Origin of the sequence: Paenibacillus tepidiphilus (assembly GCF_008635795.1) — a bacterium.
In the GTDB taxonomy this organism is placed as follows: domain Bacteria; phylum Bacillota; class Bacilli; order Paenibacillales; family Paenibacillaceae; genus Paenibacillus_AQ; species Paenibacillus_AQ tepidiphilus.
In genome coordinates this window covers 1-115343 of record NZ_VWRQ01000002.1, presented here as the reverse complement: position 1 = coordinate 115343, position 115343 = coordinate 1, and the positions used below count along the sequence as shown (strand labels likewise).

99 protein-coding genes (1 of these 99 running past the window's edge) are annotated in these 115343 nt (G+C 54.7%); 61 read left to right on the top strand and 38 right to left on the bottom strand.

What is annotated here, in order from left to right; genetic code table 11:
- From F1379_RS02705 to F1379_RS02680, 6 genes are all read left to right on the top strand, one after another.
- On the top strand, window positions 1-146 hold the final stretch of the coding sequence (locus F1379_RS02705; RefSeq protein ID WP_150266075.1) for a glycosyl hydrolase 53 family protein. It extends 3643 nt beyond the left edge of the window; only the last 146 of its 3789 coding nucleotides appear in the window; its start codon lies beyond the left edge, outside the window; the stop codon is at window positions 144-146.
- 159 nt (window positions 147-305) lie between these two features.
- Window positions 306-2120, top strand: a complete 1815-nt coding sequence (locus F1379_RS02700; protein WP_150266073.1) for a sensor histidine kinase — start codon at window positions 306-308, stop codon at window positions 2118-2120.
- Between the two features lie 46 nt (window positions 2121-2166).
- Window positions 2167-3627 (top strand): response regulator transcription factor, encoded by a 1461-nt coding sequence (locus F1379_RS02695; protein ID WP_275262114.1) that lies wholly within the window; start codon window positions 2167-2169, stop codon window positions 3625-3627.
- Between the two features lie 202 nt (window positions 3628-3829).
- Window positions 3830-4795, top strand: coding sequence for an ABC transporter permease (locus tag F1379_RS02690; protein WP_150266656.1), 966 nt, complete (start codon window positions 3830-3832; stop codon window positions 4793-4795).
- 12 nt (window positions 4796-4807) lie between these two features.
- On the top strand, window positions 4808-5677 hold the full coding sequence (locus F1379_RS02685) for a carbohydrate ABC transporter permease (RefSeq protein ID WP_150266069.1): 870 nt from the start codon (window positions 4808-4810) through the stop codon (window positions 5675-5677).
- Window positions 5678-5726: 49 nt separating this feature from the next.
- Complete coding sequence (locus tag F1379_RS02680; protein WP_150266067.1) at window positions 5727-7400, top strand: extracellular solute-binding protein; 1674 nt, start codon at window positions 5727-5729, stop codon at window positions 7398-7400.
- 447 nt (window positions 7401-7847) lie between these two features.
- Here the strand turns inward: F1379_RS02680 and F1379_RS02675 are convergent, their stop codons facing one another.
- Entirely contained in the window at window positions 7848-8705 is an 858-nt protein-coding gene (locus tag F1379_RS02675; protein WP_150266065.1) for an AraC family transcriptional regulator, read from the bottom strand.
- 330 nt (window positions 8706-9035) lie between these two features.
- Here F1379_RS02675 and F1379_RS02670 point away from each other — a divergent pair, with 330 nt between their 5' ends.
- The 4 genes from F1379_RS02670 to F1379_RS02655 all read left to right on the top strand — a co-directional run bounded on the left by F1379_RS02670 (window position 9036) and on the right by F1379_RS02655 (window position 14585).
- Entirely contained in the window at window positions 9036-9995 is a 960-nt protein-coding gene (locus F1379_RS02670; RefSeq protein ID WP_150266063.1) for an ABC transporter permease, read from the top strand.
- A gap of 29 nt (window positions 9996-10024) precedes the next feature.
- Window positions 10025-10918 carry a carbohydrate ABC transporter permease gene (locus F1379_RS02665; RefSeq protein WP_150266061.1) on the top strand — a complete coding sequence of 298 codons (894 nt, stop codon included), beginning with the start codon at window positions 10025-10027 and terminating at the stop codon, window positions 10916-10918.
- 115 nt (window positions 10919-11033) lie between these two features.
- Window positions 11034-12830 carry an extracellular solute-binding protein gene (locus tag F1379_RS02660; protein ID WP_239004525.1) on the top strand — a complete coding sequence of 599 codons (1797 nt, stop codon included), beginning with the start codon at window positions 11034-11036 and terminating at the stop codon, window positions 12828-12830.
- 234 nt (window positions 12831-13064) lie between these two features.
- Window positions 13065-14585: a glycoside hydrolase family 43 protein gene (locus F1379_RS02655; RefSeq protein WP_150266652.1), complete on the top strand. Its 1521-nt coding sequence runs from the start codon at window positions 13065-13067 to the stop codon at window positions 14583-14585.
- Window positions 14586-14829: 244 nt separating this feature from the next.
- On the opposite strand, the gene F1379_RS02650 is transcribed toward F1379_RS02655, so the two are convergent.
- Window positions 14830-15381, bottom strand: a complete 552-nt coding sequence (locus F1379_RS02650) for a TetR/AcrR family transcriptional regulator (protein ID WP_150266059.1) — start codon at window positions 15379-15381, stop codon at window positions 14830-14832.
- 177 nt (window positions 15382-15558) lie between these two features.
- Between F1379_RS02650 and F1379_RS02645 the strand changes: the two genes are divergently transcribed.
- The 9 genes from F1379_RS02645 (at window position 15559) to F1379_RS02605 (ending at window position 25717) form a co-directional block, all read left to right on the top strand.
- The gene (locus tag F1379_RS02645; protein WP_150266057.1) at window positions 15559-16608 is read left to right on the top strand and encodes an NAD(P)-dependent alcohol dehydrogenase; all 1050 of its coding nucleotides are present in this window, start codon (window positions 15559-15561) and stop codon (window positions 16606-16608) included.
- Between the two features lie 260 nt (window positions 16609-16868).
- On the top strand, window positions 16869-18572 hold the full coding sequence (gene treC / locus F1379_RS02640; RefSeq protein ID WP_420850470.1) for an alpha,alpha-phosphotrehalase: 1704 nt from the start codon (window positions 16869-16871) through the stop codon (window positions 18570-18572).
- Window positions 18573-19074: 502 nt separating this feature from the next.
- On the top strand, window positions 19075-21078 hold the full coding sequence (treP, locus tag F1379_RS02635; RefSeq protein WP_150266055.1) for a PTS system trehalose-specific EIIBC component: 2004 nt from the start codon (window positions 19075-19077) through the stop codon (window positions 21076-21078).
- Window positions 21079-21223: 145 nt separating this feature from the next.
- On the top strand, window positions 21224-21943 hold the full coding sequence (gene treR / locus F1379_RS02630) for a trehalose operon repressor (protein WP_150266053.1): 720 nt from the start codon (window positions 21224-21226) through the stop codon (window positions 21941-21943).
- A gap of 260 nt (window positions 21944-22203) precedes the next feature.
- The gene (locus tag F1379_RS02625) at window positions 22204-22869 is read left to right on the top strand and encodes an amino acid ABC transporter permease (RefSeq protein WP_150266051.1); all 666 of its coding nucleotides are present in this window, start codon (window positions 22204-22206) and stop codon (window positions 22867-22869) included.
- Window positions 22850-23527 (top strand): amino acid ABC transporter permease, encoded by a 678-nt coding sequence (locus tag F1379_RS02620; RefSeq protein ID WP_150266049.1) that lies wholly within the window; start codon window positions 22850-22852, stop codon window positions 23525-23527. Before F1379_RS02625 ends, F1379_RS02620 begins: the two co-directional genes overlap by 20 nt.
- 20 nt (window positions 23528-23547) lie before the next feature.
- A complete protein-coding gene (locus F1379_RS02615) occupies window positions 23548-24303 on the top strand; it encodes an amino acid ABC transporter ATP-binding protein (RefSeq protein ID WP_150266648.1) in 756 nt (251 codons plus the stop codon).
- Window positions 24304-24321: 18 nt separating this feature from the next.
- The gene (locus tag F1379_RS02610; protein WP_150266047.1) at window positions 24322-25200 is read left to right on the top strand and encodes a cysteine ABC transporter substrate-binding protein; all 879 of its coding nucleotides are present in this window, start codon (window positions 24322-24324) and stop codon (window positions 25198-25200) included.
- 28 nt (window positions 25201-25228) lie between these two features.
- Window positions 25229-25717, top strand: a complete 489-nt coding sequence (locus tag F1379_RS02605; RefSeq protein WP_239004524.1) for a GNAT family N-acetyltransferase — start codon at window positions 25229-25231, stop codon at window positions 25715-25717.
- Between the two features lie 78 nt (window positions 25718-25795).
- On the opposite strand, the gene F1379_RS02600 is transcribed toward F1379_RS02605, so the two are convergent.
- Window positions 25796-26656 (bottom strand): SDR family oxidoreductase, encoded by an 861-nt coding sequence (locus tag F1379_RS02600; RefSeq protein WP_150266045.1) that lies wholly within the window; start codon window positions 26654-26656, stop codon window positions 25796-25798.
- A gap of 128 nt (window positions 26657-26784) precedes the next feature.
- Here F1379_RS02600 and F1379_RS02595 point away from each other — a divergent pair, with 128 nt between their 5' ends.
- Complete coding sequence (locus tag F1379_RS02595) at window positions 26785-27162, top strand: winged helix-turn-helix transcriptional regulator (RefSeq protein WP_150266043.1); 378 nt, start codon at window positions 26785-26787, stop codon at window positions 27160-27162.
- A gap of 200 nt (window positions 27163-27362) precedes the next feature.
- Here the strand turns inward: F1379_RS02595 and F1379_RS02590 are convergent, their stop codons facing one another.
- The 4 genes from F1379_RS02590 to F1379_RS02575 all read right to left on the bottom strand — a co-directional run bounded on the left by F1379_RS02590 (window position 27363) and on the right by F1379_RS02575 (window position 33879).
- On the bottom strand, window positions 27363-27779 hold the full coding sequence (locus F1379_RS02590) for a VOC family protein (RefSeq protein WP_150266041.1): 417 nt from the start codon (window positions 27777-27779) through the stop codon (window positions 27363-27365).
- A gap of 44 nt (window positions 27780-27823) precedes the next feature.
- Window positions 27824-29839, bottom strand: coding sequence for an RICIN domain-containing protein (locus F1379_RS02585; RefSeq protein WP_150266039.1), 2016 nt, complete (start codon window positions 29837-29839; stop codon window positions 27824-27826).
- Between the two features lie 635 nt (window positions 29840-30474).
- A complete protein-coding gene (locus F1379_RS02580; protein ID WP_150266037.1) occupies window positions 30475-32121 on the bottom strand; it encodes a response regulator in 1647 nt (548 codons plus the stop codon).
- A 30-nt stretch (window positions 32122-32151) separates the two neighbouring features.
- A complete protein-coding gene (locus tag F1379_RS02575; RefSeq protein WP_150266035.1) occupies window positions 32152-33879 on the bottom strand; it encodes a sensor histidine kinase in 1728 nt (575 codons plus the stop codon).
- A 390-nt stretch (window positions 33880-34269) separates the two neighbouring features.
- Here F1379_RS02575 and F1379_RS02570 point away from each other — a divergent pair, with 390 nt between their 5' ends.
- The 3 genes from F1379_RS02570 to F1379_RS02560 all read left to right on the top strand — a co-directional run bounded on the left by F1379_RS02570 (window position 34270) and on the right by F1379_RS02560 (window position 37595).
- Window positions 34270-35622: an ABC transporter substrate-binding protein gene (locus tag F1379_RS02570; RefSeq protein ID WP_150266033.1), complete on the top strand. Its 1353-nt coding sequence runs from the start codon at window positions 34270-34272 to the stop codon at window positions 35620-35622.
- A gap of 179 nt (window positions 35623-35801) precedes the next feature.
- Complete coding sequence (locus F1379_RS02565; RefSeq protein ID WP_150266030.1) at window positions 35802-36740, top strand: carbohydrate ABC transporter permease; 939 nt, start codon at window positions 35802-35804, stop codon at window positions 36738-36740.
- Window positions 36741-36755: 15 nt separating this feature from the next.
- Entirely contained in the window at window positions 36756-37595 is an 840-nt protein-coding gene (locus F1379_RS02560) for a carbohydrate ABC transporter permease (RefSeq protein ID WP_150266028.1), read from the top strand.
- Between the two features lie 70 nt (window positions 37596-37665).
- On the opposite strand, the gene F1379_RS02555 is transcribed toward F1379_RS02560, so the two are convergent.
- Complete coding sequence (locus F1379_RS02555; protein ID WP_150266026.1) at window positions 37666-38421, bottom strand: class I SAM-dependent methyltransferase; 756 nt, start codon at window positions 38419-38421, stop codon at window positions 37666-37668.
- Between the two features lie 148 nt (window positions 38422-38569).
- Window positions 38570-39409 (bottom strand): helix-turn-helix transcriptional regulator, encoded by an 840-nt coding sequence (locus tag F1379_RS02550; protein WP_150266024.1) that lies wholly within the window; start codon window positions 39407-39409, stop codon window positions 38570-38572.
- A gap of 135 nt (window positions 39410-39544) precedes the next feature.
- Between F1379_RS02550 and F1379_RS02545 the strand changes: the two genes are divergently transcribed.
- The 8 genes from F1379_RS02545 to F1379_RS02510 all read left to right on the top strand — a co-directional run bounded on the left by F1379_RS02545 (window position 39545) and on the right by F1379_RS02510 (window position 49881).
- Window positions 39545-40690 (top strand): DUF2264 domain-containing protein, encoded by a 1146-nt coding sequence (locus F1379_RS02545; protein WP_150266022.1) that lies wholly within the window; start codon window positions 39545-39547, stop codon window positions 40688-40690.
- 42 nt (window positions 40691-40732) lie between these two features.
- Entirely contained in the window at window positions 40733-42544 is a 1812-nt protein-coding gene (locus F1379_RS02540) for a heparinase II/III family protein (protein WP_150266020.1), read from the top strand.
- A gap of 41 nt (window positions 42545-42585) precedes the next feature.
- A complete protein-coding gene (locus tag F1379_RS02535) occupies window positions 42586-43722 on the top strand; it encodes a glycoside hydrolase family 88 protein (protein WP_150266018.1) in 1137 nt (378 codons plus the stop codon).
- Between the two features lie 12 nt (window positions 43723-43734).
- Complete coding sequence (locus F1379_RS02530) at window positions 43735-45624, top strand: DUF2264 domain-containing protein (RefSeq protein ID WP_150266016.1); 1890 nt, start codon at window positions 43735-43737, stop codon at window positions 45622-45624.
- A 379-nt stretch (window positions 45625-46003) separates the two neighbouring features.
- The gene (locus F1379_RS02525) at window positions 46004-47185 is read left to right on the top strand and encodes a serine hydrolase domain-containing protein (protein ID WP_162551060.1); all 1182 of its coding nucleotides are present in this window, start codon (window positions 46004-46006) and stop codon (window positions 47183-47185) included.
- Between the two features lie 26 nt (window positions 47186-47211).
- Complete coding sequence (locus F1379_RS02520) at window positions 47212-48033, top strand: ABC transporter permease (protein ID WP_203457017.1); 822 nt, start codon at window positions 47212-47214, stop codon at window positions 48031-48033.
- Window positions 48030-48812, top strand: a complete 783-nt coding sequence (locus F1379_RS02515; protein ID WP_150266011.1) for an ABC transporter permease — start codon at window positions 48030-48032, stop codon at window positions 48810-48812. Before F1379_RS02520 ends, F1379_RS02515 begins: the two co-directional genes overlap by 4 nt.
- Window positions 48813-48876: 64 nt before the next feature.
- A complete protein-coding gene (locus tag F1379_RS02510; protein ID WP_239004523.1) occupies window positions 48877-49881 on the top strand; it encodes an ABC transporter ATP-binding protein in 1005 nt (334 codons plus the stop codon).
- A gap of 61 nt (window positions 49882-49942) precedes the next feature.
- On the opposite strand, the gene F1379_RS02505 is transcribed toward F1379_RS02510, so the two are convergent.
- The 5 genes from F1379_RS02505 to F1379_RS02485 all read right to left on the bottom strand — a co-directional run bounded on the left by F1379_RS02505 (window position 49943) and on the right by F1379_RS02485 (window position 55374).
- A complete protein-coding gene (locus F1379_RS02505; protein WP_150266008.1) occupies window positions 49943-51145 on the bottom strand; it encodes a copper amine oxidase N-terminal domain-containing protein in 1203 nt (400 codons plus the stop codon).
- A 75-nt stretch (window positions 51146-51220) separates the two neighbouring features.
- On the bottom strand, window positions 51221-51556 hold the full coding sequence (locus F1379_RS02500; protein WP_150266006.1) for a potassium channel family protein: 336 nt from the start codon (window positions 51554-51556) through the stop codon (window positions 51221-51223).
- A 28-nt stretch (window positions 51557-51584) separates the two neighbouring features.
- Window positions 51585-52973, bottom strand: coding sequence for an MEDS domain-containing protein (locus tag F1379_RS02495; protein WP_150266004.1), 1389 nt, complete (start codon window positions 52971-52973; stop codon window positions 51585-51587).
- A gap of 450 nt (window positions 52974-53423) precedes the next feature.
- Entirely contained in the window at window positions 53424-54107 is a 684-nt protein-coding gene (locus F1379_RS02490; protein ID WP_150266002.1) for a hypothetical protein, read from the bottom strand.
- Window positions 54108-54558: 451 nt separating this feature from the next.
- Window positions 54559-55374, bottom strand: coding sequence for a DUF6492 family protein (locus F1379_RS02485; protein ID WP_239004522.1), 816 nt, complete (start codon window positions 55372-55374; stop codon window positions 54559-54561).
- 257 nt (window positions 55375-55631) lie between these two features.
- Between F1379_RS02485 and F1379_RS02480 the strand changes: the two genes are divergently transcribed.
- From F1379_RS02480 to F1379_RS29690, 3 genes are all read left to right on the top strand, one after another.
- Window positions 55632-56387: a YheC/YheD family protein gene (locus tag F1379_RS02480; protein WP_239004521.1), complete on the top strand. Its 756-nt coding sequence runs from the start codon at window positions 55632-55634 to the stop codon at window positions 56385-56387.
- 165 nt (window positions 56388-56552) lie between these two features.
- The gene (locus F1379_RS02475; RefSeq protein ID WP_150265996.1) at window positions 56553-57518 is read left to right on the top strand and encodes an acetylxylan esterase; all 966 of its coding nucleotides are present in this window, start codon (window positions 56553-56555) and stop codon (window positions 57516-57518) included.
- Window positions 57519-57600: 82 nt separating this feature from the next.
- A complete protein-coding gene (locus F1379_RS29690; protein ID WP_162551059.1) occupies window positions 57601-57771 on the top strand; it encodes a hypothetical protein in 171 nt (56 codons plus the stop codon).
- Between the two features lie 479 nt (window positions 57772-58250).
- On the opposite strand, the gene F1379_RS02470 is transcribed toward F1379_RS29690, so the two are convergent.
- The 3 genes from F1379_RS02470 to F1379_RS02460 all read right to left on the bottom strand — a co-directional run bounded on the left by F1379_RS02470 (window position 58251) and on the right by F1379_RS02460 (window position 63073).
- Window positions 58251-59315, bottom strand: coding sequence for a hypothetical protein (locus tag F1379_RS02470; RefSeq protein ID WP_150265994.1), 1065 nt, complete (start codon window positions 59313-59315; stop codon window positions 58251-58253).
- 715 nt (window positions 59316-60030) lie between these two features.
- Complete coding sequence (locus F1379_RS02465) at window positions 60031-61671, bottom strand: cellulase family glycosylhydrolase (protein ID WP_150265992.1); 1641 nt, start codon at window positions 61669-61671, stop codon at window positions 60031-60033.
- A 541-nt stretch (window positions 61672-62212) separates the two neighbouring features.
- A complete protein-coding gene (locus F1379_RS02460) occupies window positions 62213-63073 on the bottom strand; it encodes a hypothetical protein (RefSeq protein ID WP_150265990.1) in 861 nt (286 codons plus the stop codon).
- 237 nt (window positions 63074-63310) lie between these two features.
- Between F1379_RS02460 and F1379_RS29685 the strand changes: the two genes are divergently transcribed.
- Window positions 63311-63466 carry a hypothetical protein gene (locus tag F1379_RS29685; RefSeq protein WP_162551058.1) on the top strand — a complete coding sequence of 52 codons (156 nt, stop codon included), beginning with the start codon at window positions 63311-63313 and terminating at the stop codon, window positions 63464-63466.
- 450 nt (window positions 63467-63916) lie between these two features.
- Here the strand turns inward: F1379_RS29685 and F1379_RS02455 are convergent, their stop codons facing one another.
- Complete coding sequence (locus tag F1379_RS02455) at window positions 63917-65536, bottom strand: helix-turn-helix domain-containing protein (RefSeq protein ID WP_150265988.1); 1620 nt, start codon at window positions 65534-65536, stop codon at window positions 63917-63919.
- Window positions 65517-67301, bottom strand: coding sequence for a cache domain-containing sensor histidine kinase (locus F1379_RS02450; RefSeq protein ID WP_338046056.1), 1785 nt, complete (start codon window positions 67299-67301; stop codon window positions 65517-65519). Before F1379_RS02450 ends, F1379_RS02455 begins: the two co-directional genes overlap by 20 nt.
- 316 nt (window positions 67302-67617) lie before the next feature.
- Between F1379_RS02450 and F1379_RS02445 the strand changes: the two genes are divergently transcribed.
- The 6 genes from F1379_RS02445 to F1379_RS02420 all read left to right on the top strand — a co-directional run bounded on the left by F1379_RS02445 (window position 67618) and on the right by F1379_RS02420 (window position 75842).
- Complete coding sequence (locus F1379_RS02445; RefSeq protein ID WP_150265986.1) at window positions 67618-69225, top strand: extracellular solute-binding protein; 1608 nt, start codon at window positions 67618-67620, stop codon at window positions 69223-69225.
- A 52-nt stretch (window positions 69226-69277) separates the two neighbouring features.
- The gene (locus F1379_RS02440) at window positions 69278-69853 is read left to right on the top strand and encodes a LacI family DNA-binding transcriptional regulator (RefSeq protein WP_150265984.1); all 576 of its coding nucleotides are present in this window, start codon (window positions 69278-69280) and stop codon (window positions 69851-69853) included.
- A gap of 46 nt (window positions 69854-69899) precedes the next feature.
- Window positions 69900-71189 carry an alpha-amylase family glycosyl hydrolase gene (locus F1379_RS02435; RefSeq protein WP_150265982.1) on the top strand — a complete coding sequence of 430 codons (1290 nt, stop codon included), beginning with the start codon at window positions 69900-69902 and terminating at the stop codon, window positions 71187-71189.
- 99 nt (window positions 71190-71288) lie between these two features.
- Window positions 71289-72212, top strand: coding sequence for an ABC transporter permease (locus F1379_RS02430; RefSeq protein WP_150265980.1), 924 nt, complete (start codon window positions 71289-71291; stop codon window positions 72210-72212).
- A gap of 18 nt (window positions 72213-72230) precedes the next feature.
- Window positions 72231-73154 carry a carbohydrate ABC transporter permease gene (locus tag F1379_RS02425; protein WP_150265978.1) on the top strand — a complete coding sequence of 308 codons (924 nt, stop codon included), beginning with the start codon at window positions 72231-72233 and terminating at the stop codon, window positions 73152-73154.
- 165 nt (window positions 73155-73319) lie between these two features.
- Complete coding sequence (locus F1379_RS02420) at window positions 73320-75842, top strand: glycoside hydrolase family 31 protein (RefSeq protein WP_150265976.1); 2523 nt, start codon at window positions 73320-73322, stop codon at window positions 75840-75842.
- A gap of 394 nt (window positions 75843-76236) precedes the next feature.
- On the opposite strand, the gene F1379_RS02415 is transcribed toward F1379_RS02420, so the two are convergent.
- Window positions 76237-77859, bottom strand: coding sequence for an MDR family MFS transporter (locus tag F1379_RS02415; protein WP_150265974.1), 1623 nt, complete (start codon window positions 77857-77859; stop codon window positions 76237-76239).
- Between the two features lie 25 nt (window positions 77860-77884).
- On the bottom strand, window positions 77885-78313 hold the full coding sequence (locus F1379_RS02410) for a MarR family winged helix-turn-helix transcriptional regulator (RefSeq protein ID WP_239004520.1): 429 nt from the start codon (window positions 78311-78313) through the stop codon (window positions 77885-77887).
- Window positions 78314-78691: 378 nt separating this feature from the next.
- Here F1379_RS02410 and F1379_RS29935 point away from each other — a divergent pair, with 378 nt between their 5' ends.
- Window positions 78692-78856 carry a hypothetical protein gene (locus F1379_RS29935; protein WP_203457016.1) on the top strand — a complete coding sequence of 55 codons (165 nt, stop codon included), beginning with the start codon at window positions 78692-78694 and terminating at the stop codon, window positions 78854-78856.
- A 43-nt stretch (window positions 78857-78899) separates the two neighbouring features.
- Complete coding sequence (locus F1379_RS02405; protein WP_203457015.1) at window positions 78900-79517, top strand: glycosyltransferase family 8 protein; 618 nt, start codon at window positions 78900-78902, stop codon at window positions 79515-79517.
- Between the two features lie 153 nt (window positions 79518-79670).
- Here the strand turns inward: F1379_RS02405 and F1379_RS02400 are convergent, their stop codons facing one another.
- On the bottom strand, window positions 79671-81611 hold the full coding sequence (locus F1379_RS02400; protein WP_150265972.1) for an NAD(+) synthase: 1941 nt from the start codon (window positions 81609-81611) through the stop codon (window positions 79671-79673).
- Window positions 81612-81780: 169 nt separating this feature from the next.
- Here F1379_RS02400 and F1379_RS02395 point away from each other — a divergent pair, with 169 nt between their 5' ends.
- Window positions 81781-82350 (top strand): DUF421 domain-containing protein, encoded by a 570-nt coding sequence (locus tag F1379_RS02395; protein WP_150265970.1) that lies wholly within the window; start codon window positions 81781-81783, stop codon window positions 82348-82350.
- A gap of 864 nt (window positions 82351-83214) precedes the next feature.
- On the opposite strand, the gene F1379_RS30180 is transcribed toward F1379_RS02395, so the two are convergent.
- The 5 genes from F1379_RS30180 to F1379_RS02365 all read right to left on the bottom strand — a co-directional run bounded on the left by F1379_RS30180 (window position 83215) and on the right by F1379_RS02365 (window position 90624).
- Entirely contained in the window at window positions 83215-85029 is a 1815-nt protein-coding gene (locus F1379_RS30180; RefSeq protein WP_239004519.1) for a TIM barrel protein, read from the bottom strand.
- A gap of 21 nt (window positions 85030-85050) precedes the next feature.
- A complete protein-coding gene (gene uxaC / locus F1379_RS02380; protein ID WP_150265968.1) occupies window positions 85051-86451 on the bottom strand; it encodes a glucuronate isomerase in 1401 nt (466 codons plus the stop codon).
- A 44-nt stretch (window positions 86452-86495) separates the two neighbouring features.
- Window positions 86496-88004 carry a UxaA family hydrolase gene (locus tag F1379_RS02375; RefSeq protein WP_150265966.1) on the bottom strand — a complete coding sequence of 503 codons (1509 nt, stop codon included), beginning with the start codon at window positions 88002-88004 and terminating at the stop codon, window positions 86496-86498.
- 55 nt (window positions 88005-88059) lie between these two features.
- The gene (locus F1379_RS02370) at window positions 88060-89475 is read right to left on the bottom strand and encodes a tagaturonate reductase (protein ID WP_150265964.1); all 1416 of its coding nucleotides are present in this window, start codon (window positions 89473-89475) and stop codon (window positions 88060-88062) included.
- A 153-nt stretch (window positions 89476-89628) separates the two neighbouring features.
- A complete protein-coding gene (locus F1379_RS02365) occupies window positions 89629-90624 on the bottom strand; it encodes a substrate-binding domain-containing protein (RefSeq protein ID WP_150265962.1) in 996 nt (331 codons plus the stop codon).
- Window positions 90625-90832: 208 nt separating this feature from the next.
- Here F1379_RS02365 and F1379_RS02360 point away from each other — a divergent pair, with 208 nt between their 5' ends.
- Window positions 90833-91786, top strand: a complete 954-nt coding sequence (locus F1379_RS02360; RefSeq protein WP_150265960.1) for a pectinesterase family protein — start codon at window positions 90833-90835, stop codon at window positions 91784-91786.
- A 213-nt stretch (window positions 91787-91999) separates the two neighbouring features.
- On the opposite strand, the gene F1379_RS02355 is transcribed toward F1379_RS02360, so the two are convergent.
- On the bottom strand, window positions 92000-92218 hold the full coding sequence (locus F1379_RS02355; RefSeq protein WP_150265958.1) for a hypothetical protein: 219 nt from the start codon (window positions 92216-92218) through the stop codon (window positions 92000-92002).
- A gap of 215 nt (window positions 92219-92433) precedes the next feature.
- On the opposite strand from F1379_RS02355, the gene F1379_RS02350 reads away from it, so the two are divergent.
- Both F1379_RS02350 and F1379_RS02345 read left to right on the top strand, forming a co-directional pair.
- Complete coding sequence (locus tag F1379_RS02350; RefSeq protein WP_150265956.1) at window positions 92434-93546, top strand: DNA alkylation repair protein; 1113 nt, start codon at window positions 92434-92436, stop codon at window positions 93544-93546.
- A gap of 90 nt (window positions 93547-93636) precedes the next feature.
- The gene (locus F1379_RS02345) at window positions 93637-94155 is read left to right on the top strand and encodes a hypothetical protein (RefSeq protein ID WP_150265954.1); all 519 of its coding nucleotides are present in this window, start codon (window positions 93637-93639) and stop codon (window positions 94153-94155) included.
- 19 nt (window positions 94156-94174) lie between these two features.
- Here the strand turns inward: F1379_RS02345 and F1379_RS02340 are convergent, their stop codons facing one another.
- The 3 genes from F1379_RS02340 to F1379_RS02330 form a co-directional block, all read right to left on the bottom strand.
- Complete coding sequence (locus tag F1379_RS02340) at window positions 94175-94471, bottom strand: hypothetical protein (RefSeq protein ID WP_150265952.1); 297 nt, start codon at window positions 94469-94471, stop codon at window positions 94175-94177.
- 148 nt (window positions 94472-94619) lie between these two features.
- Window positions 94620-95522: a manganese catalase family protein gene (locus F1379_RS02335; RefSeq protein ID WP_150265950.1), complete on the bottom strand. Its 903-nt coding sequence runs from the start codon at window positions 95520-95522 to the stop codon at window positions 94620-94622.
- 173 nt (window positions 95523-95695) lie between these two features.
- A complete protein-coding gene (locus tag F1379_RS02330; protein WP_150265948.1) occupies window positions 95696-96265 on the bottom strand; it encodes a hypothetical protein in 570 nt (189 codons plus the stop codon).
- Window positions 96266-96361: 96 nt separating this feature from the next.
- Here F1379_RS02330 and F1379_RS02325 point away from each other — a divergent pair, with 96 nt between their 5' ends.
- The 4 genes from F1379_RS02325 (at window position 96362) to F1379_RS02310 (ending at window position 99047) form a co-directional block, all read left to right on the top strand.
- On the top strand, window positions 96362-96937 hold the full coding sequence (locus F1379_RS02325; protein ID WP_150265946.1) for a TetR/AcrR family transcriptional regulator: 576 nt from the start codon (window positions 96362-96364) through the stop codon (window positions 96935-96937).
- A 278-nt stretch (window positions 96938-97215) separates the two neighbouring features.
- Window positions 97216-97878, top strand: a complete 663-nt coding sequence (gene rnhA / locus F1379_RS02320; protein ID WP_150265944.1) for a ribonuclease H — start codon at window positions 97216-97218, stop codon at window positions 97876-97878.
- A gap of 62 nt (window positions 97879-97940) precedes the next feature.
- Window positions 97941-98609, top strand: a complete 669-nt coding sequence (locus F1379_RS02315; RefSeq protein ID WP_150265942.1) for a uracil-DNA glycosylase — start codon at window positions 97941-97943, stop codon at window positions 98607-98609.
- 33 nt (window positions 98610-98642) lie between these two features.
- On the top strand, window positions 98643-99047 hold the full coding sequence (locus F1379_RS02310; protein ID WP_150265940.1) for a hypothetical protein: 405 nt from the start codon (window positions 98643-98645) through the stop codon (window positions 99045-99047).
- A 77-nt stretch (window positions 99048-99124) separates the two neighbouring features.
- Here the strand turns inward: F1379_RS02310 and F1379_RS02305 are convergent, their stop codons facing one another.
- Window positions 99125-100225 (bottom strand): AI-2E family transporter, encoded by a 1101-nt coding sequence (locus tag F1379_RS02305; protein ID WP_150265938.1) that lies wholly within the window; start codon window positions 100223-100225, stop codon window positions 99125-99127.
- Window positions 100226-100388: 163 nt separating this feature from the next.
- On the opposite strand from F1379_RS02305, the gene F1379_RS02300 reads away from it, so the two are divergent.
- Window positions 100389-100862: a general stress protein gene (locus tag F1379_RS02300; protein ID WP_150265936.1), complete on the top strand. Its 474-nt coding sequence runs from the start codon at window positions 100389-100391 to the stop codon at window positions 100860-100862.
- Window positions 100863-100898: 36 nt separating this feature from the next.
- Here F1379_RS02300 and F1379_RS02295 read toward each other — a convergent pair whose 3' ends face one another.
- Window positions 100899-101159, bottom strand: a complete 261-nt coding sequence (locus tag F1379_RS02295) for a hypothetical protein (RefSeq protein WP_150265934.1) — start codon at window positions 101157-101159, stop codon at window positions 100899-100901.
- Window positions 101160-101423: 264 nt separating this feature from the next.
- Between F1379_RS02295 and F1379_RS02290 the strand changes: the two genes are divergently transcribed.
- From F1379_RS02290 to F1379_RS02280, 3 genes are read left to right on the top strand one after another with little or no spacing between them, the layout of a single operon-like run.
- Window positions 101424-102188, top strand: coding sequence for a DeoR/GlpR family DNA-binding transcription regulator (locus F1379_RS02290; protein WP_150265932.1), 765 nt, complete (start codon window positions 101424-101426; stop codon window positions 102186-102188).
- Between the two features lie 29 nt (window positions 102189-102217).
- Complete coding sequence (gene pfkB, locus F1379_RS02285) at window positions 102218-103129, top strand: 1-phosphofructokinase (RefSeq protein ID WP_150265930.1); 912 nt, start codon at window positions 102218-102220, stop codon at window positions 103127-103129.
- Window positions 103130-103165: 36 nt separating this feature from the next.
- A complete protein-coding gene (locus F1379_RS02280) occupies window positions 103166-105106 on the top strand; it encodes a PTS fructose transporter subunit IIABC (RefSeq protein ID WP_150265928.1) in 1941 nt (646 codons plus the stop codon).
- Between the two features lie 90 nt (window positions 105107-105196).
- Here F1379_RS02280 and F1379_RS02275 read toward each other — a convergent pair whose 3' ends face one another.
- Window positions 105197-106387 (bottom strand): MFS transporter, encoded by a 1191-nt coding sequence (locus tag F1379_RS02275; protein ID WP_150265926.1) that lies wholly within the window; start codon window positions 106385-106387, stop codon window positions 105197-105199.
- Window positions 106388-106603: 216 nt separating this feature from the next.
- On the opposite strand from F1379_RS02275, the gene F1379_RS02270 reads away from it, so the two are divergent.
- Complete coding sequence (locus F1379_RS02270) at window positions 106604-107104, top strand: Crp/Fnr family transcriptional regulator (RefSeq protein WP_150265924.1); 501 nt, start codon at window positions 106604-106606, stop codon at window positions 107102-107104.
- A gap of 339 nt (window positions 107105-107443) precedes the next feature.
- Window positions 107444-108115, top strand: a complete 672-nt coding sequence (locus F1379_RS02265) for a YitT family protein (RefSeq protein ID WP_150265921.1) — start codon at window positions 107444-107446, stop codon at window positions 108113-108115.
- Between the two features lie 87 nt (window positions 108116-108202).
- Here the strand turns inward: F1379_RS02265 and F1379_RS02260 are convergent, their stop codons facing one another.
- Both F1379_RS02260 and F1379_RS02255 read right to left on the bottom strand, forming a co-directional pair.
- Window positions 108203-108538 carry a DUF3139 domain-containing protein gene (locus F1379_RS02260; RefSeq protein WP_150265919.1) on the bottom strand — a complete coding sequence of 112 codons (336 nt, stop codon included), beginning with the start codon at window positions 108536-108538 and terminating at the stop codon, window positions 108203-108205.
- Window positions 108539-108569: 31 nt separating this feature from the next.
- The gene (locus tag F1379_RS02255; RefSeq protein ID WP_150265917.1) at window positions 108570-109418 is read right to left on the bottom strand and encodes an ornithine carbamoyltransferase; all 849 of its coding nucleotides are present in this window, start codon (window positions 109416-109418) and stop codon (window positions 108570-108572) included.
- Window positions 109419-110089: 671 nt separating this feature from the next.
- Here F1379_RS02255 and F1379_RS02250 point away from each other — a divergent pair.
- Both F1379_RS02250 and F1379_RS02245 read left to right on the top strand, forming a co-directional pair.
- Complete coding sequence (locus F1379_RS02250) at window positions 110090-110947, top strand: P-loop NTPase family protein (RefSeq protein ID WP_150265915.1); 858 nt, start codon at window positions 110090-110092, stop codon at window positions 110945-110947.
- Window positions 110948-111019: 72 nt separating this feature from the next.
- The gene (locus tag F1379_RS02245; RefSeq protein ID WP_150265913.1) at window positions 111020-111811 is read left to right on the top strand and encodes a TIGR00266 family protein; all 792 of its coding nucleotides are present in this window, start codon (window positions 111020-111022) and stop codon (window positions 111809-111811) included.
- 290 nt (window positions 111812-112101) lie between these two features.
- Here the strand turns inward: F1379_RS02245 and F1379_RS02235 are convergent, their stop codons facing one another.
- Window positions 112102-112836 (bottom strand): class I SAM-dependent methyltransferase, encoded by a 735-nt coding sequence (locus F1379_RS02235; RefSeq protein ID WP_150265909.1) that lies wholly within the window; start codon window positions 112834-112836, stop codon window positions 112102-112104.
- A gap of 496 nt (window positions 112837-113332) precedes the next feature.
- On the opposite strand from F1379_RS02235, the gene F1379_RS02230 reads away from it, so the two are divergent.
- Both F1379_RS02230 and F1379_RS02225 read left to right on the top strand, forming a co-directional pair.
- Window positions 113333-114031 (top strand): response regulator transcription factor, encoded by a 699-nt coding sequence (locus F1379_RS02230; RefSeq protein WP_150265907.1) that lies wholly within the window; start codon window positions 113333-113335, stop codon window positions 114029-114031.
- Window positions 114032-115006 (top strand): sensor histidine kinase, encoded by a 975-nt coding sequence (locus F1379_RS02225; RefSeq protein ID WP_150265904.1) that lies wholly within the window; start codon window positions 114032-114034, stop codon window positions 115004-115006.
- A 163-nt stretch (window positions 115007-115169) separates the two neighbouring features.
- Here the strand turns inward: F1379_RS02225 and F1379_RS30670 are convergent.
- A partial coding sequence (locus tag F1379_RS30670; RefSeq protein WP_150265902.1) for an IS3 family transposase occupies window positions 115170-115343 on the bottom strand: 174 nt, incomplete at its 5' end.

The window sequence follows — 115343 nt, the reverse complement described above, 5'->3', positions numbered from 1 at the left end:
CAGCCGCTGTATCCGGTTATGCCAAAGAGGCGCTGAAATCATTGGTGGAGGCAGGCCTCATCGCGGGAGACAGCAACCGTCTGGACCCTAAGGCCGATGCTACCCGGGCGCAAGCAGCTCAGATGTTATACAACGCTATCAAGTAAGGTAATAGAAGAGCTCAATAGGAGGCGCCGGAAATATTTCCGGCGCTTTTGCCGCAGACGAATATTGACTTTCAGTTGATAAACCATAGAATGTATAGATAAATCATGTCGGAATGGATTGTAGAAGACCATAGAGTGGATTGAGCCGAAGGAGGAGCAATGGCGAACAACAGGCGGCAGGCGTTCGGGAGAACCTTCAAATTCAGCACGAAGCTGATTATTGCCCTATCGGCTGCCAATATTCTGATTTCCAGCATTACGGGCATCATTACGTACCGCATCCATTTGTCGCTGTTCAACGAAGAGATCAGCCGCCAGTATTATATGACCACGGAGCAAATTCTGGCCCAGCTGGATTCCAGAGTCAATGATATGTACCGGGTCACCGATTATATCACCTTGAATCCGTCGGTCAGCCAGGCGGTCATGGAGCAGAGTGAAGGGTCCGGCTCCTATGAACGGATGAAGCTTGAACAGATGCTCGACAAGGAGATCTATCAAGTCCGGCTGGATGCGCCGGAAATTATGGGAATCCGTATTTATGACCTGAAGGGGAATATTCTGAACCTGGGTTCGTTCTCAGGCCGGTTCAATAATTTTACAGACGCATTTATGGACGATATGATGTCAAGGCTTGCGCTGACCGGCGGAGAGTACGTATGGAGCCGCGCTATTGAAAGCGATTTCCTGCCGGCGAATACCGCCAATGCCAACGTGGTGCTGGCCGGCCGGCTGATGCGTACGATAGAGCTGGACACCTACGGGATCATGCTGATCCTGTTCAACAATTCGTTGTTTGAATCCCATATGAAGGACCTGCGCATTCATGAGGATACCGAAGCGTATTTATTCGACGGGGAAGGAAAGCTGGTCTATTCCTTGAATGGTTCAGACACCCCGGAGGTGCCGCTGCTGACCGATATGCCGGCGGAGGGGAACATGGTGCGCAAGGAACATGGCGTCTCCTACATGTATACGAGACAAGCCTCGGAGAAGGTCGGCTTTACGCTGGTGAGCCGGGTATCGCTGGCGCAAATTCAGAACGGCAGCCGGGTGATTCTGCAGGTGGCGGTAGCTTCGGCCCTGGCCAGTCTGGTCAGCCTCTGCATCATTATTACAGTGATCAGCCGCATGCTGCTCCGTCCGATGGGCAGTCTGGTGCGGGGCATGCGGCATGTACGGGAGGGCAGGTTCGATACCCGGATTGAAATCCGCAGCCGGGATGAGCTGGGGTATTTGGGTGAGAGCTTCAACAATATGACCGCCCATATCGAGAATTTGATTTATGAAATTTATGAACGGAGGATTAATGAGAAGGAGGCTGAGTTAAAGGCGATTCAGGCTCAGCTGAACCCGCATTTTCTGTATAATACGCTGGGCATGTTCTTCTGGAAATTCTACAGGCTCGGAGATGAGCGGTCCGCCCGCCTGATTAACAGTCTCTCGGAGATGCTGCAATATACCCTGGAGCCGGTTCAGCAAATGACGACGCTGCGGGATGAGCTCCGGCAAATCAACAACTATCTGGACATCCAGAAGGAACGGTCTCCGGATTCGCTCACCGCCGAAATTGCGGTTCCGGAAGAGCTGATGGATTGCCGCATGTTCCGGCTGCTGCTGCAGCCGATTGTCGAGAATGCGTTCGTTCATGCCTTCCGCAACCTGAAGACCGGCCGCCGTCTGCTGATTACCGGCCGTGCTCAGGCTGGCGGAGAAGGCGCCGAGCCGATGCTTGTACTGGAGATCAGCGATAACGGCAGCGGAATGCCCCCGGAAACGGTTGACCGTATTCTGCACCCGCCGCAAGAGCAGGTTCACGATAAACGGAAGCGTATAGGAACGGGAAGCGTTATCCGGCGGATCGAGCTCGCCTACGGCGCTCCGTACGGAGTTGAATTTGAGTCGGTGCCCGGCGAAGGAACGCTGGTGCGGTTGACATTGCCTTACCGGCTGCAGGAGAGTGAAGAGAATTGATTGGAAAATTGCTTGTCGTAGACGATGAAACTGGTTCCGTGAGGGCCTGGTGCAATTAATTACCGGCAACCAGCTTGGCTGGGAGGTGGTCGGTGAAGCCTCTGACGGGGAGGAGGCCATGCAGGCGGTAGAGCTGTACAAGCCGGACCTGATCATCACCGATATCAATATGCCGGTGATGGACGGGCTGCAGTTCATGGAATGGCTGTCCCGCTATCATCCGGACATCAAGGTGATCATTCTGACCGGCTACCGGGATTTCGAGTATGCCCGGCGTGCGCTGCGCTACGGGGCGGTGGAATTTCTGCTGAAGCCCTTCTCGCTGGATGAAGCTTACCGCGTCTTCCGTAAGGCCTATGAGGAGCTGAGGCTGAAACAGCTGAAATCAAGGTTCGCCAGGCAGGAAGAGCAGACCGGGCTGTTCCGGGCTGCGTTATTCGGGCTGCCCTGCGAACGGACCCTCCGGGAGAGCTGGGAACGGCAATGGCAGGAAGCTGATTTCTGTATCCTGCAGGTTCACGGCTATGAGCTGCCGGGCAAACAATACACTCCGGGCGATATCGACCTTCTCCATTACGCGGTAACGAATATTTTGCAGGAGCTGCTGCAGCGATATCCTGTTGAAGGGCTATATTTTCCGTTGCGTAAGGATGCCTTTGCATTTCTGCTGAAGCCCCGCTCCATGGCTGAGACCTACCGTACAGACGTGCAGGAGGCATTACGCCGCTTCATTGAGCTAAAGACAAGCTGGCTGGAGCTGGGTGTGGTGCAGCAGTTTGCCGATCTCGCGAAGCAATTCGGAATTCATTCAGGAGAAGGAAACGGCAGAGTGGCGGATGTGGCAACCGTAGACGGCTTCGCCCTGCTTAAGGAGGAGCTGCTGGCGCTGCTTGTCACCAGTGATTTGCCGGCGGCGGAGCGCAGGCTGGAGGACTATGTGAATGAGGCGGCTGTGGCCGGACTTCAGGCCTGCAAAACAAGAATCTATACCCTGATCACTGTGTTTTCCAGTATTCTGCTGACTGATTTCAAGCATATCAAAGCGGCTATGGCGAGCGAGGAGCTGAATCCCTCCCGTATCCTCAAGTTTCGGACGGTGCAGGAGCTGGTGTCCTGGGCCAGAGATAAATGCAAAGAGTTTACGGGCATTTTCGCTGACTGGCTGAACCGGGGACAGGACAATGCCGTGCTCCAGGCGAAGCAATACATTGACAGCCATTACCAGGAGGACTGTTCGCTGCAGACCGTAGCTGCGCACGTGCATGTTACGCCCAACTATCTCAGTAATTTGTTCAAAAAAGAGACCGGCACCGGCCTTACCAATTACGTCGCCCAACTGCGGATCGAGGAAGCCAAGCTGCTGCTGCAGCGCAGCCGCCTGCGGATGACGGAGATTGCCGGAGAGGTCGGCTTCGATAATTCCAGCTATTTCACGGTTGTCTTCAAGCAGATGACTGGAGAATCGCCGCGCGAGTTCCGGAAGCGGGCTCTGGACCGGCAGGAGTAGAGACAAGACTGCTGATACCGGAAGGTTGAACCATATCCATATCCGCTTCCTGGAGCCGCCCGGCCTTGCACGCCGGGCGGCTCTTTAGTGTGTAGAATATCAAAAAAACATCGTAGGATTTTAAATGTTCCGGCCAAGCGCGCCCGGTACAATCAATGTATAACCAATAAACAAAGAGAGCACGATGGGAGAGGAGTACGTGATGGAGATTACAAATGCAGCCGCGGCTGCACAGCCGAACGGCCCTGAAGTAAAGGGGAGATTCAGCGGGCCGAAATGGAAACGCTTCAAAACAAACATTCCCCTGCTGCTGATGTTCACGCCGGTCATCCTGTTTTACCTGATTTTCCGGTACGCTCCTATTGGCGGGCTGGTCATTGCCTTTAAGGATTACAACTTTTACGACGGGGTATTTAACAGCCCCTGGGTCGGCTTTCATTACTTTGAGGTTCTGTTTCAGGACCCCCGGACTCTGGAAATTATCCGCAACACCCTGATGCTCAGCCTGCTGAGTCTGGCCGTCGGCTTTCCGATTCCGATTATACTGGCGATCATGCTCAATGAAGTGCGCAATATGGCCTTTAAACGGACGGTCCAGACTATTGTGTATATGCCGCATTTCTTGTCGTGGGTCATTATTGCCATGCTGGTAAGCACGGCGTTTGCCATGGAGAACGGACTGGTCAACCGGATTGTGGAGCAGCTTACCGGTGAAGCTTATCCTTTTATGTACGAGAAGCTGTCCTGGATCAGCATATTTGTCGGATCGGGCATCTGGAAGGATATGGGCTTTAATGCGATCATCTTCCTGGCCGCTCTGTCCGCCATCGATCCCAGCTTGTATGAAGCGGCGGGAATGGATGGGGCAGGCAAGCTGAAGCAGATCTGGCATATTACCCTCCCCGGCATCCGTCCCACCATTATCCTGCTGCTTATTCTGTCGATGGGCCGGGTGATGGAGGTTGGCTTTGACCAGGTGTTCATGCTCCAGAATGCCAATGTGAACGAGATTGCCGATGTCATCAGCACCTACATATACCGGATCGGTCTGCAGGGTGCACAGTTCAGTCTGACCACGGCAATGGGATTATTCGAATCATTGGTAGCGTTTATCCTGGTGTTCACAGCCAACACGATTGCGCGCAAATTTGATCAAGGTCTTTGGTAAGGAGGATACCCGATGCGGGACAGCAGAAGTGAGAAGCTTTTCTATCTGATGAACTATGTATTATTGACAATAATTGCGCTAAGCTGCATTACACCGCTCCTGAACGTAATTGCTTTATCACTGAGCGGGGCGGATGCGGTGGCCAGCGGGAAGGTCACGCTGTGGCCGGTGGAGCTGAGCCTGTCATCCTTCGAAAGCTTATTTACAGGAACTCCGATCATGCGCTCCTTCTGGAACAGCGTGCAGATTACTCTAATCGGGACGGCATTAAGCATGCTGGTTACGGTGATGGCGGCTTATCCCTTATCCAGAAGGCAGTTTTACAGCCGCCGTTTCTTCACGCTGATGATGGTGTTCACAATGATCTTTAACGGAGGGCTGATTCCGACCTACCTGGTGGTGCAGAATCTTGGACTTGTGAACAGTTACGCCGCCTTATGGCTGCCTGGTCTGGTCAGCACCTACAATATGCTGCTGATGCGATCCGCCTTTGAGCAGCTGCCCAGCGAGGTGGACGAAGCGGCCAAGATTGACGGCTGCGGGGAGACGGGAATTCTGCTGCGGATTGTTCTGCCGCTGTCCAAGCCCATGCTGTCCACGCTAGCCCTATTTTACGGAGTCGGTTATTGGAACTCCTTCATGAGCGTCATGATTTATATCAACGATACCGCCAAATACAATATGACCGTGCTGGTGCAGAATATGATCAAATCGACTTCCATGATTCAGGACTTCGCAGACCCGACCATGCTGGCCACGATGACACCGGAAGGGATACGTTCCGCCGCCGTCATTGTGATGATTGTTCCGATCCTGGCGGTGTATCCGCTGCTGCAAAAGTATTTCGTAAAGGGTGTTATGCTCGGTTCGATCAAGGGTTAACGGGCCGGACGTTCTCCATATTTATACTACAAGAAAGCGGGGTTTCATCATGAGTTTATTCAATAAACTGCCTAAGTTAATGTTAATGGCCGGCTTAGGGGCCGGCTTGCTGGCGGGATGTTCGGGTGACAAAGAGCCGGCTGCAGGAAACGCAGGCAATGCGGGCAATACAGAAGCCAAGGAACGGGGCAGCATCTCTTCGACCATCTATGACCGGGGCTCGGTTCCGAACGGGATGGGGACGATTGAAGACAATATGTGGACCAAATGGATCAACGAGAACGGTCCGGCCAATGTGAAATTCGTAGCCATACCGCGCTGGGAGTCACAGTCCAAGCTGAATGTACTCCTGGCTTCGGGCAGCGCACCCGACGTGATCTTCGAGTTCGGCACCAGTATCCGCAACCAGATGTTTGACCAGAAGCAGCTGATGCCGCTGGATGATCTCATTGAGCAGCACAGTGTGGAGTACAAGGCGCTGCTGGAGAAATATCCCCAGCTGAAGCAGGCCGGGATCAAATCGGACGGCAAGCTGTACGAATTCGGCCGGATGAACGAGGTATATCCGCTGGTGAGCGTGTTCATCCGCGAGGACTGGCTGCAGAAGCTGGGACTTGAGGTTCCGACCACGGAGGAGGAATTCCTGGCCGTGGCCAAGGCTTTCACCGAGCAGGACCCGGACGGCAACGGCGTGGACGATACCTACGGGATCGGCGGCTTTGAATTCGGCGACAATGCCGGGCTGTTCCGGTATATCTTCAACGCCAACTGGGTCAATCTGGATGAGAACGGTGAAATTCAGGTGGGTCCCGAACGCCTGAAGGCTGAGGCCGAGTTCAAACGGGCGCTGTACGAAGCAGGGGTCGTAGACAAAGACTTCCTGAGCGACAAAGACGGCTCCAAATCGAAGCAGGACTTCCTGAACGGCAAGATCGGCATCTATGCCTTTATGACCAACGATTATATGGGCTTCGCTTCCCGTGAGCTGGACACGCTGATGAAGAATGTGCCGGATTCCAAGCTGAAAATCATGCCTCTTCCCAAGACGTCCGCCGGACAATTCACGACCGTCTGGAACAATCCGGTCCAAATGACCGCAGTCGTGAACGCCCGGGCCAAGAATCCGGAAGCCATCATGGAATATATTGATTTCCTGGTCAAGCCGGACACCGGACGCACCTTCCGCTACGGCATCGAAGGCGAGCATTATAACTTAGAGGCGGACGGCAAGCCGGTCATTCTGGACCAGGAGAAATACAAGAATGAAGTAAGCTGGGCCAGCGATTTCGCCATGGTGTACAGCCGTCTGGAGGAAGGCCAATACGGATACGCGGAAACGCAGTTCGATGAAGCGATTCCGGCCCAGAAGGAAGCTTTGCGCCTGTTCCGGGAAGCGGTCGATACGTATATGACCGACCTGCCGGTGGGCGAAGGCTTGACCCACTCCGAGCATATGCCGCAGCTGCCGAAGGAGCTGCAGGTGAAGTTCAGCAATGTCACAGCCGCTGTCCATGATATTTATACCAGAGCCATTATCAGCGGCAGCAAATATTCGATGGAGCAGGCAGCGAGCGATGCACAGAAGCAGTGGGAAACCGGCGGCGGTGCGGAGATCGTAGAGTGGTACAAGGAATGGTGGAGCAAGGAGAAGGACAATGTCCTGATCTGGAGCGACTTCTACGAAATTTACGAGCAGCAGCAGGCGGCGCTTACCGCCAAATAATCTATAAATGAGCAAAGGATAGCCGCCGGGGAGAGCCCTGGCGGCTATTTGCGCGCGTGTCCTTATACTCCATTGCAAATATAGTCCATTGTAAATATAGTCCGATGCAAATACAGTCCGATGCAAATACAGTCCGATGCAAATACAGTCCAATGCCATTATAGTCCAATGCAATTAGATCGATTTTCGCACACTAATTTGGCCTTTTTTGGGGATTTCAGCCATCTAATTCGATTATCGCCACTTCATTCGGTTGATATTGGCGAAATCATTGATTTTCGGCCATATTAAGTGGCGATTTTCCAACTAGACTGGCAGAAATCTCCGTACAGGCGAAATTAGGTGGCGATTTTCCAATTAGATAAGAGGGGGAAGCTGTAGGAACGGTAGCGACCGTCCGCCTGGAGCACACAGTGCGCTCATGCATCCACAACCCGCCTGTACGCGCTAATTTAATCTGTAGGCCTTGGGAGAGACTCCGAACACTTTGGAGAATTGCCGGCTGAAATAGTTGCTGTCGTTAAATCCGCACTGGCAGGAGATCGTTGTAATGGGAAGTCTGGTCTGTTTCAGCAGGGCGCAGGCCCGGTCAAGACGCAGGCGTATCAGATAGGACATCGGCGTGGTCTGATAATACGATTGAAAGATGCGGTTCAGATGCCGCACAGAAATGCGCGAACTGTCTGCTATATCCTCTAACGTGATCGGCTCCAGATAATGGTCTTCGATATAGGAGATGGCATTTGCCAGATGCATCAGGTTGCTGGGCGTGCTCTTTTCCTGGGTGTCATATTGCCGGGATAAATGCACGACGAGCTCCATAAACCGCGAAAGCACCATCGTCTGATACCCTTGCTGCTTCTTGATATATTCGTCTATCATCACGGAAATCACGGTGAAGATATATTCCAGGTTGTTCAGGGACAAGTTGAGTGTGCTGGTGTAGGCATGAAGATTGCGGTAGAACGGTTCGATTACAAATAACGCCTGGAATCCGTTGGAGGTTCTGAGATCCGGGCCGATGGAGCGCAAAATTTCGGGCTTGTACATGATATTGCAGATTTTAAAATCATGAGGGTCCTTGTAGGCATGGTTGGACTCTCCGCTGACGACGAATATGTTGCCCTTCTTAATAAAATACCTCTCGTTGTTGACGACATGGGTAGCATGTCCGTTCAGCACGATGACAAGCTCAGAGAATTCAATATGCCGGTGCATAAAAATATCGTCCTCATGCCCTCCATATTGAATGTAGAATGGGAATTGTTCATCCTTCGTAAACCAGTCCAAGTAGACGTTGTTCATGATCTCCCCGCCTCAACAGAAGTGTGACTATATCATGCTACAGGGCCGGCCCAAAAATCAAGGATGGAATATTAGCATGGCATCCGGATCATGCGAATATGCTCCAGAGCCGCTGCGGTAATCGCAGTGGTTCTTCTTGTAATTATAGAGCAATAAATGGCTATATAATGCTTGTTTGGCGACGCAATAGTCAAGGTGCCGGTCCCTGCTCTGAAATAAAATGAGGGGGTACAGATCCGGAAGCCCATTTGTAAACGAAAGAATGAAAGCGCTATATTTTCTGGGTGCGGCTTCCAAAAAAAGACAAACAGCAGATAGAGGGGGAGTTAGATGAGCACCGGTTTGGCCAAGATTCCAGAGCACCCGGCAAGACGCAGGGACCGTTATCAACTAAAGGGGAAGTACAAGCTTTTTCTGATTGCCTTGCCGTTTCTGGTTCTGGTCTTCTTGTTTTCTTATTTACCTTTGTATGGGTGGATTTACTCTCTGTACAACTATTTCCCGGCCATTCCCTTGTCGCAAAGTGAATTTGTCGGCCTGCGCTGGTTCACGATGATGTTCTCGAATGAAGTGCAGCGCGACGAGATGATGCGTGTATTGCGTAACACCTTCGCGATCAGCTCACTGGGGATCGTCACCTCGGTATTTCCGGTGATCTTCGCCATCCTGCTGCAGGAAATCCGCAGCACGAAGTTCAAGCGGCTCGTCCAGACCTTTACTACGCTGCCCAATTTTATCAGCTGGGTACTGGTATATTCCTTTGCGTTCATGATGTTCGCCGTCGACAACGGCTTCGTCAACAACCTGCTGCTGAGACTGGGCTGGATCGATACGCCGCTGAATATTCTGGCTTCGGATAATCATACCTGGCTGGCTATGACCCTCTGGGGGGTGTGGAAGGGGCTTGGCTGGGGAGCCATCATGTATATTGCCGCGATCACGGGTATTGATACGGAATTATATGAGGCGGCCAGAGTGGACGGGGCGGGCCGGTTCAAGCAAATCTGGCATATCACCGTGCCGGGGATCATCCCCACTTACTTCGTGCTGCTGATCCTGTCCATCGCCAACTTCATCAATAACGGGCTCGATCAATATTTCGTATTCGCCAATGCCATGAACATGAGCAATATCGAAGTGCTTGACCTGTATGTGTATAACATCGGAATGGCCAATTCCAATTTCGGATTCGCCACCGCCGTAAGCATTATGAAGTCGCTTGTCAGTCTGTTTCTGCTGTTCTTGGCCAACGGAATGTCGAAGGTAGTCCGCGGCGAGAGCATTATCTAGTGTCCATGGAAGGGAGGAAACGCGCATTTATGGCCTTGAAAAACAAGTTCAGCTTATTCGATGTCATCAACTATACGGTGCTTACTTTATTCACCCTCGCTTGCATCTTCCCGTTCTACTATCTGTTCATCAACACGATCAGCAATAATGATTTGAGCAGCCGGGGACTCATTATGTTCTATCCGCAAGAGATTCAGTTCTCCAACTACAAGCATGTATTTCAGATTCCGGGACTGACGCTGGCCGCAGGCGTGACCGTGGCGCGTACGGTGATCGGAACCGCTTTGACCGTAGTGGCCTCAGGGCTGCTGGGCTACCTGTTCACAAAGAACGAGATGTGGGGCCGCCGGTTCTGGTACCGCTTTCTTGTGATCACGATGTATTTTAACGCCGGGTTGATTCCCTGGTACCTCACCATGCGCAATCTGGGATTAACGAACAACTTCCTTGCCTATATTGTGCCCGGCATTGTGTCGCCCTTCTTTATCATTCTGGTCAAAACCTTTGTGGAATCGACGCCGGTGGCCCTGCAGGAATCGGCACAAATGGATGGGGCCGGGTACATGACGATCTTCTGGAAGATTGTCATGCCGCTGATTACGCCGATTCTGGCGACAATCACCATCTTCTCTGCCGTCGGGCAATGGAATCAGTTCTATGACACCCTGTTTCTGGTCACGGATTCCAAGCTGTTCACCCTTCAATTTATATTGTGGCGGTATATGAATGAGGCGTTGTCGGTGGCAGAAATCATGAAGCAGTCCTCCGGGGGAGCCCTGCGGGCGAATTTATCCATCATGCCGACGCCAACCTCGATCCGGACGACGGTTTCGATTATTGTCGTGATTCCGATTCTGCTCGTGTATCCTTTCTTCCAGCGTTATTTCGTAAAAGGCATTATGATCGGTGCGATCAAAGGCTAAGGGGATTCTCCTACCCGGTATGAGGAGGTGAGCCATCTGCTGCAAGCGATTGCAGCCAAGCGGATCTAAGTATGGGTATTGTGAACACACCATTTAGCGGGAGGTCATTGCAAGTATGTTGAGACCAAAGAAATCCTTATTGATTCTAGTCCTCGTGTGTATCCTGACCGTCTTCACCACGGCCTGCAACAGCGGCGGCAACAATGCAGCCGATTCTGCCAGCCCATCGCCCGGTCAAGCCGGGTCCGAAGGACAGAATAACGGAGACAGCCAGGTCATTACAGACTGGTCCAAGGAACCGGAAGTGACATTGTCGGTATTCTCCGTTCTGGCCAACTACGCCGGTGAGCAGCCGGGCTGGTTCGCCAAGCTGGTCAAAGACAAGTTCAATATCAAGCTGAACATCATTCAGGGCAGCACGGACCGGGTCGCCACACAGATGGCATCGGGTGACCTTGGTGATCTGGTTGTCGGGATGGGCGGGAAGAATTATACAGATTCCATCAAAGCCGGGCTGCTGCTGGATTGGACCAAAGACGGCCTGATCGACAAATACGCCCCCAATATGCAGAAATACGCCCCGCAGGCGCTGGAAGCGAACCGCAAGCAATACGGCGGCGGCACTTCAATCTACGGAATCGGCAATAATGTCGGCAGCGGCGACGGTCCGAGTGAAGGCGCTACCATGACATTCGGTCCGTACCTCCGCTGGGATCTGTACCAGGAGCTCGGCAGTCCGAAGATTCAAACGCTGGACGATTATCTGCCGGTCCTGAAGAAGATGCAGGAGCTTCAGCCCAAGAGCGAATCGGGCAAGAAAACGTACGGATTCTCGCTATGGTCGGACTGGGACGGAAATTTCTCCACACTGGCCAAGGTAACGGCGCAATTCTACGGCTATGCGGAGACCGACGGGTTCAACACCGGGGACATGATCCTCGTGAAAGCCGACGAAGCCAAATATCAGCCGATTCTGGACGAGGACAGCTATTACATGAAAGGCTTGAAATTCTATTTCGACGCCAATCAGATGGGCTTGCTCGATCCGGACTCCCTGACCCAGAAATTCGGGGACGTCTCCAACAAATTCAAGGACGGCCAAGTCCTGTTCGCGCAGTTCCCCTGGCTGGTCAATGTATACAATACGCCTGATCATACCTCGGACGGCAAAGGCTTTGCCCTCGTTCCGTTTGCAGAAGAGCAAATCTATTCGAACGGCTTCAATCCTTACGGCAGCGGCTGGCTCTGGTCGATTGGCGCCAAGACCAAGCACCCCGAGCGCGTAATGGCATTTCTGGACTGGATGTATTCTCCGGAGGGGGTAGCGGAAGGCTACCACGGTCCTAAGGGCATGTCATGGGATGTGGATGCGGAGGGCAAACCGGCCTTAACCGAGCTGGGCCTACAAACCATGTATAACCCGGATACGCCTATTCCGGATGAATACGGCGGCGGTGTATGGAGCGACGGAGCCGGCAACTTCGGCAAGCTGAACAACGGAACCATCATTACCTCAAGCATCAATCCGGAAACCGGCGAGCCCTATGATTTCAATCTCTGGACTTCTACGCTGACACGTAATCCGGACCCCGTTACGAAGAGCTGGAGAGAGGCCATGGGCGTGCTTACCGACAAGGAATGGTTCGTAAAGAACAACCAGGTGGCGATCATGAAGCCCTTCTTCAACGGTCAGGCACCGGCCGAGGAGCCTTCGGATATCAAGCTGAAGCATAGCCAGGTCGGGAAGGTCATTAAGGAATTCTCCTGGAAGATGATGTTCGCCAAGGATCAGGCTGAATTCGACAGTCTGAAGCAGGATTTGCTGACCAAAGCCAAGGGCCTCGGCTATGACGACGTAATCAAATGGCAGCTGGGCCAAACGGAAAGCACGGTATTCACAATGTATAAGTAAGTCTGATCTAACCCTTATGCTTACCTGATAGGAAGAATAACAAGCCATTTTCATCTCTCTTATGTCGGTTGCCGGGCAACGGATTCTGACGAGGGATTTGGAAGTGGCTTTTTTGTCTCATGTCCGTATCCTGCTATTTTTAGACCGTAAAATCAAGGATTGAGGACGCGGCTTTCACTATAATACTAAATGAATGAAACCATAAAGAGGAGTTGTAGCGTTTTGGCTGTCCACATGCTCGTGAATTATTGCAATCCCATTATCAGCGGATTTCATCCCGATCCCAGCATCTGCCGGGTTGGAGATGACTATTATCTCGTCACCAGCTCGTTTGAATATTTTCCCGGAGTGCCGCTCTTCCACAGCAAGGATCTGGTGAACTGGCAGCAGATCGGCCACGTCCTGACGCGGACTTCGCAGCTGAACCTGCGTAAGGCGGGAAGCTCTGGCGGGATTTATGCGCCGACGATCCGGCATCATGACGGATTATTCTACATGACGACCACCAATGTGTCGGGCGGCGGGAATTTCTATGTCTATACGGATGATCCTTGGGGCGAATGGTCCGATCCGGTCTATGTCGATCAGCCGGGCATTGATCCCGATCTGTTCTTCGACGAAGACGGGACGGTCTATTATACGACCTCCAATGACACCATCGGCCAGGGGGCTTATCAGAGCAGGATTGATGTGCAGACAGGCGAGCGCCTGTCGGACATCTCCCTCGTATGGAAGGGCAGCGGCGGCCAGTTCCCTGAGGCTCCCCATCTCTACCGGATCGGGGAATGGTATTACCTGATGATCTCCGAAGGCGGCACCGAATACGGCCATATGGTAACCGTGGCGCGCAGCAGAAGGCCGGATGGGCCGTATGAGGGCTGCCCGCATAATCCGATCCTCTCGCACAGAAGCCTGCTGAAGCCGGTCCATGCCACGGGGCATGCTGATTTGGTCCAGGCGGCGGACGGCAGCTGGTGGGCGGTATTCCTGGGAATCCGGCCGGTCGGCTATCCGATGCATCATCACCTGGGCCGGGAGACCTTCATCGCGCCGGTCAGCTGGACGGAAGAGGGCTGGCCGGTGATCGGCGACCATGGAACGGTTGGCGAGGCCATGCCGGCAGGCCGCCTTCCGCTGCAGCCGCAGCCGGAGCTTCCGGTGCGGGATGATTTTGACAATCCTGTACTGGCCCCTTGCTGGACCTTCCTGCGTACGCCGGATCACGAGAATTGGTCACTTACGGACAAGAGCGGCAGCCTGACGCTTTACGGTTCTCCGGTCACCCTGAATGAAGCGGACACTCCGGCCTTTATCGGCCGTAGACAGCAGCATTTCGCAGGCCGCTTCGCGGCACAGCTGAGCTTCGTACCGCAGCAGAACGGGGAAGAAGCCGGGCTCACCGTATTTATGAACGAACGCTTCCATTACGAAATCGCTGTAACGCGTACGGCAGGCGAGCGCAAGCTGATCTTCCGCCGGAAGCTGGGTACGCTGTGGAAGATTGAGAATGAGATGCCGTGGTTCTCGGACACCGTCGTGCTGACGGTTACTGCGGACAAGTCCCACTATGTCTTTGGGTTCGCGGAAGAGGGCAAGGAGCAGGTGGTGTTCGGCAAGGGAGAATGCGGGCTGCTGTCCACCGAGGTGGCGGGCGGGTTCACGGGTGTGTTCATTGCGATGTATGCCACCGGGAACGGAGTGCATGCGCTCGCTCCGGCACATTTCGACTGGTTCGATTATGAAGCTTATGAATAGAACGGGAAGGTGATGTGTTCCTGCAGGACTACTTCCCGATTGTTTACAGCTGCCGGCTCGCAGCACATCCGATGTCTCCAAGCAAATTATCGAGCCGACCCGGCAGATCCAGCATGCTTATTTCCGGGATAAGGCTCCCGAAACCCTGGAGCGGATCGATTCACGGGTGGATCAGCTGGAATTGTTTTGAGCCATGCTGAAGCGCCCTGTTGATCACCTCACCGCCACCGAACCGGGCTCCCCCCTATAGACTCCGCTCCAGCAAAGCCCCGACCTGCTTGGCCATGACCTCCGGCGGGTAGGGCATGCCGCTTACGATCCACCATTCAATTAATCCGACATAAGCGGTACCGGCATACTGCAGGATAACATCATCGCTGAGGTTGCTGTTCTTGCCGCTCTCTCTGTCGATCTCTCTTTCGAAGCCCTTGATGACATGGGCCAGAAGCCGGGTCCGGAAATAGGACGGGCCGGAGCCTTTGCTGGTCAGCATGGTGGAGAAGAACAGGTGATTTTGCCGGAAATATTCAAAATAAGGGATAAACGCATCGGTCCAGTCTTCATCGCAGGCCCACTCATCCATTTCGGCAAGCTCATTAATTTGTGAATCAATCAGCTTGTCGAGCAGGTCATATTTGTCCTGATAATGCAAATATATCGTCCCCCGGTTCAAATTGGCCCGGTCGGCGATGTCCTGAATTGTAATTTGGTCAAAATCCTTCTCACTCATCAGCTCAATTACGGCATTCTTCAAGGCGAGCTGTGTCTTCTGAATCCGCCGGTCCACTTTTGGCATTGCTGCTGCCTCCTAATCTTCGAAATAATCAACAATATAAGATCATGTGTTGAGATATGAACAAAACAGCTGTTTTTAACCATTGAATGACGATGGCCTACCTCTATAATAATAGATGAAAGTTGGATAAACAAATAATGTTGTTTATATCTCAAATACATGGCAGGAGGTACCACGATGATTACTGTAAATGCACGGGCTACGTTCAGCCCGGAAGGTCCGTTCAAGCTGACCGCCATTGAGCGGAGGGAGCTTCAGCCCCATGATATCCTGATTGAAATCAAATATGCCGGGATTTGCCACTCTGACATTCATACCGCCCGCGGCGAGTGGGGGCCGGTAAGCTATCCGCTCGTTCCGGGTCATGAGATCGCCGGCATTGTTGCCCAGGTTGGCCCGGAAGTTAGCAAATATGCTGTAGGCGACCGTGTCGGGGTAGGCTGTATGGTCGACTCCTGCGGAGAATGTGCCCATTGCCATCAGGGAGAAGAGCAGTATTGCCTGAATGGAATGACGGGGACTTACGGAGCGATTGACAGATACGGCCAGTATACGCAAGGAGGCTACTCTACCCATATCGTCGTAACGGAGGACTTCGTGGTACGGATTCCGGATGCTATTGGATTGGATGCAGCTGCGCCGCTGCTCTGTGCCGGGATTACGACGTATTCGCCGCTGCGCCATTGGGGCGCTGGACCCGGCAAGAAGATTGCTGTGGTTGGACTCGGCGGCCTGGGGCATCTGGCTGTCAAGCTGGCTCATGCGATGGGAGCCGAGGTTACGGTTCTGTCCCAATCGCTCAAGAAGAAGGAAGACGGCCTGCAGCTTGGCGCCGATTATTATTATGCCACGAGCGATCCGGAGACCTTTAAGCAATTGGCCGGCTCCTTCGACCTGATTGTGAATACCGTGAGTGCCTCGGTGGATATCAACGCCTACCTGTCATTGCTTGCCCTGGACGGTACGATGGTTAATGTCGGGGCGCCGGCGGAACCGCTGCCGGTGCATGCCATGTCGCTGATCGGCCACCGCCGCTCGTTCGCCGGATCGATGATCGGCGGCATCCGGGAGACGCAGGAGATGCTGGATTTCTGCGCCGAGCATGGTATTGTCCCTGAGATCGAGACGATCCGTGCGAGCCAGATTGATGAAGCCTGGGAACGGGTGCTGGCTTCGGATGTGCGGTACCGTTTTGTGATCGACATCAGCACGATGGAGCAGGAATAACAACCGGATACAGATTAAGCTATACGGAGCGCGCCATACTTGGCGCGCTTCTTTTGGTGACACTATCTTTATCTTTCTCGCACAAACGGTTACGACCGTCCTGTTTAGGGCGGCGTAGCCGTTTCTGCTTGTGGAAAAAACAGCAAACTTCCATCTTCTTGACAACCTGTATATACAGGTTTAAACTTTGTGAAGTGTTTGATCTTGTATATACAAGTTTAATGGTTGAAATAAAACCATTTTCGATGGAGGTGTTCGCATTGAGTCAGACCCGGCATTCGGAGTGGTGGCGCCGGTCCACCGTGTATCAGGTGTATCCAAAGAGCTTCAAGGACACGACGGGCAGCGGAACAGGGGATATTAAAGGGCTTACAGCGAAGCTGGATTATCTGCAGAGTCTTGGCATTGATATTGTCTGGCTGCAGCCGGTATATGTTTCGCCACAGCATGATAACGGTTACGACGTGGCCGATTATGAGGCAATCAATCCCGATTTTGGCACGATGGAGGATTTCGACGAGCTGGTGGAGGAGCTGCACCGGCGGGGGATGAAGCTGATGACGGATATCGTGGTCAATCATACGTCGGTTGAACATGAGTGGTTCAAGCAGTCCAGCTCCGGCAAAGACAATCCTTACCGCGATTATTATATCTGGAAGGACCCGGCTCCAGGCGGCGGCTATCCCAACAACTGGCAGTCGAAGTTCGGCGGTCCGGCCTGGCAGTTCGACGAGGCCTCGGGACAATATTTTCTGACACTGTACGACAAGACTCAGGCCGATCTCAATTGGGAGAATGAAAAAGTACGCCGTGCGGTTATCGATATGATGCTGTTCTGGGCACGCAAAGGCGTGGACGGGTTCCGGATGGATGTCATCAATGTCATCTCCAAGGACCAGCGCTTCCCGGACGATGACGGCAGCGTGGCTCCCGGGGATGGCCGGAAGTTCTATACGGACGGCCCGCGGGTCCATGAATATATCAAAGCGATGTATGACGAGGTGTTCGGACCGTATGAGATGGTAACGGTCGGGGAAATGTCCTCGACGACGCTGGAACATTGTATCCGCTACTCTAATCCCGAAGAGCGGGAGTTCTCCATGACCTTCAACTTCCATCATCTCAAGGTGGATTATCCGAACGGCCAGAAGTGGGAGCTGATGCCTTATGATTTTGAGGCGATGAAGCGGCTGTTCACCCAGTGGCAGACCGGGATGCAGCAAGGCGGAGGCTGGAATGCCTTATTCTTCAACAACCATGATCAGCCGCGCGCCCTCTCGCGGTTCACGGACGACAAGGTATACCGCATCGAGAGCGCCAAGCTGCTGGCGACTACGCTGCACGGCATGCAGGGAACGCCGTATGTGTATCAGGGTGAAGAGATCGGGATGCCGAATCCGGTCTGGAAGGGGATTGAAGAGTTCCGCGATATTGAGTCGCTGAATATGTACCGTATTTTGCAGGAACGGGGTTTGAGTCCGGAGGCAGCCCTGAGCATCCTGCAGGAGCGTTCGCGGGACAATTCACGGACGCCGATGCAGTGGGATGACAGTCCGAATGCCGGATTCACCACGGGGACGCCGTGGATCAAGGTCGATGAGCGGTATCCGGAGATTAATGTGGAGCGGGAGCTGGCCGATCCGGCTTCGATCCTTCACCACTACCGCAAGCTGATCGCGCTGCGCAAGGAGCATTCCATATTCGTTGACGGGATATTCCGGAGACTGGATGAACAGCATCCGCAGGTATTTGCCTATGCCAGAACGGCTGAGGGAAAAGCGCTTGTCGTGGTCTCCAATTTCAGCGGCGAGGAAGTTGCCTTCCGTTTCGCAGATGCGCACTGGGCGGAATTAAGCGCGGGCGGACAGAATCAGCTCCTGATCGGGAACACTGCAGATGCACCGGCATTCTCGAAAGAGCTGCAGCTCCGGCCATATTCCTCTTATATGTGGTTAATTCAATAATAGAGGCCCAGATAACAGGAGGCCAGGCCTCATCTGAAACTAAAATGTTTCATTCATTTTGTTTTTATTTGGATTTAGTTGGATTTTCGCACACTAATCTTGCCGTTTTTAAGGATTCCAGCCATCTAATTGGATAGTTGCTACTTAATTTTGATGTTTTTGGCGCAAAGTTCGATTTCATTCAATATTAAGTGGCGATTATCCAACTATACTCGCGAAAATCTCCAAACCGGTGAATTTAGGTTGCGATTATCCAACTATATCGTGCCGGACAGAACTGGCTGTACCGGGACGGTAAGTCCTGGGGCAGAAATCCGGCTGGATTCTTTGATAAGACCTGTCCTTGAAACAGACATTCCGTATTCATGCACTGCCGCTGACGGGGAAATGAAAGACTAACGCTGAAATACCACTGGTCTGTCGGTATTCAGATGATCAGAGCTGTATAGGACCCATCAGCTATGAGAAGGATCAAACATCTATCAAGCAAGGAGATGAACCTATGGCTATAAACCGCAAAGATGTCGAGGATATTGTCCGGGCAGTCGGAGGCAAGGAGAATATTGAGGTCGCTACGCATTGTGTCACCCGGCTGAGATTCTCGCTCTATGATGAGAGCAAGGTGGACGCCGCCGCTCTGGACCGCAACGAGCTGGTTAAAGGGCAATTCTCGACGCAGGGCCAGTTCCAGATTGTCATCGGCCCCGGAACCGTCGATACCGTATACGACGAAATGATCAAGATCACCGGCGGCTCCCGCTCCTCCAAGGATGAGGTCAAGAATGCGGCAGCCCGCAAACAGAACCCGCTGCAGCGGGCAATCAAGACGCTGGCCGATATCTTCATTCCGATTCTGCCGGCTATCGTAACCGCAGGCTTGCTGCTCGGGATCAATAACATCCTGACCGGCCCCGGGATCTTCTTCGACGAGCAATCGCTCGTACAGGTCTACCCGGCCTGGAGCGATATTGCCGCCATCATTAATACCATAGCCAGCACAGCCTTCACCTTCCTGCCGGCCCTGATCGGCTGGTCTGCTGTGACCCGCTTCGGAGGCAGTCCGCTGCTCGGGATTGTGCTAGGTCTGATCCTGGTTCACCCGGATCTGCTAAGTGCCTACAGCTATGCCAATGCTTCGCTGGAAGGCACCGTTCCGACCTGGGATCTGTTCGGCTGGCATGTGGAGAAGATCGGTTATCAGGGACAGGTATTGCCTGTCCTGGTCTCCGCTTATATTCTGGCTGTCATTGAGAAATTCCTGAACAAGCGGGTGCACGACTCCATTAAACTGCTGGTCGTGGCGCCGGTGACGCTGCTGATTACAGGCTTCCTGGCATTCACCATCATTGGACCGCTGACGTTTGCCATCGGCAATGCGATTACCGACGGTCTGGTCTATGTGTTCGACCATTTCGCGCTCCTTGGCGGCCTGATTTACGGCGGCTTGTATGCCGCTCTGGTCATCACGGGCATGCATCATACGTTCCTGGCGGTCGATGTCCAGCTCATCGGCAGCGAAGGCGGAACCTTCCTCTGGCCGATGCTGGCGCTTTCGAACATCGCCCAGGGTGCTGCGGCACTTGCCATGATCTGGATCGTCCGCGAGCAGAAGACCAAGGGTCTCGCGGTGACTTCCTCGGTATCCGCCTTCCTTGGCGTGACCGAGCCGGCAATCTTCGGGGTCAACATCCGTTACCGATATCCGTTTATCTTCGGGATGATCGGTTCAGCATTGGCCGGTATGCTGCTCACCCTTAACGATGTCCGGGCTTCGTCCATCGGGGTAGGGGGGATTCCCGGCTTCCTGTCGATCTTCCCGAACCAGTGGGGTGTGTTCTTCATCGGGATGGCGATTGTGCTGGTCGTGCCGTTCCTGGCAACGATGCTGTACGGGCGGACGGTCGTGCGCCGTTATGAGAAGCAGGCGGCAGTGGAAGCGGCAACAGCAACAACCAAAGCAGCTGCGACGACTGCAACCTCTGCGCCTGCAGCCAGTGAGCTGAACAGCCGCAGCTCGGTTCAAGCCGCACAGGAGCCGCTGAATATTCTGGAGCTGGCTTCGCCGATTAGCGGCACGGCGGTTCCGCTGGAGCAGGTGCCCGATCCGGCCTTTGCCGAGAAGCAAATGGGCGAGGGGATCGCTATTGAGCCTTCCGAAGGTAAAGTATATGCACCATTCGATGCCACCGTGGCCCATGTCATCAAGAGCAAGCATGCGCTGATTCTGGAGCATGCCAGCGGCGTGCAGGTGCTCATCCATGTCGGAATTAATACCGTGTCGCTGAAGGGCAGCGCCTTTACCGCGCACAAGAATATCGGTGACAAGGTGAAGGCAGGGGAGCTGCTGCTGGAGTTCGATATGGAAGCCATCCGTGCCGCCGGACTGCCTTTGATTACGCCGATCATCATTCCTGCAGGGCAGGATATGGTTGAGAGAATTGAAGAGAAGACCGGACCGGCTGCGGCGAAGCGGACGGGTGTGCTGACGATTCATTTGAAGGGATGAGTATATAATTAACTGCAGAAGGCAGCCTCCGTGGCTGCCTTTCTGTGCAGAATGAAGCGTTTCTTAGTGCTGCATCATCCGCAACCGGGGGGTGACCCGATGCTTTGGGGGGCATGTCATGGTACAATAAGGGCGGTGATTAACTGTGAGAGAGAATATATACTTGCAAATCTATAAGGACTACAGCTCGCAAATCCATTCCGGCCAGCTGCTGCCGGGAGCAAAGCTGCCCTCCGAGAGCGAGCTGGCCGAAGCCTACGGCACTTCACGGGAGACGGTGCGCAAAGCGCTGAACCTGCTCTACCGGGAAGGGTCCATTCACAAAATCAAAGGCAGAGGCTCCTTTGTACTGGACATCACGCGGATGGATTTTCCCGTAACCGGCCTCATCTCCTTTAAGGAAATGGCCGATACGCTGGGGGCTTGCTCACGGACCCTGGTGGAGCAGACTTTGCAGGAGCCGGCAGGAGCCGCGCTGTCCAGGCAGCTGCAGCTTCCCGAGGATGCGCTGATCTGGAAGGTGATCCGGGCCAGAGAAATGGATGGGGAGCGGATCATCCTGGATAAGGATTATTTCCGCTCGGATAAGGTTCCGTTTCTTAGCCGGGAGATCGCGGCGGGTTCCATTTACGAATATCTGGAGACAGAGCTGGGGCTTAAGATCAGCTATGCGAAAAAACTGATTTCCGTCGAGCCTTCCACCGATGAGGATCACCGGCTGCTCGATCTGAAGAATCATACGCATATTGTGGTTGTGCGAAACTATGTGTATCTGGAGGATACAGTGTTGTTCCAGTACACCGAGTCTAGGCACCGGCTGGATAAATTCCAGTTCGTGGATTTCGCCAGACGGGTGCGGCGCTAAGCTGAACGGCCGTTATCCTCGGCAGCGTAGCACGACAGCATCCATATCGTCACAAGAAGCCGGTCTCTCAGGAGGCCGGTTATTTGCTGTGCGGGAAGATGCCGGGTTTAATTCTTAGTTTATTAGTTGGAATAGTGTGAAATTAATCATATCATCCCATGTCAGCTTCAATATAAAATCACCCTAGTAAACCGATCATATTGTTGGTTAATTAGCAGTCATTAATCAGTTTTATTTTTCGAAGACGGAAGGTTGTGCAGATGAATTTAGACTGGGAGTTTATTGTGGAAAGTCTGCCCTTGTACGGAGAGGCCATGTGGCTGACGGTGAGGCTGGCGCTGATTGCCATTGCGCTGTCGCTCGTCCTGGGGCTCGTATTCAGTCTGGTCCTGTTCTATAAGGTTAGAGGGCTAAGCAGCATTATCCTCGCTTATATCGAGTTGTCCAGAAATACGCCGCTGCTGGTGCAGCTGTTCTTCCTGTATTACGGATTGCCGAAGGTGGGCATCCATATGAGTGAATTTACCTGTGCCGTGGTCGGCATGACCTTTCTTGGCGGCAGCTATATGACGGAAGCCTTCCGGAGCGGGATTGAGGCAGTGGGCAGATCGCAGCTTGAATCGGGCCTCAGCATCGGGCTAAGCAAGGTGCAGCTGGCGAGGTATGTGATTTTGCCGCAGGCGCTGGCGATCAGTATTCCTTCGCTGGGGGCGAACGCAATATTCCTGCTGAAGGAGACGTCCATTGTCGGTGCCATTGCCCTGATGGATCTGATGAATGTGGCCAAGGACCTGATCGGCATGCATTACAAGACGGCAGAGTCGCTGCTGCTGCTGGTGCTGGCTTACCTGGTTCTGGTGCTGCCGCTCTCGCTGCTGCTCAGCTGGGTGGAAAGGAAGGTGCGGCATGCCGAATTCGGGAATTGAGGTTCTGTTCGAGGGCTCGAACTTTGAGCGCCTGCTCGGAGGACTGCTGGTTACCATCGAAATATCCTTTGTTTCCATTATTATAGGAACGGTGCTGGGAATCTTCATGGGTCTGCTGCGGACGGTGAATTCCAGGCCATTGCGGCTGGTCCTGCGGCTGTATCTGGAGGCCTTCCGGATTATTCCGATCCTGGTCTGGCTGTACGTGGTACATTTCAGCTTCTCGCCTATGCTGGACATCGACATCAGCGGGGAGACTACGGCCATTCTGGTATTCAGCCTCTGGGGAGCGGCGGAGATCGGCGATATTGTGCGCGGCGCGCTTGAATCCATGCCGAAGCATCAGGTGGAATCGGGGCAGGCCTTGGGCTTAAGCAGCAGGCAGCTGTTCCGGCATATTCTCATTCCGCAGGCGGTGCGGCGGATGCTGCCGGGGGCAATCAATCTGGCTACCCGGATGGTGAAGACGACCTCACTGGTCGTGCTGATCGGCGTCATCGAGGTGGTGAAGATCGGACAGCAAATTATCGAGCTGGGGGTCATCAAAGCGCCGAATGCCTCGTTCTGGGTATACGGATTCATCTTTATTCTTTATTTTCTGGTATGTTATCCGCTATCCCGGCTGTCCCGGAGATTTGAGCGCAAATGGCAAACTTAGCAGAGGAAGGGATTGCAGACATGACGAAGACAGGCGAGCTTTTGCTGGAGGTTCAGGAGGTTCAGAAGTATTTCGGTGACCGGCAGGTGCTGAAGGGGATTGATCTGCAGGTGGAGCGGGGGGAAGTAATCGTTATTCTCGGGCCTTCAGGCTGCGGCAAAAGCACTCTGCTGCGCTGCCTCAACGGCCTTGAGCCGGTGCAGGGCGGACATATTCTGTACCGGGAGCAGGACCTGGCCGGAGCGGAGGTCAACTGGCGCGAGCTGCGTCAGCACATCGGGATGGTGTTCCAGAACTATGAGCTGTTTCCGCATATGACGGTGCTGGAGAATATTCTGCTCGGACCCCTGAAGGTGCAGAAAAGAGAGCGCGCGGAAGCGGTGCAGCAGGCGCAGCAGCTGCTGGAACGGGTTGGACTGCTCGACCGTGCCCAGGATTATCCCCGGCAGCTGTCGGGAGGGCAGAAGCAGCGGATTGCGATTGTACGGGCGCTGTGCATGAATCCGGATATTATTTTATTCGATGAGGTGACGGCTTCGCTTGATCCCGAGATGGTGCGCGAGGTGCTTGATGTCATTCTTGGCCTGGCGAAGCAGGGGATGACGATGATTATCGTGACGCATGAAATGGGGTTTGCGCGATCGGTCGGCGACCGCATCGTCTTCATGGATCAGGGCCAGGTATGTGAGATGGCTCCGCCGGAGCAGTTCTTCACGAATCCCGCGACAGAACGTGCACAGCACTTTCTAAATATATTTGAGTACAATAAACTATAGAAAATGGGGATGAGAGAGATGGGTAAAGGTAAAAAGTTAGTAACGGCTATTCTTGCGGCAAGCATGCTGCTGGTGGGGCTTACTGCCTGCGGTAATTCAGGTAACAACGATGGAACGAACTCGGTATCCTCCAAATTTGACTCGATTGAACAGCTGAAGAAGAACGACAAGATCCGCATCGGGGTGTTTGCCGACAAGCCGCCGTTTGGCTATGTGGATTCCGAAGGCAAGAACCAGGGCTTCGATGTCTATATCGCCAAAAGATTTGCCAAGGACCTGCTGGGCGATGAGTCGAAGGCCGAGTTCGTCCTGGTGGATGCGGCAAGCCGTGTTGCTTATCTGGAGTCCAATAAAGTGGACATCATTATGGCTAACTTTACTGTTACGGATGAGCGGAAGGAGAAGGTGGATTTTGCCAGCCCGTATATGAAGCTGTCCTTCGGGATTGTCTCGCCTGACAGTGCGCCGATCACCTCCATCGACCAGTTGAAGGAGAAGGGCCAGAAGCTGATCGTAGCGAAAGGGACCACGGCCGAGACGTATTTCACCAAAGAATATCCGGAGATTGAATTGCTGAAGTTCGACCAGTACACCGAAATTTTCGCCGCACTCAAGGACGGCCGCGGCGCCGCCATTGCCAATGACAACACTGAGCTGATTGCCTGGGCCAAGTCTAATCCCGGCTTCACGGTAAGCATCCCGGCCTTCGGCGGCCAGGACACCATTGCTCCCGCAGTAGCCAAGGGCAACACCGAGCTGCTGAACTGGCTTAACACCGAGCTTGAGACGCTGGGCAAGGAGCAGTTCATTCATCAGGCCTATAAGGAAACGCTGAATGAGGTCTACGGCGAAGGCTATACCCATGAGCTGGTGGTGGAAGGCGGGAAGGTCGAGTAATAGTTGTTAGAAAATAGAGCTGCCGTATTTGCAGATCATCTGCAAATGCGGCAGCTTTTTTATTGTGAGGCAGAGGCAGGATTCTTTAGCTTTAATTGTTTTTAGAATTACAGGAGAATCGAATGAGACTGATTACCGCCAGGTATGTAATCATTTGTACGAATATAATGTTAAGGCGACAGATGGATTACTCCAAAAGCCGGGTAAAGATATCAATTTATATCTAAAAGATGAATCCGGAAAAGTCGTCGGCGGGTTGTTTTGTGAAACTTGGTTATATGGCCTGTATCTTGATGTCTTTTGGATATCTGAAGAATTCAGAAATAAGGGATATGGAAAAATAATGATCACAGAAGCGGAGAGGCTTGGGAGAGAACTGGGCTGCATATTTGCCGATACCTGTACATTTACATATCAATCGCCTGAATTTTATAAGCGTATGGGCTATGAGGTTTTTGCTGTTAATGATGAATATCCGGAAGATATAAAACAATTTTTCTTAATGAAGAAATTATAGTTAAAATATTTTCTGATTAAAACCTCCCCTTAGAAGCAACCTGGATTTAATAGGTTCTAAAGGGAGGTTTTATTTATCTTATCCTATTAATTGTTGAAGCGCTTCTTGTACACCTGCTGGTTTGCGGCCAAGTAACATTTCCAAATCTGAGTGATTGTTTTCTAATCCGCCTTCGCGAATGCCCTGTTGAATCATGGTTAACATACCAATCATTTCTGCCGGTAAGTTCGCTTGCTCTAGCATGGCACTGTAAGTAGCGTCATCCACATTCATCACTGTAACCTCTTTACCCGTCACTTCGTTTAACGCTGCAACAAAATCAGCCTGGGTTAAGTTTTCTCCACCTAATTCATATACTTTGTAGTCATGACCATCAGCTGCTAAAATGTTTGCAGTTGCTTCAGCCAAATCAGCACCTAGGACCCAACCCACTTTACCCCCGCCAGCAGAAGTTACCCAAGGTGCACCGTTTAAACATTGTTGAATAGTGCCTAATTCGTTCTCTACATACCAGTTGTTGCGCACGAATACATAGGGAATGCCGGATTCTTTTATGATATTTTCACGTACCAGGTGGGGACCTGCCAGAATAAATTGGCTTACGTCAGCACGTGGAGCAGAAGAATACACCAATTGCTTCACACCTGCTTGTTGTGCAGCTTTGACAGCATTGGTTTGTTGCCGTATATAAGATTCCAGATCACCAAAGGTTGAGACGATAAATACTTTATCGACACCGGTAAATGCTTCTATTAAAGAAGCTTGATCTTCAAAATCTGCTTTACGTACTTCGATTCCTTGAGCGGTTAAACTTAATGCTTTTTCAGAGGCGGGGTTTCTGGTCCCTGCGATAATATCCGTAGTTGGTAATTTTTGCGCTAAAAATTCAATAATCTTGCCACCTAAGTGCCCAGTAGCGCCTGAAACGAAAATTTTCATGTTGTTGTTCCTCCAATAATAGCTAGATTTATCATTGCTTAACGCTATAATAAATTATTATAGACATTAATATAAGTACGCACATTTTCATGACATAGTCACAAAAATGTGACCTTGGAGGAAGAGATATGGCCAGACATCAATATGATCAAATAGACGTTTCAGTAGACACAATCGAGAAAATTTGTCCGCTAACCTTAGCTCAAGATGTGATTGCAGGACGTTGGAAGATTATTATTTTATCGCATCTGCATGAGCATGGAGTGATTCGTTTTAACGAATTACTGCGTATGATACCAGGCGTTTCAAAGGGGATTTTAACGCGTCAACTACGCGAACTGGAAGAGGATGAGCTGGTACACCGGGAGGTATATAAAGTGGTTCCCCCGAAAGTAGAGTATTCATTGACTGAGCAAGGTAAACAATTTCAGCCTGTATTAGAGGCTATGCATGTATGGGGGAAAATGATTTTACGAGATAAACTCCAACTGGAAATGCCAGTTTAATACACGCTTCTTTGCATATAATGAACCCTCCGGGGAGATAGTTAAGGGAGGCCGCGATGAAAGAGACCGCATTTGACGAGCATTATTTGCAAGCTTGCAGCCGGAAGAAGAGAGGATATTTGAAACGCGAAGCAGACGCCGGGGAAGATGCCCGGCGTCTTTCTTTTTAAACCCTAGTACGAGCGTGCTTTCCGCTAGCCTTAACCTTGTGCCGCATCCATGTTCATGCAGTTAATGGCCCACAGATGGCCGTCCAGGTCCACGAAGCCCCAATGATACATAGACCCATAATCCTCAGGTTCGGCGTGCAATTTCCCGCCCAGGGAGACCGCGGTATTTACGATTTCATCGACCTTTTCCCGGCTCTCGAAGGCCAAGGCGATCGTCATCTGCGCATACTTGCTCGTATCGACGGATTCTTTCTCCGTGAGCGTATTAAAGAATGCTTGATGGATCAGCATGACCTGCAGGTTGTCGCCGATCACGATGGCTGCCGAGGTCTCGTTCTCGGGGAATTGCGGGCTTAGCCCAAATCCGAGTCGGGTGAAGAACGTTTTCGATTGTTCTACGTTTGTTACAGGCAGGTTGAAGCTTGTGAATGCGGACGTTAATGCCATTTTCAATACACCTCTTCGATTTAAAGTCCACCATAGAAAACCTTCTAATTAGCATGCTCCAAATACCATAATTGTCCGTCGCCGCCCCAATAAGTCCATTGAACAACATTTGCACCATCAGCCATACTCATATCAAATACATCCAGACTTTTTGTACCGCCGCTGACTTTGGTCTTTATTGCATAGGCACCGTTAACATTTACAATCTCAAATTTTTGCATATCGCCGCCCCAGTAAGTCCATTGAAGAATGTTTGCCCCATCTGTATTAGTGCCATTCTCCACATCTACACTGCTAGTATAGCCGGATGCACCTGTTAAAATATAGTAGTATCCATTCCCATCGGATACCAATCTGAATTTTTGGGCGGCTAATCCATTGCCTGACCACTGCTGAATGTTTGTTCCATCGGCCGCTAAACCGTTCGAAACATCCAGGTATTTATTGCTATTCTTATTTTTAATAAAATAGGTCCCATCTAATCCAGGTACTGAATTCCCTCCGCCTGTAGCAGATGACGTCTTCGAGCCAAATATCGCCTGATTATTGTTTCCAATTAGAGAAAATGTCATAACCTCTTTACGGGCGGCTGATTCATCGTATTGTTTAAAGAAGACTCCTTTATACGTTACGCCGCCGATCACCATATTCACAAAGTGGGTTCCGGATACAGCACTCCAGGTACCTGTTACACCACCTGTAATCGTTCCATTGGCATTTAATGCGACTTTACTCGTCGGTAACATCGGCGTAAATGTAGTATCAGCACTATTGCCATGATTGACAAAATCATACGTTCCAACGATCTCACTGCTTGAATACCCCGTTGCTGAAATTTTGCTTCCCAGATGTTCGTATACGGCTGTGACAGGCCATTTGTCCTGATTCAGAAATTGCTGATGGACTCTGACCTCATGGAATTCATTTCCTGTGTTAAATCTTGTGTGATAAACGACATATCTTTGACCATCATCATCAATAAAAGCAGAATTATGTCCTGGAGACATATAGCCGTTACTACTTAATTCCCCGTTGCCGGTTAAGGAGGATAAGTGGTAATTCCCCATCAACTTGACACCTTTGTTCGATTGATTCTGTCCTGCACTCGTCACGATGGCCGAATTGCCCATTGCATCGGTGTAAGGTCCTGTTATACTTGTGGACCTGAACAGACGCATATGATACCCGGCAAAATTATCAGTTGCATTAAGACCATTGTAAGATAGATAGAGATAGTAATAACCTGCAGCCTGATCATAAACAACATAAGAGCCTTCACCGGTACCACCATATCCACCTGATATTTTCTTGCCAAAGTACTGATCGGAAGAGTTTGTGGTGGTTGGATAGGTGTAGGAATAATCCCTCAAACCCGTGTTCTTATCCAATTTCATCATAAAGATCCCGCCAAACCAGGAGCCATATGACATCCATAAATCTCCGTTTGCATCATAAAGCACACTGGGGTCTATGGCATTTGGCGCATAGGATGGATTCCATTTGCCGGATGTTAAATATCTGGAGGCCACCGTGTTCGTTCCGGTCACTTTGCTATAATCTGTCTTTGCTGCTTGTGCGGAATTAACGAACCCGCTGTAAACAACAGTTCCTTGATAAGTATAAGGTCCTGCTATACTATCTGCCGTTGCCAGTGCAATGGAGGAGTACCAATTTTCACCATTGACACTCATGTACATACACCATTTTTTCATGTTTTTGTTATAAAAGACAGCCGGTGCCCATAAGTTACCGGCTAGATTATAATTGCTGCTGCCTTGTGCAGCCCAGGCTGCGCCGACAGAGAAAACGCTTGCAAAGTTACTATTGACATTAGTGGTCAAAGTGCTCCATGATGCCAGGTTAGAAGATTCTGCATTAACCATATGGGTACCAAAGATATAATATTTCCCGTTTCCTTTCACAACAGACGGATCATGGACGGAAGCTCTCGTTGTACTTAAAGCAGCAGCATCAGCTCTGGAAGCTTCAAATATCCCCAGCGTTTGTAATACCAGTACCATTACCAATAACCATTTCAGCAATTTTCTCCAATCTTTCATAGACATTCCCCTTCCATTTAATTTCAAATATGGATTTGATAACTTACATATTATCGCTAATTTATGTAAATATCAATAGATTTAATAAAGTGTTAAATAAAAGTTAAAAAATCAACTGATCAGCGTGGGACATTAAAAGCAGACTGGAATGTACAGTCTGCTTGGTCTAATTTTATAAACATCCACCCATTAGGCTTTCAAGACCACTATGGGAAGCCGTGACGCAAGAAAACAATTGGACTTCCGGTCGCTTCCCGTCCGTAGATTTCTTGATTTATACCGCTTGTTGCGGTTCCGGCCTCCGCCTGATGGCTTTCCGCACAGCAGCTGTTGCTCTTAAGGACCTCACTACCCGCTGCTAAGCTGCTAATTGCAGTTTGTACAACTATATCCATCTAAACAGGCCGTTTCCCGGCTATAGTTGCATTTCGTACATCTATTTTCTTGCTTTAAGGCAGTTTGATCCCAATAGGCTGATTTTAGTTGCACAAAATACATCTATCCTTCAAAAATGGGTGCATACCTAACAAATAGTTGTACGAAATACATTTATCCTTGTTGAATAGGGGTTGCTTTTCGTTCATCATACCTAAACAGAGCCGGACAGAGCCTGCTGCCAGCGAACTCAACAGCAACTAGCGGTATCCATCTGGAGATTCGAGAATGGGCTGCGAACCCGTCTCAATCTGCTGCATGTACTCCCGGGGAGACATGCCGGCGACCTTTTTGAACACCTTGCTGAAGTAGAAGGCGCTCTCGTAGCCCAGCTTTTGGGAGATTTCGTAGATGCGGCCTTCTCCGCGCACCATCATTTCCTTGGCGGCGGCCATCTTCGTCTCGGTGATATATTCGACATAGTTCACCTTAGCCACCTTGGAGAATAAATGGCTCAGGTAATTGGGGCTGAAGTTGAACACATCGGCCACCTGGTTGAGCGAGAGCTTCGTGCCCAGATTGCGTTTGATATAATCCTGAACATTCTTCACAACCTGCTCCTTGTAGCCTTGTCTCCGCGCCGACAGCATCTCCGAGCAGCCGTCCCGGAACTGGATCAGCCAGCTGAGCACACCCTCAATGGTATGCATCTGGTAGATCGCCCGGTAGCCCTCCGGCTCATGCTCGAAGATCTGCTCGACAATATTCTCCCCGTCAGCCAGCAGCGAAGTCGCCATATACAGGATATTGCAGGCCGCATCGGTGGCGGGAACCAGCAGATCGGCTCTCCCCCCATAGAATTCGATCATCCGCGTAATGATGGTGTAGAGCGCCTGATTATCCAATTCTTCAAAAGCGCGCCGGATCTCTGACCGGGACTCCGAGAAATCGAACAGCGGATGCACGTGGTCCTGCGGTTCCCCCTCGGTAAAGAACTCGAACGACCGTCCGTTCACGGCGGCCGGCAGCGCCCGGCGGGCGGCCAGATAGCTCTCCCGCAGCAGGTATGGATCTTCTACGGCAAAGCCGGCGGCGCCGATGATGGTCACATTAAAGTAATTATGCAGAACGGAGGCCATATCGGTCAGCCGGCGCTCAATGCCAGGCCTGAATTCCCGGGGATCTGTAGCGGATACCGGCAGGGCCACGGCAAAATTGCGCAGGTCCAGGCTGGTGACACAACAGGGAGCAGAGGAAGACAGCGTGTCCTTGGCCATCTGCACGGTGCTGGAGCACAGGGCGACCAGCTTATCCCCCCGGGGCGGAACGCTATCCGGGCCGAGAATGCGGCAGATGGCCACGAGATAGGCGGGTGCGGGCAGATCGAGGTCGAGGTCTTCTTTTTGCAGCAGGTACTGGTTCTTGTTCTCGAACAGATTGTTATAGAGCCGGATAAAAAATTTGTCGCGCTGGGCCTGCAGGTTGCTGCGGTGAACCAGATTCGGGTAGCTCTCCAGCGTCTGGTAGGTCTCCAGCAGGGCAATGGCCTTGCGGACGGAAGCGGCCAGTGTGTCCGGCGTCAGCTCCAGCTTCACCAGATAATCCATCGCCTGCACATTGATCGCACCGCGTGCGTATTCGAACTCCTCATAGCTGGTCAGAATGATGAAGAGCGGGAGACGGCCGTATTTCTGGCGTACGGAAGCGGCGACCTCCAGACCGGTCTTGACCGGCATTTTGATATCGCTGATCACAATGTCGGGGCGGAGCTTGTCGATCATCTCCTCTTCCTGGGCGCCGTTGTGGGCAATGCCGACGATTTCGACGTTGAACTGCTCCCATTTGAGCATGGACTGGAGTCCGATACACACCAGCGCTTCATCATCGGCGATTAACAATTTGATCAAGATCATCCCTCCCGGGTCAAAATGGTTGAATTATTCCTTCTGCTGAAATGGAATGACCACCGTCATCAGCGTATAAGTGCCGGGTTCACTCTCGATGGACAGCCCGTAAGGTTCTCCGAAGGTCAGGTGCAGCCGCTCGTTGACGCTGCGCAGCCCGATGTTCTCAATCATCCCCTTGGCACCGGGGGCCGGACCCGACAGAATGGCGGTAATCTGCTCCCGGCTCATGCCGATTCCGTTATCCTCTACGGTAATCCGGATATTGTTGAACCCTTCCTTGCGTACCGTGACGGTGATCTGGCCCTTGCCCTTCGGTTCAATGCCGTGGAAGATGGCGTTCTCGACCAGCGGCTGCAGAGTAAAGCGGGGGATCAGACCCGTCAGCAGCTCCTCGTCCTCAATCTGCTGCTCCATATTAAGCGTACCGCCGTAGCGGTATTTTTGGATCAGAAAATAGTCGTTCAGTAGGCTCAGCTCATCCTGCAGCGGGACCAGCCGCCGGCTGTCTTTGGCCATGCTGCGCAGCATGCGGGACAGGGAGGTGGTCATTTCCACAATACCGGTGGCGTTCTGAATCGTCGCCATCCATTTGATCGAATTGAGCGTGTTATACAGAAAATGCGGATTGATCTGGCTCTGCAGCATCCGGTACTCCAGCTCCTGCTTCTGCTTCTCGTCTGCAAGCTGGTTGTCCATCAGGGTGAGGATGTCCTGGGACAGCCGGTTGATGCCTCTGCCGATATCGCCGAGCTCACTGTTCCATTCAATGTTGCGGTCGAGCAGGAAATTGCCCTGGGCGATCTTGTCGATCCGCTTCTTGAGCTTCTCTACCGGCAGGCTGATGATGCGGGTCAAGTAGATCATAATAATGCCGCTGGAGACGATGACCAGAAAGCAGACGCCGAGCATGATCAGTATCCAGATGTTGGCCTTGGGCGCGAACTGTTCACCGGGTATCGTCTGGGACAAGGTGACGCCGCTGCGTACGGGATAGGAGACAGAAATTTGCCGCTCACCATCATCCATGGCGATCATCGACAGGCTGGTCTGTGTTCCCACCGGCTTGTCTGCGGTGTAGGCGACCGGCTTCAGAGGCGTGGTCACAGGAATCACCTGATCGCCGACAAGCCGGTAATGATGTTCGCCGAGCGTCAGCAGCAGCTGCGAATGATCCGGCAGGGAGTAGCCCCTCAGCTTGTCGGTAATCACCGAGGTGTTGGCGAGCAGATAGACCGTGCCGATCCGCGATGCGCCTTCCCCGTAGATCGGCAGAATAAACGGAATGCCGGCAGAAGGGGACAAGGGATCGCGGATAACCTGGTCCCACTTCTCCACCGTCTCACCGTCCAGCCCGGGAATGGTGCCGATATTGTGCACCGTAAGCGGGGTAGAGACGCTTACGGCATTATCCAGCTGCAGGAATTTCCCGTGGTTATCGGTAACAATCAGCCGGCGGACATAGCCGTGCGAAGGGTTAATCTGGAAATCCTCCTGCATGGAGTAGAACACGTTGACCGCATCCTTGGCGCTGGCCTCCGGCGAACCGAAATAATCTGCGAGCATGGAATTGGTGGAAGAATTGGTGCTGGAGGTCATCGCCAGCGATGACAGGTTAAGCAGGTCCTGTTCAATAATATGGGAGACGAGCTGCAGGTTGAATTCCGTCGCCTGGATGGTCGTTTTGCGCTGGTAATAGGTAATCAGCTCATAGCTGAAGAACGACAGCAGCGTCGCAATCAGCAGCGCGAATATGGCCATGATCAGGATGATGCGGCTCTTAATAGTAGACTTCCGTTTCGTGGTGAACCCTCCTTCTGCTGTTGCAATCCGCTGGTGAGTTTCAAGCCGGTTAGTATACAGTCTGGCTATATCTGCGCTTAAGCGTTTTCATTTTACACGATGTGCCGTACAACAACCATAGCATATTTTTACCGGAACGTTACTGAGGGAGCTGCAGAAGCGGAGATTATTACAGGTTTAGCGTGAAATTTTACAGGCCCGGGACAAGGCGCAGCGCCAAGTGAACAAGAAAGTGAAGGTTCTCTGCCGGAAAATGTATGCCCTTTCATCGCGAAAGCCGTTACAATTTGAATAGATTCGGAATATCGGATCAAGGGTAACCAAACCGCTGGAAAAGGGGACATGAAGATGAATATGAAAAAATACGCGGGTCTCACCTTCGCCGCAGTGCTGACGATGGGCGCGCTCGCCGGATGCGGCGGCAACAATAACGGGAATAACGCAGCGGACAGCGCTGCAACAGCCGCTCCTACTGCGGCAAGCAATGCAAGCGCTTCCTCTGAGCCGAGCCAGGAGCCGGTGACACTCAAGTGGGCACTCTGGGACTGGGAAGCCACCGCATACTACAAGCCGCTGATCGAAGCCTACCAGAAAGCGCACCCGAATGTGACTGTTGAATTCGTAGACCTGGGTTCTACCGACTATATGACGATGCTGAGCACCCAGCTCTCCGGGGGAGCCGATCTGGACGTTCTTACCATTAAGGATATTCCCGGCTACTCCAACCTGGTGAAGCAGAATCATCTGGAGCCGCTGAAAGGCTACATGGGCGACAACAGCATCGATCCCGCACTGTATGGCGGCACCGTGGAGCAGATTGAAGTGGACGGCGAAGTGTATGCCCTTCCGTTCCGCAGCGACTTCTGGGTGGTCTACTATAACAAAGACTTGTTCGACAAGGCCGGCGTAGAGTATCCAAGCAACGATATGACCATTGCCCAGTATGACGAGCTGGCCCGGAAGCTGACCTCCGGCAGCGGCGCGGAAAAAGTATACGGAGCCCACTACCACACCTGGCGCAGCGCTGTGCAGCTGTTCGGCATTCTGGACGGCAAGAACACCGTGGTCGACGGCAACTATGACTTCCTGAAGCCGACCTATGAGCAGATTCTGAAGGAGCAGGAAGACGGCATCGTAATGGACTATGCGACCCTGAAGACCTCCAGCACACACTATTCCGGCGTCTTCTACAACAACTCCGTAGCTATGATGAATATGGGCAGCTGGTTCATCGCCACCCAGATCGAGAAGGTGAAGAGCGGCGAGTCGCAGGCGGCCAACTGGGGCATCGTGAAGTACCCTCATCCGGAAGGCGTGGAAGCCGGAACGACGCTGGGTACCATTACTTCCCTGGCCGTGAATCAGAAATCCGAGCATAAGGAAGCCGCGCTGGAGTTCATGAAATTCGTGACCGGCGAAGAGGGCGCAGGCGTCATTGCCTCCACAGGCACCATCCCGGCCATCAAGAACGATGCGGTTATCAGCTCCATTGCGTCCATTGAAGGCTTCCCGGCCGACGAGAACAGCAAAGCGGCGCTGACGACCGTGAAGACTTACCTGGAGATGCCGATGCATGAGAAGAGCGCGGACATCGAGCTGATCCTGAACGAAGCCCATGATAATATCATGACGAAGAATGCAACCATCGACGAAGGCATCAAGGATATGAACACCCGCGTGGGGCAACTACTGGGCAATTAGGCGGAAGAATAGCGGTAACAACTGGGGGCGGGCGGAGGCCCGCCTTAAGTTCCGGGGAACTAAATTCCGGGATTATTTTCCGGGGTCCCCGCAAAGTACCTGATTAAGCATCCGTGCGAAGTCACCACTTTGTGGGGCTGAGTTCCGGGTTTATATAGTGAAGGTTTGGAGGAGAATCTATGCAAAATGAAACCGTACTGCGCCCGAAGCAAGCTCCGAAGCGCCTCTTGTCCAAGGGCGTGCGGGACCACCTGGTGGCCTACAGCTTTATTGCGCCGAACTTTATCGGCTTTGCCATATTTACACTGGTGCCGATGTTCTTTGCCTTTGTGCTGGCCTTCGTCAAATGGGACGGCTCTAATCCCATGGAGTTCATCGGGTTCGACAATTTCACCCGGCTGATCAAGGATACCACCTTCCATAAGGCGCTGTGGAACACGATTGTCTATACGGTCGGAGTTGTTCCTTTCACCATGGCCGTCGCCTTGGCGCTGGCCATCCTGCTGAATCAGAAAATCATCGCCCGCAATTTCATGCGGACCGTGTTCTTTTTCCCGTATGTCGCTTCGCTCGTTGCAGTGGCAGCCGTTTGGAACTTTATCTTCAGTCCGACGATGGGTCCGGTCAACAACATTCTGCACCTGATCACCGGCGTGCCGATTGAGGACCTGCCGCGCTGGGCGGCCGATAAGCAGTGGGCGATGTTCACCGTCATTCTGTTCACGGTCTGGAAGAACATGGGCTACTACATGGTCATCTACCTGGCCGGTCTCCAGGGCATTAACCCGGAGCTGTATGAAGCGGCCGAGCTGGACGGAGCGAACGCCTGGCGGAGATTCCGCAATGTGACGGTGCCGCAGCTGGCGCCTACAACCTTTTTTGTACTGATGATCCTGGTCATTAATTCGTTCAAGGTGTACGACATCTTTATCAACCTGTTTGCCGGCGCCGACAACCAGCTCAACGATTCAACGAGAGTCATGGTGTACCAGATCTACAACACGGCGTTCCGTTCGCTCGATTACGGATATGCCAGCGCCATGGCGATTGTCCTGTTCCTGCTGGTGCTCGGCATTACCATCGTCCAGTTCCGCGGCGAGAAGAAGTACGGACAATAGGAGGATACGAACGATATGACAGGTACAAACCAAGGCTTCAAAATCGCCACCAAAGTGCTGATCTATGCTCTGCTGGCTGTAGCGGTATTCTGCATGCTTGTGCCGTATATATGGATGCTGTCCTCATCGCTCAAGCTGAACAAGGACGTCTTCTCCTTCCCGATGCAGTGGATTCCGGCGAATCCGCGCTGGGAGAATTTCCAGGACATCTGGACACGGATTCCGCTGGGACGCTTCATTTACAATACAGCCAAATTGTCGGTAATCGTGACGCTGCTGCAGCTGCTGACCTCCAGCTTTGCGGCCTATGCGTTCTCGAAGCTGCATTTTAAGGGGAAAAACGTTCTGTTCCTCGGCTACATCGCCACCATCGCCATCCCTTGGCAGGCCTACATGGTGCCGCAATTCATCCTTATGCGCCAGCTCGGGCTGAACAACACCCACATGGCCATCATCCTGCTGCAGGCCTTCTCGGCCTTCGGGGTATTCCTGATGCGCCAGTTCTACCAGGGCGTGCCAGATGAGCTGTGCGAAGCGGCGCGGATCGACGGACTCAGCGAATACGGAATCTGGGCAAAAATTATGCTGCCGCTGTCCAAGCCTGCGCTGTCCACGTTGACGATCTTCACCTTTGTCTCGACCTGGAATGACTTCCTGGGGCCGATGATTTATCTGACCCGAACGGAGCTGAAGACGATCCAGATCGGTCTGCGCATGTTCATCTCCCAGTATTCCGCAGAGTACGGGCTGATTATGGCCGCCAGCGTTGTGTCGATCATTCCGGTGGTTATCGTGTTCCTGGCGCTGCAGAAGTATTTTGTGCAAGGGGTAGCGTCTTCGGGAATCAAAGGTTAATGGGCTAATGAAACAACGAAACCCGGGAGACTGCATATAGCGCAGACTTCCGGGTTATTAAGAGTATTCTCTACAATTCGCCCCAATAACTCTCGGTTTCATAGTCGAACGATACCATACCGTCTTGATTACTCCTGTCAAACAGCTTTCGCAGCTCTGTCATCATCGGATCATAATTAGGATGCCCGGGCACAGGACTGTAGGAAGAGGATAGCAGCCGGCCGCTCAAGCTCTCGAAATTGAACTGCTGGCTCATACTGAACCGTGCTTCTTGCATCGTCCCTTCCTTGAAAAAAGAGAGCAGAACAGCCCGGGAAATATTCTTATGATTGACGATTTGGTAGTCGATTCCATATGTATGAAGGAGCTGCTCGTACCCTTCAAGAAATGGAGTGCCGCTGGTTAGGCGGGAATTCCAGAGGAGGATGACCTTGCCGCCTGGCTGCAGGATTCTGCGAAACTCGGCTTGCGCTGCGCAGCGGTCAAACCAGTGAAAGGCCTGGGCGCAGACAATGAACTCAACCGAGTGATCAGGTAGCCCGGTAGCTTCTGCAGAGCCCGGTATACTCTGAAAGTTCGGATAGCTCTCCAGCTCTTGCTCTGCCGCTGCCCGCATAGCTTCATTCGGCTCGACTGCCATGACATAGCTTCCGCGTTCCAGAAGCAGCTTTGACAGGATTCCTGTACCTGAGCCGATGTCTGATATTTTGCTGACTGAACGCACACCGGCGATGTCATACAAATAATCAACAGCCTCATCCGGATAGCTCGGGCGGTACTTCACATAGGAATCGACCCGGTTCGAAAACTTTTCCTTACTGTCCACTGTCGTCACTCTCCCTCTTTTTCAATCAATTTTACAGGAAAATTGGCTAAATAATAGAGAAGCTTTCAACAATAAATTTCCTGTTTATGTCCGGATTATGAATGTGAAGCCCGGTTAGCAAATAGCCAGGATCACTCCTGCCGCCCCGTCAGTGACCGGACTTGCCGTACTTGCCGGGCGGAATGCCGGTAATGTTCTTGAAGGTGCGGATGAAATTCGCGTAATCGTTGAAGCCGGCCTGGTAGCAGGTGTCGGAGACGGAGGTTCCGGCGGACAGGAGCTGCTTGGCGAGCGTGATTTTTTTGAGCAAAATGTACCGGTACAGTGTTCCCCCGGTCTGCTCCTTGAACATATGGCTGAGATAATATTTATCGAGTCCGAGCGCTCCGGCGACCTGCTCCAGTGACAGGCTGCTCTGCAGATGGTTGTCGATATAGCTCATAGCCGACTGGATATGCGGCGAGATGATACTGGACACCTCGGAGCGGGTGCGTGTATACAGCTCATCTATCAGGACCAGAAGCTGGACCAGATAAGTCAGGGCGAGCACGTCGCTGCCGTGCTTCGGCTGCTGCAAGATCCCGATCAGGCGTGCGGAGAGCTCCATATATTCTGTAAGCAATGCTTCGTCCATATGCGCCAGATTATGCTCGCCGGGACGGCGGTTCTGGAAGCAGGCGAGCAGGTTGGTGGCTGCGGTGCAGTAAGGGTAGACCTGGGGCGCCCGGAAATGAACCGTCAGCCGTTCATAGGGGTCCGAGGTCAGATTGATGATTTTATGAATTTCGTGGTTGTTGAAGATAAGCACATCTCCACGCTGCAGCGGATAGCTGTACTGCTCCACGAAGACGTTGACCTTGCCGCCCAGGAACAGGAAGATCTCGTAGTGATCGTGGATATGAAAATCACGGGTAGGAGAGACCGGCGAGTTGCCGAGACCCGCCAGAATATCGCCGTGGAACGCTTGATAATACTTGGCATTCTTCAACTGCCCAGCCCCTTTCTGATTGATCGCAATAATCGCAATAATCGCAATAAATCATCATGAATCGCAAAGACATTGCAATAATTCAACAGTAAACTATAGAGGAAGATTGTGCAAACGGAAAGGACGAAAGCTCAGATGAATATTGCAGATACGCGAAAATATTGGGTCGACACTATGCTCCAGATCGGCCATCCGGTACTGGATGCCCTGAGCCGGAGACAATTGAAGCAGGAGCTGCCGACAGCCTTCCATGCGGACCGCAGCGAGTTCGCCCAGCTTGAGGCTTTTGCCCGGCTGGCCTGCGGAATGGCTCCCTGGCTGGAGCTGGAGGGGCTGGAAGGCGAAGAAGAGCGGCTGCGGGCCCGTTATGCCGGCGTGATGCTGGAAGCGATGGATGCTGCGACCGATCCGGAGTCGCCGGATGTTATGAATTTCAAGACCGAGGGCCAGCCGCTGGTCGATGCGGCCTTCCTGGCGCACGCGCTGGTGCGCGCGCCGCGGACGCTGGCCGGGCGGCTGGACGGCCGCGTTAAGCTGAACGTTATTGCCGCGCTGAAGCAGACGCACCGCACGGCGCCAAGCGGCAGCAACTGGCTGCTGTTCAGCGCGATGGTCGAGGCTGCGCTGTACATTCTTGGCGATCCGGACTATGACCGGATGCGCGTCGGCTATGCCGTCCATATGTTCATGGACTGGTACAAGGGCGACGGTGTCTACGGGGACGGCAAGGAGTTCCACTGGGACTATTACAACAGCTTCGTTATTCAGCCGATGCTTGCAGATGTGGTCACTGTGTTTGAACGCGAGTCGGCGCAGTATGCAGCGCTGAAGCCGCTTATCCTGGAGCGGGCCAGGCGGTATGCCGCCGTTCAGGAGCGGATGATTGCGACTGACGGAACCTATCCGTTCACCGGCCGCTCCATTGTGTACCGGTTCGGCGCCTTTCAGCTGCTGGCGCAGGCGGCTTTGCAGCACTTCCTCCCGGAAGCGCTTCCGCCGCAGCAGGTGCGCTGCGCCCTGACCGCCGTCCTCCGGCGGACGATGGAGGCCCCCGGCAATTTCGATGAGCACGGCTGGCTGCGCCCGGGCGTCTACGGCTACCAGCCGGATCTGGCCGAGGGCTATATCAATACAGGCAGCCTGTACTTATGCGCAGCCGTATTTCTGCCGCTCGGCCTGCTCCCTTCCGATCCGTTCTGGGCCGGGGAAGACATGAAATGGACCTCGCAGCGGATTGCCTCTGGCGAGAATGTGCTGCGGGATCAGGCGCTTGGGAAATAGGCAGGCATCATCAACAAGCTTGATCGGCGGGAGGAAGAAGGAATGACGAAGCAGGAACTGTTGGCCAAGGTACGGGAAATGCAGCCGGTATCTTTGGACCTTTATTATCCGTACGGCGGAGCAGCCGCCTTTTGGGAACAAGCGGCCGGGTCCGCACATTTGGCGGCGGATATGTTCGAGATCCGCGCGGAGGGAGAGCGGCTGGACGGGCAGCCCATTCCGGAGCTGACGCCGGAGTTATTCTCGATCTTTGCCCGTACCGGCTCCCGACTGGAGTATGAACGGGTCTATTTCGAACGGAGGAGGCGGCTGAATACGTATGTCTTCCTGGCGCTGCTGGAGCCGGAGCATGCAAGGCATCTTGAACAGCTGGAAGCAATCATTCAGGCCATATGCGATGAATACACCTGGTGCCTTCCGGCCCATCTGCCCCGGGCAGAGGAGATTAGAGACATTGACAGCCATATCGACCTGTTCTCTGCCGAGACAGGCTTTACGCTGAGCGAGATTTCGCTGCTGCTGGGCGACAGGCTTCCGGCGCTGCTCCGTTCACGGATGCGCCAGGAAGCGGAGCGCAGGCTGTTCCAGCCTTTTCTCGGACAGGGCCCTTATTCCTGGGAGACCTCCCGGCATAACTGGGCAGCGGTCTGCGCCGGGTCAATCGGTGCCGCTGCTCTGCTGGCTGTGGACGATGCTGAGAGACTGACGGACATTCTGTATAAGACGGAAAGCAGCATGCGCTATTATCTGGAAGGCTTCGGGGAGGACGGTGCCTGTCCGGAAGGAATGGGCTACTGGAATTACGGCTTCGGCTATTTCACCTATTACAGCGGCCTGCTCCGCTCCCGGAGCAGAGGTGAGCTGGACTGGTTCCGCCATGACAAGGTCCGCAGAATCGCCCGCTTTCAGCAGCAATGCTTCATCGACGGCAGCCTGGTGGCGAACTTCTCGGATTCACAGCCGCAGGGGCGTGTGATGATGGGGCTCTCCCATTATCTGGCCGGGATCTACCCCGGTGAGGTCGGGCGGCCGCCAGCCGCCCTCCGCGCGCCGTATACCGACGACCACTGCAGCCGGTTCGCCCATGCGCTGCGCAACCTGCTGTGGCCACGCCCGGGGAGCGGGCAGTCCGCATGGGACGCGGCCAGCGTGTATCTTCCCGATGCCGCCTGGCTGCTGTCGCGGCATGTCTCGGAGGCGGGCACGTTCGGGTTCGCCGCCAAAGGCGGCCACAACGACGAGCCCCATAACCACAACGACCTCGGCCACTTCATCCTGACCGGCCGGGGCGAAGTGTACGCCGCCGATCTCGGCAGCGGCGAATATACGGCCGGCTATTTCGGTGCCGGCCGGTATCAATATGACTGCAACGGCTCGCAGGGGCATTCGGTCCCGGTGATTGACGGGCAGTACCAACAGGCGGGCCGGGAGTTCAGAGCCGCCGTATTGCACGCGTCGGCGGGCGGGACGGATGAGCTGACGATGGACCTGACGCAGGCGTACGGCATCGCTGGCCTGCGCTTGCTGACCCGTTCGCTAACCTGGCATAAGGACGGGCTGCCGCGACTGGAGCTGCGGGATGAATACCGGTATGAGGGCACTCCGGAGAGCTGGACCGAGCGGTTCGTCACCTGGCGGAGGCCGGAGCTTCTGGAGCCCGGCGCTGTGCTGCTGCCGGGAACGGATGGCAGCGGAGTTGAGGTATCTTATGATCCCGGCGACGTACGGCCGGAGATTTCCGCGCATACCTACCGCGATCATCACGGCCGGGATCAGGTCTGGCATAGTCTGGACTTCCACGCCCTTCAGCCCGGCAGCGAGGGCAGCTTTAGCTTTATTTTTCAATTCAGATAAGAAGGCAAACACCAATTTCAGATAAAGGCGGGATCAGTTCAATGAATACGACAGCACAGCAAGCCTGGGTAGAGGAAGCCTGGAGCAAAGCGCTCGCGAAGACCCTGAACAACACTAAACGGATCGGCGCCAATTTCCCCCATGCCAGCCAAGGCGGGAAGTACGTGCTGGAGGGGGCGGACTGGTGGACGGCCGGCTTCTGGCCGGGCATGCTCTGGCAGCTGTATGCCGAGAGCGGTGAAGAGAGCCTGAAGGCGATTGCCGAAAGCTGCGAGCAGCGGCTCGACGAAGTGCTGGACAGATATGTCAGACTGGACCATGATCTGGGCTTCATGTGGCTCTTGACGAGCGTGGCCAACTACAAGCTGACAGGCTCGGAAGCCTCGCGGATCAGAGCTCTCAAAGCGGCGAATTATCTGGCCGCCCGTTTTAATCTGAAGGGCCGGTACATCCGGGCCTGGAACCCGTGGCGCGAAGGGGAGGACAACAGCGGCGTCGCCATTATCGACTGCTGCATGAATATGAGCCTGCTCTTCTGGGCGTCCGGGGCGACTGGAGACCCGCGCTACAGCCATATCGCCGAGGCGCATATGGACACGGTGCTGGAGCATTTCATCCGCCCGGACGGCTCGGTCTATCATATCGTCAATTTCGATCCGGAGACCGGCGAGGTGAAGGAGAAGCTGGGCGGACAGGGCTACGCGCCGGAATCGGCCTGGTCGCGCGGCACGGCCTGGGCCTTATATGGCCTGGCGCTGGCTTACCATCATAGCGGCAAAGCGGAGTATCTGTACGCCGCGCAGCAAGTGAGCCATTTCTTCCTGACCCGGCTGCCGGAGGATCATGTGCCGCACTGGGATTTCCGCACCGGCGGTGCTACGGGAGACCTCCGCGATACATCCGCCGGATCCTGCGCGGCCAGCGCGCTGCTGCTGCTCTCGGGCCTTGTGGCTGAGACGGAAGCCCATGTGTACCGGGACGGGGCGATGAAGATCCTCGAATCCCTGTACCGTAATTACGGTTCCTGGGATAACAACGATGAAGAAGGACTCCTGCTGCATGGGACCAGCAATTATCCGGAGAACCGGAATATTGATGTGCCGCTGATTTACGGTGACTTTTTCTTCGTGGAAGCGCTGGCCCGGGCGAAGGATGCCGGACCATTCTACTGGGAGTAGGGGGAACAGATGATGAATAACGATTTGACAGCTGCAGGTTCCACAATCAAAGACAATCCGCTCCAGACACGCCAGGATCTGGTGCTGGCGCTCAGCCAGCTGACCGATCCGCTTAAGCCGCATTACAGTCCGGGCAACGCCCGGCTAAGCGTTGGCAAGACCGGCGCCGGCTATCCGGCGGTGATCGCCGAGATGGAAGGCTTCTCGCGGGTGCTGTGGGGCCTGGTGCCGCTGCTCATGGGCGGCGGAGACAGCGACCTAATGGACACCGTGCTGGACGGTATCCGGCACGGCACCGATCCGTCGCATGAAGAATACTGGGGCGAAGTCAGCGACTACGACCAGCGGCTGGTGGAGATGGCGGTCTTCGGCTTCGCACTGGCGGCCATCCCGGAGCGGATCTGGCAGCCGCTTGCTCCCCTGGAGCAGGAACGGCTGTATCACTGGCTGAACCAGATCAATGCCCATCCGTGCCACGACTGCAACTGGCTGTTCTTCAATGTACTGGTCAATGCCGGATTCAAGAAGCTGGGGCTTGCCTTTGATGCCGGACAGATGGAGAGAAATTTGCAGCGGATGGATGCCTTCTATCTCGGGGAAGGCTGGTACAGCGACGGGGTAGGCGGGCACAGCGATTACTACGGCCCTTTTGCCATCCATTATTATAGCCTCTTATACGCCAAGCTGATGGAAAAAGAAGACCCGGAGCGCTCCCTCTTGTTCAAAGAGCGGGCCCGCCTGTTCGCGCCGCAGTTCATGGCCTGGTTCTCTCCGGACGGCTCGGCGCTGCCTTATGGCCGCAGCCTCGCCTACCGCTTCGCCCAGTCGGCGTTCTGGAGCGCATATGCCTACGCCGGTGTGGACGGCATTGCGCCCGGTGTCGTGAAGGGGCTGGTGCTGCGCAACCTGCGCTGGTGGTTCAGCCGGCCGATCTTTGACGACCGGGGCGTGCTGACCATCGGTTACGCCTATCCGAACCTGATTATGGCGGAGAGCTATAACGCCCCCGGCTCACCGTATTGGGCGCTCAAGACCTTCCTGCCGCTGGCCTTTGGCGAAGATCATCCCTTCTGGCAGGTGGCTGAGCTGCCGCTGCCGGACATTCCGGCGGTTACCGTGCAGCAGCCACCCCATCTGGTGATGGTCCGCGAGGAGGAAGCAGGGCATGTAGCGGCCTTCAACAGCGGCCACCTGTCCAGCAACGCCCATACCCACACCTCGGCGAAGTATGAGAAATTCGTATACTCCACCGCCTTCGGCTTCAGCGTGCCGCGCGCCGAATGGGGGCTTGGGCAGGGCGCGTTCGATTCCATGCTCGCCTTAAGCGAAGGCGGAGACAATCTGTACCGGGTCAGACGCCAGAATCTGGAGTCCGAAATTACGGACAATGTGCTTCGCTCGGTATGGAAGCCATGGACGGACGTTGAGGTCCGCACCTGGATTGTCGCCGGGCTGCCCTGGCACATCCGGATTCACCGGATTGCAACCGGCCGGCCGCTGGATGCGGCGGAGGGCGGCTTCGCCCTCGGCCAGGAAACGGAGCTTGAGCAGCGGATCGGCGGCCTGGAGACCATAGTATCGACAGGCTGGGGAACAAGCGGCATCCGGGGGCTGCTGGGTTACGGCAAAGCAGAGCTGGTCTGGCCGAACCCCGACACCAATCTGCTGCACCCGCGGACCGTACTGCCGACACTGACGGCGTCCCTGGCACCGGGCGTGCACTGGCTGGCCTCGGCTGTATACGGCGATCCGGCGGAGGCTGCAGCTCCAGAGGAACAGGTCCGCAGGCTTGGGGTCGTGCTGGAGCAATCGCCGGAATCCGCGCTGAATGCGGATTTCTTGCGAGACAGCATCAGGATAATTACGGCTGGGGGAAGGGAAATTAGAATCAGTCTGGACTAAGGCACGGATTCTGAAGCACGTTCCGCCGCCCGGATGTAACAGGTGAGCCGGAAGATCAGACCAAGGAAGATCGCAGGCCCGCATGCAGGTGCGGGGTTTGCGGTCTTTTTTCATGGCCTGAATATGATTGCCGGACCTGGATTCTGCAACTATAGTGAATGGGAATTTCACCTTGTTTTCGCCTGAATAACCGTTCTGCCTGTAGAAACGCTCCGGCGATTGTTCCGGCAGCAACACACTCTTGGCAGGGTGAGTTCTTTTATTGTTATTTTTTCCCTTGCGGAACCGGCCAAAATTGTTATATTGTAAGTTTCAGTAAGAAAATATCAAATTTAGCATGGGGCGCGTGCGCGCAGCTCCAGCGAAAAGGAGCGGGAATATGACCTTATCCGCATTAAGCCCGGATGTAAATCTGCTGCAGGAAGTAAACTACCGGAAAGACCGGCTGGAGGCGGTGAGCCGGTTCTTCGAGGATCTCAATCAGCGCAAGGTTACCGACGGTTACATTTATTCGCTGAGCCGCTACGGGAAAGTGTTCGCCGAACAGGCCGGCGGCCGCCTGTGTTACGAGGAAGAGAGCACGGAAAAAATGCAAACGGATACAATCTTCCGGATCGCTTCGATTACGAAGCTGTTTACGGCGGCGGCGATCTGGCAGCTGTCAGACGACGGCAGGCTGCACATGGGCCAGCCTGTCTGTTCGCTGCTCAAGGAGTTCGATGCCGAGCCGTTCCGGCCGATTACCATTGCACATCTGCTGACCCATACCTCCGGGATCGCCCCGGATTACGGGACCGTCAGTGACGCTTACTACCAAAGCGCCTGGTTCTATATTTATCAAACGGAGCTTGGCAAGGAGAACTGGATCAGCGCGGGGCTGTCCTATGGCCTCCGGTTCCCAGTAGGCACCCAGTGGATGTATTCCTCCTTCGGATATGTGCTGCTCGGCTCCATTATCGAGAAGGTAACGGGAATCAGTGCAGAAGAATACATAACAGAGCATATTATTAAGCCGCTGGGCATGAGCGATACCTCATTTGATCCGCAGCCCGCAAAAGCCCACAGATACGCTATCCGCCATGAGCGGGCCAAAGCCATGTTTCAGAAGCTTCAGAGCGGTGAACTGACCGTGGAAGACCTCCATAAGGATGAGGAGATCAGAATGCCCGGTACCGGCGGAGGCATGTTCTCGACCGTAGCTGACCTGCAGAAGTTCGGCAATATGCTCCTGAACGGCGGAAAATATGAAGGCGGACATATCCTGAGCCGGATGGCCGTCCAGCGGATGACGAGGCGCTTCAACACGGAGAAGCTGCCGAATTACGCCTGGGGAGCGGGCGGCGACGACCGGGCGTACGGCCTGGGGCCGGACCTGCGGTACAATGTGAGCACCTCGTATACCGAAGGCACTTTTTTTCATGAAGGGGCAGGCGCCTGTGCGTTGTTTATGGACCCGGTAGAGAAGGTAAGCGCAGTGTGGTATGTGCCTTTCCATAACGAGGTATGGGACGGAATCGGGATCATGGGAGCGCACAATGTCATCTGGTCCGGTCTGGAATAAGTTGAACCAAAGGCAGGAAGTGAATGATGTTTAAGACCATAAAGCACCGCTTTCAGGTGATGAGGGCGGTTGCTTTTGTGACGTTCAAAGAGTGGAGCGCGTACCGGTCGCATTCCATGGTCTCTATCTTTGTAGGACCGGTCTATTTTCTGGTGCAGTATTACATCTGGAATTCCGTGTACAGCGGGGAGTCGTCCATTAACGGAATGACCTTGCCGCAGATGCTCACTTATTTCTGTGCGACGCTGCTGATTAATTATTTGACGATGGATTTTGCCGACTGGAACCTGCAGATGCTGATCCGTACCGGGAAATTCATCACGTTCTCGCTGCGCCCGGTCAATCATATGTTCTTCGCGTTATCGCAAAAGGTGGGGCACCGGGTGCTCGGCCTGCTGTTTGAATGTATACCGTGCTTTCTGATCTTCTATCTGGTATTCGATATTAACGTACTGCCGGCGAATGCGTTCTATGCGGTTCTGTCCATCGCTATGGCATTTCTGATGAATTTCTTCATTAATTACAGCATCGGGATGACCGCTTTCTGGATGGTGCAGTCCTCAAGCATCCGCAATATCTTCAATCTGTGTGCGCAGGTCTTCTCGGGAGCGGCCATTCCGCTGGTGTTCTTCCCCCGGACACTGCAGCTTGCTTCCTTCTTCCTGCCCTTCCAGTATACGGCCTTTGTGCCGGCGATGGTGTATACCGGCAGCTATACGCTGGCCGATGTCACCTTGACGATTCCGCAGGTGCTGCTGCTGCAGCTGCTTGCCGTCATCGTTGCCGGAGCCGTCTGCCGTCTGCTATATGCGGTGTCTTTGAAGCATTTTACGGGGGTGGGGGCATGAGGCGGCTGCTGCGCATCTACAGAGTGTGCGTCATGGCCAACCTGGCCACGGCGATTTCGTACCGGATGAATTTCATTCTGAATTGCCTGATCACTCTGATCGGGAATGTACTGTTTCCGCTTGTGACGGTCATTATTTATCAGTCCAATGCTTCCTTTGCCGGCTGGACGTTCCACGAAGCGCTGTTAATCCAGGCCGTATTCATTCTGTCCACCGCTTGCGCAAGTCTGCTGTTCAACGGCATTATGTGGAGCACGATGTCGCATGTGGTGGAGGGCAGTCTGGAAGTGCTGCTCATCAAGCCGGCTCCCGGCCTCTTTCTGCTGCTGGCCCAGGCTTTTAATATCGAGAGCATCGGGCTGCTGGCGGGAGGACTGGCCATCTTCGGATATGCGCTTGGCGGTGTGGGAGGCATGACTCTTATGACGTGGCTGTTATTTCTGCTGCTGTTCGCGGCGGGCCTGCTGGTCATGCTTGGCGTGGTGCTGATCGTCGCGGCGATTTCCTTCAAATGGGTGGCGAACTCGCGTCTGCCGGAGATGTTTGAGAGCGTGAAAGCGTTTGGGCGGTATCCGGGGACTATTTTTCCCAAAATGGTGGTCGCCATAAGCTCCTTCATCTTCCCGGTCTCGATGATTGCGTTCTTCCCGGCATCGGCGCTGATCGGGCGGTGGGAGGGCTATTATGTGGCGGCCATTCTGCCATGCCTCCTGTTTGCCGGCTTCGGCATATGGCTGTACAACCGCATGCTGCACAGCTACAAGAGCGCCGGGGGATGAGGGCAGCGGCATATCAGCGAGAGAATCACTTGGAGAGTTTACGTAAGAAGAAGGGGAATGCCATTTGGAGATCATTTCGGTTAGGCATTTAACGAAGCAATATGAGACGTATCACCGCGGCCATGACGCCAGAAGTGTGTTCAAAAGCCTGTTCCACCGCGAGAAGTCAATCATCACCTCGGTGGACGATTTGTCGTTTCAGGTGCCGCAGGGTGAGATTATCGGCATCCTCGGCCCCAACGGGGCAGGGAAGTCAACGACGATCAAAATGCTGACCGGTGTGCTGTATCCCACCTCCGGCGAGATCAATATTATGGGGTTCAACCCCCATAAGCAGAAGAATCAATACGTCAAGCAAATCGGCGTCGTGTTCGGGCAGAAATCGCAGCTGATCTGGGATATTCCGCCGCTGGACAGCTTTCATATGAACAAGGAGATTTACGATATTCCGGCGAATGACTTCCGCAAGCGGCTGGAGCGGCTTAAGGAGATGTTCGAGGTGGCAGATATCATCACCAAGCCGACGCGCAATCTCTCGCTGGGAGAGCGGATGAAATGCGAATTCATCATGGCGATGCTCCACTCGCCGCCGGTGGTCTTTCTGGATGAGCCAACCATCGGCCTGGACCTGATTGCCAAGCAGCGCATCCGCGAATTCATCCAGGAGATGAACCGGGAAGGGACCACGTTCATTCTGACCACACATGATCTGGAGGATGTGGAGCGGCTGGCGAACCGGGTGCTTATCATCCATCGGGGCCAAAAGGTATACGACAATTCGCTGGCCGGGCTGCGGCTGCACCTGGGCGCGAAGAAGGTGGTCCGGCTGTCGGCAGCCGCCCCGATCGGAGGCATCGACTTCCCCGGCGTGGAGATTTCGGAGAGGATCTCGGACTACGAGGCCGAGCTGCTGATCGACACCAAGCAGTGTGCGCTCGGCGCTTTCCTGCACGGGATCAGCGAGTCCGTGGACATTACTGATATCTCGATCAAGGAGATTCCGATTGAGAAGATCATCGGCTCGATTTATGAAGAGCCGGTGGCGCAGAATAGCAATGCCATTGTATAAAATAACAGCCGCTGGTCCCAAACGGGACGAGCGGCTGTTTGTTTAGCTGTGCCTGCCGCGATTAGTGCAGCGGCAGCGTATATGTCTTCTTCTTCGCGTAGCCGCCCATGATCGGCGAGTAGACGAAGGTGAGCACATTGCCCTCGCGCTTCGTCAGCGTCAGCATCTTGGGGATGATGTAGGGATCGCTGCCGTCGGCGCGCTCCCAATCCGGCCAGTCGGCCGGCGAGATCAGCTGCTTGCTCAGATCAACGGCCTTGCCCGTTGCCGGGTTCACCGCATACAGGCGGGCCGTCTGCTGCGAGCGGGCGATCAGGACATCGGCTGCGGCATATTCCACGCGGAAGCGGTAGCCGCTCTCCGGGTCCTGGCCGGTCAAATCCGGAAGATTAAGCGGGCTGCCGAGGCTGCCGTCTGCCTGAATATACTGGACGACCAGCCCGTCAGTCAGGTAGAGCTGTGTGCTTGCAGGCCCGGGAGCTGCCGCTGGGGTGGCGGCAACATTGTAATGATAGGCCATCTGCTTGACCACCGTTTCACCCTGCAGAAGTGCCTGGTAATTGTTCTCGAAGTCATTGAACATGGCGTAATGCTTCTCCTTCAGTTCAAGCAGCACGGTGCCTGGCCCGGCGGGAGTGATGCTGAGCCCGTGCAGATAAGGGGTATCCCGCATGTCGAGCTGGCCAAGCCGTTTCGGTTCGGACTGTCCGGCCGGCCGCATGTACAGGCTGCCATCCGCTTGCGACACCCAGTAGCTGGAGCCGTTCAAGGAGGCCACCGCATACCGCGGGGCATCGGTAATATAGATTTCACCGGCTTGGCTGCGGGAGGCTCCGCCGAGTGCCCGGGCACCCGCCACCAGCGGCACATACAGGGTGCCTGCGTTTACCTTGGGGGCGAGGGCTATGGTGCCGGCGGTACCGTTCAGGGTAATGCCGGTTGAACCGGCAGTCAGCTTCACTCTCCGGTCCGGCCGCAGCAATTCGGCCGTCTTCGTTGCGGGATTCCAGGCAAGCGTATAGCCCATGGCGGAGGCCAGCGGCTTCAAGGGTACGTAAGTGGTGCCGCGGACCAGCAGGGTCGAGCCGACATCAATATGCTTGTCGTTCAGCAGGATGTCGCTGGCTGTGATGGCTTTGGCCGCCGATGCGGATGCGGCAGAAGCGGATGGCCCCGCCAGCTGCCCTGCAGGCAAGGCACCGGCAATTGCGCCGCTTAAAGCGAGCAGGGCGAAGCTTGAGAGAATTTTCGCGAATCGGTTCATGTTAAGACTCCTTCCAGATTTAACCTGTCGCTGTATAGACGCGGGTTTAGACGGAAGGTTGCGGGAAATAAGGAGTTACTCGTCGTCCCGGCTCATCTCTTTAATCAAGGCATAGGCGATGTAGCCGATCATGCCCAGGAACAGCCCGGTGCCCACGACGATGTAGACCATCGTGAAGATTTTGCCGAGAGAGGTTTGGGGAACGAAGGTGGGATGGCCCACCGTGCTTAGCGTGGTCACGCAGACATAAATGGCGTCAATGACGGAGAGACCTTCTTCTTTGACATAAAAGATCGTGCCGGACAAAAGCGTCATCAGCACCAGCACCAGCAGCGCCTGAAACTGCTTCAGCTTCAGCGCATGCCAGAGCCCTTTAAGTAAACGTTTGAGCGTAAGGAGAAAAGAAATCATGCAGTTGCACCTTTCATTCGTGGAATGGTTAAACTCCCGGATAAGGTTCGAATTCCGCTGTGAATCGGATGACTGTCCCTCCCCCGGCCGTACTCCCCGTTTCCAGGGTGATATCCCCGTTCATCAGTGTAACGATCCGCTTGCAGATGGCCAGGCCCAGGCCTGTACCTTCCGTCTTGCGGGTGATCCCGTTATCGACCCGGTAAAAAGGCAGAAACAGCTGGCTCCGCTTCTCCGGCGGAATGCCGATACCGGTATCCTTAACCGTGATTTGCAGCCGTGTTGCTGCGGAATCGGCATGGAGCACCCTAACCAGGGCGGAAACACTTCCCGCCTCCGTGAATTTCACCGCATTCCCCAGCAAATTCAGCAGCACCTGACGGAACCGTCCGTCATCCCCGATCAGAATCTCCGGAACCTCCGGATCGACGGAGGTGTAGACTTGCAGATTTTTGCCGCGGATGGAGGGCATCAGAAGATCAAGCGTCTCTGCTATCGCTTCCCGGACACTGAACGCCTCCTTGAGCAGCTGCCCGAAGCCGGATTCCAGCTTACTGTAGTCCAGAATATCGTTTACGATCCGCAGCAAGGATCTCCCGCTTTTCTTAATCGTGGAGACATAATCTTCTTGCTCGGCGTCAAGCCCGGTTGCAGCTATCAGCTCCGTCATGGCCAGCACCCCGTTCAGCGGTGTACGGATCTCGTGGTTCATCATGGCGATAAATTCGTTCTTGGCCTGGTTCGCCAGCTCGATGGCTTCTTTCTCGATCAGCAGCTGCTTTTGCTCGTTGAGTAATTGTCTTTGTACGGATAAGGAGGGAAAGATCACATCCTCCGGAACGGGATATCTGTAAAGCGGCGACTTGAAAAATTCCTGATCTGTCATCACGTATTCATGCTCTCTCATCAGCTTCGTCTGCAGGGTAGCAGAGATAGCATCGGAATTATAGGCGCATACAGAGACCATGCCAAAGTCCCGGACAGCACCGCAGGTATGCCGTTCATACGTCATTAAGTTGCCGCTGATTTTACTCTCGTCGTGGTCCCCCCAGGTCATTACATTGGCCCAGGTGCGGATCGACACATTCTGCTGCCGGAACGACGCCGTGATCTCTTCAAAATGCGTCAAGATGTGCCGGAAATCAAAATCTCCCCGGGAGCCGTAGTAGTCTATATTATTGGCATAATGCAGGTATTGAAGCTGGTCAGGAGAGATCATCTCCTCGAGCATATGTAGGATGTCCTGATAAGTGCCGGGCTGCTCAATAAGCAGAATATGATGGCCATGTTCGATGGCCGTTGCAATATAGGACAGCGCATTATCTATGTAACGGGCGGAATCCTCAAACAAATAGATGATGTGGCCTCCGTCGTTAACGCTGGTCAAAGAATTTAGGGGTATGGCTTGTCCGCTCATCGGTTAACTCCTCAAGGCTAGCTTATTTTACTTTCTACTATAGATTATAAAGTTACCTTCGTCACTCCAAATTTGAAACAATATCCGGGAAAAATAAAACGGTGAAGGAATCTTCTAGAGCAGGCGGCTGCTCTGCAAGAGCAGGGTGCCTGGAAGCAAGGGATCGCGAGCCCAGCGGACTGGAATTTGCCGGGGCTGAATCCAGCGTTGATGTGATTGTGAATAGCGTACGGAAGTGAAGGGAAAGTGAGGAGAGAAGCCGCGTTGGATGTGCACGGACATGCTGGACAAGCCGGACGTACTGAAAGCACTGGCTGGATGTGATGGGTATGCTGTTAGTTTGCTATAAAGCTGCACAATCCCCCCAAAAAAACAGCCCTGCACAAGGCAAGGCTGACGAGGAGAAGACGGGGCTTGCGGTGCTGTGCGGATACTGTAACTTAACCGCAGTTACTTCCTGCGCCGGCGCAGCCACAGAAAGAGCAGCAGTGCGGCGAGGACCGCAATGCTTGCGAGACCGGCGGCAATCTGCAGATTGCCGCTGTTGCTGCCTGACCCGGGGTCAGCGGCCATCATGCGGGCAGGTTCAGCCGAAGCGTCCGGCGCAGCGGTTACTGCTGGAGAAGAAGTTGACTGAGCAGACGACGGAGCTGCCGGAGTTGACGGCGCAGCGGAAGACGGACCTGACGACGGAACTCCTGGAGCTGCCCCCGTCGGCAGCTCCAGCTCCTTGTCTGCCAGGAATGCCAGCTTGCCGGCGGCATTGTCCGCTTCCTTGGAAGGTGAGCACAGCGGATTCTCCCACCCGCTGTCCGTTTGCCGCAGGAAGAATAAATAATCCTCGCCGACTTCGCTTGGGCCGTTAATCGCGCCCCAGGAGCTGTCTTCATTCAGTACGAGCGTCCGCTCCGTAATGCTCTTGAAGCTGCGCAGCACTGTTACGGTAACCTGATTGGTCCACTGGTCAGCGGTAACTGATTTCTCAACATGGCCGACGATGATCCCGTCGTAATGTTCATAGGCTTTTTCATCAGTAAGCGGTTCGACGCAAGATAAGGCAGAAGCCTGTTCGACAGGCAGGACAGTAGGCAGCAGGAGCAGCAGCAGTAGTGTGCAAATGGCCGTGAGCCTCATGGAAGCACCTCCAATAATGTTACTTATTGGACGCCTTCCGCTGGCAAAAGGTTGCGGCGGCCACTGTTATGAGCATCGTTCGTTCCTAAAGCCGGTCCAAGCTTCATATCAAACTCATCTGTTCTCTGCAAATAGTTCGATTATCGTACACTAATCTGGCCTTATTTACCGATTTCAGCCATCTAATTTGATTTTCGCCACTTAATTTGAGTGATATTGGTGTGGTAGTTGATTTACAAGCATATTAAGTGGCGATTATCCAACTAGGCTTGCGAGCATGCTCCAAACAGGTGAAATTAAGTTGCGATTTTCCGACTACGCTGTACGCCAGGAGCTGCCTTTCGTCCAATCGTAACTATATAGAACTGGCTGCAGGCGAATTCTATGCAAAGTAGCGGTAATGAACCGGAAATCCGGGGCCGGCCGCAAGTTCATTACTTCATCCGCCCGGCTATCTTTTCGCCGGAACCGAATAGCCCTTACGCTGATGGAAGGACAGCGAGCGGTAGGTGCGGGCCAGCTTCCTCAGCTGCCCTGCTCCAAGGGAAGACATCGAGGAGTGCAGCGCCTTGTTGGCGGCGCTCCGCATCACTACCGAGCCGGGATTGCGGCTGTATACATAGTTGGCGTAGGTTTCGAATTCGGAGAAGCCGAACTGCCGCTTCTTGTTGATGCTGCGCAGGATGGCGGCATGCCAGCGCAGCCCGTGCTTCGATTCGATGGTGCGCTTCAGCTCCGCCAGCTTATTTTTATCGAACAGCATGTAATGGGTAACGAACGAGCGGGGAGCGGGGGCCGGTGCGCCCAGCAGTCTCTTGTAGGTCCGGAAATATTCCGGCTGGCTCCAGTTGCGGCAGTAGAAGATTTGCTTCCCTTCCGTACGGAAACGGTGCGGCCTGATCAGTACTGTATCGGCATCAATAACGAGAAAATACCGCTCCCGGCAGACATGATCCCCGTTCAGCTTGAGCAGCTGCTGGTACAGCCAGCCGGAACGGTTCCAGCGGGGCGAGGAATAATGAATATCCTGCTTGGTGAAGGGCAGGACGGTACGCTCATCGACGAAGATGCAGCCTTTACGGGCGCACATGCTGCGGATTTTGCTGCTTGCGGGCGATACAATATAAATATGGCTGATCGGGTGGCGGACATATTGTCGCAGTCCGTCGATGACATGGGGGAGCGTGGCCAGATCTTTGTCAATGGCCGGAATGAGCACGTCTATGGGAGGTCCGCTGCGCTTGGACTCTGCTATAGTGGCTGACACGGGCATTCATCTCCGTTCGCAAATTGACGCATGCCGGAGCAGGCTGGACCTGATACGGACCAGTGTCCGGTCTTAAACGGCGTCTTTCACCAGCGTATGCCGTGCCCCGGTCCGGGGTCCGGGTGATCTGTCACCGAATTGTTACAGCAGGCCCGGGCGGATGCTTTGTTCCGTTAAGGCTTCATCCGCATAGGATGCATTGACAATGGGAGAGGAGGATGTTTGCGTGTCCTTCTTGCCGACAGGAGAGTGCATGTGTGAAGGTGAAATCGGCTAACTTATTGCAGAGTAAATGGCTCAAGACCAAGCTGCTGCTGCGCAGCGCTTCCGTCAAGCCCTACATCCCTGACACCCGGAGATTCAGCAGAAGTCATCTGGAGCAAATGATCCGCAGCTATGGCATGATCTATGTGAAACCGGAGCGGGGAACCTACGGCAACGGGGTCATCCGCGCGGAGCGGGGAGAGCGGCAGGGATATACCTACCAGCATGAAGAGACGGTCAGACATTTTGACAGCTTCGATGCTTTCTACAAGAGCCTGGCCAGAAAGACGGGCAAACGAAGCTATCTGATTCAGAAAGGCATCCACCTCCTGAAAAAAGACGGCCGCCGTTTTGACATCCGGGTGATGGTGCAGCAGAGTCCCAAAGGAGTATGGGAAGCTACCGGTGTCATCGGCAGGCTGGGGCATCCGCGCAAAATCGTAACCAATTACCACAGCGGCGGCAAGCCGATGGCAATTGAGACGCTGCTCTCCTCACATTTGTCCCGGCGGCAGATTGAGCAATTGACCGAGGTATTAAACAGTCTGGGGGTCCGTGTGGCAGCCCATATGCAGAAGACCTATCCAAAAATCAAAGAAATCGGGCTGGATGTCGGCCTCGACCGCTCCCTGACGCCGTGGATTATAGAGGTGAATATGAGGCCGGACCCCTATATTTTTAACCAGCTCAAGGATAAGTCCATGTACCGGAAAGTAATGAGATACCGGAAGGTTTATAAGAAGGATTAGAGGGCGGGGACACTGCTGCTCATGCGGTTGGCATGGGCGCAGTGTTTTTTGGCAGATAGTGGACAAGTGATCTGTAGCCCGCTGTTCCCAAGTCCATGGGAACTGCACTATACTTAGTGCAGAATGAGAGCCATTGCAGAATGAAACGAACATGGAGGATCAATGATGGGTTACATGGAGGAAATAACAAAAGAATTGTTCAATTACAGACCGGAGCTGACCCGGCAGGAGGATTTCGATGCTTTCTGGGAAGAGACAATTGCAGAGGCCAAGGCGGTTCTCTTACATGCTGAGCGGCGAAAAGTGGACAACTATCCGATCGGGCCGGTGAGCGTCTATGAAATCCAGTTCCATGGTATGGATGATACTCCGGTGTACGGCTGGTACCTTGTTCCCGATTTTATGGGCAAGGAACGGTACCCCTGTCTGGTTCATTATCACGGCTTCAACGGGAGCAGGGGCGAGCCGTCCGAATTCATGCACTGGGTGATGCTGGGCTTCGCGGTAGTCTCCATAGATTGCCGGGAACAAGGGGGGCGTACCGGCAGCCGGGCGCCTTCGTCCGGCGGGTATTCGATGAATCTTGCCAGTAAAGGCGTGCGCAGCAAACACGAATATTATTACCGCTATCAGTATATGGACTGCATGAAAGCGATCGATTTCGCCTGCGCCCAACCGGAAGTGGACCCTTCCCGGATTGTGGTCGAAGGCGGCAGCCAGGGCGGAGCGCTGACGATGGCAATGGCGGCGCTGGATGAGCGTCCTGTAGCCGCACTTGCTGATGTGCCCAGCAACAGCAACCTGGTACGGCGGATCGACGGTCAGCACGGCTCCTTCGCTGCGGTAGCCGACTATCTCCGCCGTCATCCGGAAGAGCTCGATCTGGTGCTGAATGAGCTGAGTTATTTTGACACCATGAATATGGCTGAACGGATTACGTGCAAAGTGCTTGCCTCTGTAGCGCTGAAGGATGAGACCTGCCCGGCCGAGATGTATTTCGCCACCTACAACCGGATTCCAGGAGAGAAGGAGATTAACATCTATCCGTTTAACGGCCATGAAGGCGGAGGAGCAAAACAGACGGAGGTCAAGCTGGCCAAGCTGCGGCAATGGTTTCCGGAATGGTTCTGAACGCGGCAGGTTAGAGGCGGCCGTTAACGGGTATTCACTTGGAAAGGGTCCTTATGGAATGGAGCAAAGGAGGTGCGAAGCCATGAACAAAGACTTGCCGCCCGAGATTCCCCCGAAGGTTGTACCCGAAGTAAGCCCGGACAGAATCTCTGACCCGAAGCCGCCTGATATCCCGCCGGAGATAACGCCCAGAGAGCAGCCGGAAATTCCGCCGCAAATCCCGCCGGAGATTGAACCGGGGAAACCGCTCTAAGGTTCAGTTGGGACCCGGTTCAACCTGAGTCTGCAGCTGGAATATGGTCCGGTTGACAGCTAAGGCCCTGCAGGATTCCTGCAGGGCCTTGCTTGGTAGTTCCGTTCAAACGGCTTGGCTCAATAAAAGGTAATAGAATAAGGGACATTTACGCCGGCTGCGGTGACAGAGGTGATCTTCACCATGAATATCCAGCCTTGGGCACCATAAGCGGTGCCTCCTGTCATGGTGAGGGGATTCATCGTGCCCAGATAGATGGTTTGGCTGCCGTTGACCAGGTAATACTCAGCCTTGATCAGAGCGGGATTGACATTGGTGATTCTGGCGTAAACGTTAAGGTTATTCGGCGTGGTGTTCGGGAATAAATAGATATCCGGCGCCGAGGTGTCTACCGAATTATCATAGGTTACTCCCCGTTCGTATCATGCGGCCATTAGGCAGCTTGAAACAGGCTCTTTTTTATAGAGGAAACGGGTGAACTATTGAACCGGGACAACAATTATCGTTGCCTGCCCTGTAGAGTTATCCAAGAAATAAGCGGTCATGGAGGAATTACGATAGCCGAGAAATTGACTGTTGTTTTTCTTTGGCCAGATCTGTCCTGCAACCAGTTGTCGCCCTTCCTTTGAATAAAGAGACCATGTCTGTTCGCCTAAATTTCCGACAAATATCTGGTCATTGATATACTCCGTCTGCCAGCCGGCAGGTTCCGTCTGATCGGTGAAGATTTGAGTGAGAGAGGCAGTTTCTTTGCCGGTATCCATATTAATCCTGCGATAAACTTGTTGGGCACTGGCAGCATCAGGCCGATTGACATGAGCCGGCACAGCCTGATACACGTATGATGTAAATAAAGCAAGATCGGAACCGGTGAACTTCAACTGAAAATCCGTATTGAAGTTCTGGAGCAATGTCTCTTTTTTTGAATATAAGTTGACTGTCTTCACGAAATGATCGTTGCTCATGATTCCTTGGGCCTGATATTTAATCGCCAAGTTTGGATATCCGACAAAATCCCAATCCTGCACGCTAATGCTCTCATATCCATTGTCTTTAATGGTTGCATTGTAAGTAGCAACTGGTTTTCTCCAGGGATACTGATAGAGAGAGAAATTGTTGCTGTTCTGAACCATGATACGTTCATTCACTTTTCCTGTTGGTGCAGCCCATTTGACGGTTGTTGACTCGGCAATTTTCAAAGGGATGACTGACTCTCCGATAAGGGATGCGGTATACGAAAATATAGTTTTCCGGATTTTTTTATCTTTTTGTTGTTGGAGCAGGACGATCTTTTGCGGGGATTTCAAAACGGATACATCAAGGATACGATCGTTATTCTTCGAAAGTGAAGCGAACCGGCGGTTAATTAAATCCGCTAATTCAACTCTGTTGTTGACAAGATCAACAAGAACTACTGTATTTTCGTTTACGTAAACTAATTCCTTTTGGACGTCGCCGGGTGCTGCATTAGCCGAAATAGCGCCGCAGCTAATACCGGCCCAAAGAATAGAAATAGCCAGAAAAAGAGTCCATCTTTGTCGCATAAATATTCCTCCTTTTTTTCAATATATTGGGTGCGATAGATTAGACGCTTGTTAAGGCAGAAAAGTTGCAGAAAGGATTATCTTTCTGCAACTTTAGAAAATTAATAGAATCTGTAACTTTCATCTCTGTCTGTAGCACTTATTACGTTTTTAGTATAGTCAATAATCCCTCCGTGAGACCAAGTGTTTTCTGTTAGCCCACTTACAGATCCTGGGTAAACGGTGCCAGACCCATTCTGAGTAAAGAACCTAGTATTCGCAAAATTATAACCGGGAAGGGTTACGTCGTCTGCTACCGCACCTGAATAATTAAAAGATGTTGTACTGGCAGGGGTCGTAAGTCTATGAAAAGCGCCTGTATGATGTCCTAAAGGTGCTGGACTAGTATCAACTAAAAGAGATTGAATTGAAACACTGGAGCTTACTGAAGCTGAAATTTGCTCATTGATTGCTAGCCTACTCAATATTTTCTCATCCGCGGTTGTACTGTCAGTAACTTCTTCTTTTGTCTCCTTATCAATTCGGGTTGTGGCTTCTCCGCTTTCTGAACTTTTAGCAAATGGAAAATATAATATATAGGTCTATAATAAAGAATAAAAAGTCGAAAAATGTATATATAACATAAAATAGCCTGATCCAACTCTCTTGCAGTTGTTGGATCAGGCTATTTAAGGTATGAATCTGGGACTAGTTTCGGCTTCAGCTCAAGTCAGGCTTAAGGCTGTACACCCGATACCAGGACACCATTCTGATACAGCGTCACATGGTTCCACGTGCTGTAGGCGGTCTTGGTGGCATCGAAGGAATAGTCGTTTGTTTCATTGAAGCTGCTCCAGTCGCTCTTGTGCAGACGGAGCTGAATGTCGCCGGTCTGGGCGCCCGGGGCGAGGGTGCCGGCGCCGGATGCGAACGACAGCTCTACATAGGAATCGGCGGTTGCCGCATTGGCTGTGCCGAAGGCAGTGGTGATGTTGGCAGCGCCTACCTGGGCCCAATCAATAAAGGCGTTCACCGACTGCGCGCCATCCTTGGTGAAGTAGTAACGGATCTTCAGCGTGCTCAGATTAACGGCGGTAGATCCGGTATTCTTGATGTTGAACTGCGGTTTGATCTGATTATCGGTCGGGTTGATATCGCCCGCACGATAGAACAGAGTCAGTGTGCCGGGAGCCGATGTCGCGGTTGGCGTCGGCTGTACCGTAGCCGTCGGGACAGGTGTTACCGTTGCGGTCGGCGTTGCCGTCGGTACTACTGTCGGCGTTGGAGTAGTTGTTGGTGTTGCTGTCGGTGTTGGCGTCGGTGTCGGTGTCGGTGTTGTGCCGTTGTCCGGTACCGGCACATATCCCGGTGTGGTGTAGATTTTGTTCAGCACCGAGGTGGCCAGTGTACCATAAGGGCCGTTTACTACACTCTTGCCCCAATCCGTAAGTGCACCGGCTGGTCCAGTTGCAAGATCAAGATACTCCACCCCGCCGCCGTTGCCGTACCAGGACCAGGCCAGCCAGCCTACGCCGAGCTGCTGCCCGTAGCTCATAATGGTAGCTTCATCTACATCGCCGCTGGTGTGCTTGTGGCCGAATTCGCCGATGATGACCGGCACGCCGATGGCCAGCGCGTTGTCGATATTGCTTTTGACAGTTGCGGCCGAGCCCCCGGAATACTCATACATATGAATGGAAAAAATCGTATTCTTCAGCGGATCACTGTTGAACACGGCATTGCCGCTCGTAAAGATCGAGGTTGGATATTGGCCCCAGCCGGCGGCATCAACGATCAGCGTATGCTTCAGCCCGGCGGCGCGCAGCGCAGGAATAACAGTCTGATAACCTGCAGCCCAGTTCGTGGTGCTCCAGGAGCCGAACCATTCGTTGGCGATATTGATGATGACGCGGTCTTCCTTGCCGATCAGCACATCCTTGATGCCGATAAAATAATTGGCGGCCGCACTCAAGTCGGACAGGTTGTCCGAGCCTGTGGCATCATGCACCTCCAGCACGGCAATCAGCTTATACTGGTCGAGCAGCGTGAGGATATTCTGCACCTCGGCCGCTGTATCCTTTGTCCATTTGACACCGTTCGCGAGTACGATGCGGACGGTGTTGGCGCCGGTGGCGGCAATGGCCGGGATGGCGGCGTCCAGATCATTTTTATACCACGTATGTGCATGGTTGACCCCGCGCATGATGAACGGGCTGCCGGTAGCATCCAACAGTGTGGTACCGCTTACATGAAATCCTTTAACAGGGGTGCTTGCCGCTGCTGCCTGCTTCTGGGGGAGGGTAAGAGAGAGAATGAGGACACAGACCAGGGCGAACAGGCTAATGCTGCGGAACGAAAAAGTCCGGCTTACTTTCATTCATAGTTCCTCCTCGTAATGGAATTGTTCAATGATCCTTGAAATTGACCGGCTGTACGCCGGGTCTTCCGAAGCCAAGAAATGGCCGCTTGCCTTGCAAAGTGATCAGCAGGTCCCAGAAGAATTACCGGCAGGAATACCGGTATTACAGCTTTCGGCATAGACCACCTCCCCAGATGCTTCCAACATAACATATAAATGTTAAACTGGAAATGTCTTTAAATTACCTTTGCCGACAAGATTTTTGAGAGGGATGACGGTAAAAGGGTGATTTTGACATCGGATGTAAAAGTGGATGAGTGAATAACGCGAAGCTGTTCGGCAGGTCTGCCGAGAGGGCTGGAGGGCGTGAGCATAGGATTATCGGTCACTCGAAGAGGGTGGAGATCTGAGTCGGGGGCGAACGCGTCTAGTGTCCAATGTGCTGCGGTGGCCCGAACGTTCCGGGAACGGCGAAGAGTTGGCGCGGACTTCGAGCTTTAAGGTGAGCCCGGTGTCCGAAGCGGAGAGACTTTACATAACAGGACGCACGGGCCGTCTCTTAACGACATCTTTCCAAAAAAGCGACCAACAGCGGGGTGATCTCTTCGGATCTGAAGCGTGCGAGCTCCTCCACCGAATATTCGGGTTCCAGGCTTGCAATAAACTCGCGGCCCAAATAATAGCCGGTATCCGGTCGTCCCTGAAAGCTGTTCCAGTCGCCGAAGAAATCCCGGACGCTTTCCCGCAGCCTAATCCGCCTTAGATACTCCTTAGCCAGTATGGCTCTGTTCCGTTGGCACCCATCCAGCCAGCCATGGTCATCCTGATGGTAGAAATCATCCTGAGCCAGCAGCACCTGCTCATATCTTTGCGCGAAGCCTTCAATATATAGCTGCCACACCGCACGTTGATCCATTCCGGAGTACGTATTATCCAGCACTGTCCGTCGCAGGTCGGAATGGGCGATATGGCACAGCTCATGGCACAGCAGACCGGATATAGCCTCACGGGTATGCCATTTCAGCTCAACAATCTTTTCAGCCCCCAGCAGCACAGCGTTGGTGTTCCCCACCTTTGTAGCCCAGCCGGCTCCATTACATAGTCCGATGTAGAAGTATACCAGCACCTCCCGCGAAGCTGGGAATAGTGAGGCAAAACGTTCCTGAATCTCCGGAATGAGCGTTTCAAGATGGTAATGGGTTTCCTGAAGCAGCGTCCAGCCGCTGGTCAGCACCGCGAGCGCCACTGGTCTAATGTCCCGCTCCCGGTCATACGCTTGGCTGTCTACTTCAAGCATATGTTTAAGCTCAGGAAAGCAATTAACTGCGTAATCCTCCCAATAGTCAAAATACCGCTCCGGCTCCCGTAAGATTTGCTCCCGCAATTCGATCATGGAGCCGAATGTATCAATGATTTGCAAGTAAGCTCACAGCCTCTCAAAATTAATATTGCCCGTAGGTCGGCACATTTACTGCCGCATCGCGAGCTACCTCCCTTGGACACGCCGCATCGCATCGAGATTCCGCCTCCTGTAACTCCGTCTCCCGTAACTTTAACATCGCCTCTCCCGGCAAAACATTTCTCCCGGAAACGATTGCCAAGTCTTGCTATAATATAGACCATCCTGCACTACATTTACTAAAAGGAGGAATAACTTTTGTTCACCGCATTCTCGTTATTTTCGGTTCTCTGGCTGCTTGCCTGTGCTGCCGCAGTTATTCTCGGCGTTGTTCTGATCGTTATGCTCATCCAGACATTGAAGAAAGTGAATCAGGCACTGGATATATACATTAAGAAAAATAATTACTTCTAGCCCGGCGGCCGCCCGCCGCTGCGCCAGCGGCTCACCCCTGTAATCCCACCGGCGGGCCAAATTCGGCGATGCAAACACTAACGTTCAGGTGAAATTAGGTGGCGATTTTCCACTAACCTGAACAAGAGCAACATGAGAACTTTAAGGTACTGTCCTGCTTTTCGTTAGGTGATCGTGATTTGTGGATTATGGTCGATTTTTCGCCTACATTTGCCCTGTTTACCTTCACGGTAGTCCATTGTGGTCGGTTTTTCGACTACAATGGGTCTGTATTCCTCCACGGCAAGACATTATGGTCGATTTTTCGCCTACATTAGGATTGATTAGCCGTACTGTGCTGTTGGTCGGCCTGTTCACGGAAAAGGGATGTGGGCGCGGTCGTCTCCAGCCTTACTCACAAATAAATGGTGCATAGCTACGGTTTGATGCGGTCAAGGTACTAGTGCGCCGCTACCGCACACTCCCCGCCAGCCGCTCCTTCTTATACTCATTCGGCGACATCCCGACCTCCTGCTTGAACAGCTTGGAGAAGTGGGAATAGTTGACGTAGCCGACTTTGCCGGCGATGGTGTACACGGAGTGCGGCGTCGTCTCCAGCAGCTGCTTGGCGGCGGCGATGCGGACCTGGATAATATAGCTGCCGAGCGAGATGCCGGTCTCCCGCTTGAACAAGCGGGCCAGATAGTCCGGGTTCAGGTAGACCCTTTCGGCCAGCAGGTTACGGGTCAGATCATCGCCGTAATGGGCGTGGATATACCGTTTGATTTCCTCGGCCACCGATGTGGGCTGGGCGGCGAAATCGCGGTATTTCATTGCCGTATGCACCAGATAACCAAGATACTCCTCCATATCCTCGATGGAGCCGAGCGAATGCAGCAGCAGCTGGTCGTTCAGCGTGCCGCTGTAGAGTTTATGCGCCTGGATGCCCTTATCTTTGAGGAATGAGTAGATCAGCTGCACGATGTCGAGCCGGAACTGGCCCAGTACGGAGGTCTGCAGCATCCGGCCGCTCAGCATCCCCCGCAGATAGCGGACCGATTCCCCCAGGAAATCGGACAGTCTGTTCTCTTGCAGCAGTGCCTCCAGCGCAGCAAGGTCCGGCGGAGTATACTCACCGCTTTGCAGATTCGGCCGCAGCTCTTCCGCCGCCCGGTACGTCTGATTGCGCACCCGGGTCCACTCACTGTCCAGCCTGAGCAGCTGCCGCAGCAGCAGACCGCTCTCCGCAAGCTCTCCGCATTCCCCGATATTGCAGGTAACCTCGCATTTGAGATAGGGTCCGGAATTGCGGATGAAGGAGGAGCAGAGCTCTTCAATCAGCGGCAGGTCCGCTTCGCTACCCCACTTCAGCACGGCTATCCACTGATATTCCTTATGCTCAAATATACTCTCCACCGCAAAGCTGCCCTGCCCGCGGAACAGCTCATACAGCACGTTGAGCAGCGCGAAATCGAACAAGTCCTTCTCCTCTTTGCCCATGCTGCCGTTATGGGGGAAGAGAGTGAACAGCAGCGGCTGCACACGGTCGGACAGGGAGTAGGCCAGATGATGCTCCTGCATGGCACGGGCGACGGCGGGTCCCCGTACCGGGGCGCTTGCACTGCCGCCGGCGAGCTTGCGCCAGAAATGCTCCACGTTGTTGGCGAGATTCTTTTGCCAGAAATGCCCCTCCCGGATCGCCTTCTCATTGTTCTCCTGCTCCTGGGCCCGGCTCACGGCCTTGCGTATAATCAGCATCAGCTTGTCGAACTCAATCGGCTTGAGGAAATACTCAAAGCTCTGCAGCTCGATTGCCTTCTGCGCATAGTTGAAATCGGCGTAGTTGGTGAGCAGGATGGTCTGGATGCGGAAGTTATTCTCACGAATCCAGGCCAGCAGCTCCAGACCGCTGCCCTGGGGCATCTCGATATCCGAGATGACAATCTGTACCGGATGCTTCAGCAGAATTTCGCTCGCCTGGGCGACGTTGTTCGCCGTATACACGGTCCCGATGCCCAGCGCACGCCAGTCGATCCGTTGCTCCAGCGCGGCGATCACATAGTAATCATCATCAACCAGCAGAATATTCATGTGCGGCCTCCTTTGCAGTGCTTTGACTCTCCCGTCCGGCGCTGCTGTCACCCTCAGGCTCCGGCAAAATAAGTGTAACGCAGGCCCCGCCGGATTCCAGATTCTCGAAATGCACCTGCGCACGCCCCTTGTACAGATACTCCAGCCGTTTGAGCGTGTTCGTAATTCCGATATGCTTCCCCCGGCTCTGGTCGAGCGGTTCGCCGAGCAGCAGCTTCTCCAGCACTTCGCCCGGGAATCCGGGCCCGTTGTCGGCAATGCGGATTACGGTCCGCGCGCCTTCATCCGATTGCACCGCCTGCACCCTTAGCGTGATTTCCGCCTGCTCTGCCCGGGAGACTGCGTACTTGACGGAATTCTCGATGAAGGTCTGCAAGACAAGCGGGGGAATTCTGCGGGTTCCGGCTTCCTCCGCTTGTTCTATCCGGTACACCAGAGCCCCTTGATAACGGTGCTTCTGAATTTCCAGATAAATGCGTATATGCTCCAGCTCGGCGCCCAGCGGGACGAAATCCTCCCCGCTCTGGAACAGATAGCGTAAATATTTGGCCGTGGACAGCGCCATGTGCTCGATCTCCGGGTACATTTGAATCTGGGCCATGCTGTAAATGCTGGTCAGACAGTTCAGGAAAAAATGCGGATTAATCTGCTGCTTCATATAATCCAGCTGAATCTGCCGCTTTTCCAGCTCCTGCTCGTAGATGGCGATTTTGAAGCCGCGGATCTGCTCCACCAGCTCGCTGAACTGTGCGCCCGCCTGCTCCAGCTCGATAATCTTGCTGGACCGCAGATCGACCGGCTGTCCGTTCCCGCTTAGCCGGGCCAGATTCTCGGAGAAGCTCTGGACCGGTCCGAGAACTCTCCGGTAGAAATAGAGCATCACGACACAGATCATGGCCGTCACCATGAAGAACAGCAGCATAATCAGGAGCTGTGCGATCACAATCTTCTCGAACGCGCCGAAACGGATAACCAGCTCCGCCCGGAAATCGGTGTTGGGGAATTCCGTGCCGATGGTCGTGCGGGGCGCGAGCAGTCCGGCCAGACCGCCGGTCTCCGGCAGCGGGCTGCCGCTGTTCGTCAGCGGGGTGGAGATGCTCGTGCCGTCTTCCGCCACCAGCGACGCATAGCCGTTCGCCCCCAGATTAATCTGGCGCAGCGGGGTAATCAGATTATCGGCGGAGATCAGTCCGACCAGATAGCGGTTGTAGTAAGGTACAATATTAATGATGTAATAGCTGCCGTTTACCAGAATCGGAGTCCAGCGGGAGTAGAATTCCGCATATACATCTTTGTCTTCGATATGGGACAGGATCAGACGCTTCAGCTCCCGGTAATCACTGTAGTTGATGCTTAGCGGCGCACAGTTCAGAAAGAAGTCCTGATTCTCAAGATAATAGAAGAAATTATATTCCTGCCCGTAGTTCCGCTGCAGCTCCGAAAAGCGCTTATGCACATTCTCGTTAAATTTGAGAAATTCGCTGCTCTCAGTGTCGTAAGCGTTCATCATGTTAAGCATGTCGTCGTTCGCCAGCGTCCAGCCCATATAATGGTTGATGTAGGCGAAATCATGATTGATCCGGCTGATATAGAGATCGGCAGTGTCCTGCAGATACCGGGTCGATTGCTGCTTCACAATGGCGATGGAGGCGATGCTGATAACCAGATCGAGTACAAGCACGGTGAAGGAGACAGTGAGCATGATTTTGACAGAATGGCGGATTGGATACGGTTTGGGTCTTGCGGTTTTGTTGGCGATAGGCAATTCGGTAGCCCCATCCTTTCCGGACTGCTAAAATGAATGCGATTACAATTCGTTCATGTAAGACCATTATAGAATTCTACAGGCGAAAATACATACCTTATTCGGGCATGTCCGCCGCAAAGTCCGGATTCCACATCGAAAAGTCTGAATAACGTCAGCCTTATCCGGGAATTAACGGCAGAAGCAGGCTTGTTTATTTTGAAAGGTAATCCAAAAGGTCCGGATCAGAGCTATAGCGGGTCCGAATGCCGGGGCAACACTCCGCTATGATTAGACATGTAGAGAATGCACAACTTTGAAATGGGGGAATGAGGACATGAACACAGCGCATATACACCGTTCGGCTGGAAAATGGCTCACCGGCATGCTCGCGGCAGCGATGCTCATCGGCCTGGCCGGCTGCGGCGGAGGCGAAGAGAAAGAGAAGGCGGCGAATGCCGATACGGGCAGCTTCAATAAGGAAGGCTTGCCGATTGTCGGGGAGCCGGTGACGCTGAAGGTCCTGACCGTCCGCTGGGGCAGCATGGGCGATACGTTCACGCAGAACCAGTGGCTGAAGGATCTGGAGAAGAATTCAAATGTCAAAATCGAGTGGCAGGTGATGTCCTCCAACGACTGGAGCGAACAGAAATCCATTCTCCTGGCCAGCGGTACGCTGCCGGATGTGATTCTGGGCAACATTTCCTTCTCGGACTCCGACATCGTCAACAACCTGAGCTACTTCCGTCCGCTGGACGATTACATCGACCAGTACATGCCGAACCTGAAGGCAGCCATGGAAGAGACGCCGGAAATGAAGAAGATCAGCACCTTCCCCGACGGCCAAATTTACTCGCTCCCGGCCCGGCTGCCGTCCCGCCCGAAGAGCTCGCGCCAGCCGGTCATCAACAAGACCTGGCTTGACAAGCTGGGCCTTGAAGTGCCGGAGACCATCGACGAGTTGTATACGGTGATGAAGGCCTTCAAGGAGCAGGACCCGAACGGCAACGGCAAGGCCGATGAGATCCCGTACATCGAAATGGGCAACGATCTGATCAGCCCATTCGGCATTGCTGACCTTAACAACAACAATATGCTGGTCAAGGACGGCAAGGCAGTCTATTACCCGGTGTCCGAGGAGTACAAGGAAGGGCTGAAATGGGAGGCTAAGCTTTACGCCGAGGGTCTGCTGGACAAAGAAGTGTTCACCCAGGATGCGACCATGATCTCCGCCAAATACCAGAATCCGGACGCCCCCATCGTCGGCTTCACCTACCAGTGGACACCGGACGCCGTATTCGGCAAATGGAGCGACCAGTATGTGACGATTCCGCCCGTGGCCGGACCGGACGGCAACCGCTACACCATCGGGAACCCGATCGGGATGAGCCTGAACCGCAACGAGATGCTGATTACCGCGTCCTGCAAGAATCCGGAGGTCGCCGCCCGCTGGGCCGACCAGTTCTATACGGATGAAGCGAGCATCCAGAACTTCTGGGGCGCCATCGGCACCGTCATCCAGAAGAACGGCGACGATACGTATACGCTGATGGACCCGCCGCAAGGCACAAGCGCGGACGCCTGGTACTGGGAGCAATCGCTGCGCGACTTCGGTCCGAAATACGTCAGCCCGTCCTTTGAGGAGAAGATTGTGCTGAATCCGGAGACGGGCGACGGCCTCAAGCTTGAGCTGGATAAGCTGGGCAGCGAATATGTGACCACACCGTTCCCGAACGTCATGTACACCTCCGAGGAATTCGAGGAGCTGCCGACGCTGACCACCGACATCGACAGCTATGTGAATACGATGCGCGCGCAGTTCATCTCCAAGGGCGGCATTGACGAGGGCTGGGACAGCTATGTCAAGCAGCTGAACGATATGGGCCTGGAGAAGCTAATCAAAATCCGCACCGATGCGTACAGCCGTTATATGAGCGTCAAGTAAGAATACTACAGGCGGAAGCGGGCGATATCCGGACCGCAAAGGAGACTTCGAGGTGAACGTTACCATCAAGCAAGTGGCCCGCCGGGCAGGAGTCTCCTGCTCCACGGTCTCCCGCGTTGCTACCGGACGGCCGAACGTCAAGGAGGAAACCTCCCGCAGAGTGAAAAAGGTGATGGATGAGCTCGGTTACACCCCGAATATCATCGCCAAGAATCTGGTCAGCGGCACGGCGCACAGCATCTGCATGCTGCTGCCGCGTCCGGCGGAGAAGCTGCTGACCCATCTGTTCTTCATGGAGCTGGTGCGCGGAGTGCTGGCGGGAGCCGGACGGCTCGGCTTCGACATTATGCTCCAGTCTGCTGACGGAGAGCAGGAGGAGCTGGAGACGGTGGCTCGGCTGCTGCAGGGCCGGTGTGTTGACGGCGTCATCCTGCTGTCCTCCCGCCGGGACGGAGCGGCCGTGCAATTCCTGGAGCGAAGCGGCTACCCCTATGTGCGGCTCCGCAGCAGCGGGAAGGAAGAGCTGGAGAGTCTCGGTGCGCTGGCCTGGTCCGGGGGCGGTGAATCCCGCAGCTACCGGCTGGGAGCCTTGGCCTCTGCGCGGCTGATCCGGAGCATCCGGCATTAAGAGACTGCGGAAGTTCGCCGCAGAGTAGAAGGAGAGCATGCGAGATATGGCAGAAGAGACCCTCACGGCACTGCGGAATCAGGTGATCTATTCCGTATATGTCCGCAATCACAGCGGGGAAGGCACCTTCAAGGCGGTGCAGCGGGATTTGGACCGTATCCGCAGCCTGGGCGCGGATATCCTCTGGCTGCTGCCGGTACATCCCATCGGCGCAGCGAAGCGCAAGGGCACGCTTGGCAGTCCCTATGCCATCCAGGATTACCGCAGGATTAACCCGGAGCTGGGCACGGAGGACGACTTCCGGGAGCTCGTGGCAGACATTCACCGCCACGGCATGAAATGCATCATCGACGTTGTCTACAATCACACCTCGCCGGATTCCTGGCTGGCGGAGAACCATCAGGAGTGGTTCTACAAGACGCCGGAGGGCGGCTTCGGCAACCGGGTCGGCGATTGGGGCGACATTGTCGATCTGGATTACGGGCAGCCGGAGCTGTGGGACTACCAGATTGAGACGCTGAAGGGCTGGGCGGCCATTGTCGACGGCTTCCGCTGCGACGTGGCGCCGCTGGTCCCGTTGGAATTCTGGCGGCGTGCCCGTACCGAGGTGGCGAAGGTGAACCCGGACTGCTTCTGGCTTGCCGAATCCATCGAGCCGGCATTCATCCTGGATTTACGGCGCCAGGGTATGGTCAGCCATTCCGACGGAGAGCTGTTCCAGGCGTTCGACGCCTGCTACGATTACGATCTCTATCCATATTTCTGCGCCTATCTGGAGGGACAGCTCGCACTGTCCGCTTACCTGGAGAAGCTGGGCGCCCAGGAATACATCTACCCGGATAACTATGTGAAGCTGCGTTTCCTGGAGAACCATGACCGGCCGCGGGCCAGGGCGCTCATTCCCGATGAGCGGAGCCTGATGAACTGGACCGCGTTTCAATATTTCCAGAAGGGTATGCCGCTGATCTACGGCGGGCAGGAGTCGGGGAACGTCCGCTGTCCAGGGCTGTTCGATAAGGATACGGTAGACTGGGACACAGGCATCGATCTGTCCGGGCTGCTGAAGGCGCTCCATGCGGTCAAGCAGCTGGAGATCATGGCCAGCGGCAGCTGCGTCCTGCGTGCGGCGGAGGAGCAGGATACGGTCCTGGGTATGTACGCCTGGGGAGCGCAAAGGCTGCTCGGCGTGTTCAGCCTCAAGGGGCAGCCTGTCGATGTGGAGACAGAGCTGCCGGACGGCAGCTATACGAACCTGATTGACCGCAGTACGGTGACCGTGGCCGGCGGCAGGCTGGTCTGCGGCGGACAGCCCGTTATCATTCACACCACGTTATAGGCCGGAGGACAGAGAGCCGCTCCTGCGCACGGGCTTGTTGGCGCGGGGGCGGCTTTTTCAAGAGAAATAGAGTTAAGAGAAAGACAGGAGGGTTAACCCATGAAATCCGGTCAAGGAACCACCGGGCGGGCGCTTGTCTCCATCCGGCGCAATTACGGCCTGTACCTGCTGCTGCTTCCTGCAGTGACGCTGTCGCTGCTGTTCGCCTATAAGCCGATGTACGGGGTACTGATCGCATTCAAGGATTACAGCCCGGCGCTGGGAATCGGCGGAAGTCCATGGGCGGGGCTCAAATATTTCGAGAAGTTCTTCAATTCCTACCAGTTTACGAACACGATCAAGAACACGCTGATTATCAGCTTGTACAGCCTGCTCACGTTTCCCATTCCGGTCATGCTCGCTTTAATGGTCAATCAGATGCGGCCGAACCGGTTCAAGAGCTTTTTCCAGACGATCTCATATATGCCGCACTTCATTTCTACGGTAGTCATGGTTGGCCTGATGATGATTCTGCTCTCGCCCAGCACCGGGCTGCTCGGGAATCTGTACAGCCTGTTCGGGAAAGAAGCCCCCGATCTGATGGGGTCTCAAGTGCTGTTCAGCAGCGTCTATGTATGGTCTGACGTGTGGCAGCATGTCGGGTGGGACAGCATTATTTTTATCGCTGCGTTGTCGGCTGTCGATCCCAGCCTGTATGAAGCTGCAACAGTGGACGGAGCCAGCCGCTGGCACAAAATCCGCTATATCGATATCCCCATGCTGATGCCGACGGCGATCACACTGCTGATTCTGCGGGTCGGCGGCCTCCTGGGCGTCGGCTTCGAGAAGGTATACCTGATGCAGAATGACCTGAACGCGATGTCGAGCGAGATTCTGTCCACTTATGTCTACAAAATCGGCCTGCTCAGCAGCCAATACAGCTTCTCCTCGGCCATCAACCTGTTCAACACGGTCATCAATTTCATTCTGCTGATTACGGTTAACCAGATTTCCAAGAAATACAGCGAAAACAGCTTGTGGTAGAAAGGATGTGGAGCAGCTATGGGAACCCTTGAACCGGCGCTTCGGGCAAGCAAGGGCAAAATCAAAAACAACCGTTCCTCGGATACGGTGATGGAATGGGCGATGTACGCAGTGGCGGTGATCCTGCTGATCCTGCTGATGTACCCGCTGTACTTCATCGTCATCGCGTCCTTCAGTGACCCTTCGGCGGTGGCGGGCGGGCAGGTATGGCTGTGGCCGAAGGACTTTACGCTGGACGGATACAGGGAATTGCTGAAGCACAGCAATATCTGGATCGGCTACCGCAACACCATTCTATATACGGCAGCCGGTACGCTTATCGGTCTGGCCGTCAACATTCCGGCAGCCTATGCCTTGTCGCGCAGAGACCTGTTTGGCCGGAAGCTGCTGTCGCTGTTCTTTATTTTTACGATGTTCTTCAACGGCGGACTGATTCCGACCTTTCTGACTGTGCGTGACTTCCATCTGTATGACACCTTCCTGGTTATGGTGCTTCCGTTCTCGGTCGTTGTGTACAACATTATCGTCGCCCGCACGTTCTTCCAGACGAGCATTCCCGGCGATCTGTGGGAGGCGGCGCAAATCGACGGCTGCGGGAATCTTCGATACTTCGCGCAGGTCGTCCTGCCGCTCTCCAAGGCGATCATCGCCGTGCTGGGGCTATGGATCGCCGTCGGCTACTGGAATTCCTATTTCAACGCACTGATCTATCTGAAGAATCCGGATCTGTACCCGCTGCAGCTGATCCTGCGCAACATCCTGATCACCAACCAGATGCAGTCCGGCATGGGCAGCGGCGAAGCGGCGCAAATCGCCCTGCGTCTGGCCAACATGATGCGCTATTCCGTGATCATCGTCGCTACGGTGCCGATTATGTGCGTGTATCCGTTCCTGCAGAAATATTTCAACCAGGGCGTGATGATCGGCGCGGTGAAGGAGTAGGCAGAGCCTTGATGTTATGGAGACACGGTGAACATGGGGAAGAAAGCAACGGTGTCATAGGTTGAGCCTGAGTGGTGAGGGAATAACGATCATCCTAACAAATTAAGCAGAGAGGTTAGCGCTATGGAGCATACTTGGAAGACAACGGCTGGGGAGGCAGGTCAGATGGAGCAGCCAGAGCGGGGGGAAGAGGCAACGGATTCAGGAGCGATAGTGGGGCATCGGGCGAAGTCGGCGTTGCCGGGGCGGGAAGCAGCGGCAAAGGCAGAAGCAGCAGTACCCGAGCGGTGGCGGATTGCCTCCAAGCCGGTGGCCAGTTCGGAAGCGCAGATCACGGGAGACGGCTACCGCCTGACCGTGCTGACCCCGCAGCTGATCCGGCTGGAGTACAGCGCCGGGAACCGGTTCGAGGACCGGGCGACGCAGACGGTGCTGAACCGTCAATTTCCGTTCCCGGCCTTCCGCCTGATCGACCACGGCAACCGGCTGGAGCTGGTGACGGAGCGGCTGCATCTAATCTACGACAAAGGACCGTTTACGCGCCAAGGCCTGCGCATTCATGTCCGTAACGCGTCCGGGCATCTGATGGGCACCTGGCACTACGGCGAGACGCCGCCCAATCTGGGCGGGACCGCCCGGACGCTGGACAATGCCGACGGCGCGATCCCGTTGGAGCCGGGCTTGCTCTCTCGCGCCGGCTACACCGTGGTTGACGACAGCGCTTCGCTGCTGCTGGAGGAGGACGGCAGTGTCGTGCCGCGTGCCGGTGAAGGGATTGACCAGTATTTCTTCGGCTACGGCCGTGAATACACGAGATGCTTGCAGGATTTCTACAGGCTGTGCGGCCCGGCGCCGCTGCTGCCCCGCTATGCGCTCGGTAACTGGTGGAGCCGGTATTACCGTTATACCGCCGATGAATACCTGCAGCTGATGGAGCGGTTCGAACAGGAGCAGATTCCCTTCTCCGTTTCTGTCATCGACATGGATTGGCATCTCGTCGATATTGATCCGCGTTACGGTAGCGGCTGGACGGGGTATACCTGGAACCGGGAGCTGTTTCCCGATCCGCAGCAATTTCTCTCCCGGCTGCATGAGATGGGCAAGCGCGTGACGCTTAATGTTCATCCCGCAGACGGGGTACGTGCCTTCGAGGACCCGTATCTGGCCATCGCCGCCGAATTGGGCCTCGACCCCGGGAAGGGCGATGCGGTTGAGTTCGATATCACCGACCCGGCGTTCCTGCGGGCGTACTTCAAATATCTTCATCACCCGCTGGAGGAAGAGGGCGTCGATTTCTGGTGGATCGACTGGCAGCAGGGCGGAGTCAGCCGGGTACAGGGGCTGGACCCGCTCTGGATGCTGAACCACTACCACTACCTGGACAGCGGCCGCAGAGGAAGGCGGCGGCTGACCTTCTCCCGCTATGCGGGGCTCGGCAGCCACCGCTATCCGGTCGGCTTCTCCGGCGATACCATTATCACTTGGGAATCGCTGGACTTCCAGCCGTATTTCACGGCTACCGCCTCGAATGCCGGCTACGGCTGGTGGAGCCACGATATCGGCGGGCATATGCTAGGCTGCCTGGACGATGAGCTGGCGGCCAGATGGGTGCAGCTCGGCGTGTTCTCGCCGATTCTGCGTCTGCACAGCTCGGCCAGCCCGTTCAACAGCAAGGAGCCCTGGCGCTTCAATGCCATAGCCGAGCGCGTCATGAAGGAAGCGCTGCTACTGCGGCACCGCCTGATCCCGTATCTGTACACCATGAACCGGCTGGCCGGCCATGAAGGCCTGCCGCTGGTTACGCCGATGTATTACCGCCATGCGGAGCGGCAGGAGGCGTATGAGGTGCCGAACCAATATTATTTCGGCACCGAGCTGATCGCCTGCCCGCTCACCACGCCGGCCGACCGCAGCACCGGCGTTGCCGGGTTCAAGGCATGGCTGCCGGAAGGGCTCTGGATCGATTTCTTCACAGGCCGGGTGTACGACGGCGGCAGAAGGTTGTCCTTATACCGGGGGCTGGAGCAGATCCCGGTGCTGGCAAAGGCAGGGGGCATAGTGCCTATGGCCGACCTGACGGAGTATACGTCCTCGACCGCTAATCCGCAGCGGCTTGAGCTGCGGGTATTCGCCGGAGCGGACGGTGACTTCACGCTTTGGGAGGATGAGGGCGACACGCCCGAAGACTGGCCCGAAGAGCGGCCAGAAGACCGGCGCGAAGCTTGGTGCCGGACGGACATCTGCCTGAGATGGGGCGAGCGGGCAGAGCTGCTGATCGGACCGGCCGCGGGTCACACGGCGGCTATTCCGGCGCAGCGCAGCTGGAAGCTCTCCTGCGTCGGCTTCACGGATACGGAAGTTACAGTGTATGCCGGAGACCGCGGGGCTGCAGCCAGGCTGGAGTATGATGCCGCCGCCCATACCTTGACCGTGGAGATTCCGGAGCTGCCGGTCCGTGAGCCGCTCCGTGTAGTCTTCGCCGCCGCCAAGGTGGCCGAAAGCAATGCGGAAGCAGAGGTCTTCCGCCTGCTGGACCGCGCGCAGATCGCGTTCCAATGGAAGGAGTGTATTTACGCGCTGGTCCGCTTATCTCCGTCGCCTGCAGCAGTGTTGGCGGAGCTGGCATCGCTGGACCTGGAAGCGCCGCTCTACGGAGCCTTATGCGAAGTGTTGACGGCACGCATGTAACAGGAGCGCCTATATCCTTAACCTTTGACCGGTACGCTATCCGTTCCGTCGGCCATTGATAGATAAGCGCATTTCGGAACGTTAGCACTGGAGAGTGGAAGGACTGAAAGAATCCAGAAAGACCAGAAAGACCAGAAAGACCAGTCGGAGTGAAGTTTAATACCGTCATCGTTATATTAGTCTTACAGAGTTATGGTTCGCTTATAGTCCGGCAGTAACCGTCAACCATGCAATAAGAAACAAGGCTACCCCATCGTCACGGCAGCGACGGGAGTAGCCTTGTTTGGTTTATATGCGGCAACGCGAGTAACTCGCGTATTGCGGCCTTCCTTTAAATAATCAGCTGTCGGGCATATTGCCTCTGCCGGCAGCTTGTTGCCTTGAAGTCCTGGTATTACTCCACCTGCAGCTTCTTGGCGAGTGCGTCGCTCTCGGCTTCGGCCGGTGCGGCAGCCTGGTTGCTCTGGCGCAGCGGCAGCTCCTTCAGGAAGAAGACGAGGATGAAAGCGGCCACGAGGACAATGGTACCGGTCATGAACACAGTGGACAACGTCTGACCGAGCGCATCGCGGATACCGTCGATCATCTGTACGAAGAGCGGCTGCACATCAGCCGGCAGGCTGGCTTGCGTCTGCTCCAGCAGCGGCTTGTTCATCAGCGCTGTCGGATTGGCGAAGGCGGTCAGCTGCTTGGAGACCTCGGGGTCCAGCTGGCTAAGGCCTTGAGCGGCAGGAGAAGAAGTCAGCGCTTCTTTCAGATGCTTGGTCAGGTTGTTGGACATTACCGTACCCATGACGGCGATACCGATGGTGCCGCCCAGGTTACGGAACAGCTGGGTCGAAGCGGTAACGGCGCCGAGCTCCTTGTGGGAAACGGCGTTCTGCGTAGCCAGCGAGAAGACCGGCATACCCAGGCCAAGGCCCAGACCGAACACGATCATACTCAGGATGGCTACAGGCACGCTGTTCATGAAGATCATGATGGCCATACCGCCAATCATAATCGGCACGCCAGCCATCGCAAAACGTTTGTACTTCCCTTGCTTGGCAATCAGCTGGCCGGTAACGGCACTGGCAATTACCATTACAATGGACATCGGCATGGTTACATATCCGGCATACGTAGCCGAAATGCCCAGCACGCCTTGCACGAAGAAGTTCAGGTAGATGAGCGCACCCATCATGCCGAAGTTCATAATGAAGCCGATGAGATTGGAGACAGTAACGACACTGTTCTTGAACAGATGCAGCGGCAAAATCGGATTTTTCGCTTTGGTTTCCGTGAAGACAAAGATCAGTGCCGAAACGACGGAAGCGGCCAGCAGGCCCAGAATTTGTCCGGAGCCCCAGTCATATTCCGTACCGGCCCACGAGAAGGCGAGCAGCAGCGGAACAATCGTCGTGGTCAGGAACAGGGAGCCCAGATAGTCGATGCTGGTGGATTCGCCGCGTTTGGCTTTCGGGAACAGGGCCATAATCAGGACGAAGGCAACTACACCCAGCGGCAGGAAGATCCAGAACAGCCAGTGCCAGTCGAGATGGTCGATCAGATAGCCGCCAAGGGTTGGTCCCAGAACACTGGAGAAGCCGAATACGGCGGTCATCAGGCCCATCCATTTACCGCGTTCACGCGGCGGGAACAGGTCGCCTACAGCGGTGAAGGCAGTGGACTGGATAATACCGGCGCCAATCCCTTGAATCCCGCGGTAAAAAATAAACTGATGCACATTGTCGGAAGTACCGGTCAGGAACGCGCCGACCATAAACAACAGGATACCGGTCAGCAGGAACGGCTTGCGTCCGAACATATCGGACAGCTTGCCGACGAGCACAGTTGCAATCGTGGAGGTCAACAGATAGATGTTGATCGTCCAGGTGTAGAGATCCATCCCGTCGAGGATGGCGATAATGCGCGGCATAGCCGTGCTGGTAATTGTCTGGTTGATCGCGGCGAACAGCATCGCAGCCATGATGGCGATCATAATTGTAAGCTTGCGCTTATTGGATAAATGTTCCATATAATTTCTTCCCCACCATTTTTTATTATTTGTCTAATTCGGCAATCAATGTGCCAAAAATACGCCGTAAATGCTCGATATCCTCATCCGGCAAAATCCGGAAATACGACTCCAGCACCTCCCTCTGCTTGTTCTCCACCACTTTAATCAGTTCTTTGCCTTCGGTTGTAATCGTAATGTTGACCACCCGGCGGTCGCCGGAAGCGCGCTCCTTCTGCACATAACCTTCAGCCAGCAGAAAGTCTGTCACTCCTGTAATGGCGGCGGGCGTCATGTCCAGTGCGGCAGCCAGCTGCGAGACCATCATCGGCCCATCCTTGCATATAACAAACAGCGCTTTGAACTGTGTAAGGGACAACGGAAAGCCTTGCTTATTCCATTTTTGCGAAATACCCTTCAGGAAGGTCTTGAACATTGAGGAAATTTCAATGAAGTCTTTATTATGATCGGACAAAATTTCACCTCCGGAGAAACCGTGCTGCGGACAAGATAATTTAGCGCTTAATGATTAACTGATTAATAGTTAAACACTAAATTATTAAGCTGTGAACTAATATATCACCTGCCCCCGATTCCAGTCAAGGCAGCAAAATCGCTCAAAAAAAGGCAAATCTGCCCCTGACAGCCGGTTTACCGCCAGCATCAGGAGCCTATAATATTTATTCTGGCCTTTATGCCCGATGATATCGCTTGCAGGCTGGAGCTTATTTTCTCCATAAGCTGCCGATTTGATAATGGCATAGGGTACCGGGCTCTTGCAGGACATTTGCTTTCTTCTATACAATTGGAATAGGGAATCTTTCCATTACAACGTCTATAGGATGCGAAGCTCATGCGTATGAATATTCTCGTTACGTTGAATTCGCATTATATTAAGCCGCTGAAGGTCATGCTGAAATCGCTGTTTATCAACAATCCCCGGGAATGCTTTCAAACTTATCTGATGCACTCCAGCATTACGGAAGGGGGAGCTTGCCGGTATCCAGAGCTTCGTTGAGCGGGAGGGGCAGGCGGTTACTGTCATTACTGTGGGAGACGACATGTTCAGGGATGCGCCGGTTATCAAGCATTATTCCAAGGAAATGTACTACCGCATTCTGGCTTACAAATTCTTGCCTGAAGAGATGGACACCATCCTGTATCTGGACCCGGATATCATTATTATCAATGAAATCCGCAGCTTGTATGAGACCGATATTTCGCAAGCGCTGTTTGCGGAGGCTTACCATGACAGGCTCTCAGTCAAGGAGATTAACCGGCTGCGTCTGCGGCCGTATGACATCGAGGCGTACTACAACTCCGGTGTGCTGCTGATGAACCTGGCGCTGCAGCGGCAGCGGATTGATGAGCGTGAGGTGTTCGCTTTTGTGGAGGAGAACAAGCTCCGGCTGATTCTGCCCGACCAGGACATTATCAACGCCCTGTACGCCAAGGAGATCGTGAAGGTAGATGAGGTGCGCTTCAACTACGATCCCCGGTATTATTTCTATTATAAATTAGCCAGCAACGGTAGAGTGGACATGGATTACGTGGTGAAGCACAGCTCGATCATCCATTTCTGCGGCAGGAAGAAGCCCTGGAACAAGAACTACTCAGGCAACTTCCATTCGCTCTACAAGCATTATGAAAAAATCGCGCTGATGCCGCAGCCGGTATAACCCGCCCGGCTGGTCCCGGCAGCATAAACAAGGCTTCCCTTATTCGCCTGGGCGAAAGGGAAGCCTTGTTTGCAGTGGAAGCGAGGTTAGCGCAGCCTGGTACACGGGCAGAAGGGGCTGGTGGCAGTTTCACCGCCCCGGTGAGCCACTACCTTAGCCCAGCTGCTCCACCTCGCGCTGCCAGAGAGCAGCGGAAGCATCGCTCGGCATCCGCCAGTCGCCGCGCGGCGAGAGGCTGACCGTGCCGACCTTCGGCCCGTCCGGCAGGCAGGAGCGCTTGAACTGCTGCGTGAAGAACCGGTTCACGAATACGCGCAGCCAGCCGACGAGCTGCTCCCGGGTATAGCCGTCGCCGAAGGCGTGCTGGGCGAGGTGGAGAATTTTGGCCGGGCCGGCGCCTGTCCGCAGCATATAATATAAGAAGAAATCATGCACGATATAAGGGCCGAGGATATCCTCGGTGAGCTGGACGATCTCGCCTGTGGCCGACGGAGGCAGCAGCTCCGGGCTGATGCCGGTCTCAATGATGCTGGTGAGCAGCTTCTCTGCGGTCGCATCGGCCTCATGGTCGGCATACCAGCGTACGACATACTGGATCAGCGTCTTCGGAATGCCCGAGTTAACGCTGTACATCGACATATGGTCGCCGTTGTAGGTACACCAGCCAAGGGCCAGCTCGGACAAATCGCCGGTGCCGATGACAATCCCGCCGTTCTTGTTGGCGAGGTCCATCAGAATCTGCGTACGTTCGCGCGCCTGCACGTTCTCATAGGTCAGATCATGGACATCCTTGTCGTGGCCGATGTCCTTGAAATGCTGGAGGCAGGCCTCCTTGATATCGACCACCATCAGCGAAGCGCCAAGCGCCTTGATCAGGCCGACGGCGTTGTCGTAGGTGCGGTTCGTCGTGCCGAAGCCCGGCATCGTCACCGCGAGCACATCGCTGGCCGGACGGCCGAGCTGTTCCATGGCCCGGACGGCCACCAGCAGCGCCAGCGTCGAATCCAGCCCGCCGGAGATGCCGATGACGGCCTGCTTCGTGCCGATGTGCCGGATACGCTTCATCAGGCCCGAGGTCTGGATGGACAGGATCTCCCGGCAGCGCTCGTCCCGCTGCTGCGGATTGCCCGGCACGAACGGATTCATCGCCACCATGCGCTTTAGCTTGCGTTCCATATTCTGCGGAGCGGGCTCCGCATAGGTGATCTCGCGATAGTTGCGGCGGCCCTTGCCGGAGCGGAAGGTGCCCATTACCGTACGCGAGTACTGGAGACGCGGCACATCGATATCGGCGATGGTCAGCCGGCTCTCAAAGGTGAACCGCTCCGACTCCGCGAGCAGCTGGCCGTTCTCGGCAATCAGCGAATGGCCGCCGAACACGACATCCGTCGTCGATTCCCCGGCGTTCGCACCAGCATAGACATAAGCCGCCACGCAGGAGGCGGACTGGCTGCTGACGAGCTGACGGCGGTAATCGGCCTTGCCGACCAGCTCATTGCTGGCCGACGGGTTGAACAGCAGCACCGCGCCGGCCTGGGCCAGCAGGCTGCTCGGCGGAACCGGTACCCACAGGTCCTCGCAGATTTCCACGCCGAAGGACAGATTGTCGTTGTCCTCATGAACGAAGATCAGATCCTTGCCGATAGGTACGCTGCTGCCCCCGATCCGCAGCTCGGTGACTTCCAGCTCTTCGGCCTCTGCGAACCAGCGGGGCTCATAGAATTCACTGTAGCCGGGCAAGCAGGTCTTGGGCACGATGCCCAGTATTTTACCCCGCTGCAGAACGGCGGCACAATTAAAGAGCCTTCCTTTAATAGAAAGCGGGACCCCGGCGATGACGACGAGCTGCCGTCCTTCCGTGGCGGCAGCCAGCTTGAGCAGGGACTGCAGCGCTGCATCCAGCAACGTTTGCTGCAGGAATAAGTCCGCACAGGTATAACCCGTAATGCACAGCTCGGGCAGAACCAGATACTCGGCCTGCTGCTCCTGGGCTTGCCGGATCACCTCGATGATTTGCGTGGTGTTAAACTCGCAATCGGCCACCCGCAGCTCCGGGGAGCCGGCGGCTACTCTTGCGAATCCGAAATTTTGCATGGATTTCACCTGTTTCTTTGGAATAATGAGTTCTTCAATACATTGTACCCATCCTGTGTATGCATTAACAAGTGCGGCCTTTCAGTGCCAGCGGAGGGCAGGACTGGAATAGGGGGAGGGTGAAATGCCAACGCTATACTTACATACTCTAGTGTAAGGGGGAGATTTCTTGGACTGGATCTGGAAATCGGTGCTGCTGGTCTTCGCCGGTATGATTCTGCTGCGCATTGCCGGACGCAAATCGATTTCACAAATGACCATCGCGACTACAGTAATCATGATTTCGATCGGGACGACAATCGTTCAGCCGATTGCCAACCATGAATTATGGAAGGCCATTGGCTCGGCTGCGGTGTTTATCCTCTTCCTGCTGCTGATCGAGTATTTACAATTGAAGTTTGATTGGATGGAGCGGCTGTTGAACGGACGTGCGAAGGTCCTGGTGGAGAATGGCCAAATTCAGACACAGAACCTGCATTCCCTGCGGATGACGGTGGACCAGTTGGAGATGCGCCTGCGCCAGACTGGAATCGCCCGGATCAGCGACTTGAAATTTGTCACGCTGGAGCCTAACGGGGAGCTTGGGTATGAGCTGATGGCGCATGCCCAGCCGGTGACCGTCGGTGACCTGGAACGCCTGCTCGGTGCCAAGCTGTCAGCACCCCCGGGACCGGACAGCATGTTCCGGGAAACGGCAGGTGAGCGGCATCCGTCTCCGGTTGATCCCAAGCTGCAGTAGTGAGAGGGTAGCTAATAAAGAGGGAACTTAATACAAGCAGCGAGGGCTCCGAGTAAGAGAACTCACTGCTTTTTGTTTTGTTATAAAGGAGCATGTATTTCTAACTTGAGACGTTTCAAAATTTACAGCAAGTCGCCGCTTGGGAGCAGCATGTTCTTCTTTCTGGGATTATCAGTGCCCGGAATATCTCACAGTTAATCTTCACGTTAGTCTGTTCTTCTAATTCTTCGACTGCTGAGTGAATGGAGCTTTCGGCGTAATGGCAGCATCCTTACAGATCTTAGAGTCTTTGCACAGCACTCTTATATAGAGACAATCGGTGAGGTACCATCCGCCTCATTTGCAAAGAAGTTTGCTGATGGGACGGCGCCCATCGGAACATCACCCCATCGGAACATCACCCCATCGGAACGCACCCCATTGGGCGCGACATTCCTTGGAAGCTTTAAATGCATTTTGTACAACTAAAACTGTTGGTTGCCGGGTAAATGTGGCTATAATTGCATTTGGTGCAACTAAAATCCGATCAAAATGCCTTTTCCTTGGATTTCGTTCAGTTTAAATGTACGAAATACAACTAAACTCCCCGGAGAGCTGCTTTTGTACTATATAGATGTATGAAATACAACTATCGTCCTTTGGTGGCTTTTACTTAACGATGCTGGAGGATAAGACATCACGATCTCTTGTCCTATCATGAGTAGGGTAGAGTGATGGGTGCCGCAAAGGAAAGAATCATTTAGGCGATAAGCACACCAGAAGCACGAAGAAGCAACGCTGCCCTTACGGAAGCGTTGCTTCTTCGTCGTACTGTAATTCACTTCCGGTCTAGTCCCGGATAGATTTTGGATATACTGTCCACGTCTATACCTCTTCATACAACCGCTGCAGGTAAGCGATGCTTCCCGGCAGATGCTCTTCGGTGGTGCTCTCCAGGATGCCCTGGATATGCGGGCGTTTATATTTCATATAGTGCAGGATCGGCGCGAATTGCAGTCTGCCCTGCCCGACGGGGACTATGACGATCTGCCCGTCCCTTACGTCAAAATCCTTGAGATGGATGACGGCAATCCGCTCATCCAGCAGCTCCAGCGCCTCGCAGATGACCTCTTCCTGCCGGGTATAGTTGTCAGGTGACATCAGGTTCGCGCAGTCGAGGATGATCTGCAGGTTATTCGACGGTACCAGCTCCAGCAGCCGCTTGGCCAGGGGAGCGGAGTGCAGCGGATGGTTCTGGCCGGCCTCGATGCCGACCGTCACCCCAAAGCGCTCCGCTTCCGCGACCATCCGCCGTACGGAATCGACGACCTTCAGGAAGGCTTCCTCCGTAAAGTTGTCGGTCGTGTACCCCTGGCCGACGCTGCCGGTCTCCGTTCCAACGAGGCTGGCACCGAAATCTCGGGCCAGACGCAGGTGCGCGGCGAAGTCCCGAAGGGCCTGCTCTCTAATGGCAGGCTCGGTCGCTACAATGTTGACGTAGCAGCCGAGCACAGCGATCCGGATGCCTGCCTGACGGAACGCATCGCCGAAATGGGCGGCCGTTCCGGGGCTTAAGGAGGACAGCGCAGGCACGCTTTCTGGGAACGATTTGCGCACCGCGAACTGGATATGGTTGAAACGGTAAGCCTGCAGCTTCCCGACGAGCTCCGGCAGCGATTGATGCCGGATGTCATGGGCGCGGACGCCGAGGTTCAGCGGGATGCCGGGGATAGGATTCGAGCTGTGCTCAGATCCGGCCAACTTAGCCCGCGCTGCGGCACTCTCGGCTGTATTCCCAGCACTGCTCCCCGCGCCGCTGACAGCGGCATTCCTCGCACTGCTCCCCGCGCCGCTGACAGCGGCATTCCTCGCACTGCTCCCCGCGCCGCTGACAGCGGCATTCCTCGCACTGCTCCCCGCGCCACTGTCAGCAGCATTCCCAGCACTGCTCCCCGCGCTGACAGCGGCATTCCCAGCACAGCTCCCCGCGCCGCGCTCAGCCGCATTCTCCGCGATGCTCCCCACGCCCCGCACCAGCTCGGCCAATGCTGCACAGCCGGCGAGGGCGGCGGCGATAAGCTCCGCTATGCATTCTGCACCATCCTCGCTAAAGTGCGTATCGTCTGTCACACCCTCCGGATAATTCGGATGCTCACCCGGAGCCAGGTGCAGGAGCAGCCGCCTGGAGTCTTCGATTCCAAGCGACCGGTACAGCTCCTGCGAAGCGGCAAAGATGTCCAGCAGCGGCGTTCCCGTGGCTTCAGCCACTTCGCGCATCGCCTGCGGATAGGCCCCCACCGCAAGCGGGTCGGGCTCACCATCCGCCGTGAAGCGGCGCCGGCTGACCGAGGTCAGCAGCACGGGGAAGCCCCCGCGGCTGCGGGCGGCTTCGATGAACAGCTGCAGATTGCTGCGGTATTCCGTATTCGGATCGCTATAACGCAGCGGGTCTTCAATCTTCTCGTCGTTATGGCCGAACTGGATGAACAGGTAGTCCCCGCTGCGGAAATCGCGGATAATCCCGTCTAATCTTCCTTCAGCGATAAACGATTTTGTGCTACGGCCGTTAATGGCCCGGTTGTCTACAGCAATGCCGGGAGCAAGCAGCTTCGGCAGATGCTCGCCCCAGCCGGTCTCGGGCTTGCGGTCCGCAGCCTTCTGTGCGGCTGTAGAATCGCCGGCAATGTAGATGGTAGGCATATAGATGCGCTCCTTCCAACCTTATTCGGCCGACTCAAAGCCGAAATAACCGGCGGCATTGTTGTAGGAGATGTCCTCAACGAGCTTGCCGAGCAGGGCGGCATCATCCGGCGCTTCGCCGCGGTCAGCCAGCTCGCCGAGCAGGCCGCACAGCACCCGGCGGAAGTATTCATGCCGGGTATAGGACAGGAAGCTGCGGGAATCCGTCAGCATGCCGACGAAGTTGCCGAGCAGCCCGCCTTCGGCCAGCAGCGTCATCTGCTGGCGCATGCCGCTGTAGGTGTCGTTGTACCACCAGCCGGAGCCGAGCTGGATTTTGCCGACAGTATCCTTCTGGTAGCAGCCCATGAGGGCAAGCAGGGAAGGGTAGTCGCCGGGATTCAGCGAGTAGAGGATGGTCTTCGGCAGTCCTGAGCCGCATTCCGCGCGGTCCAGCAGCTGCGACAGCGATTCGGTCAGCGGCAGATCGTTCAGGCCGTCATAACCGGTATCCGGACCCAGCTTCTTAAACATCGGCGTATTATTGTTGCGGTAAGCATGGATATGCAGCTGCATCGTCCAGCCCTTGTCATGGTAGAAGCCAATCAGCGCCGTCAGCAGCTCTGTACGATACAGAGTAATCTCTTCCGGAGACAGCTTCTCGCCGTTCAGGCGCTTGGCAAGAATCCGTTCGCACTCGGCCTCGTCGCCTGCCCGGTAGCGCAGCACGTCCAGCGCGTGGTCGGAGAGGCGGCAGCCATTCTCATGGAAGAAGTCGACGCGGCCGCGCAATGCATCCAGCAGGGCTGAATAGGAATCCACGTTGGTGCCGGACACTTCCGCGAGCTTCGCCAGCCAGTCCGCAAAGCCCGGAGCGTCGATGTTCAGCGCCTTGTCGGGACGGAAGGTCGGAAACACGCTGAAGGAAGTTTCCTCTTCCTTGAGCAGACGGTGATATTCGAGCGAATCCACCGGGTCGTCGGTGGTGCAGATCACCTTGACCTTCGAGCTGCGGATCAATCCGCGCCGTGTAAATTCCGGCTCCGCCAGCTTACGGTTGACTTCCTCCCAGATGGCCGGAGCGGTGTCTTCATTCAGCGGCGTGTCGACGCCGAAGAACCGGCGCAGCTCCAGATGGGTCCAGCTGTAGAGCGGGTTCCCGATTGCCTTCGGCAGGGTCCGCGCCCAGGCCAGGAATTTGTCATAGTCGGAGGCGTCGCCCGTAATATGTGATTCCGGTACACCGTTGGCCCGCATGAGGCGCCACTTATAGTGGTCCCCGTAGAGCCAGGCAGCGGTCAGGTTGGCGAACGGACGGTCTTCATAAATTTCCTTCGGGTCCAGATGGCAATGGTAATCGATGATCGGCATGTCTTTGGCATATTGGTGAAACAGAGCTTTGGCGGTATCGGTGGTCAACAGAAAATCATCATTTAGAAACATGAACGCGTCTCCCTTAACTCATAATAGAAATAATAGTCCGGATATTAGAGCGTAACCCCTGTTTTGAAAATCGCCAGCTCGCGCACTTCGTTCTGCTCATTCCGTGTCTTCTCGCCGCTGGCTACGCGGATAATATAATCAATAAATTCCTCAAGCACCTTCTCCATGGGCTCTTCAAGCAGCGGTCCGGCGTTGAAGTCCATCCAGTGCCCCTTCTTGGCGTACAGCTCGTTGTTCGTCGCCACCTTGACGGTCGGCACGAAGCTGCCGAACGGTGTTCCACGGCCAGTGGTGAACAGCACCAGCTGGCAGTCGGAGGCAGCCAGTGCGGAAGCGGCCACGAGGTCATTGCCCGGTGCCTGCAGCAGGCTGAGCCCCTTCTTGCGCAGCTTCACGCCGTATTGCAGCACATCCACGACCGGCGAGGAGCCGGCTTTCTGGGTGCAGCCCAGCGATTTGTCCTCCAGTGTGCTGATACCGCCGGCTTTGTTGCCCGGGGAAGGATTCTCATACACAGGCTCCCCGTAAGAAAGGAAGTATTGCTTGAAGTTGTTGATCAGCGAGACGATATCCTCGAATACCTCGCGGCTCTCGGCACGGGCCATAAGCACCTTCTCGGCGCCGAACATCTCGGGAACTTCGGTAAGCACCGAGGTGCCGCCCTGGGAGATGATGAAGTCAGAGAATGCTCCGAGCAGCGGATTGGCGGTAATACCGGAGAAGCCGTCGGAGCCCCCGCATTTGAGCCCGATATTCAGCTCGCTGAGCGGCACCGGCTCCCGCGCGTCGTCCTTGGCCGCCTCGTACAGCTCATCGAGCAGTGTGAGGCCGGCTTCGACCTCGTTCCCGACTTCCTGGGCAACGAGGAATTTGACCCGGTTCTCGTCGTAATCGCCAAGTATGCTGCGGAACTCCGAGACAATGTTATTCTCGCAGCCCAGTCCGAAGACAAGCACGCCGCCGGCGTTCGGATGGTTGACGGCATCCAGCAGGATGCTGCGGGTCATCTTGTGGTCGTCGCCCAGCTGCGAGCAGCCGTAAGGATGCTTCAGCACGGTCAGATTGTCGAAGCCGCCCAGATCGGGATGGCTGGCCTTGAACTCCTGGATCATCTGCTCGGCGATACCGTTGACGCAGCCGACGGTAGGGATAATAAACAGCTCGTTGCGGATGCCAACCTTGCCATTCTTGCGGCGGTAGCCCTGGAAGGTCAGATTGCGTTGGGGATAAACCACCGGATGCAGCTCAGGCTTATATTCATATTCTTCTTCTCCGGCCAGATTGGTCTTGACGTTATGGGTGTGCACCCAGTCGCCGGCCTCAATATCCGAGATGGCGTGGCCGATCGGAGAACCGTATTTAATAACATTTTCGTCTGTTTTGATATTCGTCAGTGCTATTTTATGCCCCTGCGGAATATCCTGGCGGGCTGTAACCTTCACTCCGCTGATTTCCAGCTCTTCTCCGGCAGTGACAGGGCGCAGGGCTACCGCCACCGTATCGCGGGCATTCATTTTCATCAGTCGTTTCACGTTAAGCGTCGCTTCTTGCATTTGGACCACCCTCCTGAAAGTTGTAAATGTCTGTCCCATTCATTCGAGAAAAGCATTACTGAACAACAAGCTGCACCAGAACAGAGCGGCTGTCCTGACTCTCCAGCTTCTGCAGGTCGGCCTCAAGCGCATCCTTAAGCCCCGGAACCTGTGTCAAATCCTGGCCCCACAGACTGTCATCGCTGAGAATGCGCTGCAGGAAGCTTCCACGGTCGCTCCACGCGCGGTCAAAGGTCTCCAGCACATCGGCGCCGTCCTGACGGGCGATCCGGTCACCGCGGTAGCTGAGCAGCAGTCCGGCCAAAGCCAGCGTCATCCGCTGCGGCAGTACGCCGCGTTCCTGACGGTAACGGAGTAATACAGGCAGCAGCCGTGTCTTGAATTTGGAGATGCTGTTCAGCGAAATAGAGGTCAGCTCGTGGCGGATAAAAGGATTCTTGAACCGCTCCAATACGGCATCCGCATAGGAACGCAGCTCCGATTCCGGCAGATCGAGCATCGGGATCAGCTCCTCCTGCATCAATTCCTGCACGAAACGGTAAAAGGCGGAATCGTTCATCACATCCTCGACGGTCTGCAGGCCGGCCAACAGGCCCAGCGGAACCATCGCCGTATGCGGACCGTTCAGCAGATGCACCTTGCGTTCACGGTAAGGTGTCATGTCAGCGGTGACGACAACGTTCAGTCCGGCTTTGGCCAGCGGCAGCTTCTCTTCCAGCCAGGCGGGTCCTTCGATGACCCAGAACAGGAACGGCTCGGCGGTAACCATCAGATTGTCGAGGTAGCCCAGCTCTTCCTCCAGCTGAGCTGCCTTGTCGCGGGGATAGCCCGGAACGATGCGGTCTACCAGACTGCAGCAGAACGTATTTTCGTTCTCCAGCCAGCTCAGGAAGCCCTCGCCCAGCTGCCAGTCTGCCGCATAACGGCGGACGATTTCCAGCAGCTTCTCGCCGTTGCGGTCGATCAGCTCGCACGGAATAATGACAAAGCCCTTCTTGCCGAGCTCATAGCGTCTGTGCAGCAGGGCCGTCAGCTTGGCCGGGAAGCTCTTGGGCGGTACATCGGTGGCAGCGTCACCTGCATGATAGGCAATGCCGGCTTCCGTAGTATTCGAGGTGATGAACTCCAGCTCATCATTCTCGGCCAGTGCGAGGTAGGCTTCGTATTCGGTATAAGGATTAATCACCCGGCTGACACTGGTGATGATCTCGCGGGAGTTGACGGACTGCTGGTTCATAATGCCGTTCAGCAGCACCGTGTACAGATTGTCCTGCTGTGCCATTAGCTCGCCGAGGCCCTGTTCAATCGGCTGCACGAGTACGGCGCTGCCGCCGAACAGCCCTTGGGAGTTCATCTGGTGCAGCTGCCAGTCTACGAAGGCGCGCATAAAGTTGCCTTCGCCAAACTGGATCATCTTCTCGGGATATACCGGCAGATCGGGACGGGAAGAGCGGGAAAGTCGGTTAGTCATAAGAGTCACAAGTCTCCTTTTAAAATGTTTTAGAATGATGCACACGTGAACATTTTATTTAAAAAATGGACTCCTTGCCGCATAGCTTGCAGAAGCTCGGGAGAGCCTGCAATGGCAGGAGTTTTTTTAAATACGGAAGCGGTATGGGCCACGTTACAAAGCAGTAACAGTGTCCCGGATCATCAGCGACGTCTTCACAAACAGCTGCTGCGGGTTCTGCCCGGGCTGCTGCATCAGCTGGATCAGCATCTTCGTGCCAAGCTCGCTGATGTCTGCAATCGGCTTGCGCACGGTAGTGAGCGCCGGATTAGTGTAGCGCGCGAACATAATATCGTCGAAGCCGATCAGCGAGACCTGCTGCGGAACGGCTGCGCCGTGGGCATAGCAGGCATTCATCGCGCCAATGGCCATGTCGTCGTTCGAGCAGAACACGGCAGTCGGCGGATCGGCCAGATTGAGCAGGGCGGTCATTGCCGAATATCCGCTGTCGATGCTGTAGTCACCGGCGGCGAAATACTCCGGACTGAGGCTCAGCCGGTGGGCAATCAGGCTGTCCATGAACCCTTGCTTACGCTCGGTGGATGATTTAAAGCCCGGCTTGCCTTCAATAATAGCGAACTTCCGGTGACCCTGCGATACCGCATAATCCAGCGCCTCTTTGACGCCTTCGCGGTCATTGGCCACCACATTCATAATGCCCGGGTCCTCCAGCTGGCGGTTCAGCACTACAAGCGGAATGCCCATCGTCTTGACATGATAGATAAAAGCGTTGTCCTCGTCGCTCTGGCTCATGACCAGAATACCATCGAAACGCTGCGGCTGAATCGCCGCAAAGTGCTGTACGCTGTCGATGCCGTGTACCGTCAGGTTGTAATTCTCGTCCAGCACATGGCTGATGCCCTTGATGGCATCCACCAGGAAGCTGGAGGAGGTTCCCTGCTCGATACTGGAGAAGAACAGCCCGATTGTGAAGGAGCGCTTGGTCACCAGACTCTTGGCGCTGTAATTGGGCACATAATTCATTTCGGCGGCGATTCGCTCAATGCGGTCCCGGGTGACCTTCTTGATCAGCGGGCTGCCGTTGAGCGCCCGGGATACGGTCGTATGGGAGACGCCGGCGACACGGGCGATATCCTTGATGGTGATCATAACATCTCTCCGGGCTGCAGTATTGTTAACGATTACAGTTTAGTTCTTACTACGCGCCAAGTCAAGGTTTAAATGAAATGCACACGTTAAAATTTTTCTGGAATTGCGATGCGCAGGACGCTATAATTTAGATGCTTGCCTGAACGAAATGACAACAGTGAATAATCGGTGAACAACGAATGGGCTGGAGGAACAAGGAGGAGCATTTATGCTGGTTGGACAAGAGCTGTTTTGCGATTACAGTACGGTACAGGACGCGGTCGACGCCCTGGAGCGTCTGCCATCGGGCGAACCGCAGACGCTGGTGATACTGCAGGGAGTTTATGAAGAAAATGTGGCGATTTACCGTTCGGATCTGACAATTATTGGCCTCGGCCAGGTTGAAATCAGGGGCTCCCGCTATGCACGGGAACGGAACGAGGCAGGCGAGGAGCTCGGCACCTTTGGGACGCCGACCCTGTTCCTGGGGGGGAGCAGGCTGCGGCTCTCCAATCTGACGGTGACCAATGCGGCGGGCCAGGGAGAGACTGTCGGTCAAGCGCTGGCCGTGTATGCCAATTGCGATGAGACGGTCTTCAGCGGCTGCACGTTCAAGGGCCACCAGGACACCCTCTTTACCGGACCGCTGCCGCTGGTGAACAAGCAGGGCTTTTCATTCGGCGGCATCCCGCTGCGGGAGCAGCATGAGCAGTATCGCCAGCTCTACCGCGACTGTTACATTGAAGGAACGGTGGATTTTATTTTCGGCGGGGCGACGGCTTACTTCGAGCGCTGTGAAATCCGCAGCCTGCGGCGCGATTCGGACAGCCCCTCTTATGTAACGGCAGCTTCCACGCCGGAAGGCCGTGCTTATGGGTATGTGTTTCAGGGCTGTTACTTTACCGCCGAAGAAGGCGTGGGTCAGGTATTTCTGGGGCGGCCTTGGCGGGGCTATGCCCGGACTGAACTGGCCGGCTGTCTGCTGGGCGGACATATTCATCCGCTGGGCTGGGACAATTGGGGCAACCCGGACAATGAAGCGACGGTCACCTACCGGGAATATGGTGTACCTGCCGGCGACCCGCTGCGGGCGGCCAGGACAGCCTGGACCCAGCTGCCTGAAGCTGAAGTGCAGGCGCCTGACCTTGGGGCGGTGTTTCCCGGGACGGAATTTTGGCGGTAAGCACGCCGGCCGCTTAAGCGCTTAATGATTCGGGCCCAGAGCCGGCATCCGTGGGCTGATTAATTTACAAACAACTGCTTAAGGACGGTGAACTGCAGCAGGGCCGCCCTTTGCGCACGGGAATTCCGCCCGGCAGCTTGAACCGTGAATAAGGGGGTTTCCCAAAGAGCCGTGCAGCGGCTGCTTGGGAAACCCCCTGTGCGTGTTGGCCGTTTAGGCCGTATTGTGCTGGAATTTCGTTATATCCCGGTCGTAGTGCGAAACGGTTCCGTCGTATTTTTTCAGGCGAACATAGCTCTCGGAGAATTTCTCGATAATCCCGTATCCCACCTGGGCGTACATTCCGTCGGGGTCCAGCTGCAGCGCCGACACATAGGTTTGGGAAAGCGCGGCGACGAAGAAGTCGAGATTCTTGCTTAAGGTTTGCGGCATGTGGGGCACCTCCTGTTAACCCGAATAATTTACGAGTCATTGTAACACGGAAGGCCGTGGAGGTAACAGAGGTAAATGCAAACAGTTGGGTCAATTTCGTGATCTGTCAAGCATAGAATGTCTGAGTCTGCCGAAACCTATCCGTAAAGTTGACATAAAGCTGTCCGGTTCCTTGTGGTACACTGGGCTTCGAATACGGGCAGGAGGAGATTCATATGGCAGAACCTTTGAAAGCAATGTACAACGAGCAGTTCCTGCAAAGCTTCGGCCGGATTATCCGGTCTGCATACCCGGAGTTTGACACCGATAGCTTTGTCCGGACGGCGCTCCGGCAGCCGTGGGAGACGCTGGAGCTTAAGGCGAGGATGCGGCGTATTACGGAGACGCTGGGCGCTTGTCTGCCGGAGGATTATGAGGAGGCGCTGGGCATCCTGTTTGCAATAGACGGGGAGTGTACGGGATTTCCGTATCTGATCTTTCCCGATTTCGTGGAGCTGTACGGCCAGGACGACCGGCATTGGCCGCTCTCGATGACGGCGCTGGAGCGGTTCACAGCCAAGTCTTCAGCGGAGTTTGCCGTCCGGCCGTTCCTGCTGCAGCAGCCGGAACGCATGATGCAGCAGATGCTGGCGTGGTCGCAGCACCCGGATGAGCATGTGCGGCGGCTCGCCAGCGAAGGCTGCCGTCCGCGTCTGCCCTGGGGCCAGGCGCTGCCGCTGTTCAAGCGTGATCCGTCGCCGGTGCTGCCGGTGCTGGAGCAGCTCAAGGCGGACCCGGCGCTCTACGTTCGCAAGAGCGTCGCCAACAACCTGAACGACATCGCCAAGGACCACCCCGGGCTTGTCATTGAGCTGGCCCGCCGCTGGATGGGGAAGGATGCGCGTACCGACTGGATTGTGCGCCACGGCTGCCGTTCACTGATCCGCAAGGCTGTTCCGGAGATCATGGAGCTGTTCGGTTACGCTGCAGAAGCGGAGCATGAGCCTCTGATCGCAGAGGCTTCCTTGTCTACAGAGCCGGATCAGGTGATGATCGGCGGCAGCTGTGAGCTGGATTACCGCCTGAAGGTACGGGAAGGAGAGCCCGTGCGCATCCGTGTCGAATACGGAATTGACTTTGTGAAGGCGAGCGGCAGAAGCTCGCGCAAGCTGTTCCTGCTTGCCGACCGCACGGTGCCCGGGGGAAGCGTGGTAGCCGGCACCCGCAGGCACAGCTGGAGCGATCTGACGACGCGCCGCCATTATCCGGGAGCGCATGGGATCGTGCTGCTGGTGAACGGACGTGAAGCGGCAAGCACTACGCTGGATTTGGAACGCCCGGAAGCTTGAAATCCGGCAGTTATTTTTTTGAAAATCTGCAACTTTTCCACCCCCTTTGTCCGTCTATACTAAGAGAGTGGTGTGAAAGGATGAAGGAACATGCGCAGACTGCTGTCCCGTATACCTGTGTTGCTCCTGCTTCTGCTGCTGGCCAGCTGCGGGAATGCGGGCGATCAATCCGCCGGCTCCGCCATGCCGGAGCAGATGCCGGAGGATTTTGCGTTCTCCGTACAATTCGGGATTACGGCCAAGAATGAAATCAATACTTTTGCAGGGACCGTTACCAAGGATCTGGTCAGCCAGGGGACGGCTACGGCCAATCTGATACTGAATGAAAGCGAGCTTGCCGAGATTTACAGCCGGATGCGCGACCTGCAGGTCATGGGCGAGCTGAAGCTGGACACGGCTACGATGGGCTGTGCGCAAATCCCTTATGACGAGGAGCACTGGCGGATCCGCGCGGACGGTGAAGAGGTGCTGTGGAGCTGGTCGGAGGAGCGCTGCCGGGTGACCGAGGATGCCGAGAAGCTGAAAGCGCTACGGGAATATGTGCTGGGGCTCGTAAAGACGAAGACCGCATATCTGGAATTGCCTGAGGCCAGCGGCGGTTATGATTGAGCAAGCATAATACATAGCGTTAGGGTTTGGATTTGCGTCGGGAGAAGTAGAAAAGGCCGTCCACTGCGATGCCGATGAGCAGGTAAGTGGTGAAATGGAGCAAATAGGCAGTATAACGCACACCGGTGACCGCGCTGTTGCCGCTGTCGAAGTCAAGCATCCAATGCCGAAAGGGCTCCATATCTGCAGCGGCATTCAGAACCGGGTTAAGGCCAATCAGCAGGATGTTCTTGTCATCGTTGCCGAAATAGTGGTTCAGGCAGATCACTATACTCAGAAGCGGCAGCCAGAAAGCGGCTCTACGGTGTAGCCTCATAAGGAAAGCCCCCCTTCAGATTAACTTGCAACATTATTATACTCCAGCACGGCAATACCTTTCTGCACGAAAAAAACACGAAAAAAGAGGTTGTCCTGCAGCAGGAATACAACCTCTTTTTTGAAGCTCCGGCAGGCGCCGGACGCCGTTAATCTTTGATATTGCCGGCCATCTTCAGCCGCTTGGCGATTTCCTTGAACTCTTCCTCGGAAATGCCCGGGGCAAATTCCTCCGGTACCTCAGGGGATGGCGGAATTGGTACGCCCTTCGGTGCTCCGGGGATGACCTCCAGCGGCGAGCCGTCTTCCGGATGGGTACCCTTCCAGATCTGGCCGATGTCGGTGAAATCCTTGTCGCTCCAGGTGTAGAGCTTGGTGTGCACGCCTTTTTCCTCATACTTGGCCGCTTCGCTGAATTTTTTGTTGCTGAGCGAAGGGATCGGCACCAGCTTGGTGACATTGACGCCTGTGGCGATTTCCAGCGCTTTGGCATAAGCCACGACATGGACGCCGCCGCGCACGAGCAGGAAGCCGACTACGGCTCTGGCCGCCGGATGGTCCGTCATTTCGTACACTTTCATTTTATGGGTGCGGGCACCGCATTCCAGGAAGAAATTATGCAGCAGATCCTCCACCAGATTGCCGCTGTTGAAGACATAAGTCCCGTTCCAGGGATTCCCCATGGAATCGAATGGCATGGCCCCCTGGGCACCGGCGAGAAAATGATAGGACAGCCGCGCATCCTTGACCGCCTCCAGCGGATTCTTATCCGGCTCCTTGTAGGCGGTGGAGCCGCGCAGACATTTGTTGACGGCGTGGGAGACAAGCTCCACATGCCCCAGTTCTTCGGCCGTGATGCTCATGACCAGGTCATAGAACGGCTTCAGCTTGTCTTTGGACCGGAAATTGAAGGATTGGTACAAATAATTGTTCAGGGTCGACATCTCTCCGAACTTCCCGCCCAGCAGTTCCTGCACAGCCGCAGCCGCATTGGGATCGGGCTTTTCCACCTCGGGAATTTCAATCATGATCTCATCCATACGTTTGAACATGTAGTGATTGTCCTCCTTCGCACGTTGGCACTAGAGTAGGTGCTGCTCTGTTAAATTAAACCAATTGTGCATTGGCCAAACATTTGCAGAGTCTCATAATCAGCCACTACTACAGATAACAATGCGGAAGAGCGTATGGCGAAATTTTGACATTGGAGCATGGATACTCTGAATTACTTCTGAACCTCTGTTACACCGGTAACGATCCCTTGATCGTTGGAGTTGAACGTTGATTGGTATTGGTCATTGGCAAAATAGACATTCCCCTGAACCGTCGCGTTCATTACGGTAAAGCCGTCGGCCTCGACATACACATCCCCGACAAAGATACCGCCCTGCAGCTGGGTGTTTTCACTGCGGATCGTCATTTTTGGTGCCGTAAGCTTAAAGGAAGCGGTGATATTATGCTCCGCATCCTGGGTATAGAGGGCGATTTTGCGGGCAGGCTTCTCCTTGTTGATGAATTCCCCCTCCACTACCAGATCCTCTGTAAAGGTCAAGTCATTTAGTGTGGCGGCGATCCAGGTGCCCTCCTTGCTGATGGCTTTCTTAAAAGCGTCGTTGTTGTCGACTACAGAAGCGGATGTGACGGCATCTGGAGCTGCGGTAGCGGCGTTTTGGCCATTCTCCGCTGACGTTCCGTTGCCCCCATTGTCCGCTGTGTTGTTATCTGAACTGCCGCAGCCGCTCAAGACAACCAAGGTCAACGCTAAAGATAGAGCAATACTGGTGATTCTGTTCATGGTTTAACCCTCCTTGTAAGTGTGCTTCCTGCGAAGCATATTGTTTACCGGTCGTTCTATTAATGATAAGATAATGGCTGAAAGGAGCGGATGGCGATGGCCAGAAGCAAAGAATTCGACGTCGATGATGTGCTTGGCAAAGCCATGGATATTTTCTGGCGTCAAGGCTATGAAAAGACCTCCATGCAGGACCTTGTTGCCGGCATGGGTATTCATAAACGCAGCATGTATGATACCTTCGGGGACAAGCATACCCTGTATCTCAAAGCCGTGGAACGTTATGCCGAGGGCTTTGCGGCCAGAAATTACGGACCGCTTGAGGCGGCTCCAACGGTGAAGGAAGCAATCCGCCGGCTGTTCGAAGCGGTGGTATACCGGGAGGCGTCCCAGCCGAAAGGCTGCCTGCTCGTCAATTCGGCGGTCGAATTGTCTGTACACGATCCGGAGGTTGCCGACCGGGTGAATGAAGCATTCTTCAGAACCGAACAGCTGCTGGAGCAATTAATCACAAAAGGCCAGGCCAGCGGCGAACTTACAGCCGCACTTCCGGCGGCGGCGTTGGCGGCTTGTCTGCATAACGCTCTGGTCGGTCTGCGTGTTATGGTAAAGACGACAGCGGATAAAGACAAGCTCCAGTCTGTGGTTGACACGACCCTGGCGGTTCTGGGTTAACCCGCTGCGCATAGTATAAGCAGCCAGGCAAAGAAATATCCGCCATAGAGTACGCTGCAAAACGGTCCATTCCTTTGCGGGAAATGTTTATGGGTTTTTATTTCGGGGTCCCCGCAAAGTACCCGGCATACGCATCGGAGCATCACTTCACTTTGTGGGGAATGTTTGTGGGGAATCTTTGTGCTTCTAACCGGCTGCGGTTTGGATTACAATATTCTTCTGACGACTGTGGATGCAGAAGAATCGAAATAGCAGGATTAAAGAAGGGAATGTAGGCGATGGCCAAGCAGAAGTATTACGTAGTATGGGAAGGAAAGCGGCCGGGTGTCTACGGCACCTGGGCGGAGTGCCAGGCCCAGACCAATCAATTTGCCGGCGCCAAGTTCAAAGCATACGAGTCGCGCGCAGAAGCGGAAGCTGCGTTCAAGGCTGGCTGGAAGGGGAATTGGGGAAGCGGAGCTGCGGCTTCAGGGACAAAAGGCAAGCCAGCCTCATCCTTCAGACGGAGCACCGCTGCTGCTTCAGAGCCTGCGGATATCGACTATGACAGCGTCTCTGTGGATGTGGGCACCCACGGCAATCCGGGACCGGTCGAATATAAAGGGGTGGATACCCGCACCGGCGAGGTCATTTTCTCTTGCGGACCGATCTCCAAGGGTACGAACAACCTTGGCGAATTTCTCGCCATTGTCCATGCGCTGGCCCTCCTGAAGAAACAGGGTAGCAGCAGGACGGTGTACAGCGATTCGGCCAATGCCCTCAAATGGGTGAAGCAAAAGAAAGTCGCCACCACATTGCCGCGCGATCACACCACGGAAGAAATCTGGCTGATGGTGGACCGGGCGGTGGGCTGGCTGCAATCTAACCAATATGAGAACAAAGTACTTAAATGGCAGACAAGCGTATGGGGAGAGATCAAGGCGGACTACGGCAGGAAATGAGCTCATAATTGGGTAATAACGGGTAAAGAATGAGAATCATACGACAAGCGGAGGATAATGTCATGTTCGGCAACGATTGGGACGAGGTGCTGCAGGAAGAGACGCAGAAGGACTATTTTCAGGAGCTGAGATACACACTGGCCCGCGAATATAAGGAGTATACGGTATACCCGCCGAAGGAGGAGCTGTTCTCGGCGCTGAAGCTGACGTCTTACAGCAAGACCCGGGTGGTCATCCTTGGGCAGGACCCTTATCACGGGGCCGGGCAGGCCCACGGCTTAAGCTTCTCGGTAAAGCCGGGGGTGCGGATTCCCCCGTCGCTGCGCAATATCTATGCGGAGCTGCATGACGATACCGGGGCAAATATTCCGAACCACGGCTCGCTCCTGCATTGGGCAGAAGAAGGAGTACTCCTGCTCAATGCAGTGCTGACCGTACGCGAAGGGCAGCCGAATTCGCATAAGGGACTGGGTTGGGAGCAGTTTACGGATGCTGTTATGGAGAAGCTGAATGAGCGCGGAGAACCGCTGGTATTTATTCTCTGGGGCAGTCATGCACAGGCCAAGGGAGCGTATATCGACCGCACGCGCCATCAGGTCATCCAGTCTCCCCATCCCAGCCCGTTCTCGGCGCACCGCGGTTTTCTGGGCAGCCGGCCGTTCTCCAAGGCCAACAGCTATCTGGAATCGCACGGCATGAAGGGCATTGATTGGTCCATACCCAATCTATAAGGGTAGTGGAGACACGGTGAAGGGGGAGGACGCATGAAGCATTGGGTAGGCAGACCGGTTATTATGTATTGCGGTGAGAAGCCGTACACGATTCTAAGAGGAGTTCTGCGCAAATGGGACGCAGCCGCCGGAGTGGCGGTCATCGGCCATCAGGAAATCGCCGTCCCCTTTCACGATATTGTGTTCATCAAGGCGCTAGCCCCCAAAGAGCGGGCCCTGGCGCCGGTTCTTCACTCCGTCGGTTTTTGTCTGCGGGAAAGATTGCAGTTCGACAACGCTATTTATTTCAAATCGGCTGTCACAGTCTGGAGAGGCGATCAGCTGGTGGCCTATAATACAACGATCATTTCGCATACCAAAGGCTCGGTTACATTGCAGGGCGGTCAGCATGTCCCTAAGGGGGCGCACTTGTTTGTCGTCCGTTCCCTGCGCGGCTGATTGCCTGTCTGGAACTGAATAAAGGCCGTCCCGGCAGCTGCTTCACAGCTGCCAAGGGACGGCCTTTTTGCGGATGCTTACATTTGCTCGTCTTCGAGGGTTCTGATATCTTCCCCCCGTTCGGCTACGATAATGTTGTATACCTTCAGCACGATGATCTTGAGGATCATGTAGACCGGGAGTGCGATGAGCACACCTATAATCCCGTAGAAATCTCCACCGATCAGCACCAGCAGCACTGTCGTGAGCGGATGCACATCCAGTGATTTGCCGTATATTACCGGAGACAGCACGTTATCCTGAATTTGCTGGGCAACAATGATGATTACTACCGACCAGATAGCCATCGTCGGAGATTCGATAAAGCCGACAATGACGACCGGAACCGCGGCCAGCAGCGAGCCGACGTAAGGGATGAAGTTCAGCGGAATGGAGATGACTGCCAGCAGCAGCGCATACGGCAGGCCGATCAGCAGGAAGCCGATGTACAGCATCACGCCCAGAATGACATTGAGCAGCACACGGGTAACAATAAAGCCGCTAAGGGCGGAATCAATCTCCTTCAGCGTATCATGGCCTTCCTTGCGGAATTTGCGCGGTACAATCCCCACCAGTATCGGATTCAGCTTATGCCCGTCCTTGAGCATGTAATACAAGATAATCGGCAGAGTGGCGATGACCACGAATATGCTGGAGACGACACCGATCAGATTGGTCATGGAATTGGTGACCCAGGTAATCGCCCGGTTCAGATACTCGGTAATCTTGGAGGTCAGTTCAACATCCTGCTGGAAAAAGCGCGACAGCGCCGGCTCGTTCTGCAGCCGGGTAATCTGGCTCTGAATATCCTGAACCAGATAGGGCGTGTTGTTGATAAAGTTCTGAATCTGCTCGCGCAGGGTCGGCCAGACCAGCATCCAGAAGAGGACGAAGATACCGACTATCGCCAGGTAGATCAGCAGAATGGCGAGTGCGCGGTTGACCTTCTTGCGCTCCAGGAACTTGACCAGCGGCCGCAGCAGATAATAGAAGAATCCCGACAGCATCATCGGCACAAGCAGCAGATTGAAAATATTGATCAGCGGGTTGAAGAGAAAAATGACCTTGGAGCCCAGATATAGAATGGTCAAAAAGGCGATAATAGCGAGACTTGTCCGAAAATACTTGCTCTGCAGCACAGCGGCACCTCTTTTATGTATAAGATATGACTCTTTAATACGGACAGGATTTATCCCGGTTCTATCTTTTTAACCGATTTTCAGAGAATTGATTCAAGCGCGGCTTGCTCCGGTTCAGCGGCAGGGGCGGAGGTTAATACCGGTGTATCGGGAGGGATGAAATGTGGCCAAGCTGATTGTAGGAATATTCGGGCACCATAGTGATGCTGCGCTGGCCATTGCGGCGCTGCTGGAGAGCGGATTCAAGAAGAAGCGGATTTCGGCGGTGACCAAGCAAAAGAGCGCGCTGGAGCGGATAAGTAGGGATACGGGGATAGGTCCGGCCAAGCTCGGGGCGGGAAACGGAGGCTTGTTCGGCACAGCCAGGGAAATCGGTGTCGGACTCGATATGATCCCCGATACGGCGGTAGCTGCCGGGTCCGCTGCTACCAAGCTGGCGGGGGCGGATCTGGATATTGACGGTCTGGCCGTCAGCCTGATCGGCAGCGGTATCCCCGAAGAGGATGCCTTGAAGTATGCGAGGCATGCCGATCTTGAGCATATTATCGTCTTTGTGGAGCTGGAAGATGAATCCGGGCCGGAGGAGCAGGAGAAGGCGAATACTATCTTCGCCGGGCATCATGCTCTGCCGCTCTAAGGCCGATCCGGATTTAGCGGAGGATACGTATATGACTTAACGCGGCAAACGGGATTTCCGTTTGACCGCTTTTTTTTTGGATTGGACAAAGAGAAGCGGATCAATATCCGCCTGGCCCCCGGTACTTTTGGTTACCTCCCTGGCCTTGACGAGTGCCAGAAAAGCAAAAAACTCGCCCAGCACGGCCAGTCCGGCGGCAATAATCTCTAAATCCTCTGCGGAAAGTTCCTCGGTCTCAAGGGGATTGCCGTTGTTTCCTCCGCTCAGTCTGTTGCCGTTATTGTTGTGAATGGCCATATCTCTCACCCGCTTTTCGCCATATGTATTATAAATTATGAGTGAACCCGGGAAGAGGAATAGGCATTTCGGAGGTTATTTCACGGGGAATCAAAGAGCCGGCGGAGATTGCCGGTTGGAAACGGGCAGGAAGGTACAAATTAACATTTGAAATGCTAATATAAATCGCTTTACAGTCAATGAAAACGCTGTTACAATCATAAATGAGCATAAATGGTCAAAAATAATCACAAAAAACACAAAATGAGCAATGGAGTGAGCGGTATGCTGTTTGAGGAAGAGAGAAAACGCAGCATCGTGCAATATATCGACACCCATACCCGAGGCTCTGTTCAGGAGCTGAGCCGGGGGCTCGGCGTATCGGAATCTACGGTGCGCCGGGATTTGAAGGAGCTGGAGGAAGCGCGGCTGCTGAAACGCACCCATGGCGGGGCAGTTTCTCTGCGCGGAGCCCAGTATGAACCGGCCGTGGCCGACAAGGAGGCGCAGTTCCAGGAGGAGAAGCAGCGGATCGCCCGCAAGGCGGCCGGGCTCGTCTCGGAAGGGGACACGATCCTGCTGGACGGAGGCACGACAACCCTGGAGATTGCCCGTGAGCTGAAGGCCTTTGCCCGCCTTACGGTCATCACCAATTCGCTGCTTGCGCTCGGGGAGCTGAAGGACTGCCGGCATCTGGAGGTTTCGATTACCGGAGGGATGCTGCGGCCGGACACGCTGGCTTTTGTCGGGCCGATGACCGAGCGTTCACTGGAGATGGTGCGGGTGGACAAGGCGTTCATCGGGACGAACGGGCTGGACGCCCGGGAAGGGATCACGACGCCCAATATGCTGGAGGCGGCTACCAAACGCAAAATGATCTCTGTTGCGAAGCAGGCCATCCTTGTCGCCGATCACAGCAAGATCGGGCAGGTGTCCTTCTGCAAGTTCGCCGATCTCCGGGAGCTTGACCACTGCGTGCTTGACGCGCAGACCCCGGACGGGTTTATCCGTGAACTGGGGCTGCAAGGCATTGAGTACACGCTGGCTTAACCTAATCTATTAACAATCGAGGGATAACCATGATCTATACAGTAACGCTTAACCCTTCCATCGATTACATCGCGGAAGTGGATGAACTCCGGGTGGGCGGCCTGAACCGCATGAAGCGGGACCTTAAGCTGCCAGGCGGCAAGGGAATCAACGTGTCGCGCGTGCTCAGCCGCCTCGGCGTGGCGAATACGGCGACGGGATTCCTCGGCGGCTTCACCGGAGGGTTTATCGGGGAGCGGCTGACCGCCGAGGGCATTACCGGCGATTTCGTCAAGGTGTCCGGGGATACCCGGATCAACATCAAGCTGAAGGCTGGTACAGAGACCGAAATTAACGGCGCCGGCCCGGATATTACCCCGGCTGAAGCAGAGGCGCTCTTGCACAAGCTGGATGCCCTCCGTTCCGGAGATATTGTCGTTCTGTCAGGAAGCATTCCACCGTCCCTGGGCGGCAATTATTATGAACGTCTGATTGCCGTCTGCAAACGGCAGGGCGCTGAATTCGTCATCGACACGACGGGGGAGCCGCTGAAACGGGCTATGGCGCTTTCGCCGCTGCTCGTCAAGCCGAATCATCATGAACTGGCCGAATTGTTCGGCGTTGAGAATCTCTCCCGTGATGAAATCATTGTATACGGACGCAAGCTTCTGGAGTGGGGAGCACAGCATGTGCTGGTCTCCATGGCCGGCGAAGGCGCCCTGCTGCTTAGCGGCGGGGAGGTATACTCGGCGAACGCGCCGAAGGGCCGGGTCAAGAACTCGGTAGGCGCCGGTGATTCGATGATTGCCGGCTTCGTCGGTACGCTTTCGCAGGGCGGCAGCGTACAGGAGGCCTTCCGGACCGGCGTCGCTTCGGGAAGCGCAACAGCGTTCTCCGACGATCTTGCCGAAGGCGGGTATATCCGGCAGCTGGAGCCGGGCATTCAAGTTACGCAACTGTAAGAAGAGCAGCATAGAACGAAGCTGGGAGTGATCAAAATGAGAATTACGGATTTAATGATACAGGAAACTATGATTATGGATTTACAGGCGACCACCAAAGAGGCGGCGATCGACGAGCTGATCGCCAGCCTGGCCGCCAGTGGACGGATCAGTGATCCTGTGCTGTTCAAGGAGAAGATTCTGGCCCGCGAGGCCCAGTCCAGCACGGGCATCGGCGGCGGCATTGCGATGCCGCATGCCAAGACGGCAGCGGTGAAGGAAGCGACGGTCGTATTTGCCCGCAGCACCCGGGGGGTGGATTATGAAGCACTGGATGATGAGCCGGCCCATCTCTTCTTTATGATCGCGGCTCCGGAGGGAGCGGGGAATGTACATCTGCGTACCTTGGCCGCATTGTCGAGGCTGCTCATTGAAAGCGAATTCATCGCGCAGCTGCAAAATGCCCGTACGCCGCAGGAAGTGTCGGCGCTCTTTGACGCCAAGCAGGCGGAGGAAGAGGCGCGCCAGGAGCAGGAGGCTGCCCAGACTGCCGCCAGCCAGCCGGCTTCCGGGAAGAAGGCTGAGTCGATACCTGTTGCTCCTGCTTCCAAAGGCTTCGTCGTGGCTGTAACAGCCTGCCCGACCGGCATCGCCCACACGTTCATGGCTGAGGATGCGCTCAAGAAGAAGGCGCGGGAGATGGGCGTTGACATCCGCGTCGAAACAAACGGCTCTGAAGGTGCGCAGAATGTGCTGACGCCGGATGAAATCGCCCGTGCCAGCGGCGTTATTGTGGCGGCCGACAAGAATGTGGAGATGGAACGCTTCGCCGGCAAGCCGGTGCTGCAGACGCCGGTCAGTGACGGTATCCGCAAGCCGGAGCAGCTGATCACCAAGGCTTTGAACGGCGATGCCCCGACCTACCGCGGAGGCGGGGGACAGAGCGGTAGCGCTGAGGTGCAGGAAGGCAAACGCAGCATCGGAAGCAAGATCTATAAAGATCTGATGAACGGGATTTCGCATATGCTGCCGTTCGTGGTCGGCGGCGGTATTCTGCTCGCCGTGTCCTTCCTGCTGGAGCAGACCCTGGGAGCGGATAACCCGCTCGTAGAGCTGCTGATGACGATCGGCGGCGGAGATAACGGGGCGTTCCACTTCCTGATTCCGATCCTTGCCGGCTTCATCGCCCTCAGCATCGGCGACCGGCCGGCGCTGATGCCGGGTATGGTCGGCGGCTTCATGGCCCTGAACTCCGGTTCAGGCTTCCTTGGCGGTCTGGCCGCCGGCTTCCTGGCCGGTTATGTGATCCTGCTGCTGCGCCGGGCGTTCGCCGGACTGCCGAAATCGCTTGATGGCCTCAAGCCGATTCTCTTGTATCCGGTCTTCGGCCTGCTCATTACCGGAGCGGTTATGTTCTATCTGTTCGATCCGGTGTTCAGCTGGCTTAATGAGCTGCTCATTGACGGACTGAACAATCTGGGTACCGGCAACGCCGTACTGCTGGGCCTGGTGCTCGGCGGCATGATGGCTATCGATATGGGCGGACCGTTCAACAAGGCCGCTTACACGTTCGCCATCGGGGTCTTCACTTCCAGCGGCAACGAGAACGGCCTGATGATGGCCGCCGTCATGGCCGGAGGGATGGTTCCTCCGCTGGCGATTGCACTGGCCACAACGCTGTTCAAGAACAAATTTACGGAAACGGAACGCAGATCCGGCCTTACCAATTATGTGCTTGGTCTCTCATTTATCACCGAGGGCGCCATTCCGTTCGCCGCAGCCGATCCCATGCGCGTCCTGACTTCCTGCATCGTGGGCTCCGCCATCGCCGGCGGCCTCACACAGCTCTGGAACCTCAACGTGCCGGCGCCGCACGGCGGGATCTTCGTTGCCGCACTCTCCAGCAATGCGCTGCTGTTCATTCTGGCGGTGCTGATCGGTGCCGTGATCTCCGGTCTGATGCTCGGCTTGTGGAAGAAGCCGCTCGCCGGCAAGTAAATAACCGATTGAGCAGACAGAGCCCGCAGCTCTCCTTACAGGAGCTGCGGGCTCTTTTATTCATGGGGCATTTCTGCACCGTACAACCGGTTAATGCGCCGTTCTGGCCTTGCTTTTGTTCCCGTGCAGGAAGTAGTATCCGGCAATCATCAGCAGCATAAGCACGCCGAGCGAGGCGTACAGCGTTCTATATCCGGTGGAAGGGATAATCAGGCCGAGAGCGTAGGGCCCGAAGCCAAGGCCTGCGTCCAGAAAAATAAAAAAGGTCGAGGTGGCCAGCCCCATCCGCTGCGGCACCGTTGATTTGATGGCAATCGCCTGGGTGGTGGACTGCATATTGCCGAAGCCGAGGCCAATCAGCACTCCGGCCAGCAGCAGCACCATACTTGTGCCTGCTGCACTCAGCAGCAGGAGCCCCAGACCGTAAGCAACAAAGGCGGGATACATAATGTGATTCTCACCCTTGCTGTCCATCAGGCGTCCTGTGAACGGGCGTGAGGCCAGTACGGACACGGCGTATACAATGAAAAAGAAGCTGGCCGCTTCCACCAGCCCGATTTCTTTGGCGAAGAAATTAATATAGGACAGCACGCTGGAGTAGGCGAAGCCGGTTACCAGCACGACTACTGCAATCGGTAGGGCTTTGGGCTCAATCAGTCTGGAGAGGCTGAACGCCTCACGCTTGGCATCGGCGGTGCGGCTTGGCTCCGGTTCTTTCGTGCGCACTGCGAGCGCACCGGTAAAGCTGATAATGCTGAGCGCCAGACAGAAAGAGAAGATTGCGGTATAAGAGGCGATCTGTGTCAGGTAGAGTCCGAGAAACGGGCCAATCGCCGTCGCCAGTGTAGTGCTCATACTGTAATAACCGATGCCCTCGCCTTTGCGGGAAGCGGGAATGATTGCTGCAATGAGCGTTCCGGTAGCGGTGCTGGCGATGCCAAGGGCTATGCCGTGGAGCAGCCGGGTAATGAACAGGAAGGTGATACCTGCTTCAATATAGTAGAGCAGAGAGGTTAGGATGAAGAGGGACAGGCCGAGAAATAATATTTTTCGCTTGCCGAAGGAATCGATAATGCTGCCGGTGGCCAGACGCCCGATCAGCGCACCGATAATGAAAATGCCGGTCGCAAGGCCCGCCTGGCTGGTGGACGCCTGAAGCTCGTCGACGGCATAGGCCGAGATGATCACGATCAGCAGATAAAAGACAAGCATGACGAAGAAATTAATGACGGAGACGACGGTGAAATCTTTGGTCCATAACGGTTCTTTTGAAGCCTTCACTTACAGGAACTCCTTCAATCTGGATTCGAATGCTAGGATATAATGTTCGCACAATGGGATATAAGCTGTCAATAAAACTGGAATTATAATCCATTAAGATCATTAAGTAACTATTTTGGACGACTCTTTGTTTTTTTAATCGTTCCCGCTCCATTTTGCATGCGTATTTCGGTATAATTAGCCATATAATCTACAGAGCACAAAGGAGAGAGCGAGATGATTTTGCACAAGGGGGAAGCATTATTCCGTCAGGGGGATCCCTGCCAGAATCTGTTTCGGGTGAAGAGCGGCCTGTTTAAGGTGACACGGCTGCACGAGAACGGGAACATGGTGCTGTTTAACCTGCTGTATCCCGGAGAGACGGTTCCCCACCATTCCCTCATTTCGCCAAAGGAGGCGCATGGAACGGCGGTCGCCATGATGAAGAGCGAGGTTGAGCTCGTTCCGGCTGCGGAATGGTACCGTGAGCTGCGCGAGGACCCGGAGAAGGTGATGGAGATTGCGCTGCTGCTGCAGGAGAAGGTGCGGTTCATGCAGACGCGCATTGATCATCTCACCGTCGGATCGCCGGGTGAACGGATGGATCTGCTGAAACGCTGGCTCGGCGAATACGCGCATGGCGCCACACTGACAGACCTGTTGACGCAAGAGGAGATCGGGCAATTGATAGGCGTGCGGCGCGAGACGGTCAACCGTCTGCTGCGCAGCCAGGACTGATTTACCGGGTTAGAAATTGCTTTTTTTTGGCAAGCTGTTTAGCCTTCACCCTTCGCGTGGTATAATGTAAGCAGAACATATTCAAAAAACAAAAAAAGAAAGGATCAGGATACCATGTGTCCCCGAAGGACGATTCCCCAAAGGACGATTTGGAAACGTTATGATCTCTCTTATACTTAGCTTCCCTGCCGAAGATGCGCGTCGCTTGAATTAGCTGACGAAGCCGCCTCGAACGCGGGAAGGGAGAAAGAAGTATGCGAAGGACCAACTCCTCAAGGTATACCCGTCGTAGAGGCTGCGGATTCGTCTAGCCGCCATTTACGATAAGGGGAGACCTGTATGAGGAAAGACAACGGCGGTATGCCAATGCCGCTTCGACTCACCGTTATTTTGCTGGGAAGTTTTCTGCTTGCATTTACTTATTATCATATCAATTATCAGAACCATTTGACCGAGGGCGGCTTTGTAGGCTTGTCCCTGCTGGGCAAATACGTATTAGGGATTTCACCATCGCTGTCCATTCTGATTATGGACATTCCAGTGCTCATTATTGCCATGCTATTTAAGGGAAGAACGTTCGTCTGCAATACATTCATCTCAGTGGGAGCCTACACGCTCTTCTACGGGCTGATGGAGCGTTATTCCGGGTGGGTCATTGATTTGCACGATAATTTGCCGGTTGCGGCCTTATTGTCGGGCGTATTGACAGGCCTCGGCGCAGGACTCGTCCTGCGAGGCGGCGGGGCAAGCGGCGGAGACGATATTTTCGCCGTATTGATCAGCGAATGGAAGGGAATCAAAGTGGGTACTGTGTTCATCCTGATGGATGTCGCCGTGCTGGCACTGTCGCTCTTTTATATGCCGCTCAAGGAAACCTTGTTTACGGTAATGGCCGTGGTTGTAGCAGGCTATTGCGTGACCTTTGTAACAAGCGTGGGCAAGCGGAAGTTTGTCAAGGCGCCGAAGGTACAGCCGAAGCTGGGGCAGGCGCAGGATAGTACAGTAGCATAAGTTCAGCAATGGAAGATGTGAACATAACCAGCCCCTGAGAATCAGGGTACAGGAAGACCAGCCGGAGCTTATCCGGGCTGGCCTTTTTTATATATCGGTATCTGCGTGCTTATAGGGTCTGCGGCCATCGTCCACGCCGTGTACCGGAGCCATGCTGTATTGATACATCCGGCCGTTTTCCTTGCGGTAGAAATAGCGTGAACCTCTGTCATCGCTGAAAATAACCGTGGTACTGACCACCGGCGCCTTGCCGATGCTTGTGCTTATGGTGTGGATCTCCGGCCGGGAATATCCCTTTTCGTTGATAAGATAAGTTAAGATTTCTTGGTTCATCCGGTGCTGAAAAATCTTGACCCCCGTGTAACCGGCTCCGCAGAGCAGAACCAGGGCCAGCAGCAGAACCGCCCGTAATCTACGTTTCATTCATGAGCCACTCCTTAACACCAATCTCTCCTCAGTTTAGCAGACAATGCAGAAGAATGGCTTGCTGGACACAGAGCAGGCTTTGCTTGAATCCGTACCCGACAAAATAAGGCGAAGCAAGAATATCTTCATGAATCTCCAGCCCGCGGGTGAACGGAGGACACGGGTTAACGAGCGCATGGAGTCTGGCTGAGTTTCTTAGCTTCGGCACCGTTATCTGATATTTATCAATATATTCCGGTGTTCTTAGTCCAGAAGGCAAGGCGTCGGTCATAATCACGTCACTCTTTGCCAGCGCCTCTTCCAGTCCGGTGTAAAAATGATAGCCGGCGCCAGGTGAGCCCAGTTCATAGTCCGGTACGCAGACGTGGTTGAAGCGCAGACCGAGCACTTGGCAAGCCTCCATCCAGGAATTGAACACATTCCCCGGAGGCCCGACGAAGGTATAGGCCAGCTCTTTGTAGTGCTCCCTCATTTTACGGATCGCGTAGAGGTCGGATAAAACTTCACACGGATGGTGGTTCGCGCTCATGGCATTGATCACCGGAATTGGCGAATGCCCGGCCAATAACCGGAGCTTGTGATCGTCAGGATGCCTGATCACCAGGCCATCAGCCCAATTGGCGGCGTACCTGGCAACATCCTGCAGATCTTCCTGCTTATCAAGGGTCTGGGGTGGGAACAGCACGCATGAACCACCCAATTCCTGGATGCCGCGCTCGAAAGTGAGCCGGGTCCTGAGGCTGGTATCGGGAAAGAAGAGCAGGAAGCATTTGCCGGCTAATAGCGGCCCTCCGCGTCCTACGGCAATACGGTCGGCTGTTTCAAAAATATTCATGATCTGTTGAGCGTCGAGTGTCCGGATATCCGTCAGATGCATATAGTCACCTTGCCTTCTGAGAAATAAATAGATTGTATTATTATACGATAAAAAGCATAAAATTTCATTCCGTATAAGTTGAACTTAAGATTAGCCGGATAAGGACTGAAAGTGATTTCAGTAAATGTACAGACTTTCATGCGCTGCCCGTTCCCCCGGTAACCGGATGGATACCGCTATTGGCTGTATGATTCACTGGCAGTCAGTTCTGAATAGTTATGATGAAAGATAGGCAGACCCTGTTTAACAAGGATAAATGTATTGCGTACAACTATTTGTTAGGTCTATACCTATCTTGCGAAGGATAGATGTATTTTGTGCAACTAAAATCAGCATATTGGGATCAAACTGCCTTAAAGTAAGAAAATAGATGTACGAAATGCAACTATTGCCGGAAAACGGCTTGTTTAGATGGATATAGTTGTACAAACTGCAATTAGCAGCTTAGAAATTTGCGGGCGGGCAACGGACGTAAGTCCCAATGTTCTCTGAAGTCACGGCTAATCCCAACATAAAATTTTTAATTCAATCTATATAGAAGCAACCAGAAACGGATATATTTCGCAGGATTAGCCGAGAATCATTTGAAGCATCCTTTCCCTTGTTCCATACCGGTACGGCTTGATATGCTGTTACAATAACCAGTTATAGCGGAAATGAGGCTGAGATCTATGACAACAACGAAGCTTATTCTGGTGGAAGGGCTGCCCGGCGCCGGAAAATCGACGACAGCGCAGCTTGCCGGCAAGCTGCTTGCTGAGCAGGGCTATAAGGTGCGGCTGTTCCTGGAAGGCGGGCCCGATCATCCGGCAGACTATGAAGCAACCGCCTGTATGACCGCCGATGAATATGCCAGGCTGCTGCATGTCTGCAGCGGGGAACAACGGGAAATAGTAGAGGAGGCCGCTTTCAAGTGCGGCGGGGAGATTTTTATACCCTATGGATCCATTGAACGGAAGACCGGCAAGCCTTGGTCTGAGGATATCCGGCAGCTTCTGGCCGAAAAGGATGTCTATGAACTGCCTTTGGCACAGAACAGGAGAGTTATCGCGAACCGCTGGAGACGTTTCAGTGAAGTGGCGCAGCAGGACGATGCCGTAACAGTATTCGAGTGCTGCTTCATACAAAATCCGGTTACGATGGGCATGATTAAATATGGCGCGAGCGCTAAGGACGTTAACGCTTATGTGATAGAATTATTGGAAAGTATCCTGCCGCTTGATCCTCTGCTGATCTATGTAGGGCAACGGGACGTGGAATTCACCTTCCGCAAGGCACTTCAGGAGCGGCCCGGAGAATGGTCGGAAGGCTTCATCCGCTACTACAATGAACAGGGGTATGGCAAGGCGCACGGAGCATCGGGAGTGGAAGGAACAATTCGGGTGCTGGAAGCCCGGGCTGAGCTGGAACGCAGCATAGTTGAAGGCTTGGCGATGGACAAGGCGTATATCGACAACTCTGCCTACGATCCGGGCCAGGCCGAACAGGAATTGCGGACAATCATCGAGAAACATATTACGGGAAGTTGAAACCGGAGAAGTTGAAGGTGCGTATATTTCTCATTCAATTCATGTGGAAGCTAATGAAGGGGGAAGCGGCAAATGAGTGCTCACGAAATCGATTACCGGATTATGGGCGAAGAAATGCAATGTGTGGAGGTGGAGCTGGACCCCGGTGAGAGCGTCGTTGCCGAAGCAGGGAGCTTTATGATGATGGACCCGGAGATTTCGATGGAAACGATCTTCGGCGACGGCAGCGGCAGTCGGGGCGGCGGACTGATGGGCAAGCTGATGGGTGCGGGCAAGCGATTGCTGACGGGTGAAAGCCTGTTCATGACCGTGTACACCCATACAGGCCGATCCGGAAAAAGAAGCGTCACCTTCGCTTCGCCGTATCCCGGCAAAATCATACCGCTGGACCTGCAGCAATACGGCGGCAAAATTATCTGCCAGAAGGATTCCTTCCTCTGCGCGGCCAAGGGCGTCTCGGTCGGCATCGAATTCCAGCGTAAGCTGGGCGCAGGCTTCTTCGGCGGCGAAGGCTTCATTATGCAAAAGCTGGAGGGCGACGGACTGTCCTTTGTCCACTCCGGCGGTTATGTGCTGGAGCGCACGCTTGCCCACGGCGAGACGATCAAGATCGACACCGGCTGTCTGGTGGCTATGACGTCCTCGGTTGACTACGACATCGAGTTCGTCAAAGGAATCAAGACAGCCGTGTTCGGCGGCGAGGGCCTCTTCTTTGCCACCCTGCGCGGACCGGGCAAGGTCTGGATTCAGTCCCTGCCGTTCAGCCGCATGGCTGACCGCATCCTGTCGGCCGCCGGTAACGCCGGCCGCCGCGAGGAAGGCAGCATCCTCGGCGGCCTGGGCAATCTGCTCGACGGCAGATAACTAATAATGAGGCTATGAAACAGCCGTCTCCTGCGGGTTAACCTGCGGGAGGCGGCTGTTTGGCGTTGTTGGCGGTGTGTGCCGGAACACGGGAATGCACCGGCGGGTTCAAGGGAAAGGCAACTCAACGAAGCAATCGGACATGTATCCAAGGCTATTTCCAGCCGCGCGACCATCCCTATTCTTACCGGACCAAATTTGAAGTCTGCTACCAGGGCGTTCACACGTTGGTGGTTGAGCCGGCAATCGGTAACGCACCGGCAAATTCACCGCACACTCGGCGTCACATGCTACCCCTTGACGGCCGACAGCAGCAGAAACATTGGCCGGCGGACTTCCTCCTGCCATGCCGGATGCTGCTCCAGCTGCTGCTGCGTCGGCTTCAGCTCGGACAGCTCGGCGAGCTGAAAGCCGTTGCCGTGCAGCGTGTTCAAGTAAGTGGCCAGCGTCCGGTGGTATTTCACCACATCCTCGTCAAGGAACCTGGCGGTTCGCGGCCCTTCTTCATGGTAACGGTCCAGCGGCCAATGCAGCTTCTCTCTGGTCTCGTTATAGCACCAGTCCTGCGCTGCGAGGGCGGTGAACACCGGATGCTCCACCGACAGCACAAAGCTGCCGCCGGGCTTGAGACAATGCCGGACGCTGCGGCAGACTGCGGTGAAGTCGGCGACATAATGCAGTGCCAGCGAGCTGAGCACGAGATCGAACTCATTGGCGGCGAAGTCGGCATCCTCGATTGCCATCCGCCGGTATTGAATCTGGGCATCGTCAGTCATTTCCCGGGCCCGGCTCAGCATGTTCTCCGACAGGTCAATACCCACGACCGAGGCCGCACCTTGTTCGCGGACATAGCGGCAATGCCAGCCGAAGCCGCAACCCAGGTCGAGCACCCGCTTGCCGCGCAGCTCGGGCAGCATGGAACGCAGCTCGTTCCATTCTCCGGCCGCCTCCAGTCCGCCTACGGAGCGAGGCATCTCGCTGTATTTGGCGAAGAAGCCGGAGTCGTCGTATTTGTTTTGTTTCATGGATGGCTCACCTCACGAAATTGAAATTTCAGAAGCTTTGAAAAAGCTTTTCGATCCCCCTAAATCCCCCTTCGCCAAGGGGGACCCCAAGGGTTCCACCCTCTGGACACCCGGAAATGGGCGAAGATGCTCCTTTCGCGCGTTGCGTGGCGACGCTTGCGCATGAGCGCTTGCCGTTCCCTGCGGGAACACGCTTAACGGCGGCGCGGGATAGTGTTGGCAGGGGGCGTTGCGGCGCTTGCAGCGTTTAAATCCTTCGCTATACCGTTGCCGAAATCCAACCATCTGAGCCACCTCCCGCTAGTTTTCTTATTTCCTTATTGTTAGCCTGTTAACGGCTGTGCATTTTTCATTCTAACATCGTGTGTCCATTGACTTTAAGGGTCAAGCTCGCCTGCGTCCAGTATACCGTAAATTTGACTATCCGGCAGGTACTGGTTATATTATGGGCAAACGCCCCGGCATCGGCCGGAGGCTGCAAGCGGAGGCCTGTATAATGTTTAAAATAATGATCGTCGAGGATGACCAGGGACTTGTGGCGCTGCTGCAGGAATATTTACATAAGTTCGGATACGAGACACAGGCGGTGCGCGATTTTGACGAGGTGCGGAGCGAGTTTGAAGCCTTTGCCCCGCATCTGGTGCTGCTGGATGTCAATCTGCCCCGCTTCGACGGCTACTACTGGTGCCGCCAGATCCGGGGGATTTCTACCTGCCCGATTCTGTTCATCTCCGCCCGCGACGGCAAAATGGAACAGGTGATGGCGCTGGAAAACGGTGCGGATGATTATATCACCAAACCGTTCGATTATGAGATTGCCATCGCCAAAATCAAAAGCCATCTCCGCCGCGCCTACGGCTCATACGCCGCCGGGGGACAGGAGCGCAGCCTGCATGTTGACGGGCTGACGCTGGATGTGGAACGGCTTGTCCTCACGCGGGGCGGTGAGAGAGTCGATCTAAGCCATACCGAGGCGAAGATTCTCGATGAGCTGATGCAGAAGAACGGCCGGGTAGTCACTCGTGACCGGCTGCTGGAGAAGATCTGGGACGACCAGGCGTTCGTCGATGACAACACGCTCAATGTCTATGTTACCCGGGTGCGCAAGAAGCTGGCCGCGCTGGGCATTCAGGACGGCCTGCAGACGGTGCGGGGCCAGGGATACCGACTTCAAGCGAATTGGGGAGATGAGTGAGTGAAGCTTTTTTTACGGGAACAGACGCCCTTAATTACTGTATATCTGGCCCAGCTTTTGATGATCACACTGGTGTACCGGCTGGACGGGGGCAGCGGAATGAACGTGAGTCTGTACGCTGCGCTGCTCAGCACTTGTCTGCTGCTGGCTTATTTGGCTTACCGCTATTTTACGAATCGTTCCTTCTATATAAGAATGGAGAATTTGCCGTCTTCCCTGGATGATTGCGGAGGTCCCGAGCAAAGCTCCCCGCTGGCGGAGAGTCTGCGTGCTCTGCTGGCCCGCCAATTCCGGCTGTACCAAAGCGACCTGCACAGCTACCGCCACAAGCTGGAGGAGCATATTCACTTCATTAACCAGTGGGTGCACGGGATGAAGACGCCGCTGTCGGTCATTCACCTGATGATTCAGGATAAGGACGGGACGCCTTTTTCGGCAATCGGGGACGAGCTGGACCGGCTGAAAAAAGGTCTCGACACCGTGCTCTACACGGCGCGTCTGGATACGTTCGAGCATGATTTCTATGTAGAACGCCTGAATCTGGAGGAAACGCTGCGGCGGGTAACCTCGGAGCAGAAGCGGCTGTTCATCCGTAAACGGGTATTTCCGGCGATTGAAGCGGACAAAAGCATTCATATTACCTCGGACGAGAAGTGGCTGTCGTTTGTGCTGACCCAGCTGATTACGAATGCGCTGCGCTATACGGTGGAGGAGGGACGAATCGTACATTTTCGCGGATACGAGCTGGAGAAGGGGAAGGCTGTACTGGAGGTGCGCGACGAAGGCGTGGGGATTCCGGCGGGCGATTTGCCGCGTGTGTTCGATGCTTATTTTACCGGAGTGAACGGCCGCAGCTTCCAGGAATCCACCGGCATGGGGCTGTATCTGGTGAAGCAGATTTGCGGCAAGCTGGGCCACCGCGTAGAAATTGAGTCCGAAGTAGGGAAGGGGACGACGGTGCGGATCCTGTTCTGAGGCGAATTTGCTTCATGATGGTTCGGCCTGCGGCATTGCGCAACGGATTATAGTGATGGAAATGTAAAGCGCTTGAGTTGCTTCGAAAATACGCTGGTATCGGTGCGACCCCCTAATTCCGGAGTCCTCCGTATAAAATTGAATATTGCCGTAGACATGCTCTTTATTTCGCTTTTTTCCTCGGCCAGAAGAATTCGGAACGGTCTTCTAGGCTCATGACCCATTCCAAAAATTTAACCGGTGGCATTCTGCGAAGGCTCGTATGCATTCTGCGATTGTTGTAGAAATCCATGTAACGGTCTACGGCTTCATAGGCATCTTCGAACGTTGCAAATTC

Coding starts and splice junctions, on each gene's coding strand:
- F1379_RS02540 (WP_150266020.1), top strand. CDS start 40,733: ATGACGAAGCAGGAACTGTTGGCCAAGGTACGGGAAATGCAGCCGGTA.
- F1379_RS02230 (WP_150265907.1), top strand. CDS start 113,333: ATGTTTAAAATAATGATCGTCGAGGATGACCAGGGACTTGTGGCGCTG.
- F1379_RS02470 (WP_150265994.1), bottom strand. CDS start 59,315: ATGCGACAAAGATGGACTCTTTTTCTGGCTATTTCTATTCTTTGGGCC.
- F1379_RS02680 (WP_150266067.1), top strand. CDS start 5,727: ATGAGTTTATTCAATAAACTGCCTAAGTTAATGTTAATGGCCGGCTTA.
- F1379_RS30180 (WP_239004519.1), bottom strand. CDS start 85,029: ATGCCTACCATCTACATTGCCGGCGATTCTACAGCCGCACAGAAGGCT.
- F1379_RS02525 (WP_162551060.1), top strand. CDS start 46,004: ATGACCTTATCCGCATTAAGCCCGGATGTAAATCTGCTGCAGGAAGTA.
- F1379_RS02565 (WP_150266030.1), top strand. CDS start 35,802: ATGCAAAATGAAACCGTACTGCGCCCGAAGCAAGCTCCGAAGCGCCTC.
- F1379_RS02675 (WP_150266065.1), bottom strand. CDS start 8,705: ATGAACAACGTCTACTTGGACTGGTTTACGAAGGATGAACAATTCCCA.
- F1379_RS02490 (WP_150266002.1), bottom strand. CDS start 54,107: ATGAGGCTCACGGCCATTTGCACACTACTGCTGCTGCTCCTGCTGCCT.
- F1379_RS02600 (WP_150266045.1), bottom strand. CDS start 26,656: ATGAAAATTTTCGTTTCAGGCGCTACTGGGCACTTAGGTGGCAAGATT.
- F1379_RS02235 (WP_150265909.1), bottom strand. CDS start 112,836: ATGAAACAAAACAAATACGACGACTCCGGCTTCTTCGCCAAATACAGC.
- F1379_RS02690 (WP_150266656.1), top strand. CDS start 3,830: ATGGAGATTACAAATGCAGCCGCGGCTGCACAGCCGAACGGCCCTGAA.
- F1379_RS02260 (WP_150265919.1), bottom strand. CDS start 108,538: ATGAAACGTAGATTACGGGCGGTTCTGCTGCTGGCCCTGGTTCTGCTC.
- F1379_RS02280 (WP_150265928.1), top strand. CDS start 103,166: ATGAGAATTACGGATTTAATGATACAGGAAACTATGATTATGGATTTA.
- F1379_RS02570 (WP_150266033.1), top strand. CDS start 34,270: ATGAATATGAAAAAATACGCGGGTCTCACCTTCGCCGCAGTGCTGACG.
- F1379_RS02425 (WP_150265978.1), top strand. CDS start 72,231: ATGGGAACCCTTGAACCGGCGCTTCGGGCAAGCAAGGGCAAAATCAAA.
- F1379_RS02325 (WP_150265946.1), top strand. CDS start 96,362: ATGGCCAGAAGCAAAGAATTCGACGTCGATGATGTGCTTGGCAAAGCC.
- F1379_RS02535 (WP_150266018.1), top strand. CDS start 42,586: ATGAATACGACAGCACAGCAAGCCTGGGTAGAGGAAGCCTGGAGCAAA.
- F1379_RS02615 (WP_150266648.1), top strand. CDS start 23,548: ATGACGAAGACAGGCGAGCTTTTGCTGGAGGTTCAGGAGGTTCAGAAG.
- F1379_RS02405 (WP_203457015.1), top strand. CDS start 78,900: ATGTTCAGGGATGCGCCGGTTATCAAGCATTATTCCAAGGAAATGTAC.
- F1379_RS02250 (WP_150265915.1), top strand. CDS start 110,090: ATGACAACAACGAAGCTTATTCTGGTGGAAGGGCTGCCCGGCGCCGGA.
- F1379_RS02340 (WP_150265952.1), bottom strand. CDS start 94,471: ATGAGGCTACACCGTAGAGCCGCTTTCTGGCTGCCGCTTCTGAGTATA.
- F1379_RS02310 (WP_150265940.1), top strand. CDS start 98,643: ATGAAGCATTGGGTAGGCAGACCGGTTATTATGTATTGCGGTGAGAAG.
- F1379_RS02575 (WP_150266035.1), bottom strand. CDS start 33,879: ATGGCCATATTCGCGCTGCTGATTGCGACGCTGCTGTCGTTCTTCAGC.
- F1379_RS02660 (WP_239004525.1), top strand. CDS start 11,034: ATGTTGAGACCAAAGAAATCCTTATTGATTCTAGTCCTCGTGTGTATC.
- F1379_RS02245 (WP_150265913.1), top strand. CDS start 111,020: ATGAGTGCTCACGAAATCGATTACCGGATTATGGGCGAAGAAATGCAA.
- F1379_RS29935 (WP_203457016.1), top strand. CDS start 78,692: ATGCGTATGAATATTCTCGTTACGTTGAATTCGCATTATATTAAGCCG.
- F1379_RS02435 (WP_150265982.1), top strand. CDS start 69,900: ATGGCAGAAGAGACCCTCACGGCACTGCGGAATCAGGTGATCTATTCC.
- F1379_RS02290 (WP_150265932.1), top strand. CDS start 101,424: ATGCTGTTTGAGGAAGAGAGAAAACGCAGCATCGTGCAATATATCGAC.
- F1379_RS02255 (WP_150265917.1), bottom strand. CDS start 109,418: ATGCATCTGACGGATATCCGGACACTCGACGCTCAACAGATCATGAAT.
- F1379_RS02365 (WP_150265962.1), bottom strand. CDS start 90,624: ATGATCACCATCAAGGATATCGCCCGTGTCGCCGGCGTCTCCCATACG.
- uxaC (WP_150265968.1), bottom strand. CDS start 86,451: ATGTTTCTAAATGATGATTTTCTGTTGACCACCGATACCGCCAAAGCT.
- F1379_RS02445 (WP_150265986.1), top strand. CDS start 67,618: ATGAACACAGCGCATATACACCGTTCGGCTGGAAAATGGCTCACCGGC.
- F1379_RS02645 (WP_150266057.1), top strand. CDS start 15,559: ATGATTACTGTAAATGCACGGGCTACGTTCAGCCCGGAAGGTCCGTTC.
- F1379_RS02335 (WP_150265950.1), bottom strand. CDS start 95,522: ATGTTCAAACGTATGGATGAGATCATGATTGAAATTCCCGAGGTGGAA.
- pfkB (WP_150265930.1), top strand. CDS start 102,218: ATGATCTATACAGTAACGCTTAACCCTTCCATCGATTACATCGCGGAA.
- F1379_RS29690 (WP_162551059.1), top strand. CDS start 57,601: ATGAACAAAGACTTGCCGCCCGAGATTCCCCCGAAGGTTGTACCCGAA.
- F1379_RS02350 (WP_150265956.1), top strand. CDS start 92,434: ATGGCAGAACCTTTGAAAGCAATGTACAACGAGCAGTTCCTGCAAAGC.
- F1379_RS02515 (WP_150266011.1), top strand. CDS start 48,030: ATGAGGCGGCTGCTGCGCATCTACAGAGTGTGCGTCATGGCCAACCTG.
- F1379_RS02655 (WP_150266652.1), top strand. CDS start 13,065: ATGCTCGTGAATTATTGCAATCCCATTATCAGCGGATTTCATCCCGAT.
- F1379_RS02545 (WP_150266022.1), top strand. CDS start 39,545: ATGAATATTGCAGATACGCGAAAATATTGGGTCGACACTATGCTCCAG.
- F1379_RS02400 (WP_150265972.1), bottom strand. CDS start 81,611: ATGCAAAATTTCGGATTCGCAAGAGTAGCCGCCGGCTCCCCGGAGCTG.
- F1379_RS02465 (WP_150265992.1), bottom strand. CDS start 61,671: ATGAAAGTAAGCCGGACTTTTTCGTTCCGCAGCATTAGCCTGTTCGCC.
- F1379_RS02610 (WP_150266047.1), top strand. CDS start 24,322: ATGGGTAAAGGTAAAAAGTTAGTAACGGCTATTCTTGCGGCAAGCATG.
- F1379_RS02360 (WP_150265960.1), top strand. CDS start 90,833: ATGCTGGTTGGACAAGAGCTGTTTTGCGATTACAGTACGGTACAGGAC.
- F1379_RS02495 (WP_150266004.1), bottom strand. CDS start 52,973: ATGAGCGGACAAGCCATACCCCTAAATTCTTTGACCAGCGTTAACGAC.
- F1379_RS02520 (WP_203457017.1), top strand. CDS start 47,212: ATGTTTAAGACCATAAAGCACCGCTTTCAGGTGATGAGGGCGGTTGCT.
- F1379_RS02370 (WP_150265964.1), bottom strand. CDS start 89,475: ATGACTAACCGACTTTCCCGCTCTTCCCGTCCCGATCTGCCGGTATAT.
- F1379_RS02670 (WP_150266063.1), top strand. CDS start 9,036: ATGAGCACCGGTTTGGCCAAGATTCCAGAGCACCCGGCAAGACGCAGG.
- F1379_RS02665 (WP_150266061.1), top strand. CDS start 10,025: ATGGCCTTGAAAAACAAGTTCAGCTTATTCGATGTCATCAACTATACG.
- F1379_RS02270 (WP_150265924.1), top strand. CDS start 106,604: ATGATTTTGCACAAGGGGGAAGCATTATTCCGTCAGGGGGATCCCTGC.
- F1379_RS02265 (WP_150265921.1), top strand. CDS start 107,444: ATGAGGAAAGACAACGGCGGTATGCCAATGCCGCTTCGACTCACCGTT.
- F1379_RS02700 (WP_150266073.1), top strand. CDS start 306: ATGGCGAACAACAGGCGGCAGGCGTTCGGGAGAACCTTCAAATTCAGC.
- F1379_RS02455 (WP_150265988.1), bottom strand. CDS start 65,536: ATGAATATTCTGCTGGTTGATGATGATTACTATGTGATCGCCGCGCTG.
- F1379_RS02345 (WP_150265954.1), top strand. CDS start 93,637: ATGCGCAGACTGCTGTCCCGTATACCTGTGTTGCTCCTGCTTCTGCTG.
- F1379_RS02475 (WP_150265996.1), top strand. CDS start 56,553: ATGGGTTACATGGAGGAAATAACAAAAGAATTGTTCAATTACAGACCG.
- F1379_RS02355 (WP_150265958.1), bottom strand. CDS start 92,218: ATGCCGCAAACCTTAAGCAAGAATCTCGACTTCTTCGTCGCCGCGCTT.
- F1379_RS02620 (WP_150266049.1), top strand. CDS start 22,850: ATGCCGAATTCGGGAATTGAGGTTCTGTTCGAGGGCTCGAACTTTGAG.
- F1379_RS02560 (WP_150266028.1), top strand. CDS start 36,756: ATGACAGGTACAAACCAAGGCTTCAAAATCGCCACCAAAGTGCTGATC.
- F1379_RS02595 (WP_150266043.1), top strand. CDS start 26,785: ATGGCCAGACATCAATATGATCAAATAGACGTTTCAGTAGACACAATC.
- F1379_RS02315 (WP_150265942.1), top strand. CDS start 97,941: ATGTTCGGCAACGATTGGGACGAGGTGCTGCAGGAAGAGACGCAGAAG.
- F1379_RS02295 (WP_150265934.1), bottom strand. CDS start 101,159: ATGGCCATTCACAACAATAACGGCAACAGACTGAGCGGAGGAAACAAC.
- F1379_RS02585 (WP_150266039.1), bottom strand. CDS start 29,839: ATGAAAGATTGGAGAAAATTGCTGAAATGGTTATTGGTAATGGTACTG.
- F1379_RS02420 (WP_150265976.1), top strand. CDS start 73,320: ATGGAGCAGCCAGAGCGGGGGGAAGAGGCAACGGATTCAGGAGCGATA.
- F1379_RS02650 (WP_150266059.1), bottom strand. CDS start 15,381: ATGCCAAAAGTGGACCGGCGGATTCAGAAGACACAGCTCGCCTTGAAG.
- F1379_RS02500 (WP_150266006.1), bottom strand. CDS start 51,556: ATGATTTCTTTTCTCCTTACGCTCAAACGTTTACTTAAAGGGCTCTGG.
- F1379_RS02685 (WP_150266069.1), top strand. CDS start 4,808: ATGCGGGACAGCAGAAGTGAGAAGCTTTTCTATCTGATGAACTATGTA.
- F1379_RS02625 (WP_150266051.1), top strand. CDS start 22,204: ATGAATTTAGACTGGGAGTTTATTGTGGAAAGTCTGCCCTTGTACGGA.
- F1379_RS02505 (WP_150266008.1), bottom strand. CDS start 51,145: ATGAACCGATTCGCGAAAATTCTCTCAAGCTTCGCCCTGCTCGCTTTA.
- F1379_RS02415 (WP_150265974.1), bottom strand. CDS start 77,859: ATGGAACATTTATCCAATAAGCGCAAGCTTACAATTATGATCGCCATC.
- rnhA (WP_150265944.1), top strand. CDS start 97,216: ATGGCCAAGCAGAAGTATTACGTAGTATGGGAAGGAAAGCGGCCGGGT.
- F1379_RS02590 (WP_150266041.1), bottom strand. CDS start 27,779: ATGGCATTAACGTCCGCATTCACAAGCTTCAACCTGCCTGTAACAAAC.
- F1379_RS02330 (WP_150265948.1), bottom strand. CDS start 96,265: ATGAACAGAATCACCAGTATTGCTCTATCTTTAGCGTTGACCTTGGTT.
- treP (WP_150266055.1), top strand. CDS start 19,075: ATGGCTATAAACCGCAAAGATGTCGAGGATATTGTCCGGGCAGTCGGA.
- F1379_RS02430 (WP_150265980.1), top strand. CDS start 71,289: ATGAAATCCGGTCAAGGAACCACCGGGCGGGCGCTTGTCTCCATCCGG.
- F1379_RS02530 (WP_150266016.1), top strand. CDS start 43,735: ATGAATAACGATTTGACAGCTGCAGGTTCCACAATCAAAGACAATCCG.
- F1379_RS02375 (WP_150265966.1), bottom strand. CDS start 88,004: ATGCAAGAAGCGACGCTTAACGTGAAACGACTGATGAAAATGAATGCC.